Here is a 96,049-nt window from a genome sequence, read left to right on the forward strand (position 1 = left end):
TCAATTACTATTATACCTCTTTGAGATGTTTTTTTCTATTCTTACTGGCTAACTTAATTTTACAATATGGGATTTTGAATCAATATTGATTTCTTCACAAAAAAACTCTGCTAGTTTTTCTAACAGAGTTTGGTGCAGAAAAAGGGACTCGAACCCTCACAAGCAATGCTTACTACCCCCTCAAGATAGCGTGTCTACCAGTTCCACCATTTCTACGTACTATAGGACTTGATTTCTCAAGTCCAAATATTAACTTAATCTATTTGGAAATACTTTACATTCCATTTTTTTTGCAGACGGACATGCTGCACAACCACCTAACGCAGTTTCTCTCAAGGTTTCAGGTAATGAGTTTCCAACTTCGTACATTGCCTCAACAACTTCATCAAATGGTACTATACATTCAACTCCTGCCATTGCAATATCACTTGCAACTAATGCGTTAATTGTTCCTGAACCGTTTCTAAGTGCGCAAGGGAATTCTACAAGTCCTGCAACAGGGTCGCAAACCAAACCTAAAACCATAAGCATTGCAAATGATGCTGCTATTAGGGATTGTTCGGGAGTTCCTCCATGCAATTCAACAATAGCTGCTGCACTCATGGCAGTTGCTGCTCCACATTCAGCTTGGCAACCTCCCTCTGCTCCTGAAATTGTTGCATTTGTTGCTATGATTCGTCCGACAGTTCCTGAAACTAAAAGTGCCATTAGCATTTCGTCATCTGTAAAATTAAATTTGTCTTGTATCCAGGAAAGACTTCCCGGTAAAATTCCAGCTCCTCCGGCAGTTGGTGCAGCTACAATTTTTCCCATACCTGCATTTACTTCTGAAGTTGAAAAGCCTCTTGCAATCGCAGTTACCATTGACTCGCCTAGAATACTTTTTCCACTTTGTGCATATCTTAAAATTTTCTTTGCATTTCCACCAGTTATTTTATATGGATTAATCTTATCATTTGTTATAACATCTGATGCTGATGCTTTCATTACATCGTAAGTTTCTCTTAGCATCTTTAAAAGTTCTTCTTTTGTTATATCCATTTCTTCTAATTGGTGTTCTAATGCGACTTCACTAATTTTTTTATTCTTTTCTTTACATAATCGTAATAATTGTGCTCCTGAAGAAATCATATAACCTCCTATAATGGTTTTAAAATCATACATTCTAACATATCAGGTAATTTACTTATCCTATAAATAGCCATTTCATCAATTCCACCGTCAATTTCCATAATCGCAGAAGCAACGCCTTCTTCTCTATTCATAACCAAACTACCTATGTTAATTTTATTTTCGGCTAAAATCGTACTAACTTGTGCAATCATTCCGTATCTATCATTGTACTTAAGAATTATTGTGTTATAAACGCCACCAAACTTAACTTCAACGCCATTGATATTTGTAATTTCAATCGCACCACCACCGATAGATGAGCCTATTACATAAAAGCTTTCTCCATTAGGGTCAATAAATTCAGTTTTTACAGTATTTGGGTGTGCAAATACCAAATCCATAGGAACGAAAGAAAATTCTATTCCTCTTTTTGTAGCAATATCTAAAGCATCTCTTATTCTATCATCATCAGTATCATAACCTAAAATACCACCTACCAAAGCTCTGTCAGTTCCATGGCCTTGGTATGTACTTTTAAAACTTCCATGTAAATGAAAAATTACTTTTTTTATATCTCTTGCATAAATGATTTTTGAAATACGTCCAAGCCTACAAGCTCCTGCTGTATGTGAGCTTGATGGACCAATCATTATTGGACCTATAACGTCAAACAAACCATAGTTTTTCATTATTTTTTCTCTACTCCTTTAAAATTGTTAAACAAATCTCCCTGTTTAAAATTATTTTTCCCCATTTTTTCTAAAATTTCATCTCTAATCTTCCACCAACTCGTGCTCCAATTACAAAATAGACTATTTTCTTCCGGAACACGACCGAGCAATCTTTGTAAAACTATTTTTTCATCTAAATTTCTCAAAAAAGAAATAACTAAATCGACAAATTTTTCTTTGCTGATTAATTCTATTTCTCCATTCAGATACATTTCTCCTAAAACCGTACCTTTTACGATATACAGAGAATGTAGCTTTACTTCCTCAACTTTAAGAGCAGACAGAATCTTTGCAGACTCTACCATATCAATCTCATCGTCCCAAGGAATCCCAACGATTATATGAGTACAAACCCTAAAGCCAAAACTATGAATCAGATTAACTGCATTGATAAATTCAGCTAATGTATGTCCTCTATTAAGTTTTACTAAAGTTCTATAATTTACAGTTTGTAAGCCAAGTTCAAAATCAATTTCTAAATTTCTATTTTTTTGAAATTCTTTTAAAAATAATAATTGCTCCTCTAAAATACAATCGGGTCTTGTAGATAGTGAAATTCCAATTATATCCTCATCAACAACACTATCTTCAATCATCTTTTTAAAATCATCTATCCCAAGATATGTATTTGTAAAATTTTGAAAATATACAATAAATTTCTTTGCATTATACTTTTTAGAAATATAATTTTTATTCCTTAAAACCTGCTCACGAACAGACATAGAAATATGGCAATTCTCAAAAGAACCACCTTCTTCCCCACAAAAAATACAACCACCCGTTGCAATATTTCCATCTCTATTAGGACAGCTTAAATTAAGTTTAACAGGTAGTTTATAAACTTTTTCTCCATAAATATTTTTAAGGTATTTTGAATATGTTCTGTAAAAATCTTCCTCTAACATTATAATTCCTTTAGAGCCTCTAAAACCTTAACTGCGTGGTCTTTAGCCTTAACATTTCTAAATTCCTTCAAAATATTCCCTTCATCGTCCAAAATGAAAGTTGACCTAACAGTTCCCATATATTCTTTTCCACACATTTTTTTTAATTTCCAAACATCAAAATGCTCTTGAATAGAAATATCCTCATCAGAAACAAGCTCAACTTTTAAATTATGCTTTTCGATAAATTTCTTATGACTTAAAAGAGAGTCCTTGCTAACACCGATGACAACGGCGTTTAACTTTTCAAACTCATCTTTAAGTTCACTAAATTGAATTGCCTCCAAAGTACAACCTGAAGTATTATCCTTTGGGTAAAAATATAAGATTATCTTCTTTCCTTTATATTTATCTAAAGAAAATTCACCATTCATTCCATTAAATTTTAAATTACAAGCCATATTATTCTCCTAAAACATCTTTAAATAACTTTTTCAATTCAAAATATACCCCATCTTCGTTATTTGTAAATTCAGTAATATTTTTTGTCAAAGATTTTAATTCATCAATTCCGTTTTTCATTGCAAAACCAATGCCGGAATTTTTAATCATCGACTTATCATTAAATTCATCGCCAAAAGATACAACATCGGAAAGACTGATATTTTTACTCTTTAGATAATTAGTTATAGCAATCCACTTATCTGCATTTGCTGATTGAAATTCAAGCACCTTTCTTCCGTCAGGAACCAAATATCTATTCTTAACCAGATTATGCTCATCATTAAATAATCTATAAAACTCATCAATCTTTTCTTTCTCATCTAAAAAGGCAATACATAAAACAGTTTCTAAAGATTTCATATCAATTTGGCTAAAATATCTAATACTATCAGTAGCAATTTTTTTATCTACAATATTTTCTTCAAAATGACTTTTCTTAGGACGACCGTCTGGAATAGCAAGATGATAACCGTCAACAAAAGAATCTACATAAATATAAGGATCCATTCCACAATCCAAAGCCTTATTAAAAACCTCTAAAAACTTAGAATTTTTAACATATTCAACATTAACCAATTTATTTGACTCTTTAAATCTGCTCATAGCTCCATTATTTGCACAAACCATAATGTCCCTTTTTAAAGGTTTCAAAAAGTCTGAAACCATATAAAAATGCCTGCCGGTTGCAATGACAACCTCAACTCCATTTCCAATTAAATTGTCCAACAACTCAAAACTACGATCAGATATTTTCTTTTCATCATTTAATAAAGTACCATCTAAATCTAAGCAAACTGCTCTTAACATAAACACCTCTTTTCAAAAAAATAAAGTGCCGATAACGGCACTTTATAGACTAATATTATTCTTCGTCTTCTTCAACTAAAGCATCGAACGCATCAGAAACCTTATTGAATTCTTCATCACTTTCGATTTCTTCAACTTCGTATTCTCCGTCTTCTTTTTCTATATATTTGCAAAGTAAGATACTTCCGTCTTCTTGACTTTGAAGAGCGATATAATCTTTTTCTTCAACTTCAAAAACTCCGATAACTTCAAAAGTTTCTTCTTTTCCGTCTTCGTTTTCAAAAACTAGTAACTCAGCTTCCATTTCTTCTTCACAGCCACAACCGCAGCCACATCCACAGCCTTTATTTTCTTCCATTGTGTATGTCCTCCTTAAATTATTAAAAGTTTAAAATATTTAAACTAATAAAAATATATTTCACACCTTAAGTGATAAAATATATATCTACAATAATAATACCACATTTTACAAAAAAAATATACCTTTTTTAAAAATTTTTATAATAATTTCCTAATTTGATTTCAAATTTCTACTTTTTCTATCATTTTTTATAATATACAAAATAGCAATTGAAAACAAAATCAAAACAAAAGTACAAATCAATCCACCTTCTGTTCCAAAAATTCCACCGGTAAAATTTGAATGAGATAAAAATTTTATTTCAAAAATTTTAATCTTTGAAAAACTTATCCCCGAAACTTGAATTCCGAATATATTTCCTTGACTGAAATTCCAAAGGGAATGTATTGCACCACAAATCCATAAGTTTTGCCATTTGTAATAAACTAAAGACTCAAAAGCTCCAAATAAAAATATATTTAAATATGCAATTAAGGTAATATTAGGATTGCCACTATGCATTAAAGAAAAAATCAGAGAATTTAAGATAATTCCTGCAACAATCCCAAATTTGTAGCTTAATTCCGAAAATAACCAACCTCTTAATACTACTTCTTCACTCATTCCTTGAATTAAAAATCCAATTAAAAATAAAAATATCATAAAATAGGAAATTTTTTCTGGATTTAATACAATTCTTTGAAATCCTAAAATCACTCCGATTAATACGCAAGTCGAAAACATTATAAGTCCGATTAAAGCCCCTAAAGAGTAATATCTAACAAAATTTTCTTTAGAAAATCCTAGATTTTTAAATTTATGCTTAAATAAAACTTTGGAAAAGAACATCACATACAAGATTGGAAGTATTGTATATACCAACTGAAACAATAAAATTTTGTCCATATCCAAGATATATTTTTCCATAAATTTTTCTGTAAATTTAATAGTCATTGTTTCTGTAAATATTGGAAATAAAACAAAACCCACAATCATTCCAAAAGTTTTAAACCCTGAGTATTTATTTTTTAACTTATCTTCTTTGTAATCTTTAAAAATTCCGTTTAATTCAAACATATTTGCCCCTAATATTTTTCTAACTTAATATTTCCAACATTTGATTTCAAATCAATTATAACTGTGTCATTTCCATTTGTATTTCTATAAAAATCTTTATCCATAGAAGTATTTCCTGATTCTGAATTTAAACTAACATCATAATTTTTACTTGAATCATAAATCAAAGAACATTTTATATTTCCAACATTGTTTTCAATCTTTAACATATTTAAAATTTCCACATTAGTAAACTTAACATTTCCTGCATTTTGTTCCACTTCACATAACTTCGCCTTTGCATTTTCTAATTTTATATTTCCTGCTTTATTTTCCAATTTTATATGGTTTAAATTGTTAATATTTTTAATATCAATATTACCGGCAAAATCTACTAAATATATATCATCTGATTTTAAATTTTCCAATTTGCAATTTCCACTTTTAAGATTTACATCAATATTTTTAGAAGATATATCTGCAATTTCAAAATTACCACTAAAATTACTCACATTTATTTCTTCCAAACTTTCTTCTGAAAGATATAAAGCACAAGTCTTGTTTGTAATTTTCCCATTAATCAAAAAATCTTTTGCAAAATTTATATTAATCCCAACTTGTGAACCGAAAAAATCCTCTTTTTTATTTTCTTTGATAGATAATCTACCTTCTTCTGATTTTATGATATAGTCTTTTTCATCTTCGGCAAAATATTCTATATAATTCTTTCCGTTTCCAGACTTTCTAATTTCAAAATTAGAACTATAAAGTTCTGCTTGTACAGTAGAAATTTTTTCTAAATTTTTAGAAAATTTTTCAATTTGATTAAGACTATGTATCCTATCAATATTTGTTCTCTTAACAAATTCTAATCCACCCATTTGTATTCCAGAAAACAAAAATATGAAACCCAAAAACAACATTACTATTGAAACTTTAAATACTTTTTTATTCATCACATTTACCTCTTTTTCTTGAAACAAAAGATATTAACTTTTTAGATAAATTTATAAAAAATTTAATTGACCCATTTCCTAAAATATATAATAAACCTGTTATTGCTAATACAATCAAAGCACTACCTAAAAAAATCAATCCACCTGAAATAGAAGAACTAAATGTTGTAATCACTCCTATAACAAAAAGTTTTATTGTAACTAAAGCCCCTGCAAAAACAAGCATAAAAGTAGCGAATAGAATTGTTACACAAACCATAAAAAATGTAAAAATTAGGACAATACCTGCTAATGTCAATGGAACTCCAATAGGCGCTGCCAATAAGCAAAGCACACCAATCAAAAAAGTTCTGGACATTTTACTTTCTTTAAAAATTTTCTTTTTGCTTTCATTTTTTGAAATATTTTCATTTAACATTTTTGACAAAATTTCGCTGGCAGCAACACTTGGTGAACCTAATTCTCTAATCAAATCTTGCTCTTTCTCGACTGAGACCTCATCAAAATATTCCTCAAAATAATTCATAGTGTCTTCATAATCTTTTTTAGGAAGTTTTTTCAAATATTTTGAAAGCTCTTTAAGATATTCTTCTCTATTCATCAAATAACCCTCCAACAACTATTTTGTCAATTTCATCTCTATAAGTAATCCACTCAGACTTTAAAAATTTAAGCTGAGTCTTTCCTGTTAGAGTAATCCTATAATATTTTCTTTTTCTACCATTATATTCACTATCATAAGTAGTCAAAAACTCATTTTGCTCCAATTTTTTTAAAATTGGATAAAGAGTTGACTCTTTTATATATGAAATTTTTTTAACACTTTGACTAATCTCGTAACCATAAGAATCTTTAACATCGATAATCGATAAAATTACACATTCTATTAGCAGTGCCGAAATTGGATAATACATAATTCACTCCTATATATAATTTTTTAATATATAAAATTTTTATATATTATTTATATTAATAATATCATAAAAAAATCATTATGTAAATAGTTTTTTTAGAAATTTTTTCTTTCTCTTTACTGTCATGTTGAGCGAAGTGCGTAGCACGAAGTCAATCTACACTAACTTGTTTGCTTTAAAACATAGTAGGTCTGACGCAAAGATTGTCCAAATCTTTGATTTGGGAACAATCGACTGTAAACATCTTCAAGCATGTTACTCTCCTTAACTTTAGCTATAAAAGAATAGTAACTAACATTAAATAATAACCCATGTTTGAAGATCTCTCCGCACACTACGTTTGGTCGAGATGACGTATTGGTGGCTTTGAACGTCAAACATTATGACATAAAACCTTCCCCCTTATGCTCCTCGCTTGTAATGAATAACATAAAATCAAAAAAATTTTATTCACATTAATTTCTATTGATAATGTTAAAATAAACAAATTTTCCTTAATTTTCCCTAAAAATTTAAAAGTTATCCCATATTTTAAAAAAGTTATCCACAAAATAAAGCTTAAAATATACACTTATCCACAAGTTATTCAACTTATCCACAATTTTTAAAAAAGACTTTACTTTTTTTATTATCATTTAAGCCATTAGAATAAAATTATTAAGTGATAAATTTATTGAAAAATTTTTACACAAAAAAAGTTTATCAAGCATAACTCAACAAACTTTTTTAAATAATTTATTTCAATCTTATTTTTTTACCTTTTTATAACCGATTATTTGTAATCTATTTTCTATATCATCAAGAGTTTTATTAACATAATATCCTTCGTTAGTTGTTGAATATGTTACTGCCTCTCCACGTTTTTTAAAGCCTTTGAATTCATAGTATTTAAAGTCTTCAAAAGGTTTTAATTTTTCACTTAAAATTTCTTTATTTTCTCCGGTTATTTTATATACTATGCACAATTTATAGTAATCATCTAAACCTCTTTTTGACATAACAGCTGAATTTATAGTTTCTTCTGTTAATGGCATATCATAAATTGCAATTCTTTCTATCTTTAAGTTTTTAGCATCTGAATATTTACTTGATTTGGCAAAAACTTTCTTGGCATCTTCTTCCATTCTATTAAGATGCTTTTCAACATCTTTAAAATCTCTAACAAATTCTACAAGATTATTTGCTTTAGCAGTTACAGAAAGCTCTTTTTTATCAAATTTTAATTTTAATCCCTTAGTATCTTCAAATTTTAAAGTAGCTGTAATTTCATCTCCGTTTTTAATTTCCTTTTCTTTACTATACTCAACCTTATAGTTTTTTAAAATACTATTTATCTCCTTATACTTCTTTTTATCTTTAACTTCTTTTATTGTTGGAACCCCGGATACATGAGACTGTACAACCCCATATCCATCATATCCTGAAATATTTAAAGTCATATCCATATTTTCTAAACTTATAACAGCATCAGGTTTTAACATATAATTTATAGTTTTGTAACCAAATATACCACCAACTATAATTATAAAGCCTAAAATTCCTGAAATTATATATTTTTTATTTTTCTTAACATTATCAGTTACAACGCTATAATCTGCTGTTTTAACTTTTTCAGCAACAGCTTCCGCTCCTGCAACTCCACTATTAACAGCTGAATTTGTAGCTTTTTTGATATTTTCACTTGCACTATAAACATTTTGATTTTTAAATATAACTAAATACAACATATAGATAGTCAAACCGAAAGCTATAATTCCAATAATATAAAATAAAATAGTTAAATATAATTTAGACATTGAAAATGCACTGATGATACTATCAGGGTCTTTAAAATCTCCAAAACCTAACTTTCCATTAAAAGCATTTAGAGGATTTTCAGTTAATTTTTTTACTAAACTTGCCAAATTAAAAAACTTTCTTGAAATTAAATTTCCAATAAAAATTGCTAAAATACCACCTACAAAACTCAAATTTGTTGGCAGTTTAAAAAAGTCATTTCTTTTTTTTATGCAAACTAATTTATAATAAAGTAGTCCCATCAAAATTAGTGATAGAAAAATTAAAAATCCAATAAAATTTCTTACATTTATAACTGCAACAAAAGAACGCAAACCGGACATAACACTTTCTACTCCTGAAAGGGCGCTTTCAAAATCCATATCGTTAATATTAGCTTTAGTGCTTTTATTTACAAAATTATATAAACTTATCATCTTAAAGAACAAAAATACCAGACTAAGTATAAATAGAGCAGAAATTCCACCCATAATGTATTCTAATAAATTTTTCTTTGTAATAAATTTATCAAAACTTTCCTTAAAATCTCCTTGTTTATTAGGAACATTTTTCTCAATATTTTCAGTTTTTTCATCAATAGTATTCTCTTGCTTAACTTCTTCTTTTTTGGTATCTTCAACCTTTTCTTCAACTTCGACATTTGAAATTTCTTCCAAAATATCATCAATCTCAATATTATCTTTCTTTAATTTTTCCACAAAAATTCCTCCTTAAAAATATTAATTTCTATTTATATAATAAACTTTACAAAAATTTACTTTTCAATCAATCTATCTGAAAACAAAGGTATTAACAGTCCAACTACCAAAAATCCTATTCCAAGTGCAGCCATATAATCTAATTTATTAAATGAAAAAAGCGTAAAACATAAAATAGATGAATTAATAGCTCTTTTAGCTATTGTATGGTCTTTAAAATACTTAGTATATAAATTATGTTCCCAGATTTTTAAATTTTTTATAGAGGTAAAAAAAAGTATAATATAAAACAACACAGTAAACGCAATTAAAAATGTAATTTTATTTAATGCTCCTATACTAGGTATATATCTACTAATTAAAGCAGTTATAAAAAATAAAACAACAAACAAAAAACTTCTAAATTCTTCACTAGCTTTCATAATAACCTCCTAAAACGATTTTTCTACTTTAAATTAATTATATACTTTAAAATTAAATATGTCAATATAAAACAGTAGTAACTTTGTTAAAAGCAAATACACAAAAAAGCTGTTGCTTATCGCAACAGCTTTTTTTACGCTTGTTTAGCTATTATATCCTTAACTTTCATAAGTCTTGTAATAGTAGCTCTTTCGTTTTCATCTAATTTCATTCTAATGAATTTAATTGTTTCTTCAAGGTCCGGAATTGTTCTATACTCAAGAGCATTTACTCTTCTACGAGTTTTTTCAATTTCATCTGCCATTAACTGACACGCTTTTTCTACTTCTGCAAGTTCTAAAAGCATATCCATTACTGAATGTAATTCTAAAATAGCATCGTCAAGTTCAGAAGAAGTTTGAGCATATCCGTAAGGGAATATGGCTCCATTCGATTCTGTTCTGTTAAATTCCATTTTTGGAATATTTACACTCATAACATTTTTTGTTTCAATGGCAACAGATACTTGTTCTTTCGGAAAGGCCACAGCTTGTTCCAAAAATTCTGGACTCATAACAGCGCTTGCTAAAAGAAAAGATTTGAATGAGTTTGAAAGTTCTTTTTCAACTTCAACACGAAGTTTTTTGTTTTTTCTAATCATTTCTATAAATCTTCTCATAAGTTCATCTTGTTTATCTTTAAGAAGTTTATGACCCCTTTTAGCAGTTACAAGTCTTCCTTTGAGATTAGAAAGAGCCATACGCGTAGGATTTACATTTAGCTTTGCCATCTATATCTCCCCTTTATTCTGTCTTTCCTAAATATTTGTCAATATATTCCTCTCTAATTCTCTTAAGCTCTGTCCTTGGAACTATACTTAATAATTCCCAACCTAAGTTTAAAGTTTCTTCTATTGTTCTATTTGTTTCGTATCCTTGGTCAACATATCTTCTATCAAAAGCATCTGCGAATCTTGCAAATGCTTTATCAGCCTCTGACAACGCTGATTCCCCTAAGATTACTGCAAGTTCACGAGCCTCTCTACCTGATGCATATCCTGCGTAGATTTGGTTCATTGTGTCTGCGTGGTCTTCTCTTGTCTTTCCTTTACCGATACCTTTATCTTTAAGTCTTGATAATGAAGGAATTACAAAGATTGGTGGTTGGATACCTTGTTTATATAATTCTCTTGAAAGAATGATTTGTCCTTCTGTGATATATCCTGTAAGGTCAGGAATTGGGTGAGTAATATCATCTTCAGGCATTGTTAAAATAGGAATTTGTGTTATTGAACCAGGTCTGCCTTTTAATTTACCCGCTCTTTCATAAATTGTTGAAAGGTCAGTGTATAAATAACCTGGATAACCACGACGTCCTGGAACTTCTTTTCTGGCTGCAGAAACTTCACGAAGTGCCTCAGCATAGTTTGTAAGGTCAGTTAAGATTACCAAAACGTGCATTCCTTTTTCAAATGCTAAATATTCTGCACAAGTAAGTGCCATACGAGGAGTTGCAATTCTTTCGATTGCAGGGTCATTTGCAAGGTTCATAAATAAAACTGCTCTATCTATCGCACCTGTTTTTGTAAAGTCATCAATAAAGAATTGAGCCTCTTCAAAAGTGATACCCATCGCTCCGAATACTACGGCGAATTTTTCTCCATCTCCAAGAACTCTGGCTTGTCTTGCAATTTGTGCTGCTACATTGTTATGTGGAAGACCTGAACCGGAGAAAATTGGTAATTTTTGTCCTCTAACTAATGTATTAAGTCCATCTATTGTAGAGATACCTGTTTGAATAAATTCTGAAGGATAATCTCTTGATACAGGGTTAATTGGAGAGCCGTTAATGTCTATTTTCGTTTCAGGAATAATCTTTGGTCCTTTATCTATAGGATTTCCAAGACCGTCAAAAATTCTTCCAATCATATCTTCAGAAACTCCAAGTTCAAGTGGATGTCCTAAAAATCTACAAGTTGTATCTCTTAAGTTAATTCCTGCTGAGCCTTCGAACAACTGAACCATAGCTTTGTCGCCGTCAATTTCAAGAACTTTTCCTCTTCTCTTTTCTCCATTTTGAAGTCTAACTTCAACTAACTCTTCGTACTTAACTCCTTCAACACCTTCAACAACCATCAAAGGTCCTACTACTTCTCTTACTGTCTTATATTCCTTAAGCATTAGAGTTACCTCCTTCGCTTATTAATTTTTCTATATCATTTTTAACTGTTTCAAATAATGTATCGAATTTTTCTAATTCATTTTCTGAAATATTTTTACTTCTTGTTATACCTTCACGAGATTCAATCTTCAAGATTTCATCAAGATATACTCCAGCATCTAAAGCTTTTTTAGCCTCTTCATAGAAACCTAAAATAACTTTTAACATTTGGAATTGTTTTGGAAGTGAACAATAAGTATCTACTTCATGGAATGCATTTTGTTGTAAAAAGTCTTCTCTTAATGACTTAGAAACTTCAAGTTTTAATTGGTCTGCCTCTGAAAGTGAATCTCTACCAACAAGACGTACAACTTCTTGTAAATTTGATTCTTCTTGTAAAAGTGCCATTGATTTTATTCTGTATTCAGAGAATTTTCTATCAATATTTGCATCCATAAATTTATCCATTTTATCTTGATATAATGAATATGAATTTAACCAGTTAATAGCCGGAAAATGTCTTCTATAAGATAACGCATAATCAAGTCCCCAGAATACTTTTACAATTCTAAGTGTAGCTTGTGATACCGGTTCTGAAATATCTCCACCCGGAGGAGAAACGGCACCGATTACTGTTAAAGCACCTTCTCTATCTTCGCCTAAACATTTTACAAAACCAGCTCTTTCATAGAAGTCTGCAACTCTTGATGCAAGATATGCAGGATAACCTTCATCACCAGGCATTTCTTCAAGACGACCAGACATTTCACGAAGTGCCTCTGCCCAACGTGAAGTTGAGTCAGCCATAAGCGCTACTGAATATCCCATATCTCTAAAATATTCCCCAATAGTAATACCAGTATAGATTGATGCCTCACGAGCAGCTACTGGCATATTTGAAGTATTTGCGATAAGAACTGTTCTTTTCATAAGTGATTGTCCAGTCTTAGGGTCTATAATTTCAGGAAATTCCATAAGAACATCTGTCATTTCGTTTCCACGTTCTCCACAACCAACATAAACTACGATTTCTGCATCTGCCCATTTAGCAAGTTGGTGTTGAACAACTGTCTTACCTGAACCGAAAGGTCCTGGAATTGCAGCAGCTCCACCCTTTGCAACAGGGAAGAATGTATCGATAATTCTTTGTCCTGTTATAAGTGGTCTAACAGGGTCTAATTTTCTTGAATATGGACGACCACGACGTACCGGCCATTTTTGAATCATATTTAATTCTTTAATTCCATTTTCAGTTTCTATTTTACAAATAATTTCATCAACTGTATGTTCTCCTGATAAAATTTCAACAATTTTACCATTTACAGCTGGAGGAACCATAATCTTGTGTGAAACAACAGTTGTTTCTTGAACAGTTCCGATTACATTTCCTTCTGAAACTTCATCTCCAACATTTACAGTTGGAACAAAATCCCATTTCTTTTCTCTATTTAATGATGCTACACTAACACCTCTTAAAAGGAAATCTCCTGCTTTAGCTTGTAATGCCTCAAGAGGTCTTTGAATACCATCAAACATTTGTTCTATCATACCAGGTCCAAGTTCAATGGAAAGTGGACTACCAGTTGAAACAACTTCATCTCCAGGTCCAATACCAGTAGTTTCTTCATAAACTTGTATTGAGGCCTTGTCGCCTCTCATTTCTATAATTTCTCCAATGAGCTTATTATCAGAAACTTCAACAACATCATATACGTTTGCGTCTTCCATTCCTTCTGCAACTACAAGAGGTCCGGAAACTTTAATAACTTTACCGACTTTCAATATAAGCCCTCGCTTTCTATAATATATTTGACCCAACAGCTTTTTCAACATTCTTGTTGATATTTTCTAAGCCTATATTTAAACTACCTCTGTTACTAGGTATTAAAATTACTGCTGGAATAACTTCATTGTTGTATCTTTGAATAGTTTCTGGAATATCTTTTGCTAATTGTTCAGTAACAAAGATAATTCCATATTCTTCTTTTGCTAATTTGTCAATAATTCTTCTTGCATCATTTCCCTCGATTGCAGTGAAAACATGAACTCCAAGAGCTCTAAAGGCAAGAACAGAATCCTTATCGCCAATTACAGCTATCTTATACATAAACTTCACGCAACCTTTCTTTTATAAACTCAGCAGACAAATCATTAACTTTTCCTACTAAAACAAGTCTTAGATTTTTTATTTCTACTTCTTTTGCAATCAAATATGCAAAAATAACTTCAGCCCCATAATTTATAGAGTTAGTTTCTTTAATTAGATCCATTAAATAATCATCAACATATTTTTCAAAATTACTTAAAGACGATGTATTTTTATACTCTTCAATTATTAAAGATAAAACTTTAGAAATACTAGATGATTTAAATTTGATATTTAAAGTTTCTATTTCATTAAAGAATAGTGCTAAAATTTCATCTTTTTGAATTTCTCCACCTTCTATTAAAGATTTTTCTAAAACTTCTTTAGATTGTTTTTGCCTTTTACATCTTATAAAAGTTCTTATATTAGTAAAATCAATCATAGCTTTAAAATAATTTTCTATCATATTTAAATTAAATTTTTTAACAAGATCTAAAATGTTTTTAAAACATTCTCTATCTAAAAATATATCAATATCTTGTGGATCTTTAGACTTTTCAAAAATATCTAGAGCCATTTTATAATATTTAGAAATATCTATATTTGAATCCAAAATTTTTTGTTTAAAATCTAATATTTCATTTCTGTCAAATAGAGAATACATTGTGTCAAAATCTTCATTTAGTAATTTTTCTTTAACACAAACTTTTAAATTATGATATAAATATTTAAATTGCAAGCAATCGACTATAGACTTTTCACTTGATATTTCAAAAACTTCTTTATAAGTTTTATTTAATGTATTAGATAAAATAGTTTCATAATTTTCTATTCTGTCTAATTTTGAAATTTCACTTGAATAAGAAGTTTCATTTAAAAACCTAATAACTTCTTGTAAATCTTTACAATCGGCAAGTCTTTCAAACTGTTGTTTAGTAAGTAAGCTTTTTTCCAGATGACGAATTCTAACACTTGATTGGATAAAATTTTCTCTATCCATAATACACCTCCTACTAACTAAATAACTTATCTGCTACTTCTTGTTCTAAGTCTTCTTTTACTAAGTCTATTAAACTTGAAAATTCATTATTTAAAATTATTTTTCCATTTTTAAGTGAAAATCCACTTTCAACAGTTTCATCAGCTACTTTTATACCAAATAGCTTTTCTCCTGCAAGTTTCTTTTCATTTTCTGTAAGAATAATTTCACTATCTTCTCTAACTTCTAAAGCTTTTAATGAATTTTCAACGAATTTTAAATAATCATCATGATTTAATGTTTTTAATTTTTCTTTTGTCAATTCAAAAACTTTATTAATCATTTCTTGTTTTGCAACTAGAACCATATCTCTTGCTGTTAAACTTGAGTTTGAAATTATTCTTTCTTTAGATTGTGTAGCCTCTACTTTTGCTTTTTCAATTATTTTATCAACTTTCTTTTGAGCTTCACTTTCTGTTTTTCCAACAAGAACTGCAACTTCACTTTTAGCATCTTCTACTACTTTTTTAGATTCATTTTCAGCATCTTGAAGGATTTCATCTATAATATTGTCTAAGTTAGACATTCAATCACATCCTTTTTATTTTATTTATGCTGTCTATTTGAATACAACTTTTGAAAGTAATAAGAATGACATTGCAAATGCTAAGATTGCGTAAGTTTCAACCATTACTGCAAGGATAATACCTTTTGTTTGATGTTCTTCGTTTTTAGCCAAGATATTTATACCAGCAACAGCAACTTTTCCTTGATATAGTGCAGATCTTAAACCTACAAGTCCAACAGGAAGAGCTACCATCATTAAATATAAACCTTCTTGTAAACTCATAGAAACATTAAGTTTACCCATTATCATAAGTCCAATTACAAAACCATAAAGTCCTTGAGTACCTGGTAATAATTGTAATACCATTGCTTTACCAAATTTTTCCGGTTCAGTTATAACAAGGCCTGCTGCAGCTTCCCCTGCTAAACCAACTCCTCTTGCAGATCCTATACCTGCTAATAATACAGCTAACGCTGCTCCTAAAATTCCAAATACAACACCACCGTGTTCTGCTAATACGCTCATAAATTCTTTCATAATAAAATCTCCTTTAAAATAATTTTTTATTTAGTTTTTAATAGAATTATTTTACTTCTATATATTTTTTCTTACTTCTAAAAGTATTAAATTTTTTTCCTCCACCTTCATAGAACTTACTAAAAAATTCTACATACATAAGTCTTGAAGTGTGTACATAAGCTGATAAATAGCTTAAAAATATATTAAATGATTGTGCAAATATAAAGAGTATAACTCCAAATATTATTCCAATAATTCCCGCATTTGCAAGCATCTTTACGATTATATTTATGGCTATAGCTATAAATCCTCCTGCTAAGCCCAAAGCCATAAGTCTAAGATACGAAACAAAATCACCTATATATGAAGTTATTCCGTATAATGAATAAAGTCCACCTGCAATTCTTGCAGGAATACTTTTTGCATCTCTTGCTCCAAATAATACTATTCCAATCATTCCGATTAACATAGTGTAAAATGAAATTGTATTTTTATTTAAAATATAAACTATTACGGAAATCAATGTTAAAAACCACAAAAACACATCATAAAAAGCATCCAATGGTTTCCCATTTTTTATTAATATATATGCTTTAACTAAAAGTCCAACTGCTAAATGAACCGCTCCAAAAACTATTGAAAGCGTTAAAACAGTCATAAAATCTTTTGATGAATCTAAAACTTGAGTAGGAAGTTTAATCAAATCACCAAACGCTGAACCATAAAGCAATCCCCATATCATGGTAGATATACTAAGTGCAAAGAAAAATTTTAAAAACTTCTTTGTAGCATCATCAAATTTAAAAAATTTTAACGCAATTGCTGAACCTATAAACAAAATAAGTCCATATGCAAAATCGGCAACCATCATTCCAAAAAATACCCAATAAAAAATTGATAGTAAAAATGTTGGATCTATTTCATTGTATTTTGGAAGTGCATACATATTTGTAACTGACTCAAAAAGTGATGCTATCTTATTATTCTTCAAGATGATCGGAACATTCGGGTCATCTTTTTTTGCATCTTCAATTTCTAGATAAATTTTAGACGCTGAAACCTTTTCAAGTAAAGTCTTAAAATCCGTTTCTTTATCTGCCGGAATATAGCCTTGAATAATATCAAGTTTTTCAGTAGATTTAAAGTTAGAAACGACTGTATCTCTAAGAGATAAATTTTGATAATATTCATAAACACTTTGCATTTTTTGAACATTTCCTGTAAATTTTTTAATCTTTTCAGTCAATTCTAAATTATCTTTTTCTAAAACTTCCTTTTCATTTTTCAAAGCATCAAGCTCTTCACTAACTACCCCTTTGATTTCAAGATTAACTTCACTAAAGCTATTTAATCTTAAATTTTCAAGTACCATTTCTAGCTCCAACTCATTTGTAAAAATGATACAATAAGCATTTTTACCAACTATATCTCTTTCTTCAAAATATGTTAACTTCAAATCAACAATAGCATTTCTAAATTTTTCAATATTCTTTGTTGGTAAATAACCCATAATAAATTTTAATTTTTTGAATGAATTCAAATCTTTAATAGGCTCTTGAATAGAAATCCAAGGCAATAATTCCTTAATAGAATTATCTATCGCATTCAATCTTTGGTTATTTGAATCTATCCTTTTACTTATATCAGTTAAAGCCTCAAAATCAGGAACATAATCATAAGATTTTGCCTCTTTTTCAAGTTCATCAAAAGTATAAATAATAGGTCCCTTTTTCAAGGCTGATAAACCTTTTTCTTTTTCAACAAATCTTCCGACATAATCAATTAGCCATTTAATCTTCGCAGATTCTTCGACATAATTAGTTTCTTTTGTTGAAACTTCTATATCCTTTAGATAATCAAACTGTTCAAGAGAATCGGACTTTGAAAAGTTTACATAACCAAACTTTTGGAGTTCTTCAAGCAATCGCTTTCTATTTCCTTCAAGAGCAAATAAAGTGAATTCCTTCATTTTAACTATTGCCATTTAAACTCACAATCCTCTCTACTATTGAATTAACCACAGACTCTAATTTTTCATCATCAACAGATTTAATAAGCTCAACTTCTTTTTTAGCCTTTTCAATTACAGGCTTTGCTAACATTTCGCCTTCATTTTTAGATCTAATTCTTATTTCTTCAGCCTCTTTTTTAGCGTTATCAACAATTCTGTCAAAAATTTCATGTCGCTCTTTTTCAGAATTTTTTCTCAAAGTTCCCGCCTCAAGTTTAGCATCCTCAAGTAAAGTTTTAGCTTTTAATTCTGCCTCTTTAACTCTATTTATAGCATCAGTAGTCATTTCATCACCTCCTAATATTAAATAGTATTTTAAATTAAAATTTTTAAGATAACATTTTCATAATAAGTATACAAAAATTCCAAAATTTAAAAAACTATGTTTTTTATTCCATTAAAATAAAGGATTTTATATTTTCTTAAATTCAAAAATTTTCCCCCATTTTAATTATAGAACTATTATAAACCTATTTTTACATTTTTTCAAGTATCTTTTTACACAAAATTGATAATTTTTATAAAAAAATCTTTTTCATAAAAATTATTATTTTTTATCTTTTACCCAATAATTCATCAAGTTAAATATATTACAAAATTAAATTAAAGTCAATGAATAACTTAAAAGAAATATGTTAAATAAATATTCAAATTTCAGTGTTTATCAACTATTTCACGACAAAAATTCAGTACTGTTTTCTATATAAAAATTTTTTATTTAAAATTAATTTTTTTATTTATTTTTTAACCCGCTTATTATATGATAAATAACTAATAATGGATGATAAAGCAACATTCTTGGTCCTGAAAATTTCATAATTTTTTTTACTTTTTCTTTCATTTTTGGACTATAGCAGGGAGATTTACAATTTGAACAAAAAGTTTTTGTCTCCATAAATTTACAATGATCAATTCTTTTTATAGAATAATTTAAAACCTCATTGCATTCATCACATAATTCTCCGTTTTTATGATTTTTCTTGCAATAGAGTTTTACCATTTCAGTTATTACTTTTTTCTCTCTATCTCTTTTCTTTTCAACACTTTTTTTCATATCTTTATTCTTTAAATTCTATTATTTGCCTTTCAATATCTGCTTTTACGTTTATTCCAAAAGGAATAATACATCTTAAAGATACGATACCCATTTTTCTTACCTTCATATATTCCTCCATAGAAAAAAAATCAGCTAATAACCGACCAAAAGGTCGGTTATAAAGCCGATTATTTTAAATTTATTCTATTTACACTTTTTTCAATTAAGTTTACGATATAATATCCCTTTGTATCTCCATGTCTTGGAAGTGTTGTACTTCCTGGATTTAAAATTGTTATTCCGTCAACTCTTTCTCTTAAATGAACATGAGTATGTCCAAAAAGTGCATAGTCAACCCCTAATTCTTTAGCTTTTTCAACTATTTTTTCTATTCCGTTATCAACATCATAATTGTGTCCATGAGTTAAAAAGAATTTTTTTCTTCTAATTTCTAAAACTAAATCTTCGGGCGTGTCATTTTCGTTTATATCATTATTCCCACGAACTGCATAAACTTCCATTCCGGTAATTTGTTCAATTTTCCTTGAATCATCCACATCATCTCCAAGATGAAGAACAACATCTACCTTATTTCTTTGCAAACTGTATGCAACCGGAAGTACGATTCCATGGGTATCACTAACAACTGCTACTATCATATCTATCACCTAAAATATTTTTCAAATCTTCTAAGGCTCTTTTTCTGTGGCTAAATTTATTTTTTTCTTCTGCTCCAATTTCAGCTAAAGTTTTATCCATATTTTCAGGAATGAAAATTTTATCATATCCAAAACCATTTTCGCCACGTTCTTCTGTTGAAATAGTTCCTTTTAAAATTCCTTTTGCTACATATTCATCTCCATTTTCGTCAACAAAGACGATAACAGTTTTAAAATATGCACTTCTATCCAACTTTCCTTCAAGATTTTTTAAAAGTTTTTTTCTATTTGCATCACTATTTCCATGCTCTCCTGCATATCTTGCAGATAAAACTCCAGGCTCTCCATTTAAAGCATTTACAAAAAGTCCTGTATCATCAGCTAAAACAGCAAAATCACAATATTCTCTCAACTTTTCAGCCTTTAATTTTGAATTTCCTTCAAGTGTATCATAAATTTCTTCAAATTCTTCTGTTACACCAAGTTCTGATTTTGTTACAATTTCAAAGTCATATTTGCTTAAAATCGCAAATATCTCTTTAACTTTGTTTTTATTGTCCGTAGATAGTGCTACCTTTTTCATTAAACTAACCTTTCTAAAATCAATTCATTAAACTTTTGTGGATTTCCTTTACCTTTTGACGCCTTCATACATTGTCCCATTAAGAAACCTAAAGCTCTGTCTTTTCCGTTTTTATAGTCCTCTATTGAAGACGGATTGTTGCTTAAAACTTCTTCAACGATTTTAATCAATGCACTATCGTCAGAGATTTGGATAAGTCCTCTTTCTTCAACAACTTTAAGCGGGTCAAAATCTCCCTCTTCAAACAATTCTCTAAGCAGTTTTTTACCTACATTTGCATTAATTTTATTTTCTTTAACCAATTTCAAAAGACTGGCAAAAGATTCTATATTCAAAGGAATTTCCTCAAATTCAATTTCCAAATCTTTAACTCTTCTTAAAACATCAGATAAAAGCCAATTTGAAACAAGAGTTGCATCATCAACCTTTTTTACAACTTTTTCAAAATATTCAGACAAATATTTATTTTGAGTTAATACATTTGCATCATATTCTGAAAGTTTGTATTCAGCTAAAAATCTATTTTTCTTATTTCTTGGAAGTTCAGGCATCTTTTCCTTAATGCTTTCAACAAAACTTTCTTCAAGAGTTATATAAGGAATGTCAGGCTCAACGCTAAATCTATAATCATTTCCCTCTTCTTTATGACGCATAATTATAGTTTCAAGTTTTGCCTCGTCCCAACGTCTAGTTTCTTTTTCGCCAATAATATTATTTTTAACATTTTCTATATGTCTTTTTTGTTCATGCTCCATTGCACGAAGTGCAGCTTTGAATGAGTTTAGATTTTTAATTTCAGTAATTTTTGTCTTAAATCCACTTTCTTCATCAACAACATTCAAGTTTACATCACAACGAAGTGAGCCTTCTTCCATTTTAACATCTGAAATTCCAAGGTATTTTATAGTTTCCTTTAGATTTGTCAAAAAGGCAATAGCTTCTTCAGGACTATTCATATCAGGTTCAGATACAATTTCAATTAGTGGAACTCCGGCTCTGTTGTAGTCCATAAGAGTATGCCCACTTTCATTGTGGATTGATTTTCCCGTATCTTCTTCTATGTGTATTCTTTGTAATCTTACTTTTTTTACTCCGTTTTCAGTTTCAATTTCTATATAACCATTTTTACAAATCGGAGTTCTCTCTTGAGTAATTTGATAACCCTTAACTAAGTCAGGATAAAAATATTTTTTTCTATCCATTTTCATATCCATTGAAATTTCACAATTAAAAGCATTCCCTGCCATTATCGCATATTCAATCGCTCTTTTATTTATTCTCGGAAGAGTTCCCGGATGTCCTAAACAAGTTGGACAAACATTCGTATTTGGAGGACAACCATATTCATTTTTACAACCACAGAACATTTTTGTTTCAGTTTGTAACTCAACATGAATTTCAAGTCCTATTATAGTTTTTAAACTCATATTAAAGCCCCCTTTCAAAATTCATTGCAAGATTTAAAAGTTTTTCATCATCAAATCTCTTACCTATAAATTGAACACTTCCACCAATTTTTTTAAGATTTAAAGGCACAGAAATAGCAGGAAGTCCGGCAAAGTTTACAGGAACATTAAAAGTATCTCCTGCATAAGCACTTAAAGCATTGTCCTTTTCATCTCCAATTTTTCTTGGAAGGCAAGTTGTAGTCGGAGTTAAGATAAAATCGTAACTTGAAAGCACTTCATTTACTTCCTTACTTATCAAATCTCTAACTTCCAAGCCTTTTTTGTAAAGCGCTTGATTATTTGAACTTGCAAGGTAGAAAGTTCCCATTGCAATTCTTCTCTTAACTTCTTCCCCAAAGCCTTCGCTTCTGGTATTTGTGAAAAGCTCTCTAGTTGATTCATAATTTTCAGTTCTGTATCCATATCTAATACCGTCAAATCTTGACATATTACTTGAAACTTCAGAACTCATAACAACATTATATACATTTGTAGAATGTTTAATATATTTAAAATCTACTTCTTCGATTATCGCACCTTGATTTTTTAAATTTTCAATCGCCTTTTTATAATCATTTAAAACAACTTCATCAAGTTCGTATTGTTCCAAATTAGAAACTGTCGCAATCTTAATTCCATTTAATGAAAATTCACTATCTTCTTTGAAATTTACAGCATCTCTCATAGTAACAGCGTCCATTTCATCAAAACCGCCAATTACATTTATAATAGGTAAAATTGACTTAACATCATTTGATAAAATTCCAACTTGGTCTAAACTACTAGCCATAGAAACAACACCATATCTTGAAATCATACCATAAGTTGGTTTATATCCAACACAGGCGCAAAAAGATGCAGGGTTTCTAACCGAACCACCAGTATCTGAACCCAAACTAATCATAGCAAGATCGGCACTTACACTACTTGCAGAGCCGGAAGATGACCCTCCAGGAATTAAACTTTCATCAAGTGGATTTTTTGTTGCCCCAAAATATGAAGTTTCTCCTGAACCACCCATAGCAAATTCGTCCATATTTACTTTACCTAAAATAACAGCATCTTCTTCTAAAAGTCGGTCAATAATTGTAGCATTAAAAATCGGAGAAAAATTTTCTAAAATTTTTGAACCACAAGTATTTTTATAACCCTTAACTAAAATATTGTCCTTAACAGAAACGGAAATACCAAAAAGTGAACCTAATTTTTCACCATTTTTTAATTTTTCATTTAAAAAATTAACTCTTTCCATAACTTTTTCTTTAGAAAAATCAAGAAAAATATTCAAATCTTTTTTATCATCAATTTTTTTTATAACATCATCGTAAAATGAAACTAAATCCACCTTACCACTAACAAAATCTTCTCTTATACTTAAAATATCCATTATTTCACTACCCTTTGTAATCTAAAATATCCATACTCTTTATCACTAGCATTTAAAAGTGCATCTTCCCTAGAAATACTTTCCTCCACAACATCTTCTCTCAAAGGACTGTTGTGCTCAACAACTATTTCAAGACCACTACAACTTGAAGTATCAAGTTCCATAATTTCATTTGCAAAAACAAGAACATCATCAAACTTTTTAGCAATGCTAGAAAGTTCTTCTTCCTTTACATTCAAGTTCGCAAGATAATAAATTTTCTTTACTTCTTCCTTAGTAACCATAAAAATCTCCTATTAAAATTTTATTATTTATCCTTATAAATGAGATTAGAACATTATTTCCGTCTTTATTTTAATCAACGAAATTTCTGTTAAAATCTTATCCAATAAACTTATATATAAAATTATAGCATTTTTAGACCCAAATGTAAAAAAAACTTGAATTTTTTTATTTTCAAGTCTTTTTAACATTAATACATATAATTTAAAAAATTTTAATACAATTAATATTTATTCTTTTAATATGGATTTTCTATAATCTAATAACTTAATCTTTAAAATTAATAATACAGTTACCATAATAATACAAAAAACTATCATCTTTCTAACAGTATTCAATAGTAATGGTATCGTCAATAAAATAATTCCAAAAAACAAACACAATTTACCAAATTTTTTCATTAAATCATTTTTTAAATCTTCTGAAATATCATCAATCTTATAGTAAGGAATTATCTTTTTTTGACATTTATTATTCAAGTATAAAACCCCCATAATTATATTATATAAACCACAGATTAAAAGCATTATTCTATACAATAACAACATAATCAATTCACAATCCTTTATATTTAATTATTTAAGTTAAATGAGTTAAATTTATAATTTTTTTTGCAAATAAATCATATTACAACTAAAAAAGTTAAGAACATTAAATTTCTCAACTTTTTAATTTTTTTATTTAGGCTCGCCTTTTATATATTCTGTATTTGTTTCAGTATCGACTATTGTCTTTTCGTCTTTTATCCAAAATTTTCTTTCAGGGAAGAAATCAGCTGTTAAATACTTTTTTCCACCTTCTTCAAAAACTTTCGGTTCTAAAAAATTTCCGTCATCCGTAAAATCACCACGAAGTTTTTTAACGGACTCTTTTGAACAATTATCAAAGTCTATCGGCTTAGCTTTGTAATACAAACAAGGAACTCCATAATATTCCCCATTATCTATAACAATTTGCGAATCAGAAGCATAATAATATCCACAAACTTCTTGCACTTCCTTACTTGCTTTTTTAACAATATGCTTTTGTGCTTTTGTATTGTCTTCATTAACATTAGAACTCTTAGCACAACCTGAAAGAGCAACGAAAACAGGCAAAATCAAAATTAACTTTCTAAAAAATTTTTTCATAAATTACCTCCTTATAAATTTTATGTAAATTATATAAATCTTCATGTATTTTTGAAAAATATTATTAATTATCTAAATTATACTAAACAAATAAAAATATGTCAATAAGTTTTAAATAAATATTTATCAAATTATAGTTTAAAACATAAAATTTTTTAAGGAATTACTTCTCCTTTTTTCACAAGTGAATGTATCCATTCTTTTTTTATCTGCCATATATTTGCTTGAACTCTGTAAATATCCCATTCATCAATGTCAAATATTCTACTCCAACTGTCTATTACAATTCTTTTTTCTTCGGGATAAAAATTTCTATACTTGCCTTCAAAAAATTCAAAACCGTTATCTATTCCCTTATCTTTTAATCTCTTTTTATACTTTTTATCATCTTCTTCATCTAATGGAATATAATGATGATTGAGTACATAATCCCATTTAACTCCGTCAAAATAAATTATCTCATCTTTTGGAACATCCAATACATATAAAATGCTATTTTCAATCGGTGGCATACAGTTTTTATTGCTGACTCCGCACCAAACAGGCATTTCAACTTCTTTTGGTTTAGGAACTCTTTTTGATGCCTCTGTTACAAAGTAGTTATAACAACTTAAAATATAATCAGAAATCACGCCAAAATTTTCTCTAACATAAGAAATTTTGTTTGTAAAGTATCCTTTTTCTTCAATTTCTCTTAAAGAACGAATGTCTTGTCTTGTGTATAATCTTACAGTTTCCATACATTTCACACCCTTTCATTTTATTGTATCACATTAAATCACAAAAATCAATATGACTATAAAACATAAAAAAGCTATTGAAAAATTCAATAGCTTCTGCTTTTATGTTATTATTTTAGTGTAATCTTTTCCGTCATCGTCAAATACCATGAAGTTTTTAATTCTAAGTTTTATATTTGAATTTTCTTCAAACATTCCGTAAGTTTCAACATGGTCGATAACTCTAACTATATTTTCATTTCCCAAATCAACTTTACAGTCATTCACATCCCCAAGATAAAATTGACTTACAAGTTTTGCATCAATTGTTCCGTCTTTTTCGTCTATTCTTAAAGCCTCAGGTCTTATTGCAATTATAACATTGCCCTTTTTATCTCCGTCATAAGGTAATTTCTTTCCGGTATTTGAAATTTCAACAAATCCGTCTTTTACAACTCCCTTAATAAAATTAACACGACCGACAAAATTTGCAACAAAAGGATTTGCAGGATTTCTATAAATTTCTTCAGGAGTTCCAATTTGTTGAACAACCCCTTTATTTATCAAAATTATTCTGTCGCTCATTGTCATAGCCTCTATTTGGTCGTGAGTTACATAAACAACTGTAATTCCAAGTCTTTTTTGTATCTCTTTTATTTCAAAACGCATCTCTTCTCTAAGTTTTGCATCTAAGTTTGAAAGAGGTTCGTCAAGTAAAAGTAACTTTGGTTTCCCAACTAAAGCACGTCCAAGAGCAACCCTTTGTTGTTGTCCACCTGAAAGCTCTGACGGTATTCTATCTTTATATTGAGATAAATGAACTATCTCTAAAACTTTTTCAACTCTTTCTTTTATTTCTTGTTTTTTAACACCTGATATTTTTAAAGGATAGGCAACATTGTCAAAAACATTCATATGAGGCCAAACAGCATAAGATTGAAATACCATTCCTATATCTCTTTTTTCAGGAGGAACAAAAGTTTTTCCTCCGGAAACAATCTTATCTCCTATTAAAATTTCTCCGGTATTAGGTTTTTCAAAGCCTGCTATAAGTCTTAACATTGTTGTTTTTCCACAACCTGACGGACCAAGCAAAGTTATAAATTCACCATCTTCGAAAGTTTCTGTAAAAGGTTTTAAAACTTCTACATTTCCAAAAGCTTTACTTATTTTTTTTATTGTAATTGTTGACATTTTTCCTCCTAAATTGAAAACTTACCTTTTGTAAGTTTATTTAAAATCCAATTTACTAATAATACAAAAATCAAAATCGCAGTAGCAAGTACACTGGCTATCTGTTGACTATGATAAGTTTGATAATTATAAAGTTCAAAACCGATAGTCTTTGTATGTGATGAATACAACAATGTACTCATAGTAAGTTCATAAAAACAAGGCATAAAGATTAAAAATATACCTGCAACTATTGACGGCATTATTAAAGGAGCTGTAACATCTTTAATCATTCTAAGCCAACCGGCTCCTGAAATCTGAGATGCCTCTTCTAAAGAAGGATGTACTTGACTCATTCCTGAAACTACAGTCCTCATTCCCATTAACATATACTTAATCATATATGCAACTATCATAATATAAATTGTATTATAAATATTTATTCCAAATTTACCACTCATTGTCATTATAAGGGCAAGAGCTATTGCAATACTTGGAGTTCCTGAACCTACAGTAATCAAAAAGTCAGGTATTTTTCTTCCCTTTACTTTTGTTCTTTCAAGCAAATAAGCCATCATACAAGAAATTATTATTCCTAAAAATGCAGCAGCACAAGCAGCAACTAAACTGTTTATTGTCGAACTTAATATGCTATCTCTTGCAAGCATTTGTTTCCAAAACTTAAATGAAATATTTGATAAAGACAATGATTTACCCATATTAACAGTTACAGACGTAAGAGCTACGGTTATAAAAGGAACTATTACTACAACAAAAGCAAAAATAGAAACTAATACTGTAAGAGGAGTTCTCCATTTTCCTAAATCAACTATTACAGGTCTTGTAGATTTTCCGCTCATAGTTATAAATTGTTTTTTTCCAAGAACAAATGTTGAAAAATACAAAACTACATTTGCAATTATCATCAAAAATACTGCTAGAGTTGTAGCATCAATTATGCCTTCTTCGTTTCCTATATGAACAAACTCAATTATTCTGGTTGTAACAGTATGAATCTGTCCTGGAGCTCCTATTATTGAAGGAATACCGTAACAGGATGCAGCTGTTACAAAAACTAGAAGTCCTGCAGCGATTAAACTTGGTGTCATCATTGGAATTGTAACTGTAAATAAAGTCTTTAAAGGACTTGCACCTGAAATTCTAGCAGCTTCTTCAAGAGAAGGATCCATCTTTTCCATTGCACGAGAAATTGTTATAAAGGCATAAGGATAATAAAAACAAGTAAGAACCCAAATCATTCCCCATACACTATAAATATTAAAAATTGGTTGACTAAGCCCAAATACTTTTTGAATAAGCGTATTCAAAGTTCCAACCCTTGGATTTAAAAGTCTAAGCCAAGCCATTGCTCCTACATAAGGAGGAACCATATATGTAATAACAAACATAGTTCTAAATATTTTTTTTCCGTATAAATTAGTTCTTCCTACTAAAAATGCAAGAGGAAAAGCTATTAACATTCCAAAAAAAGTTGTTGCAACTGCCGTTATAATAGTATTTTTTACAGCTATAAAGTTTGCATCATAGCTATATACTCTTTTGAAAGCTTCAAGAGTAAAACTTCCATTTGGAAATACGGACTTAACAAAAAGATACAAAAGTGGAAAAACTTCAAAAACAATTAAAAGCGCAACTATCGACAACATTATTATCCACTTTATATCTAATCTAAATTTTCTTTCTGTCTTTTGCATAAAATAACCTTTCATTAACAAGAGGGAGTTTCCTCCCCCCGTTATATTTTTTTATTTTGAAACAATAATTTCAAATTATTCTGTGAATTTATTTTTTACCGATTGTATCAGTAAACATTTTTCTTAAGCCATCTCTATCTTTAACTAATTGTTCCCATTTAACTTTTATACTATTTCCAGTTATTTCAGAAGTTTTGATTGCATCATAAGGAATTTCAGAGAAATCTTTTAATACAGAGTGCATCCAGCCCTTAACTATATATTTTTGACCTTCTTCTGATAAGAACCATTTTGAAATGGCCTCAGCTGCTTTTGTATTTTTATTTTCAGTTAATTTTTCATCTACAACCATAATTGGTGAAGGAACTACAATTGTTCCGTCTTTAGGATAAATAACTTCAAGAGGTGATTTTTCTTCTTCTCTCTTCTTAAGAACTGACTCTTCAAGAATCATAAGTTCATCCATTTCTCCTGTTTCAAGTTTAGCTAAAGCTACACTTCCAGCCTCAACAGCAACTTTTTTATTAGCTAATTTTGTAAAATATTCTTCATTATATTTGTCCTTCAATCCACTAACTGCTGCAAGAGCTGTACCTGATTTTAATGGGTCTGACATTGATATTTTGCCTGCCAATGTTTCTTTTTCTGCAAATTCTTTAAAACTTTGAGCAATGTCTTCCTTCTTAGTTTTTTCAGGATTATAAGCTAATACCATATTAGAAATTCTAACAGGATACCAATAACCTTCTTTATCATATTCAAAGGCTAATTTATCCTTGTTTTCAATTTCAAATTTATGTAAAATCTTCTTTTCCTTTAACTCATAAGCATAAGATGGTTCTGCAACCATTATTATATCACAAGCAAGTTTTCCGGCCTCGATTTCCCCTGCAACTTTTGTTTGTAAAGTACCTGTTCCACCTTGGAAAAATTCAACTTCACAGTTAGGGAATTTCTTTTTAAGAGCAGGTTTCATATTATCTATTATATCTTCATACATTGAAGTATAGATTCTTACCTTACCTGTAACTTCTTCATTTGATTTCATATTGTTACTTACTTCATCTTTTTTTTCTGTCTTTGCTCCACAAGCAGTAGCACCAATCATTAATGCAGATAGCATAAGTGCTAAAAATTTTTTTCTCATAAAATCCTCCTAACGAAAAATATTATATTTTTAATTGTATAAACAATCTAAACTGATTATACTAAATTTTTATAAAAAAATCTACAATTTTTTAATATTTTAACAAAATAATTTCCTTTTAACAACATTGATATGTATAAAAGTAAAAATATAAACTATTGTTTAAATATTTAAAACATAACAAAAACGAAACAAACAAAAAAGAGAATATCCTGTATAATTAAAACAACAAATAAGTTAACTATATATTTCTTAAAACTATTCTATGATTATCAGTATCAGATATAAATATATTTTTATCATCTTTAAAACAAGCACATCTTGGCAATGAAAATCTTTTATAACCTAAACCTCTTTTTTCACCAATACAAGATAATACATTCATATCATTAATATTATCAATAATATAAATCTTAGAATTACCGCTATCTACAATTAGATACTTATTAAATTCTTTACAAAAATATCTAGGCTTTTTTAACTTAATATGATGCCCATTTAAATTTACATTTTTTATAACTTTAAAACTTTTATCTATATTTACTTCAACAACAGAATTATTACCAGTATCAGCAACTAAAAATTTAGTTAAAGAAGAAAAACTCACACTATGTATATCCTTAAATTTATAATTTACTAAAGAACTATCAAATATTAAATTATAATTTTCAATTGAATATACCACAAATTTGTTTGAAGATGATACTAATAAATAATTATCTTTTAAAATAGCTGATTGTAACCAGTCCTTTTTATCAAAATTATTATTAAACAATTCAGAACTAAACTCAATATATTCTTTTAATTGGTAATCATAATATATTAATCTACGATTTTTACTATCTGTAATCAATAATTTTTCTTCATTCCAACTAACATATCTTGGAAATTGAAGACCTTTGCCATTAAATTTAGTTAATACTGTTAATACTTTATTATTTTTCATTATTTTTATCTCATTATTTCCACTATCGGCTATAGCTAATAGTTTATATTTTTTTGACCATGCTATCACTCTAGGAAAATTAAAAATAGAAGATTCTATTATGGAATTACCATAAACTGATTTAGTTTTCCCAGTTTTTGTATTTAATAAAATAATATTAAGATTCGAACCTTTACATTGAGCAATTAAAATTTTATCTCCATAATATCCCATTATAGACGGAGCCCAAAAGCCATATTTTAAATTACCGACTTTAGATGTATTACCATATATTTTTAAAATCTCTTTATTTTTAGAAACACTTATAATCCTATGACCTCTTTGTTCTGAAATTATATATTCGTTTTTATATTTCATGGCAGAAACAGGTATAAACAATCTATTATTTTCATATCCTGGATCATCATATTTACCATATGTCCACAAAATTTCACCACTAAAACTAATTTCATGTACACAATTCGCAGATGCATCAACTATCAATATTCTTTCATCTAAAATTTCAAACCAAAAAGGTTCTATAAAAAAATTTTTATCAAGATATATTATTTTATCAACATTAAAAGTTTCTAAACTCAAAAAAACTAATCTTAATTTTGTAGTAGAAAATATAATATTATTATTTACTACTTTTAAATGTATTAACTTTTCATCACTTTCTAAGCTATAAAAACTTTTTCTTAAGCATCTTTTCTTTAATTGTTCTTCATATTTATATATTGAATTATCTCTTTTAGAATAATAATATGCACCATTTTTTGACTCAACATAATAATCAACTTGATTATCAATTTTTATTTTTTTTATTTCTACAATATCTAAATTATAATCATAATCTATTTTATATACATATTTATTTTCTTCTATAAAAATGTATTGTCCTTTTTCTGAAACACCTAAATATTTAATATAATTGTTTTTATTTTCAATAAAATTTCTACAATACTTAATACCTATATCTTCCTCTTTCACTTTATTTCCTACACTTTCTTGCTATAATAATTTTTATTTCATTAAATAAAAATTTTCCTTCTTTTTTAAATTCATATTTATAATATTGCTTCTTTATACGTTCTAATGCGTTCACTGTCATGCCATTTTCTCGAATCAAAACATTATATGAATTTAATATTTTAGGATCAAATTTATTTTTTTTTAATATTTCAAATAAAGATTCTTTATCATTAGTTAACTAATCTAATCTTAAAATTTTATATCATTATTATACCATATTTCCTGTTTAGATATTTTTTCAAAGGTGAATATGGTGAAATAAATATTATTTCGCACAGGAATAGCGAAATTATATTTATTATACTATAAATGCAAAATCATTTAAATTATTTATAATTGTACATTTGTAAATGATGTGATACCAAGAGTACAAAAAAAGAGAGATTTTTTATGAAAAATTGTCTCTCTTTTAATTTTTTATTAAATTTTTGAAATAATCACTTCACAAATTTAAATAAAGATAAATGATAATCAAAAGTTTATTCTATCTCTATTTTACTTCATCCATTCATCAAATTTATTCAAGGTTTTTTCTCTGCCCATATCTGTAACTTTTATAATATCATTTTCTATATAGGCAAGTTTTTTATTTATAATACTCTTTAAAACTTTTTCAAATTTATTTTTTGCATAACACAAATGCTCATTTATTTTTACAACATTACACTCGATGTCAGCTCTTTCAGTATTTTCATGATTTATAATATGAAGCATCATTGTAACCTCTGCAAATTCAGTTCTTTTTCTACTTTCATTTACAATCTTTCTTATAATTCCGTTTCTCGGCTCAAATATGAATACCAAGAAAAAGATTATTCCATTTACAACGGCTATTGTTCCGGCGATTGAAAGGTCGTAAATATATGCACAGTAAAATCCCAACACACTACTTAAAACTCCGACAAATACACTTATAACTATCATCTTCTTTAAATCGTGAGTCAAAAGATATGCACAAGCAGACGGCACAACCATATATGAAATTACAAGAATTGAACCAACGGCGTTAAAAGCACCAACTGTTGTAATTGAAACTAAACTCATCAAAGCGTAATAGATAACGACAGGTGCAAAGCCTGAAATCAAACTCAAATTTTTATCGAATGTAGAAATTTTTAATTCTTTAAAGAAAACTCCAATAAAAATTAAATCTATTAAAAATATTACTGCCATAACAAAAATAACTTTTGAGCCCTCATATCCAAAAAATTCTATTCTTGGAATTACAGAGAAAGCAACTTCTCCGACCAAAACGGAGTCAATACACAAATGTACTCCTCTTAAAAATTTTGAAATTATTATTATCGCAATACTAAATAAAAAAGGAAATACAAGTCCGATTGATGCATCTTCGTGTAAAGTTGTCTTTTGGTTTATGAGTTCCGTTAAAAATACCGTAAGTATTCCAACAAGTCCTGCTCCAACAATCAATAAAGGACTTGTTAAATCTTTTGTAATGAAAAATGCAATTACAATTCCAAGCAAAATTGTATGTGTTATGGAATCTATCATCATTGACATTTTTCTAAGAATCAAAAATGGTCCAAGCAATGAGCAAGCAGCTGAAACTAAACTAACAGCTATTAAAATTTCTAATTGTCGCATTTAGTCCCTCCTTGCATTGTTCTCTTTTTAACAAACAAAATCCCTTTTTTCGGCGAAAATAATATACTGAAAAATACAATTATACTTGCAACTATCGTTATGACAGGTCCGGTTGACAAGCCTTTGTAGTACATACTTATAAATGAACCGACTATTCCTGAAAACGCGCCGAAAATTCCTGATAAAATCATCATAATATTAAATTTGTCAGTCCATTGTCTTGCTGCAACCGGTGGTGCAATAAGCATTGTACTCATAAGAATTACTCCAACTGATTGAATTCCCATTACAATGGAAATAACGAGTAAAACTATTAAAATTCCAGTCATTATATTTATCGAAAAGCCTTTTGTTTGTGCAAATTCAGGGTCGAATGAATATAACTTCAACTCTTTCCAGAATAATAAAATTACAAATAAAACTAAAATAATTATTCCAATTAAAAAATAAATATCCTTTTTTAAAAATGCAGCAGCTTGACCGAATATGAATTTATCGAGACCTGCTTGATTTGTATTTGCTTTTCTTTGAATAAGTGCAAGCAGTACAACACCAAGTCCAAAAAATGTTGACAAAACTATTGCCAATGCGCTATCAAACTTTACTTTTGACTTCAAATCTATTCCAAAAATGAGAAGTGCCGATACAACTCCGGCAATAAATGCTCCTAAAAGTAAAAATTCTAAATTTTTAATTCCAAGCACCATAAAGGCAATACAAACTCCCGGAAGTGTTGAATGGCTAATTGCATCACAAATAAGCCCTTGTTTCTTTACCGTAACATAAACTCCCATAACTCCACTTAAAAGCCCCAAAAGTCCGGAGCCTATTGTAATCATCAAAAAAGTATAGTCCGTAAGTAAATCTAAAATTCCATTCATATCTACACCCTGTAAGCCTTATTTATATTTTCTTCTATAAAAACGTCCTTGACTGAGCCTGATGCAACAACTAATTTATTTAAAAGTACAACATCATCAAAATATTCTTCAACTGTTCGTAAATCGTGATGAACAACTACGATAGTCTTTCCTGAATCTCTAAGCTCTTTTAAAATTTTCATAATTTCTTTTTCAGTCTTGGCATCAACACCCTTTAAAGGCTCGTCAAGAAAATAAATTTCGCTGTCTTGAACCAATGCTCTTGACAAGAAAACTCTTTGTTGTTGTCCTCCTGAAAGGTCGCTTATTTGTCTGTCAACATATTCTTCCATACCAAGTTTTTTTAAAGCCTCTAAAGATAATTCTTTCTCTTTCTTTCCGGCTCTTTTTATCCAACCGAGTTTTCCGTAAGTTCCCATCATAACAACGTCCAGTACATCGGTTGGAAAGTCCCAATCCACAGACTCACTCTGTGGTACGTAGGAAATATTTTTTCTAAATTCCTTATAAGTTTTATCGAAAAATAAAATTTTTCCTGATGAAATAGGAATCAAATTTAACATCGCCTTTAACAAAGTCGATTTACCGGCACCATTCGGACCTAAAATCGCAGTAAGTTTGCCTTTTTTAATATCCAAATCAACGTCCCAAACAACAGGTTTTGAATAATAGGCAATAGTTAAATCTTCAACCTTTACAGCTATATCGTTCATTTTTTTCCTCCAAAATACAAAAATCTCCCACTACAATAAGTATATATAATTAGGAGATTTTTTTCAAGTATTATTTTAAAGCATTAACTATAGTATCAATATTATATTTAAACATTGAGATATAAGTATTTTCTTTTGTATTATCATCTCCCAATGAGTCGGAATATAATTCTCCACCTATTTTTACATTATGACCTTTAGCTTTACAAGATTCAACTAAAGATTCAATTGTTTTCTTAGGAACTGAAGATTCAACAAAAACTGCTTTTATTTTTGTTTTAACTAAAAAATCTGAAAGTTTCTTTATATCAGCTGCACTTGCTTCTGATTCTGTACTAATTCCTTGAATTGCTTCTACTCTAAAACCGAATTCCTTTGCAAAATAGTTAAAAGCGTCATGAGCAGTAACTAAAACTCTTTGATTTTCCGGTAACTCTTTAACTTTTTTATTTATATAAGCAGAAAGTTCATCAAGTTCTTTTTCATATTTTGCAAGATTTTTATCAATCTCAGCAGATTTTGAGCTATCAGTTTTCTTTAAACCTTCAGCAACATTCTTTGCGGCAACTTTCCAGTTTTTAATACTGAACCACATATGAGGGTCGTTTGGACCTGCACCTTCTTCTTCCCAAGGAAGTAAATCTTCTTTTGGAATATTGTTAGCGGCAGTTACAACATTTTTATTTTGTTTTTCCAGACCTTGTAAAACTTCTCCCATTTGACCTTCCAAATGTAATCCGTTTACAACAACAACATCAGCCTTTTCAAGTTTTTCAACATCTCCAGCAGTCGGTTTGTATAAATGAGGGTCAACCCCCGCTTTCATCATTCCTTCAACTTCAAAATTATCTCCACCTATTTGCTTTACCAAGTCTGTAAGCATTGTACTTGTAGCAATAACTTTTTTCTTTTCAGCCTTTTGCTCAGTTTTCTTTTCTTCCTTTTTCATTTTATCGTCAGCTTTCTTTGTACAAGCTCCCAAAACTCCTACTGAAAGCACTAACGCAAGTAATAAAATAAATTTATTTTTCATACTTTTCCTCCTAAATTTTTCTTGAAGAATATTTATTTTTCTCTCCTTATATATATTACCATATTTTTTAAATAATATCAATTATTATTACTTATTTTTATAAAAATATTTTTCACTTGATAAAATATTAATTTTTCAACATTTTATAATTACAGATTATAATTTTTTGTACAATAAACACCCTTACACGATGCTTTGCATCGAGTGGATAACTTAGAACCTTGTTATTTCATAACAAAAAAAGCACTCTTTCGAGTGCCTTTTACTAATCCCAACTTGGTGGATTTGTTTTTGTTTCTGTATTTTTGAAATATTCGTATTCAGTAAAGCCCATCATTCTTGAAATTAAAACCAATGGGAATACTAACATTGTCCTGTTAAATTTAGTAACAGTATCATTGTAAACCATTCTTGAATTTTTAACATCTTGTTCATAAGAGTCAATTTTATCCATTGTATTTAAATACAATGTATTGGCTTTTAATTCCGGATAATTTTCAACAACTACTGCAAGTCTTGAAAGAGCTTGTGTAAACATATTGTTATCAGCCTCAATATCTTTTACTGTACTGTTACTGTTTACGCCACCTCTTTGTGCAATTACATTTTTCAATGTTTCTGATTCATGTTCAGAATACTTTTTAGTTGCATCAATCAAAGATTTTAAAGCGTCCCATCTTGATTCAACATTTGCTGCAATTTGTCCCATTGCATTCTTAACCATTTCTCTTAGTCTTATAAGTTTATTATATCCTGCTATAATCCAAAGTACTAAAAGAACTACAATCCCTAAAATTATATACAATATCATTGTACATTCCTCCTTTTATATTATCTAGTGCCACCACCGGAGCCTCCACCAAAAGAGCCTCTACCTCCACCTCTGCTGGAGAAACCTCCTCCACCACTTGATGAACTTGCAACAGCAGTTGAATAAGCATCTACAAATGTATTTGAGAATACTGATGAATATATCATCGCAGTATGTAACGAATTTACATCGACATCATATTCTTCCAAAACTTCCGGTGCTAATTTCTTTAATTGTTTTTGAACTTCCTCTGCAACATCAAAAAGTGTCGCATAAATTAATAAATCTTTCCAAACTTTTATTTCTGAAACTTCTCTTTCACTTAAAAGAGTAAAATCTTTCAAATAATTATAGTAACCAACTAAATTTTTAGTAAACTCTTTACCATTTTCGTTATATTCCAACAAAATTTTTCCGTTATCTTTTTTACTTAAAAAACCATTTTGTATTAAAAAGGCTTTAGAATTTTTGTCAAAAACTCCAGTTACTCTTTTAAATTCACTTCTATTTTTCTCTTTAGATAAATACTTTTTAAATTCATTTTGTTGTAAAATTCTGTCCTCACTTGACGCAACTTCAACCATATCAAATAAACTTTTTTCATTTTCATCTTCAAAATTATATTTTATATGGTCATTTATCTTCAAAGACATAGTTTCTTTTTTAAATATAAATCCCGTTTCTTCAGTTATAGGAATCAAAAGTTTATCTTGTATCCATTTTAAGAAATAGGCCCTTATCATAGACTTATCAGAATCAAACTTTGCACTATCCAAAACCATTGATAAGTTTTTCCATTCATTAGTTGGCAAACTTCTATAATATTCACCCTTTAAATCGCCTTTTTTATATCCACCTTTAATTCTTTTACTTTTAAAAGAACCTCTTAAAAGTGGTATAATTGCTAAAATATATAACAATTTATATAACTTCTTAAAACTGAAGGCACTTTGTTTTGTAGTTTTTTTATATTGTGAGCCTTTAAAAGCCATATCTTTATAATATGAAAAGTCTTTATTTATTTTTTCTCCAGAAATTATTTCCCCTTTATTTAACTGAGTTAAAATAGTTACATAGTTTGAACTTCTAAGACCTTCTAAAGTTTTAAAAACTATTTTACCATCAATAAATTCAATTTTACCTTTATTACCAAAAGCCCAAATTTTAGAATTTGTATTGTCAAATTTTCCGTCTTCCTTTGAAATACTAACGCTAACTTTTTGTGGAGGAGCAGATAAGCTGTCATTTACAAATTTCCAGAAAATCATATCTGAATCATTTAACAATTTTACAAAATTTGTAACTTTATATCTTAAAACAAAAGTATTTCTTTTATATTCTCCAAAGCCGAAACAAAGTTCATAACCATTTGAAGTTTTAACAACTCCAGACTTTTTCGCCTTTTGTGCTCTACTTGCTTTTGTATTCCAACCAAACCCTAGTGATTCATACTGAATTTCTTTTCCATTTAAAATTTCTGAAACTTTAAAATCTTTAATTTCACTTTTTCCTAAATTTTCAATCGGAATATAGTATTCAGTTCCCTTAGTTGGCTTGAAATCCATAATACTTTCAATATCTGCACTACCGTCTTTATTAATTTTTACATTTATTTTATTTTCATAAAAATCATCTGCAAAAGCATTTGAAAGTGGTATCGCTAAGATACTAATCAGTATAAAAGAAAATACAAAAAACTTTTTTACGAAATTTCTAAAATTTTTCATAAAAACCTACCCTAATCTTCTTAAAACCTCTTCTTTACCTAAAATTTCCAAAATATTTGAAAGTTCAGGACCATGAACTTGACCTGTAAGCAATGCTCTAACAGGCATATATAAATCTTTCCCTTTAAATCCTGATGCTTTTTGAATTTTTTTCATAAAGCCTTTAGCAACTTCATCATCAATTTCTTCAATTTGAGATAATTCTTCTCTGATTTTTTCTTTCAAAATTTCTATATGAGCAACATTTCTCATTTCCACAGCATCTTGTTCAACTTCAACATCTTCAAATAAAAATCTTGATTGTTCAACTATTTGTGGAAGTCTTGAAATAGATTCTTGGAAAGTCTTTGTGATAAGAAGAAGTCTTTGTTCACAAACATCTTCCTTAACAAAACCTGCATCAACTAAATATGGTTTAACAAGTTTAGCAAGTTCTGAAATTTCCATTTTTCTAATGTATTGAGCGTTAACCCAATCAAGTTTGTCAACATCGAAAACTCCACCGGATTTTGAAACTCTTTCAAAAGAGAATTGTTCAACCATTTCTTCTAAAGATAAAATTTCTTCATTACTTTCAGGACTCCAACCAACAAGCGCAAGATAATTTATAAGTGCCTCAGGTAAATAACCCTTTAATCTGAAATCTTCAACAGATGCATCGTCATTTCTCTTAGATAATTTTTTACCACTCTTATTTAAAACTGTTGGTAAATGAACGAAAGTCGGTTTTTCAAAACCTAATGCCTCATATAGATAAATATGTTTAGGAGTTGATGAAATCCATTCATCTCCTCTAACAATATGAGTAATTCCCATTAAATGGTCATCAATAACAACTGCAAAATGATAAGTTGGAAAACCGTCAGCTTTGATTAAAACTTGGTCGTCCATATCATTTGTATTTATTGTGATTTTTCCTTTGATAACATCTTCAAAAACTATATCTCTATTTTCAGGTAACTTTAATCTAATTACATAACTTTCTCCATTTGCAATTCTCTTTTTAGCATCTTCAATGCTAATTCCCTTGCAAAGTCCGTCATATCTTGGAATCTTTCCGTCAGCTTTTTGTTGATTCTTTATATCGTCAAGTCTTTCCTTACTACAGAAACAATAATAAGCATATCCTTTTTCTATAAGTTCTTCTGCATATTTATTATAAATTCCTTTTTCAACTCTGTCAGATTGAATGTAAGGACCACATTCTCCAACTTCAGTAATCTTATCGTTTTCGTCTAAGCAAACTCCTTCGTCAGCCTCAACGCCTGACCACTTAAGCTCATGAATTAAATTTTCAATAGCTCCTTCAACATATCTTGTTCTGTCTGTATCTTCAATTCTAAGTAAAAATTTTCCACCTTTTTGTTTAGCATATAAATAATTATAAAGTGCAGTTCTAAGTCCTCCTATATGTAAATATCCTGTTGGACTTGGTGCAAAACGTAATCTAACCATTTTCTTTTCCTCCTAAAATAATGAATATAATCTCAAGATAATTATATATCAATTATATTAATTTGTAAAGGTTTTTAACAAAAAATCAAGCTCAAATGCATACATAAAAACCATAAATCTGTAACGATTACATTTTATACTTGCAATTCGTTAAAATATTAATTCTATTTATATATAATACATTATTAATATAATAAAAATAACTCTTTACTCTACTCTTTCTAAAACAAATAGGCACAATTTTACATATTGCAAATAAAATATTACATCTATTCTTATTAAATTTCAATTTATTTAACATTTGAAACATCCCCCATCAAATTAGCTATATGATGAGGAATCATAGAAACTTGCATTGACATTTCAACATGATAATTTTTATCTATACATTCATCCCAATACTCAAGATGCTTTTTATCTATCCACGAATCAGACTCTTCCACTCTTATTCCATTTTCTCCCTGAATTGAATACCAATAAAGATACTCTTCATTATCACATTTTTCTCGAAAAATAGTTTCTACATACATTTTCTCTCCGTCCAAAGTAAGTAATACTTCCTCCATATTTTCATTTAAAAAATTCATCCACTTATCTACTACTTCCGACTTCCCTTTTCTGACACGAAATCGTGATAATTCTATATTCATACTTTCCTCCAAAAATAGTACTTTTTTTATATTTTACTTTCTAAAAATTTACAATATTCTAAATTCCAACAAAAACTTCGACAACTTTTCTTATCTTTTCTAAGACTATTTCTTTTTTCTTTTCTCTTACTCCACCTCTTCTGGATAGTGGGGGGATTATTCCGTCTAATTCATCTCCTGCATATTCCACATATCCTTTTGATACGGATTTTTCTATAAATCTGTTGGCTTTTTCGTTTAGATTTTCTTCAACAATTAGTTGATTAATTTTAACTACTTTTTCTTTTTTTGCAAAATCATAAAAAGTTTCAATAATATCGTCAGTATTTTTCAACTCTGATAATCTTGTCTTGCTTATAAATTCCATAATTAAATCTTCTTTTGCTCTTGTTCCAAGGCTTGATCTGATTACTCTACGAACTTCAGCTTTTAAACTTTCGATATCGTCATTTTCTCTTGCCTTTTCAAGAATCAAAGCTAAAATATAATCTAGATTAATTTCGTCAGTTTTTAACAAATCAATTTGAAATTCAACATCTGAAAAGTCTATTTGTTCCCCTTCAGCTTCTTTACTTCTTCTTTCATTTAAAATGCTTTCTCTGATATCTACATATACACTTTTCATGTCTTGCATTTGTCTATCAGAAATAATTTTTTCAAAACTTTCAAACTCATCAAAATTTCTAAGAATATTCTCAGCCTTTAATAGTTCTCCAAAAAGCTGTACAAATTCTTTTTTATCAGCATCAAGAACAATTTCAGTTGGATCAGGAAATTTTGCAATTATTTCTTCACATATATCCTTATACCCTTTAAATTTCTTTCCTGTTTCTTCATCTGTAAAACCGTTGATATATTCGTCATAACTCTTTTCTAAAATTACATTGACACTATTTTCATCTCCAAAAGTTTTAATCGCATCTTCTGTAGCTTTTTCCAAATTTCTAAAACATACAATATTTCCAAAAGTTTTTACTTTATTTAAGATACGATTAGTTCTTGAAAATGCTTGAATAAGTCCGTGATATCTTAAATTTTTATCTACAAATAGAGTATTTAATGTAGGTGCATCAAAACCTGTTAAAAACATTCCAACTACAATAAGCAAATCAACTTCTTTGTTCTTTACTCTATTAGATAAATCAGAATAATAATTTTGAAATTCCTTTCCTTCAGTTGAAAAATTTGTTTTAAAAAGTTTATTATAGTCATTTATTGCCCTATTCAAGAACTCTTTTGCTGTCGAATCCATAGCCGACGGTTCAAAATTTTCATCCTCTATTTCTCCAATTGCAGATGGGTCTTCATTGGCGGAAAAACTATAGATTGTAGCAACTTTTAATCTCTTTTCTTCCGGTAAATCCTCTTGTTGTTTTTGAAATTCTTCATAATACAATTTTGCAGCCTCTACACTCTGAACAGCAAACATCGCATTGAATCCATTTAATCTTCTGTGTTTTAAATCATAAAACTCATTTCTATGTGTCTTAGTATCAAAAACTTTTAAAACATATTTTGTAATTTCAGAAATTCGGTCAGGATGCATTAACATTTTTTTCTCTAATTTCTTTAGCTTTTCCTCATCCATTTCCATTTCATACTCTTTAAATTTAGGAGTAATATTATTATAGTCAACCTTGAATTTTAAAACTTTTCCGTCTCTAATCGCATCGGTAATTACATAACAATGCAGTTGTGCACCGAATGTTCCTGAAGTCGTATCTCCTTTAAGAGAATTTTCAGGAAAAATAGGTGTTCCAGTAAATCCAAATTGATAATATTTTTTAAATGATTTTCTAATATTTTTTTGTGCATCTCCAAACTGTGAACGATGACATTCATCAAATATAAGAACACAATGTTTATCATAAATTGGATGATTAGGATTTTTCTTTACAAATTCATTTAACTTTTGGATTGTAGTAACAACAATTCTATTGTCATCCTTTTCAATGGATTTTTTAAGTTCTTTAGTGTCCTTACTTCCATTTACACTATCTTCTTGAAATCTTTTATATTCTTTCATAGTTTGATAGTCCAAATCTTTTCTATCAACTACAAAAAACACTTTATCAATAAAATCAAGACTAGTTGCAAGTCTTGCAGTCTTAAAAGAAGTTAGAGTTTTGCCGGAACCCGTTGTATGCCAAATAAAGCCACCAGCTTCAGCAGTTCCTGCTTTTTTACCCTCATAACTTGACTTTATTTTCCATAAAATCCTTTCGGTAGCTGCTATCTGATAAGGTCTCATAATAAGCAAAGTGTTACTTGCATCAAAAACACAATATTTTGTAAGCACTTCAAGAATAACTCTTTTTTCAAAAAATGTTTTAGTAAAATCTTCTAAATCACGAATAACCTTATTTTTAGCATCTGCCCATTCACAAGTAAATTCATAATTATTTTTATTTTTTGCAGTTGTATTTGCAAAATATCTCGTATAAGTTCCGTTGGAGATTACAAAAATTTGCACAAATTTATAAAGAGAATGATCTAAATTAAAACTCTCTTTACTATATCTGTGAATTTGATTAAATGCTTCTTGTAAAGGTACTCCTCTTTTCTTTAACTCTATATGAACTAAAGGCAAGCCATTTACTAAAATAGTTACATCATAACGATTTTGATTTCTATCTCCTCCAATGACTTGATTTACAACTTGTAAAAAGTTATTGTGAATATTATTTTTGTCAATAATTTTTATATTTAGTAGATGTCCGTCATCAAAAGTAAAATCGTAGATATAGTCCTCTTGTATTTTTCTGGTCTTTTCAACCATTCCTTCATTAGGAGCATCTAAATACTCAATTAAAAATCTTTCCCACTCTGAATTTGAAAAAGAAACATTATTCAATCTTTCGATTTGAACTTTTAAATTCGCATACAATTCATCACTAGTCTTGAAATTTTCTCTTTCATAACCTTGAGCAACTAAATTAGCTATCAACTCTCTTTCAAGCTCAGCTTCACTTTGATATGAGCCTTCGCCAACTCTATTATTTTTGTCATAATGTGCTAAGATAATTCCTCCTGTCATCTCAGCAATGGTTGACACACTGTATTTACTCGTATCCTCTGACATCTAAACACTCCCTCCATAAGTTTTAGAAACATATTCTAAAAATTCTTCCAATTTCTTCACTACTTCTTTATCTGATTTTTCAATCCATCTTTTAGGAATGCTTTCATATCCAAATTTTGCACCGGCAATACTTCCTGCTATCCCTGCAATTGTATCTGCATCTCCGCCGTGATTTACAGCACCAATGATACAATCTTCAAAAGATTTCTTTTCACTCCAATAAATAGCATTGTTGAAAGTATTGATAATATATCCACTGGGCTCTAAAAGAACTCTCTTTTTTAGACTTATACTCTTTCCTAAAATGTGAGCTTTTATAATTTCAGTATATTCCTTTAAAATATTTCTACAAATATCATTATTATGCGTAATATCTCCCTGAATAAAATTAATTTCTACAGATTTTTCTGAATTTAATAATGCACAAGGCAGAGCTCTCATAAGACTTCCATTCCCCAAAGCAGTATTATCCTCTGCAATATAATTTCCGGACTCCTTATAAAAAGCTAATGCTCTCCTACATTGATTTCCGATGTCTTTAGGATTAGTATCATACCAATAAACAAAACGATTAGCCACATCTTTCTTAAAATTCTTAAAATCATTTTTCATAAGAACTTCCATAACACAAATTGACATCTGTGTGTCATCTGTAACTTCTCCAGCCTTTAAGTCGAGCCAACCTCCACCTACTATATCAGTAAGTTTTGCGTATTCACTTTTTATTTCAGCCTCACTCATAAATTCAGTAGTTGCTCCCATTGCATCTCCAATCGCAAAACCATAGAGCGAACCCTTTAACCTGTCTTTAATATTATTCATACATCCTCACTTTAAATTATCTATCAAAACTTAATAGCTTTTCTCTGTAATACTCATATTGCTTTTGTCTTAATTCAATTTCCTTTGGCAATAAACCTTTTGTATCAGCTAGCAAAGATTGAAATTTATCAAGAATTTCAACCACTTTGTTTTGAATTTCAATAGGTGGTAAATCTATTCTTAATTTATTCAAAATAGTCTGTGTAAGACTTGGTCTTGTAGAATCTGTACTTAACTTATCCATATCATAATTTTCGATAAAATAATATAAATACTTAGGTATAATTTTTTTGTCATCTATTTCTGTATAAAAAATAGTATCAACATTCCAAAATGGCTCCTCTATATAAAACACATTATCTATTGAACCCTTTCTTGGAATTAGTACAGTAGGTTTATTATATGAATATTTATCGACAAAAACATTCATTTTCCCACCACTACCATATACAGGTATGTTCCCATTTCCTAAAGCTTTCCAATCTTTTCCATTCTTTATTTTTGTGATTTCTCCAAGAGTAGTTACCTTTAAACTATACCCCCCCCCCCCGAGAATTTCTGGGTTATTTGACAATTTATTCAAATATTCTTCGCTTAAAAGCATATCTCTATAATATTCATACTGTTTAGTTCTAGCCTGTAATTCAGCCTGTAATTCAGTAACATAATTTGTAAATTTGTCAAGTATTTTTACAATTTTTTCTTGAGTTTCTATTGACGGAATAGGTATTTGCAATTGTTCTATTTCACTTTTAGCAATTGTCTTTCTAGTATTTCCAAATACTCTTTTATATAATTTTTCTCTAAAATTTTCACTTTGAAATAAATAATTTAAATAACAAGACGTAATAAAAGATTTATTTTTTAAGCGAACTCTCATTATATGGTATGAATATACAGTATTAAAAATATCCTCAGTTGCTACCCCTGACCTAAAAATATCGTCTGTGGTCTCAGAACTGGGAGTAACAAATATATCTCCAAACTCAATATTACAATTTTGTATTTTATTCTCTGGTGCCGTAACATTCATCGTAGGAATATTAGAATTAATATATTGATTTTTATATACATCCATATAATTTAAAAGTTTTATAGGTGACTCTCCCAAAACTTTTTTCTTATCTACTCCTGCTCCTGTTATTTCTGCTATTTCCCCAAGTTTTTTCCATTCAACTTTTTCATTTTTTAGTAATTCATATATTTTACTCATCTTCGAGCTCCTTTACAATTTCGTTTATTGAGCTTCTTAATTCGTCTATTTTCTTTACTGTTTCTTCAATTTCTTTGTTTAGAACTTTTATGTCGATTTTTTCTCTGGTATCTTCTTTTTCAACATAAGTAGAAACGGATAAGTTGTAGTCATTTTCTTCTATTTCCGTTCTATCCACATATCTTGAAAAATATTCTTTATCAGTTCTGTTTCTAAATTCTTCTACTATTGCACTTATATTTTTTTCTTCCAAGATATTGTTATTTGTTTCTTTTTTAAATTCTTTACTTGCATCAATAAAAAGCACCTTGTTTTCAGTTTTGTTTTTAGCCATAACTAATACACAAGTTGCTATTGATGTGCCGAAAAATAAATTTTCAGGTAATTGTATTACACAGTCTATAAAATTGTTGTCTATTAAATATTTTCTTATAGTTCTTTCTGCGCCTTTTCTGTAGAAAATTCCCGGAAAGCATACTATTGCAGCTCTACCATTGCTTGAAAGATAGCTTAGTGAGTGCATAATAAAAGCATAGTCTGCATAAGATTTCGGTGCTAATTTTCCTGCAGGAGCAAAACGTACATCATTAATTAAAGTCGGATCTGCATCACCTATCCATTTAATTGAATATGGAGGATTTGAAACAATCGCATCAAAAGGCTTTTCGTCATTATGTAGCGGATTAAGCAATGTATCTCCCCTTTTGATAGAAAAGTTATTATAATTTACATTGTGAAGAAACATATTCATACGAGCCAAGTTAAAATTAGTCATATTAATTTCTTGACCAAAAAAACCCTCTTCTATGATATGGTCGTCAAATTGTTTTTTCATTTGCAAAAGTAAACTTCCACTTCCCTCTCGTGTCAAGCGAATGACACAAAATATATTGTCTATTTTTAGACAACAAAAGAGAGTGATTTCTCACTCCCTCTTGCGTCTATTTCCATATGATTTTCTGAACAATGCTTCCCTCACATAGGACAGAGTCAATATACTTTTCCATTAGCTCCCTTGTAAGCTCATTATCCTTAACTACCTCATCTTGTTTAGAAAGTTCCGCTATTCTTTCCGATAGGCTTTCAAGTGCTTTGTCGATACTCTTTTTACTTTCTATGAATTTGAGCTTTGTCATCTTGCCGAGTTTGTATTTTTCAAAGTCTGAAGTCTTTTTAGCTTCAAGTCTTTCGACTTGTTTTTCCAAATCTTTAACGCTTATCTTATCCTTTTGCTCAGCTTTAACCTCACCATATTTTTCTTTAATAAGAGCTAAAACCTGCTCTTCAAGTTTCTCCGCTCTTGAATTCTTATGTTCCACATTGTTGCATTTGCAAATTCTACAATGAAAATACTTGTGTACCCTCACGCTTCCATCAAGCCTCGGTCTTTTCGACTGAACAAATCCCAATATATGATTACAAGTAGGGCATTTAGCAAATCCTTGAAGTGGTGAATGCTGTCTCCAAGGATAATCAGTATTCTTACCTTTAATAAAGCGTCTGCTTTCTTTTATGGCTTGAACCTTATCAAATTCTTCCTGAGAGATAATAGCTTCATGATGGTTATGCACCCTGCCCCATTCCTCTTTTGGATGGAATTTGAAGCTTCTGGGTGTCAACACTGATTTTTCTTGCATATTGAAGACATAAGTACCTGTGTAATTTTCGTTTGAGAGCATATCCGTTACAGTTCCGTTTGTCCAAGTAGGATTCTTTCTGTTTTCAGAAGATACGATGTTATACTCGTAGTCCATATTGGTAAGTTCTTTTTTACGCTCATTCGGTGTAGGTATATTCTCAGCATTCATTACGGCTGCAATCTTTCTTGTAGCCATTCCGCTTAAAGCTAAGTCAAATACTTTTCTGACTATCCAAGAAGTTTTTTCATCAATGATGATATTGTACTTATCAACCGGATCTTTCATATAGCCAAGTGGCGGACTCCAAGCAAGGAATTTCCCTTGCTTTTTTAGTTCCGTTGAAACCGACTTAATCTTCTGCGAAATATCCTTTGTATAGAAATCATAGAGCAACCCCTTAAACTGAATATCAAGGTCTGTTCCATTTCCTTTTTCTTTCGCACTGTCATATCCGTCATTTATGGCTATAAATCTTATGCCAAGAAATGGAAAGATATTTTCAAGGTAATCACCAAGAGCAATATAGTCTCTCATAAACCTTGAAAGGTCTTTTACGATGATTGCGTTAATCTTTCCGGACTTTACTTCCTCAAGCATTCTTTGAAAAGAAGGACGCTTTTCATTTGTTCCGGTATAGCCGTCATCAATATATTCTTCTCTTTGAAAAGACTTAAACTCTTCATTTCTATTGAGATAGTCATTCAGATATTGCCTTTGATTGATGATACTCTCGCTTTCGTCTTTCTTCATCTGATCTTCTACGGAAAGTCTGATATAAAGGGCTATCTTACTCACTTTCTACACCTCCCATCAGCATATCCATATTAAATTTGAAAATCACCTCGAAATCGTGATTGGCATAAACGATTATCTTTTCTACAAGGCTGTGAATTAAATCGCCTGAAAGCTTTTCAATTCCCTTTGCTGAAAATACATCCCTTATCCATTTAAGTGATTTTCTCTTTTCCTTTTCAAGCTCTTTTGCCTTGTTTTCAAGAGCTATTACTTCATTGTTAATTGTGGCTATATGACTTAGAGCAATTTCTCTTTTCAGTGAATAAAGCTCCCTGTCAATCTTTCCAAGGCTATATTCCTCATACGCCTTTTGAATGAACAGCTCTTCTTTCAATACCTTATCATTCAGCTTCTGGGTATCTTTTGTGGCAAGGGAAAGCCCCTCATCAAATCTCAAAGACACTCTTTCAATAAACTTTTTCTTACTTGTAGCTTTTGTAATAAACTCGGATACCTTATCACTGATAGCCTTATCTAAATCTCTTTCCATGACGAAGACACTTTTTTCTTTTTCAAGTGTTCCCGTATAGGTGTCATTTTGAAAAGAATAGTAAAGTCTATCCTGATTTTTACCATATATTCTTGTTCTTCTGAAAAGCTCTTTGCCGGTGTTATTGTTGAAAACCAAGCCCTTATATCTATTTTCATAATCTCTTTCAAAGTCGTGCATTTTAGCAGCGAAACGATGATTTTCAAGTCTTTGTTTTCTACCCTCAAGCACCTTTTCAAAATCTTCTTTTGAGATAATAGGCTCGTGAGCATTTTCAAATACTATCTGCTCATTTTCCTCTACAAAATGCTGTTTTACACCCTTTGCAAGATTTTGCTGTCTTACTCCCTGCACCAATGTGCCTGTATAGGCTCTGTTTGTTAGGATTTTAGAAATAGTAGACTTATGCCACTGCGGTTCTCCGTCAAGCCTGTAAACTCTTCCGGTCTTATAGTAAACCATACCTGTGGCATATCCTTTTCTATTAAGGTATCTTGCAACTTCATACTGACTATTACCCTCAAGTGTTAAGCGGAACATCTCTTCTACGATGAAGCGAACTTTTTCATCTATCTCTAATTTCTGTCCCTCTTTCAGCTTTACAACCTTATATCCGTAAGGAGGAACAGTACCGATAAAATATCCGTTTTTTGCTCTGTTATGCTTACTTGTTTTTATCTTGACGGAAATATCTTTGGCATACATATCGTTGACGATATTTTTCAGCGTTACCTCAAATGACTTTTTAGAGTCCAAGTCCTTTACAGTATCCACCTTGTCATTAACCGAGATAAATCTAACACCTAAAAACGGAAATACTTTATCAATCAGTCTTCCCATTTCAAGATATTCTCTGCCAAGTCTTGATAAGTCCCTTATGATAATACAGTTTATCTTTCTATCCTTAATATCCTGCATCATCTCCTGAAACTGAGGTCTTTCAAAATTTGTTCCACTATATTCATAGTCTGTATATGTGTTTAAGACCTTAATGTTTTCTTTTAAGGCATATTCTTTACAACAAAGCAGCTGTGTTTCAATGGAAGAAGATTTCTCTCTCCATTCTTCTTTTCTTTCAGATGACAGTCTTGTGTAAATACCTGCTTTATAAAATACCTTTTCTGTACTATCCTCAGCCTTTTGAATGTATCTTTTGGAAGTCCTTGCCATTAGCAAACACCTCCCACCGCAAGTTTTGGCATATTCATTTCTAAGGCTTCGCCATAAGCTCTGCCTATGGTAAATACTTTCACCTTATTTTCATCTGAAGCCTTAAACTCGCATTTTTCACTGTCTAAAATTGCCTGCATTAGATTTACTGTATCCATATTATTAAAGACAAAGTTTATGGCGTTATCTTCGCCAATCTCTATGCGGTCAATGAAAGACACCAAGGATAATCTATTCAGCGTACCCTCTTCTACATTAGGAATAATATCGGAAACAAAACTACCCTTATCTTTAATTTTTTCTTTTAATTCTTCTATCGTTTTTTGCTTTGTAATAATCTGTTTCTCAATCTCCCTAATCTTAAGAAGATAATTTTTTCTAAATCTCTCAAACTCTTCTGTGGTAATAAGCTCTTCTTCCAGGTCCATATAAAGAGAGCCTCTAAGCCTTTCATACTTTTTCTTTTCCGCATTTAAGGAGTCGAAATCAGCCTTGATTGTGAGCTTAGAAATATCAATCTTACTTACCTTTTTAAGAAGCTCATTATATTTTGAAAGATAATCATTAAGAGCATGAATGGTAGCACCTATTACATAATCTTCTTTAACGCTATGCCTTGTGCATTCGCCCTTGATGTTATATTCGGAGCATATATAAAAGATGTTGTAGCCGTCTTTTGACTTGACCTTTCGTCTAATCATCGGGCTGCCGCAATCTTTACAGTAAAGCATTCCAGACAGAATACTCGGATTTTCTTTTGAAGCTTTTACATCTCGAAGCAGCATTTTATTTGCCAGTGCAAATACGGATTTGGAAACAATGCTTTCGTGAGCATTTTCTATTATGATCCAGTCATCCTTTGCTACATCGACTTCTCTTTTGGATTTGTAATTGAGCTTTGCCGTCTTGCCTTGTTCTAAAACGCCAATATATACCTTATTGGTGATGACCCTGTTGACCATCTTAGCATCCCACTTGGCATCTTTTACGATAAAGCCCGTGTTAAAGTTATCGCCTTTATTCTCCTTGTGCCTGGACGGTGTAACCGTACCTATGCTGTTTAGAAAATCAGCGATTGCTTTTGAGGAATATCCCTCAATTTTCATATCAAAAATACGGCTGACAATATGAGAAACCTCCGTGTCAACCACAAGCTTATGCTTATTCTTACTGTCTTTCTTATAACCGAATGGAGCGAAAGAGCCGATAAATTCTCCGTTTTTCCTTTTGACCTCCTTAGATGATTTTACTTTCATAGAAATATCACGGCAGTAACTGTCGTTGATAAAATTTCTAATAGGAAGTATCAGGTGGGTATCGCTCACATCAGCGTTGTCGCTGTCGTAATTATCATTTACGGAAATAAAGCGTACACCTTTTTCGGGAAATATCTTTTGTAAGTATTTGCCGGACTCGATATAATCTCTACCGAAACGGGATAAGTCTTTTACGATAATTATCTTAAACTTACCTGCGTTTAAGTCTTCAATCATATTCTTGAAGTTCGGTCTGTCAAAATTAGAACCGCTAAAGCCGTCATCTACATATTCATTAGATATGGTAATGCCGTTTTCCTTAGCGTAAGACTTGATGATTTGTCTTTGATTTGAAATAGAATTACTTTCTGAAATATCCCCGTCTTCTCTTGAAAGACGAAGATACATACAAGCGATATTATTGTTCATAAGAACCCTCCTAAAATTTTATTTTGGCAAATAGTCATTTAGGAAGATTGCTTCTACCGCTTATATTGTACCGCACCTGGATTTTTATGTCAGCCCTATAGTTTTATGACCGACCTTAAAAGGTGCATTTCAATAATATCCAGCAAATCAAGCTTTTCGCTCTTGCTGCTTGAGTAGGTTATCTTCTTCTCATAATTTTTCTCTATTTGCTTTTTATCTTCATTTTTCTTGTTTTCATTTTTCATGATCATAACCTCGCATTTAATCGAATATAAGTTTTTTGACATTGGTAGGTGCTTGGCAGCAACATAGGAATCTCACCTCCGCCTCTTATTCCAGACGAGCCGGCTTAAACTATTGAAGTATCATTATCACTACTTGTTTCAACGAACAGATTGCCACATCTGTTTTTATGTATTCTTATTTATCGCTCGCTTTCTTGTTTCCTTGATTTATCAGTATTCATAAAACCAAAATTTCTTTCAGCAGAAAGGTCATGGCGTAAGTCATAATTCTCCACAAGTAGATAAAGTCCTACCTTGGTCTATTCAGTTGTCAAAGAGCAATATTTGAAAGGGATTGTTTTCTTTACATTTTCCTATTTGCCATAAGCAGGCACATCTCTTACTCAAGAAAGTAAAGGAGGTCAAACTCCCCTTCACTTTACATAAGGAAAATTTGACCCCTTTGGTTACCAAAGTTTTAAAGTTCTTCGATAAATTTTTTCAACTTTTCAAGAATTTTGTTTCTTCTTTTGATTAAAGCCGGATGTGTAATACTTTTGAGCTTTGCCACTGAACGAACCGTTTCATCATTGAAATACAGTCTTTCGATAATATCTCTTTCTTCTGCATTAAGTCTTGATATAGCACTTCTGACTGCTTCAATCATCATCTGTGTTTCAACAATCTTTTCTACATCAACACTTTCATCAACAATATTATCTACAAAATGTCCATCATGATCCATTGAAGAAAAAAAGAGCAAGTGGTTTTTCTTGTCCACCTGCTCTAAATACTTTTCGTGTTCTTTTTCTCGCCAGTAGACTTTATATATCTGCTCGCTGACTTTAACCTTTTGCCCGTTTACATAAAGGTAATATTCTTTTGGCATTTTATTTCCTCCATTTCTTTTTGTCTGCGTTTTTAGACAAAAAAAGGAGGACTTCTGCACATAGGCATAATAAGTCCTCTGAAATGAAAGAAACTTTCTCTTTCTCTATATTTTAAATTTGATTGTTTATGATAATTACCAGTATCAAAAAGGGCTATTGTTTTTTTCTATATGAATAACCGACCCTACATAACACATAGTAATTACCTCCACTATTTAATCCATTTTTCTTTTACCTCACCTTTAAAAATACGCATTAAATCACTCCTACTTTTTCAGAATTCTTTTTTCTACTTATCGTTCTATGCACACTTATGGCAAATGGTATTGTTATAAGCGTTGTTATGAAATCCGAAACGGCTTGAGCGTATATAACACCGTTTAATCCGATAAACTGGGGCAAAACCAGAATTATAGGAATAAATACGATTCCTTGTCTACAAATATTCAAAAAGCCTCCCTCAAGGGCTTTGCCCATTGAAAGATACAATGTAGAGTAAGTAAATTGAAATCCAAATGTAACAAACATTATTACACCTGCCCTTAATGCAGGAACCGCAATTTTTAGAACATCATCACCAGTTCCGAATATTGATAATATACTTGGTGCAAAAATATAAATAATAGCAGTCCAAGCTACACAAAAAATGTTAGTCCATTTTATACAGCATTTAATTGCCTCATCTAATCTTGTATAATTTTTCGCTCCGTAATTAAAACCTGCTAACGGTTGTAATCCTTTCATATATCCAAATACTACATTTGTTCCTAATGTAACAATTCTGAGAACTATTCCCATAGCCGCAATTGCTTCTTCTCCATATAATGATGCAGACGAAGATATTTTACTGATAGATATACTTGAAAACACCTGTAGTAGAAACATAGAAATTCCTACTTTTAGAATTTCTTTATAGATACCGGATGTAGGCTTAAAATTAATTAGTCTTATTTCAAGAAAACTTTTCCCTCCTTTGAAATAAAACAGATACATTAAACCTGTTACCAATTGGGAAATTAAAGTTGCAATAGCAGCTCCTTTTACACCTAAATCAAACTTATAAATAAAAACTGGATCTAAAATCATATTAAGTACGGAGCCTACAATCATTGCTTTCAAAGAAACTTTAGCCGCTCCTTGTGATACTGCTATATTTCCTGAAGTTACATTTATTGTGCTAAATATTGCACTTGCGATAAATATACCAGCATATATCTTTGCCATATCCATAATCGAAGGAATAGCACCCATGAATTTTAGAACTTCAGTTAAGAACAGAAATAAAAGCACTCCTACTGTCAAACCGATAACAGCACTTGAAAACATTGACACTGTTGCGACAGTATCTGCTTCTTTCTTATTTTTTCCTCCTAACAAACGAGAAATATATGAACCTGCTCCCGCACCAAAAGTTAAACCTATTCCGGAAAATATTAATGAAATAGGAAATGCAACGGATACAGCAGCAACTGCTTGTTTTCCCAAACCAGATACAAAATATGTATCCACGACATTATATAATGCCATCACCAACATACTTATAACCATTGGCATTCCAAGTTTAAAGAGTGCCTTTGTTATATTTTCTTCGCTCATAATTTTTACTTTATCGTTCACTTTATACTCCCTTCATCAGTCTTTTTTCGATTCTATTTGTTTTGTTATCATCTTGTAATAATGACCCTTTTTCTCAAATAATTCTGCATGATTTCCAATCTCTTCTATTTTTCCTTTATTCAGCAAAATGATTTGATCTGCATTTTTTATCGTATGAAGTCTGTGTGCAATAACAAACACTGTTTTTCCTTTTATTAAATGCTCAAAGGCTTTGTTAATCTTCATTTCATTATCCGCATCTAATGATGCTGTGAATTCATCTAATAGTAATATTGGAGCATTTTTCAAAATAGCTCTGGCAATACTAATTCTTTGCTTTTCACCTCCAGAAAGAGATGTTCCTCCTTCAGCGACTTTCGTATTATAGCTCTCCGGCAATGAAGTGATAAAATCATGACAACAAGCTATTTTTGAAGCCTCTATTACATCGTCATAACTTGCATTCGGATTTCCTATCAGAATATTGTTAAATATAGTATCTGATAGCAAAATATTTTCTTGGAACACAGCTCCAACTGAAGCTAATAAACTATCAGGATTGATATTTTTAATATTCTTATTGCCAATTAAAATTTCTCCATTTGTTACATCCCAAAATCTTGCAACTAAATTCATTATTGTACTTTTCCCTGCCCCAGATTCTCCAATTAGAGCTGTTACACTTCCCTCATTTGCCGTAAAACTTATATTATGCAATACCTCTTTATTATCATCGTATGAGAAATAAACATCTTTAAATTCCACAGAATAACTACATATTTCATCTTCCTTATTATCGAAATCAAATGTTTTATACTTCATAACTTCATCCAAATTATTGGAAGCAATTTTCAGGTTTTTTAGCATAATATAGTATCTTTCAAATGAGCTTAAAATCCCTGACAAAGCAATTCCCATAACCATGAAAGCGATAAGTGATTCTCCTTTAAAATCTCCTTCTAAAAACAAATAGCCCCCACCCAACAGAGTCATTGGGATTATGAAATTCACTAATGAAGCATATAGTGCTGTTGGTAGTGCCAACTTCATTTCAGTGCTAATGCCATTTTTTCTCACTAAATCCATATTGTTTTTTAATCTCTCGAAATTTGATGCCTGCATATTATATGCTCTGAAAACCTTAATACCGCCTATATATTCCAATACAGTGGAAATCATAGTTTCATTTATCCTTCGTTTATCTATCTCCAGTATTTTGGCTGTTTTTTCTCCAAAGATTAAGATAGGAATGGAAAGAAAAATCACAAAGCATTCTGCAAGAGCCAGTTTATAATTGATAAAAAATGTACCAATTATCAGAAATATACACATCGTTGCCATTTTTATTAAGAATGGCAATGTGTGTGAAAGCAATCCTTCAAAACTTGTCAAATCATTTGTTAAAGTATTGATTAAATATCCTTTGCTATTTTTATTAAAGTATCCTAAACTTAATTTTCTAAAATGATTAGCTAATTTAATTCTCAATTCCCCTGTAATCTCAAAAGAATTTTCAAAAGACATTAAGTAACTTTTTCTATATGCTAAAATTCTCAGTATCACAGCCGCCAGACATACAACAGTATATTTGACTACGCCGTTCATATTTAATGTCCCGTTGAAAATATCAATAATCGTCAAATACAAAATAAAATATGTCACCATACTTCCTAAGCTGTCTAAGCACATAAGAAATATAGGGAAATACAGTTTTCCAAAATTTTTTCCTATCAATTTTTTTATATCTTTAACCATACTATCCCCCCTACTCAACATAATTTTGTATATAAATATTCCACATATCTGCATAATGCCCGCCTAAATCAATAAGCTCATTATGTGCCCCTTGTTCAACAATTTTCCCTTTTTCAAAAACCACAATTTTATCAGCATTCTTTATTGTGTGCAGTCTGTGAGCAATCATAATCACTGTTTTATTCTTTAATAAGTTCTCTAATGCAATTTGAATCTTATGTTCATTTTCAATATCGGAATAAGATGTCGCTTCATCAAAAATAATAATCGGGGCATCCTTTAAGATCGCTCTTGCAATGCTGATTCTCTGCTTTTGACCTCCAGATAATTTAAAGCCTTTATCACCAATTTTAGTTTTATATCCATCAGGCAAGCCAGAAATAAAATCATGTATTTGAGCATTTTTGGCAGCATAATATACTTCTTCTTCATTGACATTTAAGCCCATTCTGATATTTTCAAATAATGTATCCTCCATAATAAAGACATCTTGAAAAACAAAAGAAATTGATGCCATAAGCGAGTCCGTACTTAACTCATTAATTGGAATACCGGATATTCTAATTTCGCCACTGTCAACATTCCAATACCTTCCTATCAGTGTTGCAGCAGTCGTTTTACCTGCTCCCGATTCACCAACAAATGCAGTAAATGATTTAGGCTCTATCTTCATTGAAATATTTTTCAATACAAGGTTGTTTTCATCATATCCAAAATTCACATTTTCAAATTCTATTTCTAACGATTCTGATTTAACCCTTTTTTCGCCGTTTTTTTCAACAGGAGCAGAAAATAATTTCTTTATATTTACAAGCCCGCTATTTAGCTCTATTCTTCCCATAGCGATATTGAACAAATTAAAAAATGTTCTATAAAAACACATCGTCAATAACATAAATACAAGTAATTCTTGTGATGAAATCAATTTATTTAAATATAAATAGCCTCCAATAGGTAAAGTAAATAGCACTCCTGAATCTAAGATTACAATCGTGAATGCGAGTGGATAACAAGAGCATTTAGCCATATCTTTAAGACATTTAGTATATTTTTTTGATGATTTGCTTAAGCTGACAAACTTATCTGCTGTCAGTCCAAACATTTTTATTATGGACATACAGTTCACATATTCATTCGTTACTCCCATCACCTCCGAAAATGTATTGGTATACTTCATTGTTAAATCTGGATATTTTCTCATCATGAATGTAGGTAAAAAAACACCCACAATAACGGGTATTATCATAACCAATGTCATCCAAATGTTTATACGAAACATTAATACAATCGCTATAACAGGAATTACTATTGCCTGAATTATCTCAACTAAATTATGTGCTATAAAGACCTCAAGTTTTTCTATATCGTCAAATAACGCTGCTTTTAATTCTCCTGTTGATTTATTGTTGAAAAACCCCAAATTTACTTTTGATAGATATTCCAAAGCTTCCATTTTTAAACGGTGCATAATGTTGTAGGCTGCGACATGAGTACATATCATTGTTGCCGACATCAAAATATTTTGTAAGATGGTCGATATAACCATAACCAATGACCACATCAATACTGTATGAATGTTTAGAGTCTTACCTATTAAAGATAAAATCATCTGATACAAAATAACATAGGGGGTAAATGATAAAACTCCACTGAATATCCCTAACAATACACCTATAAAAATTTTGACTTTTTCATATTTCAACAATGAAAATATACTTATGTTTTTTTCATCAAGTCTTTCCATGTTCTCTCACCTCTTTATCGTTTATTATCACTAATAGGGTATGATAAAGGAAAAAATAAATCAACATATTGCATTTCATAAATAATCCAGTCTAAATATTGATGTAACCCCTTTATTTAAGCCATTTTTATCGTTTTTTTCGTTTAATAATTAAAAATATCGTGATATAAATTTGGTTGATTATGATATTAAATTATGGTAGAATGATATAATGATAAGGAGGTATGTTTCATGAAAAAAACAGTCATTAAATATTACGAAGAGCTTCCACAAAATTTGCATTTTTATAAAATAGAAGAAGAGTCAACATTAGGTAATAATTTCTACCGAATGAATGCCGAATATGGTTGTGGTAGTGTGCAAGTAATGAATTTCCACAATCAATTTCTAATTATTATTGCCGACTTTATCCCAAGTAACAATTTTGAAAAGGTATCTGAAATAGAAGAAGAATATTTTGAAATCAGTCAATTTGAAACAGATTCCAGTTACTTCAAGGTAGGCGGAAAAAAAGTGAAACAAGTAGATAAGGGAATTTGTTGTTATGCAAATACAAGAAAAAGTGCCTATGCTTTTTGTGAGTCAAACAAATCAACCTGTTTTACAAAAGTAATCATAACAAAGAAATACTTTGATTCATTTTTAGAAGAAAGATTTGGTAATGCCTATGAAACCTCAAAAGATGCTTTAGACTTTCTTGTAGAAAACCCCAACTCTCCGGAATTAAATTTTGTTTTTCAGCAAATAAAAGATTGTCCTGCTGTTGGAAATACCAGAAATTTATATATGGAAGGAAAGGTAATTGAAATACTTTCGCTTATAACAAACACGATAGAAATGAAAAAAAATCGTCCTCATATTTCTGTAAAATTAGATCGTAAAGACAAGCGTTCATTGAATAAAGTTATTACATTCATGAAACATAATCTTTCATCCTATCCTTCTATTGAAGAATTGTCTAAAATAGCTAATATGAGCTGTTCTCGTTTCCAAATGGCTTTTAGACAAGTATACGGGACAACTGTTTACGAGTATCTAAAAGTAATGCGAATGAATTATGCTCTTCTTTTATTACAGGATACGGATGATAAGATTTATCATATTGCTCTAAAAGTCGGATACAAAAATGCAGGGCATTTCGCAAAAATTTTTAAATCAACATTTAAGATGAGTCCTATGGAATATCGTAATATTCACCATCTATAGCATATATGGTATCATGATATTTTTTATATGTATCACAATATTTTAACTTATTGTTCTTATACCTCTTCTTAAATCCTTATTTTCAGCGATTAAACATGGACTTTTAGCGTTTTTTTAATGAAACTAATCGCCCTTGTTTATAAGTCTAATATAATGTAAAATGTGAGTTAGTTAAGCTAGGCTAACTCACATTTTTTAGTTAAGGAGGGATTATTTTGAGAATCATAAATAAATTTTTCAGATTGGTTTTAGTGCTATTTATGATCAGTATAATATCCTTTTTTCTGGCAAATATATCCTCCATTGACTCTGCTGAAACAATCGGACATCATCTGTATGGTAATCCAAGCCAAGAACAAATTGAAAATATTCGTATAGAGAAAGGATTGGATAAACCTGCACCTATTCAATATATAAAATGGTTGCAACACGCATTGGTTGGTGATTTAGGAATATCCTATCAAACATCAAATCCTGTATTAAGCGATATTAAAGATAAACTTTTTGCCACTGTTAAACTGGTAATTGTATCTCTTTTTTTTATTGCGGTGATTACTATTCCTCTTAGTTTAGTTTCAGCGTACAAAAAAGATACTTTAATAGATAAATCTATTCAAGTTATAACCATATTAGGTATTTCTGTGCCTTCATTTTGGCTCGGATATGTACTTTTATCTATATTTGCAATTAAACTTCCCATTTTTAAAGTTGTCGAATACGGAAACTTTAGAAGTTTGATTCTTCCAGCAGCAACTCTGGCAGCACCTGTTATTTCTTCATCTGTAAAGATATTAAGAACCACACTATTAGAAAATTCCGAGCAGGAATATGTTACATACGCCAGAGCAAGAGGATTATCCTACAAAAGAATATTATACGCACACATTCTAAAAAACTCTCTTCCCCCAATGATTACTTTATTTTTTCAAAATATAGGAATGATGATTGCAGGAAGTGTAATTGTGGAGAATGTATTCTCATGGCCGGGACTCGGAGCATATTTTATGTCAGCCATTGTAAATCGAGATACTCCAGCAATTACCGGTTGTATGTTAATACTTGGTATGATCTTCGTTATATCAAACTATGTATCCGAAAGTATCAATCATTTTTTAAATCCTCATATTTTTACTATAGAGGAGGATAATTAAATGTTTCGCAAAATACTTGCCAACAAACAACTATTATTCGGTTTATCACTGATAATAATTTTTATTACTATCGCTATATTCGCACCATTGATTGCACCAAATAACCCTTATGAAGTAGACATTAGCCAGAAGTTTCTGACTCCATCTCACAACTTTCCTTTAGGTACAGATCAATTAGGGCGTTGTGTTTTATCAAGGCTTATTTATGGAGCCCGATACTCACTTAGCATTGCATTTCCAAGTATTTTCATTTTAGCCTTGATTAGTACCATTGTCGGAACTATAAGTGCTTGGTTTGAAGGTTTTTTAGATAAACTAATTTTGTTGCTTTGTGATGTTTTTATGGCATTTCCACCTATTGTCATTGTTCTATCTCTTTTAGGAATACTTGGTCAAGGCAGCATAAATTTAATCATTTCCATAATTTTATCTATGTGGATTTGGTTTGTAAAAGTAATTAGAAGTTATGTTCTAATTGAGAAAAGGAAGAACTATATCATTGCAGCTAAAATTTCAGGATGCAACTCCATAGAAATTATAGTTAAACATATATTTCCTAATATTGCTCCTCTCATAGTTGTGTATTTTAGTACAGGAATTGCAGCTATTATTCTAATGATTTCAGGTTATTCCTTTTTAGGCGTAGGACTATCTGAAAACATTCCGGAATGGGGAATTATGTTGTCAAACTCAAAACAATACCTATACTCAAATCCAACACTTATTATTTATCCCGGATTATGTATTCTTCTAACTTCTGCCGGATTTAATATTTTTGGAGAATCTTTAAGAGATGTACTTTCCCCGAAGGAGGATTAGATATGAATACACTACTTCAAGTTAGAAATTTAAGTGTGATACACAGAAAAACAAAACAGAAATTGGTCAATAATGTAAATTTCAGTCTTAATAAGAGCGAGATTTTAGGTATTATCGGTGAAAGTGGAAGTGGCAAAACATTAACTTGTCGTTGTATCCTTGATCTGTTGAGTAAAAAAACATTTGATATAAGCGGTGAAATTATATTTGAGAATAAAAACATCATTTCTTTACCTGAAGAAAAATTGAATTTAATTCGTGGAAATAAAATAGCACTAATAATGCAAAATCCTATTGTTGCCTTTGATCCTATGACAAGAATAGGCAAGCAAATGATTGAATCAATACAAATACACAAAAACTTACACAAAAATGAGATTCTATCTATGTTAGAGAAAATGCTAATCGAATTTGGAATGAAAGATGTCCACAGAATTTTTCGCAGTTTTCCTTCTCAGCTAAGCGGAGGAATGTTGCAAAGATTGATGATTATATTAGCTTTGTCATTATCTCCCGACATAATAATTGCAGATGAAGCTACGACTGCACTTGATATAAAAACTCAATCTACTGTTTTAGATGAGTTTAAAAAGATAAAGGAAATGGGAATTTCACTTATAATCGTTACTCATGATTTTGGCGTAATCGCAAAACTTGCTGATAATGTAGTTGTTATGAAAGATGGGAATTTTATTGAAAGTGGAACTGTATACGACATATTTGATTCTCCAAAAAACAGCTATACCAAAGAACTTCTACTTTCCAATCTTTTGAAAGGAGGTAAAAAAAATGATTGTTGCAAATAGTTTGAGTAGAAAATATCAGTGTGATTCATCGGGTAATAAGGAGTTTATATCTGTAGATAATGTTTCATTTACTTTACTTCCTAACTCATCTTATTCACTGGTTGGTGAAAGCGGATCTGGAAAAAGTACACTTTCTCTAATGCTATCTGCCATTCTTCCCCCCAGTGAAGGCACAATTTATTTTAATGATAAAGACATATGGAAAATGAATAAAAAAGAACTTCTCGCTATGAGAAAAGATATGCAACTGGTATTGCAAGACAGTTCTGGAGCTTTGAATCCCAGAAAAAAGATTTGCGAAAGTCTGTATGAACCTATCAGCAAATTATGCCACTTAGATAAAGCAGAAATCAACTCATTGATTTTATCAACATTACAAAAAGTGGAACTTCCTGAAACGGTTTTATCTAAATATCCCCATGAGTTATCTGGCGGACAACAAAGTCGAGTTTGTATAGCAAGGGCAATATGTGTAAACCCTAAATATATTATTTTCGATGAGTCTGTCAGTGGATTAGATTCAACTGTACGCAAGAAAATTTTAGACCTTCTCATAGATATAAGAATACAAAACAATATTACCTACTTATTTATTACTCATGATATTGATGTTGCTCTATATATGGCAAATCACATATTTGTTATGAAAGGAGGAAAAATAGTGGAAGAAATACCTAATGCTGTTTCGTATGATTCATTTCATGGAGAATATTCAAGGGAGCTCATCAATGCCCTACCTCCTAAATCTCCATATGACAGATGATTTACGAAACTACTTAAAGTTAATGATGGGCAAAAACAAAAAAATATAGTTTAAAGAAAGGATGTGTTTTTATGAAAAATACAAAAAAATTTTTAGGAGTATTACTTGTATTCGTTATGATACTATCTATTACAACGGGTTGCAGTTCAAAAAACGGAAATGAAAACTCACAAAAAACAAAAGAGTTAACATTCTGTGAAAGTTGGAATTTTGATGGAGGTTTCTCCGTCTTTCAAGAACCTTTAATGGCAAATGGAACTTTCGGATTGTTATACTACATTCCCAACTTCTATGAAACGCTTATAAAATATGAAAATGGAAAAATTACTCCGGGACTTGCTGACAAGTGGGAAGTCAGCAAAGACAACATGACTTATACTTTCAACCTAAAAAAGAATATTAAATTCTCTGATGGGGAAGAATTAACTGCCGAAGTGGTAAAGAAAAATTTTGAAAATGTTGGTAAAAATTTAGGAACATACAATGGTTTCTTTGGTTTAACAAGCACACTGATAGAAAAAGTTACTGTTATTGACAAGCATACTGTATCCGTAAAGTTATCAAACCCATATTATGGAGCTCTTACAGATTTTACACTTCCTTTGCCAATGGGAATTATGTCACCAAAAGCATTTAATGAAGATGGTTCTCTATCCGACTCAATTAAAAATGCTACAATGGGAACCGGTCCGTATATGTATGATGGTAAGAAAGAAAATGATACTTATACATTTGTGAAAAATCCGAATTATGACCGTAAAAAAGTTGATGTAGAAACTTTTAAGATCAAAGTTATTCCAGATAACGATGCAAAATTACTTGCTCTGAGAAACAATGAAATAGATATGATTCTCGGCACTAACAACCTAAGCTATGATTCTTATAACACTTTGCAGAAAGATAAGAATTTTACAGGAAAAACATCAGAAACAGTTATACAGACCAGATATGTTGGAATCAATTCGGACATCGCTCCATTTAATGATATTTCAGTTAGAAAAGCTATAAATCATGCCATAAATACCGAGTCCATAAGAAAAAATATTTTAGGCGATGTAGAAAAAGAAGCAACTTCTATATTAGATAAAAATTTGCCATATTGTAATGTTGACACCGAATCATACTCTTATTCTGAACAAAAGGCAAAAGAATTACTTGAAAAAGCAGGTTGGAAAGATCAAGATGGCGATGGCATTCGTGAAAAAGACGGTGTTAAACTTTCTGTTAATATTTCTTGTGCCAGTGAACAAGCTATGCTAAAAGATATTTCTGAAGCCATTGCAACAGATCTAAAGAAAGTAGGATTTGAAACGAAAACTTCCAGTTCTGAAACAATGAATCATTTTAAAAATGTTTCTGAAGGAAAATATCAAATGGCGATTGGAATAACATATAATATTCCTATGGATCCTTACAGACTGGTTGCAGCATTTTCCAAAAATCCTGTCATGGATAATATGACTTCAAAAGCATTAACCAGCATGAAAAATTCAGATGAAGCAATTAGAAGTTTAAACGCAATGACTGATGAAAAAGAAATACAAAAAGTATACAATAGTATTATAACTGCACTACATGACGATGCTGTATTGATTCCTATTTCAAGAACAGTAGGAATGACTACTTTTAACTCCAGCAAAATAGCTGATTATACATTCAGTTTTGAACCGGATTATTTAGATGTATCAAACATAAAAACAAAATAAATTAAACTTGCTTAACGCTTGCTACAAATCATTCTTTTGTAGCAAGCACAGTAAGTGTGTACCCACTTACGAAAAATCGATGAAGCAGCCCCTCGTGGAGTTGCTTCTTTTTTTATCAATTTTTAACTTGTTAGGGCGTACCCTAAGACCCCAAATACTTTAAGAAAGGAAGTTATATGAATGGCAAATAGAATTAGAAATGTTCAGCTGAAAATAAACTTAACAAAAGAAGAAAAAGCACTCTTTGAAAAGAAAATGAAGATGGCAAAGTGCAAGACCATGAACCATTTTCTAAGAAAAGTGGTATCTGAATCAGATATTTATGTTGTCGATTTGCAACCCTTTAGGGAAATACAAGGATTACTTTTTCGATACGCAAGTAGTGTAAACCAAATTGCTAAACGAGTTAATTCGACTGGTGTTATCTATAGCGATGACATCAAAGATATGCAATCCCAAATTGAATATCTATCAAAAGAAATATGGCAAATACATTCCCTACTACTTAATAAAACTACTAACAAAGGAGATGATATATAAGTGGCAATCACAAAAATACATCCTATAAAATCTACACTTAATCTTGCTATTGATTATATTACCAACGAAGAAAAAACCGATGAAAAGATTTTGGTAAGCACTCACAACTGCTTTGCTTCTACTGCTCATACATCTTTTTTAAAGACAAGAGAAGATAACAAAGTGAGTGGTTCTGTACTTGCAAGACACCTTATTCAATCTTTTCTACCCGGTGAAGCAACGCCAGAAATGGCACATCAAATCGGTCTTGAACTGTGTAAAAAGATATTAAAGGACGAATACGAATTTGTCTTATCTACTCACATAGATAAAGGGCATATCCACAATCACATCATATTCAATAATGTCAATATGGTTAGTGGCAAGTGCTATCAGTCCAACAAGAAAAGCTACCATCAAATCAGGTATCAAAGCGATAAGCTATGCAAAGAAAACAACCTATCTGTGATTGATGGGTTCTACGAAAGCTATAAGAGAAAGTACAAAACGAATGGCAAGTCTTGGTATGAAAATGACCAATTTAAGAAAGGTACTTCTTGGAAAAGTAAGCTACAATTTGACATTGATAGAATGATAAAACAGTCTAAGTCTTGGGAAGAATTTCTAAAGAAGATGGTTGAACTTGGTTATGAAATAAAGCATGGCAAACACATCGCCTTTAAGCATAAAGACAAAGAAAGATTTACAAGAGCTAAGACGATTGGTGAAGATTATATAGAAGATAGACTAAAAGAACGCATTGTAGAAAATGCTACTCAAAGAATCTATGCTGTTAAAAAACGTATCGGAAATATTATAGATATTGCAAATAATGAAAAGATAAAATCAAGCAAAGGCTACGAGTATTGGGCTACAAAACATAATTTAAAAACTGCAGCCAATACTGTGGTTTTGATGCGTGAAAAAGGATTTAAGTCTATCTCCCAGCTTGATGAATACATTAAAAAGAGTGCATTAAAAAGACAAGATTTACAGGATCAAATCAAAGTTATTGATAACAAAATTTCAACTCTATCAAATACTATGGAGCAAGTTCATACTGTTACGAAGTATCGTCAAATTTATCTAGCTTATAAGAAAGATACGACTGATAAAGCATTTTATGATGAATATAAATCACAGATTATCTTGTATCAGAACGCCCTTGCAGAACTCAAAAAATCCTACACAAAGCTCCCTAATTCTAAGGATATTCTAAAAGAACTTGATTCATTGCATGAAAAAAAGAATACCCTAATGCAAGAGTATTCTTCTGCAAAATCCGATATGAAAGAACTGTATCAGATCAGAAAAAATTATGAGAAATATATGGGTAAGGAGATGGAGAGGTAGCTTTATTAAATTCTATATTCTTCATTTCTAGCTGCCTCTTTAATGTTTTGTGCAAAATTGTTTATTAGTTCAACAATAGTTTCATGGAGATCTATATAATCATTTGCATTTGAAATTCCATCCAGCATCTCTAACCTCTCTCCGTGTGCTATTTTATTTCTATTTCCCAATAATCTCTGATCAACCAGCATTTTTTTGAGCATATATGGATCATAATCTATACCTATTGTGGCAGTAATTTCCTTAAATATATCCATTTTAAGATTACTATCTGTTTTAATTATATTTTTGCATGGAATACGAGAACATTCTTCTTTTTTTGCATAAATTTCATCTATCAATTTATTATGAATAGATGCTTTTTTTGTGTCTTCAAATTCAACTAATGAATGCTTCATTGTAATAGCTAAAAAATTGTTCTTTAGTTCTCCATATTTTAAATTCAACCCTGCGACATATACCAAATAATATTCCGCTATTGACTTTACAGCACCTTCCCAATGTGCATATAACATAGCTATACCTGTTCTTATAGCCCTAGATTGTTCACTTTTTTCTTTCGTTTTAGATGACTCAACATCAACTTTTATTGATGTTAGTTCTTTTTTTCTCCATGCCAATTCATCATCTATTTTCTCTTCTAAACTAGTTAAATCTTTAATCTTCATTTCCGAAAAACTCTTTTCCTAAAAGTGTTAAATCTTTAAATCGTGGTACAGCTCTTGCTCCTTTTTTTGTGCTTTCAATATACATATCAGTATCATAAAACTCTCTGATTAGATCTACCAAAGTCTCTGATTCATTTTTTTCTATATAATCAATATTCATGTAAATGCCTGATGCAATTCCTTGAAATGCCGATACTAAAAATGCTCCCTTATGTTTATCCTCAGTATATTTTTTAAATGAATCTTCTCCTAATAATTCGTTTAATAGCTTAAAAGTTCTGTTAAATCTATCTTCTATAATTTCATAGTCTTCTTCCTTAATCGTTTCAAGAATTTTAATAGTTTCTCTATCCAATAATTCTCCAAGATCATTGTAATTTGATGTATCATCCAAATTCATTTTAACTGCAATTAGAAGGCGTAAAATCAATTCTAACTTAAATTGTTCATCTTCCTTTCTATCCGTTATAGTTACACACTCATTAAAGTCATTATTTTTTGACAATTTATCCAAAAATACATAGAAATCTCTATTTGTCATTATCATCAAACAATTTCTAACTTCTTGATCCGATAACTTTGACCCGCCTGTGTTCAATCTTTGGAAAAGCTCGTACTTCGTATTTGGATCACTTTCCTTCTTTACAATTATCACATCAATTCTTGCTCTTTTAAAAGCTAGTTGTTGCTCCTTTGTAAATGATTTTTCTGGATTACTAGGATTGTTCCACATCATGCCATCGAATGAAGGTAAATAATCTGTCTTCTGTAGTACTAATGGTTCTATTTCTTTATTATTTTCATCTTTAAATATCCCTACAAATTGAAAAATTGTAGATAATCGCTGAACACCATCAATTACATCCCATACCCCTTCATCATTTTGACTTACAAAAATAGATGGTATAGGGATATTTAACATTATTGATTCTATCAATCTTGTTTTCTGAGATTCACTCCATCTAAATACCCTTTGAAATTCTGGATGTATGTCCATTTCTCCATCTCTATATATATTTATTAGTTCTCCGATAGACATTTGATAGGCATCTCTAAATATTTTACTTGAACGTTCAATTATTTCATCTTGTAAACTCATCTTATCCTCCATTTGCTAATATCAAAATTTTTTATATCATTTGCTGTTATTCTTAAAGAAGACCCACTTACGTAAATCCCTATTCTTTTTACATACTCATAAAACTCGTTACTTTCAAGTATTTCCTTAGCTAAAGATAAATCCAAATTAGTTTTAGGTACAATATATATTCCAGAGTACGGTATAGTATTTTCGTCTAGTTCATAAACATTAACTCTATTTGTGACAATGAATGACATCAATAACTTTCGCTGATTTAAATTATCTATAGCCTGCGAACGACCATATTCAAACCACTTACTTGATTTATCTGAATCTCTAGACTCCAATTTATCTCTAAACTTTTCAAGGTGTTTTATGATTCCAGGATACTGTCTATCCATAGTATCTGTTTCGATTTTTATTAATCCTGCATTTCCAAATTTATAGGGGAAAATTATTAATTCGTCTACATTCCTACTTAGTGACCTAGGACTTGCAGCTATCTTAACGAGTTCTTTCTCAATAAGAATATTGTCAACCAAGAAATATTCATCTTCTTCCTCGTAATTCTTAATTACAAATGCTTCATTTAATAAAGTAGCGACACTTGTAGCCGCCAGAAAGCAATCCGAAAACAAAACTCCCCCATCATTACAATCATTATTAAAAATCCACTTATCGTTTAAATTTCTTTTATCTATAAACAATGTTTTTTTGTTGCTTATGTCGTAATACTTGATATTAGAATATTTATTTGCAGATTCACAAACAATTATAGATGATGAAGTAAGTACATTCTTAAATATTTTTTCTGTCGTATAGTCAAATATTTTTGTTATTTTATCTAATAAAATATTTCTCAAATCTTTAGCAAATACATTTTTAAAAATATTAGTAGGTATTAAATATGCCATTTTACCGTTTTTACCTAAATATTTTAAGCTCATTTCTATAAAAGGATAACAATAATCAAATTTCCCCTTTTTACATGAAGCAAAATTTTGTCTAATAAATCTTCGATTTTCTTCATCAATATTTGTATAAGATATGTAAGGAGGATTACCAACTATGAAATCAAATGATGATTTTATTTCTAAAGATAAAAAATCATCGTTTACAATATTCCACTCAACATCATTTAATCCGTATGATTTAGCAACTATGTCAAGGTTTTTTTTACAATTTTCAAAATTTATCTTGTCATACTCTACAGCAAAAAAATCACGTTTAAGCCCATCTATAATATCATCATCAGCAATGCAACATTTCTTACAATCTTCAATATATCTCTTTATTGCCTCACATAAAATTTGTCCATCCCCGCAAGAATTTTCTAAGAATTTCTTTCCATATAAATCAACTGTATAACCGACTTCATCAAGCATTTTTTTTACAATATAAGTCGGTGTAAACACATGGCATTTTTCGTTAACCATAAACTTACCTTCTTTTTCCCTTATTTTTCATTTCTCTTCAATGCACTCCATAATATCTGATATATCACATTGTAGAAACTCACATATTTTTATTAACACATCTGTAGTTACATTTTCATCTTTCTTTAACTTATAAAATGTACTTCTACTAATCCCTGTTTTATCAATTAAGTCTTTGTGTTTTATATCTCTATCAATCAATAATTTCCATAATTTTTTATAGCTAAATTTCATTATAAACTCCTCGATATCATTCAATTTCATAGCTTATAGTTTATTATATCATACTTTAGTTCAAATTTATATACTATTCTGTTGACACAAGCTGTATAATGGTATAAAATAAAAATGCGCAGTGCGCTATCAAAAGGAGGTTCTTATGATTGATGTAAAAAACAAAAATCTTACAGGTTTAAAATTTATAGATTTATTTGCTGGACTAGGAGGATTTAGACTTGCACTAGAGTCTTTTGGTGCAAAGTGTGTTTACTCCAATGAATGGGATAAATATGCACAGGAAGTATATCAAATGAATTTTGGAGATAAACCCGAAGGTGATATTACACTCGTTGACGAAAATAGTGTGCCAGATCATGATATTCTGTGTGCAGGTTTCCCTTGCCAAGCTTTTTCAATTAGTGGAAAACAGAAAGGTTTTGAAGATAGCCGAGGAACTTTATTTTTTGATGTGGCTAGAATTGTAAAAGCTAAAAATCCAAAAGTTGTTTTCATGGAAAATGTTAAAAATTTTGCATCTCATGACAATGGGAATACATTAAAAGTTGTTAGAAATACGATGGTAGATTTAGGCTATGACTTCTACTCTGATGTTTTAAATTCTCTTGACTTCGGAATACCTCAAAAGAGAGAACGTATATACATGGTTTGCTTTAGAAAGGATTTGAACATTAAGAACTTCACTTTCCCAAAACCTTTTAAGCTTTCTACATTTGTAGAAGATTTATTATTACCTGATGAAGATGTATCCAATCTTATAATAAATAGATCTGATATGGTATTAAAAGATACAGAAATCAAAGAAAATTTAAATAAGACAATAAGAATTGGAACAGTTGGAAAAGGTGGGCAAGGTGAAAGAATTTACAGTCCTAAAGGAATTGCAATTACTCTATCTGCATATGGTGGTGGTGTATTCTCTAAAACAGGTGGTTATTTAATAAACGGTAAAACAAGGAAGTTGCATCCTCGTGAATGTGCTCGTATTATGGGGTATCCTGATTCATATTTAATTCATCCATCATCAAGTCAAGCATATAAGCAATTTGGCAATTCAGTTGTGGTTAATGTTTTACAATATATTACTAAAAATATGGGAGAAGCATTGAGTCATGAATACAGCTATATTTAAAACTTGGTTGATTCAAAATGGTAGTTCACCTAAAGTCGCTACAGACACTATTTCCAGGCTTAAAAAATTGGACAGAGCTTTAATTGAATCTCCCATATCTTCATCAATAGACTCAGAATTTAATAAAGATATTTGTGAGCAGCTTTTAAAATGTTTTTCTAAGAGTGGAAAAAATCAAATTATGGACTCGTTTCAATTATATTCACTTCCTATTGGCAAGAGATATATACACACGTACAAACTATCATTGACTAAATATATAACATTTAAAAAGGAGTACCCTGACGGGTAACTCCTTATTTGCTAATTGCATTTTCAAATTGAATAAGATCCTTTTTTTGTTGTTCAATATCATAGTCCATTAATTCTATTGAAAATATTACATTTGCATTTCTAGTGTTAGATAATTTTCTAACTTTATAATTACTTCCGTTTTCTCTAAGAAGATAGTCATACTTATTCCCATTAACCTTTATTCCATCTAAATGGCTATCAGAAATAATATCTAATCCACTAAAACTAAAATCTATCCCTGCAATGCTCATTGCATATTCAAAATCAGATTTATTGGAATTATTTAAGCTAGATGAACCACTCTTCTTTTCCCTATACTTCGCTGTTACATCAAAATAATTTGGAAATTGATCTATTGGAAATACCAAAAACTCCCCTCTATCTTTTGTTATAAAAAATTCTGCACCTTTTTCTTTGTAATAGTTAATTATCCAATTATAGAATACTGATTTTGGCATATTAATATCCGAACCCGCTGTCCCAGAATTACAAAATTCATCAAAATTGCTATCCATAAAATTAACTATCATTCTAGTGTATTCATTTTCACTTGTCTTATTTTTAGTAGAATACTTGAATACACCATTTTTTAAATCTGGCAATAGTACAAATTGACCGCATTGAGCATTTGGCATTTTTGCTTCTATATAGAAAGCTTTATCTTTCCCATGATAAAGTATATCGCTCACAGTTGAATCAGATTCTCCTTGTTGTTCAAATTTAATTCCATATTTTTCATTTAAATATGCTGTACACTCTTCTTCAAAATTTCTCCAACTCATTTTTATACCTCCTCCAATCTATCTAAAATAGCTTTTCCAATGCTTTGAACCACATTGGCTGTCATTGCATTTCCTGCTTGTTGAAGCAAATGACGATTACTTACCTTGCCAGACACTTTTTTAATAAAGCAATCATCAAACCCTTGAAATCTCAATGCTTCCTCACCTTTTAGATAGTATATTTTTTTATCTCTAACATAATAAATACCGTCTCTATGTGCTCTTAAGGTTGGCATTCTATTATGATATAAACGCAAATCAGACATTCTAGTGTCTACTACAACATTATTCATCTCAAGTATTTCTTGTATTTTAAATTTGCCAATATTTTTTTCGTTATTCAGATACCTTAATGAAAACCAATCATAATCCTCTTCCGACATATAATTGTCAGTTGGATTAAAGTATGAATCAATTTGAACTCGCTCTTTTTCATCCGGCCAAGTAAAGTTCGTTATTCCCAAAGAATTTTCAAATCCTATTATATAAATTCTTTGTCTCATATGTGGAACTCCATAATCAATACTATTCAACACTTTATGGTAAATTGAGTATCCTGATTTAGATAAAGTAGAAATAATATCATTAAATGTTTTACCTTTATCGTGTGTCACCAATCCTTTTACATTCTCAAAAATAAACACCTTTGGTTTCTTCTTTTTCAAAATATCAATAAGGTGATATATTATCTGACCTCTTGGATCCTTTGTACCTTCTTGCCTACCGATAACAGAGAATGTTTGACATGGAAATCCAGCAATCATAACATCAAAATCTGGAATGGCGTTACAATCTATTCTTTTTAAATTACCATAATTAACATCAGTTTTATCATCAAATAATAAATTATATGTTCTATTCGCAAGTCTACTTGTATCAGAAGATCCCACACAAGTTAATCCACATCTTTCTAACCCTAATCTTCCTCCACCAATTCCAGAGCAAAAATCAAAAAAAGTATTTAACTCCATGTTAACCACCTACTTCAAAAACTATTACCTTTTATTATACCAGCCATGAAAAATCTATTCCAGAGCTAATTTTCATAAAAAAATAATCGGTGCAGTCCGAAGACCACACCGACATCTCTTATCTCTCAGTTTCCTTTGAAGCTTCTTTCTTCTCCATTGGTTTTGCTTTTTCCTCAGCTTTATATTTTTTTATTGCCCCAAGTACAGATTCTTTCTTTTCTCCTTGGTTCTTCATCTGTTCCTTTGCTTTAAGAAGCTTGGACGATAGGATTCTAACATTAGTATGCTCTTTTCCATTATCGTCAATGGATGTTCTTACTTGACCAAAAATCTTTACAAAGTCACCTTGCTTAAAATACTTTGGAATATCTCCCTTATCTCCATAAGCCGAACAATTTGTATAAGTCTTATTTCCCTCATCATCTTTTGACACAACCGAGAAATTAACTACTTCAAAGGCTTCTCCATTTTTGTTTTCTCTTTCAATTGTTTCAATCTCACCTACGACATTCCCAACAATATTCACCAGATTATTATCTTCTTTTTCGATTGCTGCACTTTCTTTAATCTGTCCATTTTCTCTAAGTTCATCAATCAAATAATCAAACTCATCATTAAGTAAGCTCATGCTGTCATTATCCATATACTCCTGGTATAACTTGTCCAAGGCATCTTTATCATTGATTCCTTTCTCAAAACTAATTAGTGCCTTTGCAAAATCTTCGTGATTTTCGTTTGCCATTTGTTCTAGTGTATTTCTCATTTCTTTGTAGTTCATAATATACCTCCATAGTTTCTACAAAAGTAAAAAGGAGCTTGTAATAAGCCCCTTAACGTTCATCATGCTCTTTTGATTTATTTTCTCGTGTTTCTGCTTGTTTTTCTTGTGACTGATATGACTTAATTTGCCCTAAGATAGACGGCTTTTCAGATACATTTTCTTTACTTTCTGCCCTTGTGTGAATATTATCCTCTACATCATAAGTAGTTTCAAAATAGTCACTATCTCTAAAGTCATTATCGTATCTATCTGGCACACCATCATTGTCCAAATCTTTTGCAAGCGGATCATAGATATTACCATTGTCATCTCTTTCAAGACCTAATGCTTTTTTAAGGTCATTATCATCAATAGATACAAACTCTCCAAAGTCTCCATATTCCATTTCTTGTTTTAGAAATTCCAATGCCTTTTCTTCACTTCCAAGGTCTTTGAGATAATCAATCTTTGTAACTGGTTCTCCATTGATATATTGAGTAGCTGTAAAGTCTTCTAAGCTAATTTCATATTGAATTTCATGCTTTTCATCTGGTGTAGTAGTATATGCAATTCCAATATGAGCAAGGTCAGGAAAGAGATTATTAAAATTTTCATAGGTATAACTATCATCTTCATATTCCCTTTTGCAAAAATCTACAATAGCCCTTTTTACATCTTCAAGTAATGGATTAGGATTTTCTTTTTCTTCTACTTCTCCCATATCAAGTAGCTTGTTTAATTCTGCAAGTCTTAATACTTTTGTCTTTAGCTCATCTGCTTTTTCAAAAGGCTTTGTTAATTCTTCTTTTGCATTTTCCAGTTGTTCCTTTGTGCTAATGAGTTTTTCTTCAAGACGATTTAACCTTTCTGGCATTTTATCAATAGCATTATCAAGTCTTGTGATATTACCATCTGCACTTGTACCTAGTTCTCCTGAATGGTTTGTAGCCCCTTTTAAAGTGAAATTATGCTCATTTGTAAAGAAGTTATAACTTACCTCTAAGTCCATATTTCGGTACTGTCCTATAACCTTACTTTCATTAATTTTTACACCTTTAATCGCTTCTAAGAGCTTTTCTCCAGCTATCTTTTTATCTTGAATTATCTCGCCATTAATCGTGATAGAGGTGAATTTATTTTCACCACTTCCTTGTGGCTGGGCATTTTCTATATCCTTTTTCACTGCTTCAATTAGATTTTCAGTCCTTGCTATTTCTTCAGGATATGTCTTTGCAACCTTATCCTCTAATCTATATCGATTGGACTTATAGTTTGCTTCAAGCATTTTAAGTTTCGTGACTTCATTATCCAAATCCATCTTTTCTTTTATCTTTGGATCACCAGTAGCAAGTGCCTTAATCTCAGCATAGTTAAGGGAGCTTTCGTCCACATCTTCCGCCACACGAACAGGTGTCTTTGAAGTCATAATCTGTGAAATAAATTTTTGCTTATTCTCTATTGTCTGCCAAAGGTACGAATCAAGTGTATTCTCCGTAACATAACGATAGATACTAACTTCCTTGTTTTCATTACCTTGACGAACAATTCTACCACTTCTCTGTTCAAGGTCAGCAGGTCTCCATGGTACGTCTAAATCATGCATTGCAATTAGTTTATTTTGCACATTTGTACCAGCACCCATCTTCTGCGTTGAACCCATTAAGATACGAACTTCGCCTTTTCTTACCTTTGCAAAGAGTTCATCTTTTTGCTTATCGGTATTGGCTTCATGGATAAAAGCAATTTCTTCCTTTGGTATTCCTAAATCTACAAGTTTACCTCTAACGTCATCATAGATATTAAAACTACCATCACCTTTTGGTGTAGACATATCTGAAAATAGAAGTTGTGTTGATTTTTCTTCTTTTGTCTTATCCCAAATAGAAAATACATTTTTAACACATACATTCACCTTTGAGTTTTCATCATCTGGAAGTAATGGATTGATTAAACGCTGATCTAATGCAAGTTTCTTACCATCATTAGTAATCTTAAGCATATTATCTTCTTCAGGCTCTACAGACTTATTACGCACCTTATCAGCCCTTTCAGACAAGCTCTTTAGTATTTCTTTTTGCTCTTCACTTGGTTCAGTTTTAATGACTTTAAAATGAGCTTCTGGAACAGGAAGATTGAGCATATCTGCAGTTTGAATATCCGCTACTTCCTTAAACATACTCATAAGCTCAGGTAGGTTATAGAATTTTGAAAATCTTGTTTTTACTCTGTAGCCTGTCCCCTCAGGAGATAATTCAAAAGCAGATTGTGTTTCTCCAAAAGTTGAAGCCCAGGAATCAAAATGCTCTAGTCCATTCTTTTTCAAAGTGTCGTACTGTAAATATCTTTGCATAGTATAAAGCTCTGTCATTGAGTTTGATACTGGAGTGCCTGTCGCAAAGACAATTCCTTTTCCACCAGTCATTTCATCCATGTATCGGCATTTCATAAACATATCTGAGGACTTAAAAGCTTCAGATTGTCCGATACCTGCAACATTTCTCATTTTTGTATAAAGATATAGGTTCTTATAGTTATGTGCCTCATCAACGATCAGCTTATCTACTCCTAGCTCTTCAAAAGTAATAACATCATCTTTCTTAAAATCATCGTTTAATTTTTCAAGTCTTGCTTCTAATTTTTTTCTCGTCTTTTGAAGTTCCTTTACTGTAAAGTTTTGATTTCTGTCATGCTTATACTCTTCTACATAATTGATAATCTCATCGATTTGGTCTTGAATGTGCTTTTGTTGATATTCCTTAGACATTGGAATTTTTTCAAACTGACTATGACCAATAATGACAGCATCGTATTCGCCTGTGGCAATCTTTCCAATAAATCTCTTTCTGTTTTTCGGTTCAAAGTCTTTTTTATCAGCAACCATAATATTTGCTGACGGATATAGCTGCATAAACTCTCTACCAATTTGTCCTGTTAAGTGATTAGGAACTACAAATAAGGACTTAGTACACATTCCAAGTTTTTTTGCTTCCATAGAGCTTGCTACCATTTCAAAGGTTTTGCCGGCTCCTACTACATGGGCAAGTAAGCTGTTGCCACCATATAAAATTCTTGCAATAGCATTTTTTTGATGATTACGAAGTGTAATATCTGTACTCATTCCATCAAAGCTTAAGTTAGAACCGTCATACTCACGATTACGAATAGAATTAAATCTCTCGTTATATACTTTAACAAGTCTTGTTCTTCTATCTACATCGTTAAATATCCAGTTCTTAAACTCTTCCTTGATAAGCTCTTGTTTCTGTCCTGCAAGCATGGTTTCTTTTTTATTTAGTACCGAAGTCTTTGAACCATCTGGATTTACTAATTGGTCAAAGACTTTTGTTTCTTTTAGGTTTAGAGCATCTTCAACCAGCTTGTAGGCACTCACTCTACTTGTTCCATAGGTCATTTCAGCAAGGTCATTTCCTCTATCTTTGCTCTTTCCCTCAACATTCCATTCACTGGTTAAATGTGAAAATTTAACTTTAATATCCCATCTTGCATATCCTGGGGTCTTTAATGTTTCAAATATGAATCTTTCAATATCCTTAGGTGGAATCCATGTTGCACCAAGCCTTACATTGATTTCACTTGCTTCAAGTTCCTTTGGCATTACTCTTTGAAGTTCTGCTTTTTGATATTCCAGTCTGCTTAGTTCATTTACAAGTGTTTCCCTTTCGTTTTCACTTTCTTCTGGAAGCATTCGTTCTGCTTGTCGCAACCTATTGATATAACTATCTACAATTTCAATCTTTTCTCTAATGTTGCCACTTAAGTATTCATCTTTCGTTACATAGGTATACTTAAAGGAGTTAGTCTCTTCGCTACAAGCAAATGGTAAATCACCATCTTCCAAGTCAAAAGAAAGCTTCTGATTAAAACTAACATTCTCTTCCCTAATGTTTAAAAAGATTTCTCCTCTAAGTTCTTCTATAAGAGTGTTTCTATCCTTATCCGTAAGATTTGTCATGTAATCAAAATCTACATAACCTTTTTGTGAAATAGATAGTACCAATGCTTCAAGTGAATTATCTACATGGTCAATAACTTTCGCTTTTGTGATAGTTCGTTTAGAAAAAATATCGCCTTTTGCCTTGAAGTTTTCTTCTTCATCAAGTATCTCGATAGAAGATACCAGTGGGAAGTTACTATCCTCTCTTAAAGCTCTGGTGTTACTTAAATTATTAACAAAACCATGTTTCTTAGAAAAGTTATCATAAACAGCGTTTAATTTATCCTGAGATTCTTTGATTTCAGCTTCACTAAAGTCTTCTTTTTGCTTGTATATCACATCCTTTAGTGCGTCATTTAATTCGAGATAATTCTTAATCTTTTCCTTGTTTTTGTCTGATACTTCTCTCTTAATGAAAAGTGAATTTTCTCTGTAATATACCTCATCATCAATCAAGGTATAAGAGAAGTTTTTTACATCATCGGTTGCGGGTATTGAGGTTACTTCATCATCTAGTAGCTCTATCTCTTCATACTTCGCATCTTTTGATATTCTCTCACCTGCTATTTCAATACGGTCTTTAAGAGACTCCATATTATTCTCTTGTCCTAAAAAGGCTATCGGCTCACAAGTTAAAGTCTTTCCAAATCTACCACTAACTTCACGCATAGAACCTAATACTTGTTCAGGATGGTCTACAAAGTATTTATTGTAAGTTAAGCCATTTTCATCTTCTGCTAAATGAACCCAGTCATCGTCACGCTCAAGTACACTATCTCTTTTCTTCAGGAAAATAATATCGCTTGTCACCTCAGTTCCGGCAACACCCTTAAAAGTATCGTTTGGAAGTCTTATTGCACCTAAAAACTCTGCTCTTGCATTTATATATTTACGGATACTTTCGTCTTTCTTGTCCATTGTTCCAGATGATGTGATGAAGGCTATAACACCACCATTTCTCACCTTATCAATGGATTTAGCAAAGAAATAATCGTGAATAAGAAAGTTATTACGATTGTAGTCTCTGTCATTTACCTTAAATTCTCCGAAAGGTACATTTCCGATTGCTACATCAAAGAAATTATTTGAAAAACTGGTCTCTTCAAAGCCTTTCACTTGCACATCACTTTCAGGATAAAGAAGTTTTGCAATTCTACCACTAACAGAATCAAGCTCAACTCCATAAAACTTTGACTTGCTCATTTCATCTGGAAGATTACCGATAAAATTACCTACGCCCATCGATGGTTCTAAGATATTTCCATTCTTAAATCCCATTTCTGAAAGCGTACTATATACTCCGTCTATTACAACTTTCGGTGTATAAAAGGCTGTTAAGGTAGATTCTCTTGCAGTTTCATATTCAAAAGGTGTTAGATTTTCTTTTAAGAAAGCTCTTGCTTCTTTCCACTGTCCTTCTTTACTTTCATCAAAGACATCAGCAAGTCCACCCCAACCTACATATTTTGCTAAAACTTCCTGAGCTGTAATATCAAGCTCTCGTTCTCCGCTCTCCACTCTGTTAAGCATAGAGATTGCTTCAAGATTATTGTTTAACCTTTCACTTGGAGCAAGTTTATCAGGGAGAATATCTTCTTTAATTCTAAAGTTTGATACTTTCTCTTGTTTCTTTTCCTCAAGTCCAAAAAGTCTTTCTAAATCACTTTCTAATCTATACGGAATAACTTCTGAACCCGTAATCATTCCTCCAAGATACTCAACATTATCTTTTATTGTAACAGTCTTAAGACCAGCACCCATCTCGTCAAAGCGAGTTATAGTGTAGTCTTTATCTTTATAGTGAACTTCGTCTCCAACAAGTAGCTTAGGTCTATCAAAGCTAATCTTTTCTAATAACTCTTTATCATCTGCAAAACTTACTATAGGCATCATATGATTACCATTTCTTAGAGGAGCAAGTCTTAAATCATTCTTTTTTAGAATCTCATTAAAGCTCACTTCATCATCAATCTTATATGCCTCATGATCCATGTAGACCGTTTTCCCAACAGACAAGTCTAATGATTTTTCTTTATCTTCTTCTGAGTTAAGGTAATCAAAAAGTGTCTCTTGTTTTGCTTCAACTTGACTGACTTCTACAACATAATCAGCAATCTTATATGATTCATATTTTCCACTATCAATCAAAGTATCAACCTTTGTGCTTTCCTTAAAATCTACTCCTCGATTAAGTGAATATTCCAATCCATCAACTTCTACTTTTCTTCCAGTCTCTTCAAGGCTGATGGCAAAGCTGTCTTTTTTACTTGCAATGATAAATTCGTTACCCACCTTAATTGCCACTTTTTCATTTTGATTGTTATATGAATATTCTTTAAGGCTATCAACAAACTCGCTCATCGTAACAAAGTCGATATTGTCCTTAAATTCTTCAATTTGACTTATGCTTACTTCATCATTTATTAGATAACCTTTTAGTACATTGAATTTTGCAAGTTCAATATCTAGGTCTTTTAGATACTTTATCTTTTCTGATGTAACACCGTTTGTATCTTTGTTCCAGTCATCAATCAGCCATTTTAACTGTTCCATCTTCCAAACAGGAAGCTTTGGATTTGCAATTTCTGTAATCTCATTTCCATAAAAGTCATATTCTTTAATGGCACTCATAATCTCTTCTAACTGTTCAGAATTAAAATCGCTTAGCTTAATATTTGTGCCTTGAAGTGCTTCTTCTAATTTGCTTGTGGTAAGTCTACTGATTGCAATATCTCTTGATACCTCGTACTCTTCCATTATAGCTCCGACTTCTTCGGCAAAATTATGACTTAATTTTTCTTCAAATCCCTCTATAACTTCGTTGTTAATTTCTTTATGAATTACATCATCTTCAAAGCTAAGTTCACCATTAAAAACCATCTGAAGCTCTTGTTCATCCATCTGTTTTTTAAGTTCTGTGTATTTAAGTTCTCTAAAAGTTTTTGGAAAATCCTCTAAAATTAGTCTTTGAGCATTTAGTTCTTTAAGCTCATTGATATTAAAATATCCCCATTCAGGCTCTATTCCTAAAACAAGCCCAAAGGCATCGCCACTTTCTCTATCATACTCTGTCATATACCAAGTCCAGTTACTTCTAAATGGAATAATATATGCTGCATGAACTTCTTTTTCGGCAAGGTTTGTTTTTTTCTGTTCATAAAGTTCAGGAACACGCTCAAGCATTTCATCAGTCATTAGGTTATATGGATCTTCTTTAGAATAGAAAAAGGAAGCATTTTCTGCTCCCTCGTTCGTTTTTTCAATGCTATTTTCTAAGCTTCCACTATTTCCTTTATCACCATCTCTTTTAGGGCTGAAATCATCGCCTTGTACTCTGGATGATTCTCGTCCGTTATTTTCCAAGCTTCCATCATCTTCGGCTTCTCTTTTCTCATAAAGTCTATGGCTCTCTTTTGAACTTCCATTAGATGCATTAGTAATTTCTTCTCCTTGTAAAGGTCGATTAGTATCTGATAGTGTTTCTCCTCGCTCGTTTCTGTAAGAAAGTCCAGTCTCATCACTGCGTAAGTCGGATTTGGAAATTCCTCCATGAAGCTCTTCTCGTTTTCCAGATTGTTCAAGGTCTTCTCCTTGATTTTTGAAATTATCCCGTCCGTATTCTCCATTTCCAAGAATTCGGTTTCTTGTGTCATCATCTCTTTGGTCATTTGATCGAATAACATTTTTTATCCCTCCTAAACTATTTTTTTCGTTATCTATATTATAATCGGCACCTATACTCTTTGTCAGGTCTTGATTGACAGATAAACTTTTTGTTCTTACCATTGTAGCTTCAATAATATTACTACAAGCATTGGAAATACAGTTACCAACACTCATTAAAGAAATTCTATCTAAGTACTTGAAATTTTCTTGTAAGTTATCCATTGGAATAGGATAATCCAGGTTAAATCTATTTGAAATTGCAAAGCTAATAGAATTTCTCATAAAATTTACAAATGAGTTTCTATCTTCATCAGCAATCCTCAGATTATTCGCAAGCTCATATATGCTTTCATCCGCGTATATTCTGCTAAGGGAATATAGATTCTCCAATAGGCTTTCACTTGAGTCATATCCTTGTAGTTCAATCATATCCTTTAGTGCTTCTTCATGTTTTTCTCTATCAAACGCCCATAGTTTTACCTCATTTACGCCTCTATCCATAGATACTGTCTGACTAATATCAAAGATATATCCAACCTTTTGAAATGGATAGGTTTCACTTAGGATTGGAATACCCTTTTGTCCTCGCATAACGGTGCGATTAAATCTTTCCCTCCACATATCAAAGCTTGCACAAGCAGTTGCATTGGGATTTTTATCATAGATACTAAGTTGACTTAAAAAGTCGTATCTTTGGTTATTTCCAATGACTTTTAAGAGTTTCAGATACTCATTTTCACTATCTAAAACATCTCTTTTTACAAGCTCGATAATATTGTAAAAATCATTTGTTCTCATCTTTACCTCCTAGTTCTTCAAAATTTCTTTTAATATTGCTTCTAACACATTTACGACAATGCTATTTCCAGCTTGTTTATAAAGTATTGACGATAATTTACCTTTTCTTCCTGGATATATAGCTTTGAGTTTATTAAAGTCTTCATCATCAAAACCCATAAGTCTAAAGCATTCTCGCTCAGTTAAATATCTATATTTGCCATTACTTAAATCAATAATTCCTGAATTAGGAATACGCACTTGCTTGGTGGAAATTGTGTAGGCAAACTTATCTATCACTTTAAGTCTTCCTCTAAAATTATTATTCTTAGGCTCTCCTCTTATATATCGAAGCATTGACTCTTGCCTTACTTCATAAAGATTTGAAGCGTCTTTCTCAAGAAATTCAGATATATCCCTTGTTTGTGTTTTTTCGAGCTTGGCAAAATCAAAAGAATTATTCCCCAAGATGCTTACAACAAAGATACGCTCTCTTTTCTGTGGTATTCCAAACTCTATAGCATTTAGAATTTCATATTTGTTCTCATATCCAAGTCTCTCCATTTCTTTTAGGTAATGAAAAAAGGAAGCTCTCATATTCTTATCGAGAACTCCCTTTACATTTTCCCAAAGCACTATCTTTGGTCGTATTTTCATTTCTTCTATAATTCGTATAGTTTCAAAAAGAAGACTACTTCTTGTACCGCTACCTTTTGTGCCACCCTTCTTTAAGCCACTTCGACTAAAATCTTGACAAGGACTTCCATGCATTAGTAAATCTATTTTTTCATCTGGTGGATGAAAATACAAAATACTTTTCGGCTTAAAATTAGTATTGTATAAAGCATTGTAGCTTTTAACACAGTTTTTATCTATCTCTACATAATCAATTACTTGGTGAGGTATCTTTTGTCTGATGAAAGCCTTTCTAATTGCTCCGATACCACCAAATAGTTCTATAATTTTTATCGTTTCAATCTCAACCACCTCCAACAAAAAAAAGGAACAAGATTTCTCTCATTCCCTTTGGTTTATATTCAATTTCTATTTTTTGTGTGTGTTTATCGTATTTTTAATTTCTTCTTCAATGCTGTTTAAAAACTTTTCCTTATCTTCTTTACCACTTGCAATATCAGAAAGCTGCATTTCCCAATCAGCTGTTGTTTTAGCTGATTTAAAGGTGTCAGCTACAATCGTTACAAGACTAATTCCTTTATGCGTAGCGATTAAATTTTTCTTATCTCTTTCGATAAAACCTTTGAAAATCAAGTTTTCAATAATACCTGCACGAGTTGCTGGTGTACCAAGTCCTTTTCTTTCTACCTCAATGCCTTTTTCTAAGGCGTCATTACCCGCTACTTCCATAGCCTTTAAAAGTGTATCTTCCGTAAAATGTTTAGGTGGTGTTGTATATTTCTCTTTTATTTCTTTATTTTTTATTTCAAATACATCTCCAACCTTTATATCCGGGAGTAGTATATCTTCCGTTTTCTTCGTTTTATATTCTTTTAGATACTTAGTGAATCCCTCATCAATTATCACTTTGCCACTACTTGTAAATTCAAATCCATCAAACTCAGCAACAATTTTTGTAGTATTTTCTACTAATGGGTATCCAACACTTGCGTGAAGTTTATTTGTTATAAGTCTATATACTTTTGCTTCACTTGCTGGAAGAGTTGAAATATCTTCTTTTAATGAGCTGATTGTTGGTATAATCGCATGGTGATCCGTAACTTTTTTGGAGTTAAACACTATCTTAATTCTTTCAGTATCAAAGTCATTCTTGCCTAAGATATTATTAATGACGCTTGTAATCATATCTTCAGTCAGGCATCTGCTATCCGTTCTTGGATAAGTGATAAACTTCTTTTCATATAGGCTCTGTGCATAATCAAGTGTTTGCTTAGCACTATATCCAAAATATTTGTTGCACTCTCTTTGGAGCGTTGTAAGGTCAAATGGCAAATCAGGCTTTGTTATCTTTTCTTTTTGAATAACATCGGTAATTTCTATCTTATCGCCTACTAAGTTTAAGAGCTGCTCTGCTGTTATTTCATCATCAATTCTATCTGTTGAAAGTGTAAAGTCATTAAGACTTAACTCTACTGTAAAATATTTTTCTTTTTTGAAATTGGTTATTTCCTCATCTCTATTTACAATCATTGAGAGGGTAGGTGTCTGCACTCTTCCTACACTGTAATTTTGCTTATATAGGCACGAATAAAATCTACTGATATTCATTCCAACAAGCCAATCTGCAATCGCTCTTGCCTGTGCAGACTCAAAGAGATTATCGTAGAACTTTCCCTCTTTTAGATTATCAAAACCATCTTTTATGGCACTATCCTCCATCGATGAAATCCAAAGGCGTTCCATCTTCTTTTTACAATTTGCTTGATTGTAAACAAGTCTAAAAATACTTTCCCCCTCACGACCTGCATCACAAGCATTTACTACATTCTCTACTTCTTTATCATTCAATAGTTTCTTCAAGATACTAAATTGTTTCTTAGTGGATTTTGAAACCTCATACTTATATTCACTCGGAATAATCGGTAAATCTTCCATATTCCACTTAGCATACTTTTCATCGTAGCTATCGGGATTTGCCATCTGAATTAGGTGTCCAATGCACCAACTTACCTTATAGCCATTTCCCTCATAGTATCCATCTTTTTTATTTGTTGCTCCTATTACTTTTGATATGGATAGGGCAACACTTGGTTTTTCTGCAATTACAAGTTTCATATATTTTTATCCTCCCTGTAAAAAATAGGGCGAAAGATTTTACTCTCTCGCCCTATATCTTGCACCCAAAATTGTATAGTTTTAGGTGCAAATTTACTCTAACTCATCATCTTCTTTATCTTCTGTTTCAACTTCATCTACTTCATTTTCACTTTCCTCGGCTTCTGAAAAGAAACTATCGTCATCTTCTTCTAATGCTTCAAGTTCTTCATTCTCTTTCTTTTTAACAACCTTAAAGTAATAACCTGCACCTAATGCTCCACCTACTGCAAGAAGTAAGATAATGTAAGTTCCCATACTACTTTTTTCTTCTTTCTTAACCGGCTTTACTTCTTCTTTCTTTGGCTCTTCTTTTGTAATTTCCTGTTTTGGAGCTTCTTTCTTTTCAACCATATTAAGTAGATCATCTTCTGAAACTTCTGTTAAAAGCATTACATTCTCGCTATCTTCATCATGGTTAATGATTAGATGAAAAGTCTTTCCATTTTTAGTTGTAAAAGTTACAAACTGTCTTGCGTCTGCTGAATACATATCCGTAGACTTATTATCTTTACCATCGTTGTGGTGAATTGGATAATCTTTGTTTGCATTATCCTTATTCTCTGTAACAGATCCTCTTGCCTTTGACGGTGCTGACGCTACTCCTTTATTTGTATTTACAGGCTTGCTTGTTCCATCCATAGAAGACGTATCTCCATTACTTGAAGTCTGTTTAGGTGTTAGCTTATTCGGATAGCGAATTTCTTGCTTTTCTTCTTTTTTACCAGTGTTTTCAGATGTAGTGTTTCCCTTTTTTGTCGCAGAATTTGAAGCAATTTGTTTTTCGCTACCTGTTTGTGTTCCTTTTCCGCTTGTAAAAGGAATTGGACTAGATGTAACTGTCTTTGATGGAGCTTTTCCTGTACTTGATGATGTATTTTTTAGAGTATAAATTTTACTTTCTAAGCCTTTAATTCTATCTTCAAGCTTTGAAATATCCTTATCCGATATACCTTTTATCTTTTCATTTTTTCTATTTTCAAACTTTTCTTCTAAGGATTTGATTTTATCATTAAGCTTATTGATTTCTTCTTTCTTATCATTAGAAATGTCCGCTTTATCTTTTAGCTCCTTGTTTAGTTTATCCATTTCTTTTTCATAGACTTTTAGGTCTTTTTCTAACTTTTCAATGTCTTTTCCTGTTAAAACAGTTTGCACAGAAACATCTTTTTTCTTCTTTTCCTCAGTTTGAGTAGCACTATCCTTTATATCTTTCTCGGTTTGAGTATTTTCATCTTTCTTTAGATAAGATACCTTTCTTATAATTTCATCATCTTTTCCCTTTACCTTATATGTGGCAAAATCATCAAGAAATTTCATATTATCAGGTAACATATCAAGTTCTGAAGCATCAAGAACATAGCCTACATCAAAAGTTTTAGTAAATTCTTTATATACCTTTCCATCTTCGAAAAAGTATTTTACCTTAACTTCTGCTTTAGTTTGTGTTGCTGAATCTTTTTTACTTTTATCATCTGTTTGTACTGAACTATCCTTTTTTTCAGTTTTATCAGTTTGCGTATCAACACTTGCCACTCTTGTAATTAAGTCATCTACATTAAAAGTTATATATGGAAGACCTGTATGGTATCTATTCCAAGTTTCAATGATGAGCTTATCCTTCTCAATCTTTATTTCTTTAAGATTGTTGATATTAGGATTGGCTTCCTTAACTTTATTTATAATTTCTTTTTTGGACTCTTCTTTTATTTCTCCATCATAATCAATCTTAGTTTTTACAATATCTCGATTCAGCTTATATACAGGTGTATCTAAGATATGGTAAATCTTATTATCGCTATATGTTCTAATATGCTCCTCAATAGAACCAACATAGTAGTCTTGATTGTTTTCTGTAAAATCTAAGAATATGCCGCTGCCAATATTTACACCTGTAGCTTTATAATAATTAAATTCTTTTTTGCTTGTAAATCTTGTATGTCCCATTCTTTCGGTATCAAAATCAGCTTCTGTAAACATTTCATCATATCTATCAAATGATGTTAAATTACCCTCAAGTTTAAATTCCTTTAAAATATTTATCTTAAATTTCAGCTTATCCTCATAATATGACTTACTTATATTCTGATCACTTGTATTGTCAATCATATTCACAATAAATTTTGTTTTATACTGCCCATGATTATTATCGGCTCCCATAGCATATACAATATTTGATTTGTTTAGGTACACTGTTGCCACTAAGCCTACTAACACCAGTAAAGCAAGTATACTTGCTAAAATCTTTTTGTTACTCAACAATTTTTTCATCATTAAACTCCTTTTCTTGTTTTTGTTTTTTCTCTTCTTTTACTTTTCTCATTAAGTCCTCAAGCGTGATGTTGTTTTCTCTACAAATCACGATGATTTCTTCGTTTTCAAGTTCTTCTTCTCGAATAAATAAAGGCTCTAATTCTTTATCAATCAGAGCCTTTTTATCAAGAAGTTTTTTTATTTTATTTTTCGTTAGTTTTAATTCTTTTCTCACATTCTGCCCTCCTTATCTGTTTACATTTGGTGGAAAGCCAAAGCCTACTGGATGATGTTTACAGAATGTTGCTATCCAATCATCTAAGGTTGTTACCCTAACTACTCCGATATTATCCATTACCTTACCATCACCAATATAAATTCCGACATGACCATAAGTAAGTCCGGCTTGACCACCACTGCTACTACTTTCAACTGCTACAAGCATTCCTACTTTTAACTTTGATCTATCAGAAGTAAATGTATGGTTTCGATACATATCATTAGCATTTCCTCCGATATATCCAAGACCTGCATTTTGATAAACTTGTGAAACCCACATGGCACACCAACCTGCTCCAGGTGATGGAGTAATATATGCTGCATTTACAATTTTCTTTTGAACATCAGACGATGCTTCATATTCTTTTCCTCCACCAACACCACCATTTGCTGTAATCAAATCGGTATTTCCAAATATCTCACCCATATTACCTTGAGCAAGAAATAGAGCTTCATAGTGTTTTAAATTATCTGGATAATCTCTAAAAACTTCTCTAATGACGCTATCCATTTCCCTTTTATTTAGGGTAACAATGAGCTTTCTATACTCGTAAGGCTCTTCGTGACTTTCTGTATATTCGTTTCCATCCTCATCAGTATAGGTTTCTGTTACAGTCCTGTATCTTGTTTCAACTTTTTCTTCATAATCAACCTGATACATGGAATCAAAGAGTTCATCTAAAATACCGCTAACTTCTGAAAGTTTTTTTACATCACCACATCTTGATGTGATATAGGCTAAAAGTTCGTGGACATTATGACCAATATCTCCATTTTTATTTATGATGTACTCATCATATCCGGGATAGTTTTCTTCTACATTCTCAAGCTCTTTATACAGTTCATCTTCTTTTTTTGAAAAACTTTGGTTAATTTCTTTTAGTATATTTGGAGCAGATAGGTATGAAGTTGTAAGAATACCACTTGTAAAATTAGAAAGCCCGCCCATTGAAATACTTGCAAAATCAAGGATAAATGTTCCAAAAACAATAATAGCAACTATTAAAATAGCTGCTACTTTCGTTTTTCTTATGATAAAGTCCTTAGATACCTTTAAGGTATTTACAAAGGCTTCTTTTACTCTATCCCTTATCCTCGTCTTATTTTGCTTATAGATAACCGACTTCATCTGTTTCTTCTTTTGAAACTTCTTATAAGCATTTGCTTTTTTATATTGGTCGGTCTTCTTAATCTCGTCCATGCTCTTTCTAAACTCAAGCTTGGATTTTCTACTTTGGATTTTCCTATCGCTCTTTTCTAAATCATATAGCTTCTTACTTTTTCTCTTGTCCGAATAATTCTTTACACCATGAATAAGTTTAGAGGAACTTCCTAAGCCTTTTTCAGCAGCTTCAACCGATGCATTTTCATCACTACCAGATGATAGATAAGCACTTGTAACCTCACCAAGTTTTGCAGCTCCAATCACACTTCCACCGACTATGGTTTCTTTGTTATACCTTTTATAAAGCTGATTTTTCTTTTCCCTATCTTTGATGGCTTCTTTACCAGTTTTAGAAGCTTTAGTATTATCTTCTTTTTTCTTATCTGTCCCTTTTCTTGTAAAGAGCTTATCAGAATAGTTCTTTCTTTTAAGTGACGTTTTCTGCTTTTCATAAAGTTTGGATTTTTTATTACCTAAAGGCTCATAGGATACATCGCTATCTCTAAAATCATTATCGTATCTATCAATGACACCATCACCATCTTGGTCTTTTGCCAAAGGATCATAGATACGATTTTCTTTAACCTCTGTTTGATAATCTGACTTAGCTACTTCCGTTTCAGCAAAATCACTCACAAGTTTTTTAGAATGTTTTCGCTGATTAACATTTACGCTCTGACTATTCAAACCATTATTAGTATTACCTACTTCTCTATTCCTATGAGTTTCTTTAGAAGCAGTATTTTCAAAAACTCTATAAGCATCTGAATTAACTTCTATCCTTTGGTTTTTCTCTGCAGACTCTACAATAGGCTTCATTCCACTATCAGTTTCAAAACTGTTACTTTGAAAATTTCTTTTTATAGCATTTTTGCTCTTGTTACTTGTGTCTATTTCACTAGTAATATCTGTTCTTTTACTTATCTTCTCGTGAAGCTTATCTTGAAACCTATTTTCTTCTTTAACAACCTTATCCCTGTAATCATCTCCAGTTTTTCTTTTGTAATCTAGGACATCATCTGTTTCAGCCTTTGTGATGATTTTTTCTTCTCTTGCCCTTAACTTTTCATTCAAATCTCGCTTTCTTTTTTTACTCATAAGACGCTACCTCACTTCTTCAGGTTTTGTAGTCATCTTTTGATATAGGATTGTGTCTTTAGGGAAATTATCTACAAATGGAACAATGGTATTCCCAAAGAAAATCAGACCTTCACCAGCTCTCGAATTAGTAACGAATTTTTCCTGATCCTTTGAGATTTTAAGCTTTACAACAAGCCAATCTCTATCACCTGTTGCTTGATTAAGCATTAGAATAAAATCCGTATTGTCGAAAATATTTTCAATTTCTTTACTTGCAAGTAGATCTTTGACATTTTGTGTAATTCCTGTTGGAATACCTCCCCATTTTCTAAATCTCTTCCAGATTTCCACCGAATACTGTGAAGTCTGTTCATCCTTTAAAAGCAAGTGAAACTCGTCAATGTAATACCTTGTACTTTTGCCGGTATTTCTATTTTGAGAAACCTTATTCCAAACCTGGTCTTGAATAACAAGCATACCTATCTTCTTAAGCTGCGTTCCAAGTTCTTTAATATCAAAGCAAATAAGCTGTTTATTTAAATCTACATTTGACTGATGATTGAAGACATTAAGACTTCCTGAAACATAGATTTCCATTTCTGTTGCAAGTTTCTTTCCCACCTTTTCTTCTTGCCCTCTTAACATATTGTAAAGGTCTTGAAGTATAGGCATATTCTCTGGAATTGGATTTTCAAAATACTTTTCATAAATTCTAGGTAAACACCTATCTATAACAGACTTTTCTTCTGCTGTAAGTCCACTACCACCAACCACAAGTTCAAGCATAGACATAATAAAGTTTGCTTTATCCTTAAGTGGTGCATCACCATCTCCATAGTTCATATTTATATCTAGTGGATTGAGATAGTCTTTACTCTTTGCACTAACTTTAATAACTTCTCCCTTGAACTGTTTAACAAGATTGCCATATTCACCCTCTGGATCACAGATAATGACATCATCATCGGTTGTAAGAATAGCATTTGCCATTTCTCTTTTAGCTGAAAAAGACTTACCTGAACCCGGTGTACCAAGGATTAGTCCATTTGGATTTTTTAGCATTTTTCTATCTGCCATAATGAGATTATGACTTAGGGCATTTAGTCCGTAGTACAAGCTGTTTGATGAGTTTATGAAAAGCTCTTCTGTTGTAAATGGTAAAAAGACTGCTGTTGATGATGAGGTTAACCCTCTATCTATTTCAATCTTATTTACTCCAAGAGGTAATACACTGATAAAACCTTGTTCTTGACTATGATCTAAGCGTTTAATCTTACAATTATGCTTACTTGCAATAGATGAAATTTGAGAAATAGTCGTATCAAGCTTTTGTACTGTCCTTGCAAAATTCATAAAGACAATCGTTACGATAAACATACGCTCATCTCTTGTCTGGAGATCTTTTAAAAGCATCTTGATATTATCTCCATAGGTAATTAAATCACTTGGTAAGATATCCATATCATAGCCACTTCTAACTGCCTTTTTATTTTCCTCAATTTTCATCTTATCAATATCTGTATTTTTTCTTTTCGCCATCTTGATAGCTTCTGTCTGCTCAACTGCCTTGATATGAAAAGAAATATTGATGTTATCATCTATATCTAAAAATTCTGCAAGCATTCTATCCGATAGCTCACTTGCAAGTATTTGAAGATGACTTACTGCTCCAATATATTTTCCAAACTTAAAATACTTACTCGGTACAAAATTAAAAGAATCTGGTGTAATCACCGTCTTTGTACTTTCTCTTGGTTTTAAGTCTTTATATGAAAAAGAAAAGAGCTTATCTGGATTTAAAATATCATGTAAGACTTTTAGTCTTTCTGTTCCAGTTAAGCCCTCAGCACGAACTCCCATGCTCTTTAGATTTGATAATATATCAATCTCAAGTCGCTCAAGCTTTGCAGTCGCTTGCTCCAAACTATCCGCTTCTACTCCAAAGGTGATATACTTTGATTTCTTTAAGCCATTATTTCCCTTTGCAAGCTGACTTTTTAGCATCTCACGAAACTCTAATCGAATATCGTCATAACCATCATTTTTATCCGGTATCTGAATAGCTGCTTTTAATTCGTTATTTCTTCCAAGCTGATTGATATATGAAAATTCAATATCTACACTTGGATCAAAAGAGTTTAAGACATTCGCAAATTGATTGAAAATCAAATCCTTATCTTCTTCTAAGGCAAGCTGATAGTTTATATCCTGAAATGCAATACACTTATTAAAGTGCTTTTCATCAAGCTGGCATATCCCGCTTTTTAGCATTCTCATATAAGGTATTGTGTCTTCAACAGTGTATCTCTTAGGCTCTTTCTTAAATATTAAGTCGATTAGAGAGGCTTTTTTCTTTTGCTTAGTCAGCTTTTCTTTTTTCTGGCTTCTTTTGTTTTCCTTTAATACCTTTTGATTTTTTTCTAATTGAATTTGCTGTATTTTTCTTTTCTTGTTCAAGGTAAACCTCCTTTCTCACTCGCTTCTGTGGTTGATAAAACTTGTGTAGATATATGTGCTTAAAATATTTCTCAAAGGTAAGTCCATCTTTTTCAAATAGTGTTACAAAGAAGATTGGAAGAGTTGATACAATTAAAAACAGTATCGCTATATCATTTGGCATAAACTTTCTCATAAATAAATAGACTGGTATACCAACCAGTCCAGCAAGTGTAAATCCAATTAATTGTCTTCTTGTAAGATTAAAGGCTACCTTTGTTTTTACCTTTTTTAAATCCTTGGGAATTGGTACATAGCCCATAGCTTACCTCCCATCTTCTTTTTCCTTTGAAAATACTTCAAAATGCTCATAGCATGAAGCAACTTCATTTCTCATATCTTCTAATTCCGATTCAATTAGTGCATTTTTCTGCTCTTGATAACAAAGAATAGATTTCACATCATCTCTTGTACTTTTTACTTCATCTTCTAAATTCTTTAATTTGTTCCTGTTAAAAATCGAGATAGCAAATGCTCCAATTCCTACTGCAATAATTGAAACAGGAAACAACTTTTTCTTTACTTCTATCATTAAAAATCCTCCTTAATGTGCGTTTAATACACTCTTTGCAAGCGTTCCACTCTTTAACATCATTAGACCAAGAAGTAACGCATAGCCTAATATCATAAAGGTACTTGCATGAATGTCCGTTATCTTTATCGTCTTTACTAAAACTGCGTAAATACCCAAGCATATAATCAAGAATAAGCCTTGAAGTCCAATAGCAAATAGACCTTTGATATAGTTTGTTCCAATTTGTCCCCACTCCTTATTTCCCATAGTGGCAAATGGAATTGCTGAAACCGAACAGTAAACATATATCTCAAACATTCTGCCATAGACAACTAGCATAATGACTACCGACATAACCTGTATTGCAACTTTAACAAGCGAGGTTTCAAAGAGTATCATGACCAGTTCTCCAAGTCCTTTGTCTTTTAATCCCTCAACCATCTGAACAATTTGATCACCTGAAACGGTGGCAGAAGTATTGATTACTCCTGCCGCCTGATTTACAAGATGTTGTGCAACATCAAAGACTGCCATTGAAAATGTAAAGGCATGAGATACTAACCACACCGCTATCCACATCTTTATCATGTATTTAAAAAACTCAAAGGTATCTGTATCGTGCATATTGTTCTTTTGCATAACCATATTTATCAGCTCAATACATAAAACTGCTGTAATGATTAAACCCGCAATTGGAATAATGACACTATCATTGATACTCTTAATAAAGTTAAATACCTCTGAGTTCCATCCCATTGGTGTCTTTCCTATATCGGTTGCAACTGATCCGACTTTATCATTAATGTCGATAAACATTGACTCAAGATTTGCTTGGATACCTCCGAGAAGAAGCTCTTTAAAAAATTCCTCTATCTTATCGAAAATACCAAACATAGGCTACTCTCCTTACTTCAATACATTTGAAAGTAATGGAATTAGTTTTAAGCCGATTAGAACGATGCCTCCTCCAGCCATTAACTGCTTAATACCCTGAGATTTTGCACCCGGATTATCATTTCCATAACCTTCCATAAGGTTGATAACACCCCATGCTCCAAGACCAGCACCTACTGCCATTACCAAAATCTTTAATACATTAACTGCTTGTACGAAAAAATCCATTATTTATTCCTCCTCGTTTTCTTCTTTCTTTTCAATTTTGTTCATAGACATAACTACAAAATTCTTATATGTCTTTCCATTTTTAGCTCGTTTATTGAAGTAGCCATATACATGAATAAAATCACCTTCTGAAAATTCCTTAGCCACGTCAGATTTATTGCCATAGGCTGCACAGTTGATATACTCTCTACCTTTTCCATATCCTTTCGAAAGAGCGAAATTTACAACTTGAACCTCTTCATCACCTCTTGTAAAAGTTCCAAAAGTAGGTTCTTTTAGCAGGTTGGCATTGATATTAATCATTTCTTTATCCATTTTTTCCTCCAATTAAAAAAGCTACTGGAAAATTAATTTCAATCGCCAAGTATTTGTATATTTAATTGTCTATTAGGTAGGGCTTCTTATCCTTATCATCTTTTCTCCTTTACTTTCTGTAACATATTTAGTGGAACTAGCATTTTGTCGTGTATATATTAGTGAGAGGCATTTGAAATACTAGTTAACAACTCTTGCGAGTTTTCCCTATTTATTGATCGCAATATAAATTGAAAATAGGGATTAAAAAAGACGATAGATTTTTTCTTTCTATCGTCGCTTTATTGCAATTATTTTAATATCTATTGGAGATCATTTTATTGTATTTGCTTTCCATTTTTTTATATGCTTTTGAAAATTCATTTACTAGCTCTTCGTCATTTTGCATAGCTTCTACTACCCAGGGATTTAACATAAATGGAAAAACTGCATTATTTAAATCAGAAACCATGTACTGATTTGTTGTTTCTGTTATCACCATATTTTGTTTAAGCCATCTTACAGCCCCATCGTGTATAGGTAATTCTTCAGTATGATTATCTTCTTTATATAAAACATAAACTATGGTCTTTTGATAATCATCTAATTTCAACAATCTTTCTTTTGCAGTATCCTTAAATTTTTTCCAAAAATGTTTATTACTAAAATACTTATATAGTGATACTACAATTGTTATTGTAACAATAGAAATAGAAATCAAAAAAATCAAACCTATTGTAAATCCATATTTATTTCTAAAATCAATCATATACATTTTTTGAATGAAACTATCTGGCAAAAATAAAACAAGTCCAGTAGCTATGCTAATAGCACACATAATTTTAGTAGGCAATTTAAAAAAATCCACAATCTTAAAATCAAAATTCACACATACATCTCCTCTATCTCTAATATGACTTTTATTATACCAAATATACCCATGCCACATAAAGCTATAACAGAAAAATATTACAATCTTGTAATTACTGTATTTCTATTAAGCTTAACTTTTCCTTTTCTCTTGATATAGTCTTCAATATCAAACACATTCTTTTTATCATAGTCCTCAAGGAGCTTGTAATTCTTGTGCTTTGTAATATCAAATTTATCTGACAAAAATGGTCTGACACCTCGAAGCTGAAAAATACACTTGCTACCATCCATAACTGTTATCTCGTCTTGGCTCATCAATTCTTTTCCTGTCTTTTGGTAATTCAGTCCATAGCTATTAGCATTAGATCTTGTTTCCGATGTGTTATACAGATCTATGGTTTCTTTACCCAGTGTTTCAGACAGTTCTTTAAGTGTTGTCTTTTCCTTTCCACCAAGAAATAAAGTGCTATCGCAGTTGCCTACAATCGTATCTGCATTATCCTTGTAGATTGCCTTTAGCTGAGATTGTGCTTGCAAGATAATACTCGCTGAAATCTCTCTACTTCGGATTGTTGCAATCAATTTCTCAAATTTTGGAATTAAGCCGATATTTGCAAACTCATCAAGCAAACACCTTACATGGACAGGTAATCTTCCTCCATATTCGTCATCTGCCTTATCACAAAGTAAGTTAAATAGCTGTGAGTACATAATAGACACCACAAAGTTAAAAGTATCATCTGTATCAGAGATAATAACAAAAAGTGCTGTCTTTCTATCTCCAAGAGTATCAAGCTCAAGCTCATCTTCTTTCATCAAGTCCCTAAGCTCTTGAATATCAAAAGGAGCAAGCCTTGCCCCACATGAAATAAGAATAGACTTTGCTGTTTTTCCTGCAGCAAGTTTGTATTTTTTATATTGCTTTACTGCAAAGTGCGTAGGCTCTTTCTTTTCCAATGCTTCAAATAGTCTATCAATAGGATTCATATATGTTTCATCATCTTCTCTAACTTCTGAAGCATCTATCATATCAAGTAATGTTGCAAAGTTCTTTTCCTCTCTTGGAGCTTCATAGAAAATATATCCGATAAGAGCCGTATAGTAGAGTTTTTCGGCTTTAATCCAAAAATCCTCACCTGATTTTTCGCCCTCTCCCTTAGTGTTTGCTATAATTGTTTGCACTAATTTGAGGATGTCTTTTTCACTTCTGAGATAGGCAAAGGGATTGTACTTCATGCTCTTTTTGAAGTTGATGGTATTTAAGATTTTTATCTCATAGCCATTATCTTCAAGCATCTTACCGCACTAAATCACTATCGTTCCTTTAGGATCGGTTACAAAATAGGACGAGTGCAT

82 protein-coding genes, 1 tRNA gene and 2 pseudogenes are annotated in these 96,049 nt (G+C 30.9%); 9 read left to right on the top strand and 76 right to left on the bottom strand.

What is annotated here, in order from left to right:
* Positions 1 to 130: 130 nt before the first annotated feature.
* The 55 genes and pseudogenes from IBJ83_RS01715 to IBJ83_RS01985 form a co-directional block, all read right to left on the bottom strand.
* Positions 131 to 216 (bottom strand) — tRNA-Leu (locus tag IBJ83_RS01715).
* Between the two features lie 33 nt (positions 217 to 249).
* Positions 250 to 1,131, bottom strand: coding sequence for an L-serine ammonia-lyase, iron-sulfur-dependent, subunit alpha (gene sdaAA, locus IBJ83_RS01720; RefSeq protein WP_201275101.1), 882 nt, complete (start codon positions 1,129 to 1,131; stop codon positions 250 to 252).
* A gap of 8 nt (positions 1,132 to 1,139) precedes the next feature.
* Entirely contained in the window at positions 1,140 to 1,802 is a 663-nt protein-coding gene (gene sdaAB, locus IBJ83_RS01725; RefSeq protein WP_201275102.1) for an L-serine ammonia-lyase, iron-sulfur-dependent subunit beta, read from the bottom strand.
* Positions 1,802 to 2,749 (bottom strand): TIGR01212 family radical SAM protein, encoded by a 948-nt coding sequence (locus IBJ83_RS01730; RefSeq protein WP_201275103.1) that lies wholly within the window; start codon positions 2,747 to 2,749, stop codon positions 1,802 to 1,804. Before IBJ83_RS01730 ends, sdaAB begins: the two co-directional genes overlap by 1 nt.
* Positions 2,749 to 3,189, bottom strand: a complete 441-nt coding sequence (locus IBJ83_RS01735; protein ID WP_068474345.1) for a peroxiredoxin — start codon at positions 3,187 to 3,189, stop codon at positions 2,749 to 2,751. Before IBJ83_RS01735 ends, IBJ83_RS01730 begins: the two co-directional genes overlap by 1 nt.
* A 1-nt stretch (position 3,190) precedes the next feature.
* On the bottom strand, positions 3,191 to 4,039 hold the full coding sequence (locus IBJ83_RS01740) for a Cof-type HAD-IIB family hydrolase (RefSeq protein WP_201275104.1): 849 nt from the start codon (positions 4,037 to 4,039) through the stop codon (positions 3,191 to 3,193).
* A gap of 55 nt (positions 4,040 to 4,094) precedes the next feature.
* A complete protein-coding gene (locus tag IBJ83_RS01745; protein ID WP_068474341.1) occupies positions 4,095 to 4,397 on the bottom strand; it encodes a DUF1292 domain-containing protein in 303 nt (100 codons plus the stop codon).
* A gap of 153 nt (positions 4,398 to 4,550) precedes the next feature.
* The gene (locus tag IBJ83_RS01750) at positions 4,551 to 5,456 is read right to left on the bottom strand and encodes a CPBP family intramembrane glutamic endopeptidase (RefSeq protein WP_201275105.1); all 906 of its coding nucleotides are present in this window, start codon (positions 5,454 to 5,456) and stop codon (positions 4,551 to 4,553) included.
* A gap of 8 nt (positions 5,457 to 5,464) precedes the next feature.
* On the bottom strand, positions 5,465 to 6,391 hold the full coding sequence (locus IBJ83_RS01755; RefSeq protein WP_201275106.1) for a DUF4097 family beta strand repeat-containing protein: 927 nt from the start codon (positions 6,389 to 6,391) through the stop codon (positions 5,465 to 5,467).
* Complete coding sequence (locus IBJ83_RS01760) at positions 6,384 to 6,992, bottom strand: DUF1700 domain-containing protein (protein ID WP_201275107.1); 609 nt, start codon at positions 6,990 to 6,992, stop codon at positions 6,384 to 6,386. The genes IBJ83_RS01755 and IBJ83_RS01760 overlap by 8 nt, the downstream gene beginning before the upstream one ends.
* A complete protein-coding gene (locus IBJ83_RS01765) occupies positions 6,985 to 7,305 on the bottom strand; it encodes a PadR family transcriptional regulator (protein ID WP_201275108.1) in 321 nt (106 codons plus the stop codon). The genes IBJ83_RS01760 and IBJ83_RS01765 overlap by 8 nt, the downstream gene beginning before the upstream one ends.
* 746 nt (positions 7,306 to 8,051) lie before the next feature.
* The gene (locus tag IBJ83_RS01770) at positions 8,052 to 9,800 is read right to left on the bottom strand and encodes a hypothetical protein (protein ID WP_201275109.1); all 1,749 of its coding nucleotides are present in this window, start codon (positions 9,798 to 9,800) and stop codon (positions 8,052 to 8,054) included.
* Positions 9,801 to 9,856: 56 nt separating this feature from the next.
* The gene (locus IBJ83_RS01775; RefSeq protein WP_201275110.1) at positions 9,857 to 10,222 is read right to left on the bottom strand and encodes a hypothetical protein; all 366 of its coding nucleotides are present in this window, start codon (positions 10,220 to 10,222) and stop codon (positions 9,857 to 9,859) included.
* A 134-nt stretch (positions 10,223 to 10,356) separates the two neighbouring features.
* Positions 10,357 to 10,992, bottom strand: coding sequence for a V-type ATP synthase subunit D (locus tag IBJ83_RS01780; RefSeq protein WP_068474334.1), 636 nt, complete (start codon positions 10,990 to 10,992; stop codon positions 10,357 to 10,359).
* 13 nt (positions 10,993 to 11,005) lie between these two features.
* Positions 11,006 to 12,382 (bottom strand): V-type ATP synthase subunit B, encoded by a 1,377-nt coding sequence (locus IBJ83_RS01785; RefSeq protein WP_201275111.1) that lies wholly within the window; start codon positions 12,380 to 12,382, stop codon positions 11,006 to 11,008.
* A complete protein-coding gene (locus tag IBJ83_RS01790; protein WP_068474329.1) occupies positions 12,375 to 14,144 on the bottom strand; it encodes a V-type ATP synthase subunit A in 1,770 nt (589 codons plus the stop codon). Before IBJ83_RS01790 ends, IBJ83_RS01785 begins: the two co-directional genes overlap by 8 nt.
* 16 nt (positions 14,145 to 14,160) lie before the next feature.
* Positions 14,161 to 14,469 carry a V-type ATP synthase subunit F gene (locus IBJ83_RS01795; protein ID WP_068474327.1) on the bottom strand — a complete coding sequence of 103 codons (309 nt, stop codon included), beginning with the start codon at positions 14,467 to 14,469 and terminating at the stop codon, positions 14,161 to 14,163.
* Positions 14,462 to 15,448 (bottom strand): V-type ATP synthase subunit C, encoded by a 987-nt coding sequence (locus tag IBJ83_RS01800; RefSeq protein ID WP_201275112.1) that lies wholly within the window; start codon positions 15,446 to 15,448, stop codon positions 14,462 to 14,464. The genes IBJ83_RS01795 and IBJ83_RS01800 overlap by 8 nt, the downstream gene beginning before the upstream one ends.
* Before the next feature lie 13 nt (positions 15,449 to 15,461).
* Entirely contained in the window at positions 15,462 to 16,013 is a 552-nt protein-coding gene (locus IBJ83_RS01805) for a V-type ATP synthase subunit E (protein ID WP_201275113.1), read from the bottom strand.
* Between the two features lie 33 nt (positions 16,014 to 16,046).
* Positions 16,047 to 16,532 carry a V-type ATP synthase subunit K gene (locus tag IBJ83_RS01810; RefSeq protein ID WP_201275114.1) on the bottom strand — a complete coding sequence of 162 codons (486 nt, stop codon included), beginning with the start codon at positions 16,530 to 16,532 and terminating at the stop codon, positions 16,047 to 16,049.
* A 46-nt stretch (positions 16,533 to 16,578) separates the two neighbouring features.
* Positions 16,579 to 18,498 carry a V-type ATP synthase subunit I gene (locus IBJ83_RS01815; protein WP_201275115.1) on the bottom strand — a complete coding sequence of 640 codons (1,920 nt, stop codon included), beginning with the start codon at positions 18,496 to 18,498 and terminating at the stop codon, positions 16,579 to 16,581.
* Positions 18,485 to 18,811 (bottom strand): ATP synthase subunit B family protein, encoded by a 327-nt coding sequence (locus IBJ83_RS01820; protein WP_201275116.1) that lies wholly within the window; start codon positions 18,809 to 18,811, stop codon positions 18,485 to 18,487. Before IBJ83_RS01820 ends, IBJ83_RS01815 begins: the two co-directional genes overlap by 14 nt.
* Positions 18,812 to 19,258: 447 nt before the next feature.
* A complete protein-coding gene (locus tag IBJ83_RS01825) occupies positions 19,259 to 19,579 on the bottom strand; it encodes a nitrous oxide-stimulated promoter family protein (RefSeq protein ID WP_201275117.1) in 321 nt (106 codons plus the stop codon).
* A 170-nt stretch (positions 19,580 to 19,749) separates the two neighbouring features.
* Positions 19,750 to 20,220 carry a YfcE family phosphodiesterase gene (locus IBJ83_RS01830; protein WP_201275118.1) on the bottom strand — a complete coding sequence of 157 codons (471 nt, stop codon included), beginning with the start codon at positions 20,218 to 20,220 and terminating at the stop codon, positions 19,750 to 19,752.
* Positions 20,201 to 20,803, bottom strand: a complete 603-nt coding sequence (rdgB, locus tag IBJ83_RS01835) for an RdgB/HAM1 family non-canonical purine NTP pyrophosphatase (protein WP_201275119.1) — start codon at positions 20,801 to 20,803, stop codon at positions 20,201 to 20,203. Before rdgB ends, IBJ83_RS01830 begins: the two co-directional genes overlap by 20 nt.
* Positions 20,803 to 22,230 (bottom strand): Asp-tRNA(Asn)/Glu-tRNA(Gln) amidotransferase subunit GatB, encoded by a 1,428-nt coding sequence (gatB, locus tag IBJ83_RS01840; RefSeq protein WP_201275120.1) that lies wholly within the window; start codon positions 22,228 to 22,230, stop codon positions 20,803 to 20,805. The genes rdgB and gatB overlap by 1 nt, the downstream gene beginning before the upstream one ends.
* A 1-nt stretch (position 22,231) precedes the next feature.
* The gene (gatA, locus tag IBJ83_RS01845) at positions 22,232 to 23,638 is read right to left on the bottom strand and encodes an Asp-tRNA(Asn)/Glu-tRNA(Gln) amidotransferase subunit GatA (protein WP_201275121.1); all 1,407 of its coding nucleotides are present in this window, start codon (positions 23,636 to 23,638) and stop codon (positions 22,232 to 22,234) included.
* The gene (gene gatC, locus IBJ83_RS01850) at positions 23,638 to 23,922 is read right to left on the bottom strand and encodes an Asp-tRNA(Asn)/Glu-tRNA(Gln) amidotransferase subunit GatC (RefSeq protein WP_068474297.1); all 285 of its coding nucleotides are present in this window, start codon (positions 23,920 to 23,922) and stop codon (positions 23,638 to 23,640) included. Before gatC ends, gatA begins: the two co-directional genes overlap by 1 nt.
* Before the next feature lie 228 nt (positions 23,923 to 24,150).
* Positions 24,151 to 24,399, bottom strand: a complete 249-nt coding sequence (locus IBJ83_RS01855) for a hypothetical protein (RefSeq protein ID WP_068474294.1) — start codon at positions 24,397 to 24,399, stop codon at positions 24,151 to 24,153.
* A gap of 198 nt (positions 24,400 to 24,597) precedes the next feature.
* A complete protein-coding gene (locus tag IBJ83_RS01860) occupies positions 24,598 to 25,050 on the bottom strand; it encodes a hypothetical protein (protein WP_201275122.1) in 453 nt (150 codons plus the stop codon).
* Positions 25,051 to 25,205: 155 nt separating this feature from the next.
* Positions 25,206 to 25,790 (bottom strand): DUF3841 domain-containing protein, encoded by a 585-nt coding sequence (locus IBJ83_RS01865; protein ID WP_201275123.1) that lies wholly within the window; start codon positions 25,788 to 25,790, stop codon positions 25,206 to 25,208.
* 102 nt (positions 25,791 to 25,892) lie between these two features.
* Complete coding sequence (locus IBJ83_RS01870; RefSeq protein WP_201275124.1) at positions 25,893 to 26,963, bottom strand: ABC transporter ATP-binding protein; 1,071 nt, start codon at positions 26,961 to 26,963, stop codon at positions 25,893 to 25,895.
* Between the two features lie 8 nt (positions 26,964 to 26,971).
* Positions 26,972 to 28,672 (bottom strand): ABC transporter permease, encoded by a 1,701-nt coding sequence (locus IBJ83_RS01875; RefSeq protein WP_231698839.1) that lies wholly within the window; start codon positions 28,670 to 28,672, stop codon positions 26,972 to 26,974.
* A 73-nt stretch (positions 28,673 to 28,745) separates the two neighbouring features.
* On the bottom strand, positions 28,746 to 29,804 hold the full coding sequence (locus IBJ83_RS01880) for an ABC transporter substrate-binding protein (protein WP_201275125.1): 1,059 nt from the start codon (positions 29,802 to 29,804) through the stop codon (positions 28,746 to 28,748).
* A 241-nt stretch (positions 29,805 to 30,045) separates the two neighbouring features.
* A complete protein-coding gene (locus IBJ83_RS01885) occupies positions 30,046 to 31,722 on the bottom strand; it encodes an NHL repeat-containing protein (protein ID WP_201275126.1) in 1,677 nt (558 codons plus the stop codon).
* Between the two features lie 537 nt (positions 31,723 to 32,259).
* Positions 32,260 to 33,369, bottom strand: a complete 1,110-nt coding sequence (locus tag IBJ83_RS01890) for a metal ABC transporter permease (protein ID WP_201275127.1) — start codon at positions 33,367 to 33,369, stop codon at positions 32,260 to 32,262.
* A complete protein-coding gene (locus IBJ83_RS01895; protein WP_201275128.1) occupies positions 33,357 to 34,250 on the bottom strand; it encodes a metal ABC transporter permease in 894 nt (297 codons plus the stop codon). The genes IBJ83_RS01890 and IBJ83_RS01895 overlap by 13 nt, the downstream gene beginning before the upstream one ends.
* Positions 34,251 to 34,252: 2 nt before the next feature.
* On the bottom strand, positions 34,253 to 34,963 hold the full coding sequence (locus IBJ83_RS01900) for a metal ABC transporter ATP-binding protein (RefSeq protein ID WP_201275129.1): 711 nt from the start codon (positions 34,961 to 34,963) through the stop codon (positions 34,253 to 34,255).
* A gap of 70 nt (positions 34,964 to 35,033) precedes the next feature.
* Positions 35,034 to 35,996, bottom strand: a complete 963-nt coding sequence (locus IBJ83_RS01905) for a metal ABC transporter solute-binding protein, Zn/Mn family (protein WP_201275130.1) — start codon at positions 35,994 to 35,996, stop codon at positions 35,034 to 35,036.
* Positions 35,997 to 36,261: 265 nt separating this feature from the next.
* Positions 36,262 to 36,807 carry a LemA family protein gene (locus IBJ83_RS01910; RefSeq protein ID WP_201275131.1) on the bottom strand — a complete coding sequence of 182 codons (546 nt, stop codon included), beginning with the start codon at positions 36,805 to 36,807 and terminating at the stop codon, positions 36,262 to 36,264.
* A 20-nt stretch (positions 36,808 to 36,827) separates the two neighbouring features.
* A complete protein-coding gene (locus IBJ83_RS01915; protein ID WP_201275132.1) occupies positions 36,828 to 38,534 on the bottom strand; it encodes a DUF2207 family protein in 1,707 nt (568 codons plus the stop codon).
* A gap of 6 nt (positions 38,535 to 38,540) precedes the next feature.
* A complete protein-coding gene (gene gltX, locus IBJ83_RS01920) occupies positions 38,541 to 39,989 on the bottom strand; it encodes a glutamate--tRNA ligase (RefSeq protein ID WP_201275133.1) in 1,449 nt (482 codons plus the stop codon).
* 290 nt (positions 39,990 to 40,279) lie between these two features.
* Positions 40,280 to 40,639 carry a DUF6176 family protein gene (locus IBJ83_RS01925; RefSeq protein ID WP_201275134.1) on the bottom strand — a complete coding sequence of 120 codons (360 nt, stop codon included), beginning with the start codon at positions 40,637 to 40,639 and terminating at the stop codon, positions 40,280 to 40,282.
* Positions 40,640 to 40,697: 58 nt separating this feature from the next.
* Entirely contained in the window at positions 40,698 to 43,721 is a 3,024-nt protein-coding gene (locus tag IBJ83_RS01930) for a type I restriction endonuclease subunit R (RefSeq protein WP_201275135.1), read from the bottom strand.
* A complete protein-coding gene (locus IBJ83_RS01935; protein ID WP_201275136.1) occupies positions 43,722 to 44,543 on the bottom strand; it encodes an ADP-ribosylglycohydrolase family protein in 822 nt (273 codons plus the stop codon). It lies immediately after the preceding gene.
* A 16-nt stretch (positions 44,544 to 44,559) separates the two neighbouring features.
* Positions 44,560 to 45,756 carry a restriction endonuclease subunit S gene (locus IBJ83_RS01940; protein ID WP_201275137.1) on the bottom strand — a complete coding sequence of 399 codons (1,197 nt, stop codon included), beginning with the start codon at positions 45,754 to 45,756 and terminating at the stop codon, positions 44,560 to 44,562.
* Positions 45,749 to 46,615, bottom strand: a pseudogene (locus IBJ83_RS01945) (type I restriction-modification system subunit M); the annotation flags it as partial. The gene IBJ83_RS01940 and the pseudogene IBJ83_RS01945, both read right to left, overlap by 8 nt.
* A gap of 82 nt (positions 46,616 to 46,697) precedes the next feature.
* Positions 46,698 to 48,191, bottom strand: a complete 1,494-nt coding sequence (locus IBJ83_RS01950) for a recombinase family protein (RefSeq protein WP_003038722.1) — start codon at positions 48,189 to 48,191, stop codon at positions 46,698 to 46,700.
* Positions 48,184 to 49,851, bottom strand: coding sequence for a recombinase family protein (locus IBJ83_RS01955; protein WP_025271975.1), 1,668 nt, complete (start codon positions 49,849 to 49,851; stop codon positions 48,184 to 48,186). Before IBJ83_RS01955 ends, IBJ83_RS01950 begins: the two co-directional genes overlap by 8 nt.
* Positions 49,851 to 51,536: a recombinase family protein gene (locus tag IBJ83_RS01960; protein WP_002843660.1), complete on the bottom strand. Its 1,686-nt coding sequence runs from the start codon at positions 51,534 to 51,536 to the stop codon at positions 49,851 to 49,853. The genes IBJ83_RS01955 and IBJ83_RS01960 overlap by 1 nt, the downstream gene beginning before the upstream one ends.
* Positions 51,537 to 51,631: 95 nt before the next feature.
* Positions 51,632 to 51,781 (bottom strand): hypothetical protein, encoded by a 150-nt coding sequence (locus tag IBJ83_RS01965; RefSeq protein WP_002843633.1) that lies wholly within the window; start codon positions 51,779 to 51,781, stop codon positions 51,632 to 51,634.
* Between the two features lie 457 nt (positions 51,782 to 52,238).
* Positions 52,239 to 52,649, bottom strand: a complete 411-nt coding sequence (locus IBJ83_RS01970) for a sigma-70 RNA polymerase sigma factor region 4 domain-containing protein (RefSeq protein WP_002843645.1) — start codon at positions 52,647 to 52,649, stop codon at positions 52,239 to 52,241.
* Positions 52,650 to 52,905: 256 nt separating this feature from the next.
* A complete protein-coding gene (locus tag IBJ83_RS01975; protein WP_002843655.1) occupies positions 52,906 to 54,267 on the bottom strand; it encodes an MATE family efflux transporter in 1,362 nt (453 codons plus the stop codon).
* Positions 54,268 to 54,282: 15 nt separating this feature from the next.
* Entirely contained in the window at positions 54,283 to 56,001 is a 1,719-nt protein-coding gene (locus IBJ83_RS01980) for an ABC transporter ATP-binding protein (protein WP_068472566.1), read from the bottom strand.
* A 10-nt stretch (positions 56,002 to 56,011) separates the two neighbouring features.
* Positions 56,012 to 57,745: an ABC transporter ATP-binding protein gene (locus tag IBJ83_RS01985; protein WP_002843630.1), complete on the bottom strand. Its 1,734-nt coding sequence runs from the start codon at positions 57,743 to 57,745 to the stop codon at positions 56,012 to 56,014.
* A 231-nt stretch (positions 57,746 to 57,976) separates the two neighbouring features.
* Between IBJ83_RS01985 and IBJ83_RS01990 the strand changes: the two genes are divergently transcribed.
* The 8 genes from IBJ83_RS01990 (at position 57,977) to IBJ83_RS02025 (ending at position 66,068) form a co-directional block, all read left to right on the top strand.
* Positions 57,977 to 58,951 (top strand): helix-turn-helix transcriptional regulator, encoded by a 975-nt coding sequence (locus IBJ83_RS01990; RefSeq protein ID WP_002843648.1) that lies wholly within the window; start codon positions 57,977 to 57,979, stop codon positions 58,949 to 58,951.
* Positions 58,952 to 59,166: 215 nt separating this feature from the next.
* Positions 59,167 to 60,102, top strand: coding sequence for an ABC transporter permease (locus tag IBJ83_RS01995; protein ID WP_002843642.1), 936 nt, complete (start codon positions 59,167 to 59,169; stop codon positions 60,100 to 60,102).
* Entirely contained in the window at positions 60,103 to 60,921 is an 819-nt protein-coding gene (locus IBJ83_RS02000; RefSeq protein ID WP_002843647.1) for an ABC transporter permease, read from the top strand.
* A gap of 2 nt (positions 60,922 to 60,923) precedes the next feature.
* Positions 60,924 to 61,727 carry an ABC transporter ATP-binding protein gene (locus IBJ83_RS02005; protein ID WP_002843643.1) on the top strand — a complete coding sequence of 268 codons (804 nt, stop codon included), beginning with the start codon at positions 60,924 to 60,926 and terminating at the stop codon, positions 61,725 to 61,727.
* The gene (locus tag IBJ83_RS02010) at positions 61,711 to 62,490 is read left to right on the top strand and encodes an ABC transporter ATP-binding protein (RefSeq protein WP_002843631.1); all 780 of its coding nucleotides are present in this window, start codon (positions 61,711 to 61,713) and stop codon (positions 62,488 to 62,490) included. The genes IBJ83_RS02005 and IBJ83_RS02010 overlap by 17 nt, the downstream gene beginning before the upstream one ends.
* A gap of 71 nt (positions 62,491 to 62,561) precedes the next feature.
* Complete coding sequence (locus IBJ83_RS02015; RefSeq protein WP_002843664.1) at positions 62,562 to 64,196, top strand: ABC transporter substrate-binding protein; 1,635 nt, start codon at positions 62,562 to 62,564, stop codon at positions 64,194 to 64,196.
* Between the two features lie 180 nt (positions 64,197 to 64,376).
* On the top strand, positions 64,377 to 64,736 hold the full coding sequence (locus tag IBJ83_RS02020; RefSeq protein ID WP_201275138.1) for a plasmid mobilization protein: 360 nt from the start codon (positions 64,377 to 64,379) through the stop codon (positions 64,734 to 64,736).
* Positions 64,737 to 66,068, top strand: coding sequence for a relaxase/mobilization nuclease domain-containing protein (locus tag IBJ83_RS02025; protein WP_201275139.1), 1,332 nt, complete (start codon positions 64,737 to 64,739; stop codon positions 66,066 to 66,068).
* A gap of 5 nt (positions 66,069 to 66,073) precedes the next feature.
* On the opposite strand, the gene IBJ83_RS02030 is transcribed toward IBJ83_RS02025, so the two are convergent.
* Genes IBJ83_RS02030 through IBJ83_RS02045 form a run of 4 tightly spaced genes read right to left on the bottom strand, consistent with a single transcriptional unit; the run spans position 66,074 to position 69,487 of the window.
* Positions 66,074 to 66,736, bottom strand: coding sequence for an MAE_28990/MAE_18760 family HEPN-like nuclease (locus IBJ83_RS02030; RefSeq protein ID WP_201275140.1), 663 nt, complete (start codon positions 66,734 to 66,736; stop codon positions 66,074 to 66,076).
* Positions 66,726 to 67,835 carry a DUF262 domain-containing protein gene (locus tag IBJ83_RS02035; RefSeq protein WP_201275141.1) on the bottom strand — a complete coding sequence of 370 codons (1,110 nt, stop codon included), beginning with the start codon at positions 67,833 to 67,835 and terminating at the stop codon, positions 66,726 to 66,728. The genes IBJ83_RS02030 and IBJ83_RS02035 overlap by 11 nt, the downstream gene beginning before the upstream one ends.
* On the bottom strand, positions 67,832 to 69,253 hold the full coding sequence (locus IBJ83_RS02040) for an Eco57I restriction-modification methylase domain-containing protein (protein WP_070496689.1): 1,422 nt from the start codon (positions 69,251 to 69,253) through the stop codon (positions 67,832 to 67,834). Before IBJ83_RS02040 ends, IBJ83_RS02035 begins: the two co-directional genes overlap by 4 nt.
* Positions 69,254 to 69,280: 27 nt before the next feature.
* On the bottom strand, positions 69,281 to 69,487 hold the full coding sequence (locus IBJ83_RS02045; protein WP_070496688.1) for a helix-turn-helix domain-containing protein: 207 nt from the start codon (positions 69,485 to 69,487) through the stop codon (positions 69,281 to 69,283).
* Between the two features lie 145 nt (positions 69,488 to 69,632).
* On the opposite strand from IBJ83_RS02045, the gene IBJ83_RS02050 reads away from it, so the two are divergent.
* Positions 69,633 to 70,622 (top strand): DNA cytosine methyltransferase, encoded by a 990-nt coding sequence (locus IBJ83_RS02050; protein WP_201275142.1) that lies wholly within the window; start codon positions 69,633 to 69,635, stop codon positions 70,620 to 70,622.
* 296 nt (positions 70,623 to 70,918) lie between these two features.
* Here IBJ83_RS02050 and IBJ83_RS02055 read toward each other — a convergent pair whose 3' ends face one another.
* From IBJ83_RS02055 to IBJ83_RS02135, 17 genes and pseudogenes are all read right to left on the bottom strand, one after another.
* A complete protein-coding gene (locus IBJ83_RS02055) occupies positions 70,919 to 71,698 on the bottom strand; it encodes a PDDEXK family nuclease (protein ID WP_070496684.1) in 780 nt (259 codons plus the stop codon).
* A gap of 2 nt (positions 71,699 to 71,700) precedes the next feature.
* Positions 71,701 to 72,669, bottom strand: a complete 969-nt coding sequence (gene dcm, locus IBJ83_RS02060; RefSeq protein ID WP_201275143.1) for a DNA (cytosine-5-)-methyltransferase — start codon at positions 72,667 to 72,669, stop codon at positions 71,701 to 71,703.
* A gap of 118 nt (positions 72,670 to 72,787) precedes the next feature.
* Positions 72,788 to 73,447, bottom strand: coding sequence for a single-stranded DNA-binding protein (locus IBJ83_RS02065; protein WP_070496680.1), 660 nt, complete (start codon positions 73,445 to 73,447; stop codon positions 72,788 to 72,790).
* 52 nt (positions 73,448 to 73,499) lie between these two features.
* Positions 73,500 to 81,848, bottom strand: a complete 8,349-nt coding sequence (locus IBJ83_RS02070) for a helicase-related protein (protein WP_231698838.1) — start codon at positions 81,846 to 81,848, stop codon at positions 73,500 to 73,502.
* A 9-nt stretch (positions 81,849 to 81,857) separates the two neighbouring features.
* Positions 81,858 to 82,805, bottom strand: a complete 948-nt coding sequence (locus IBJ83_RS02075) for a DNA cytosine methyltransferase (RefSeq protein ID WP_198429532.1) — start codon at positions 82,803 to 82,805, stop codon at positions 81,858 to 81,860.
* 66 nt (positions 82,806 to 82,871) lie between these two features.
* Positions 82,872 to 84,578 (bottom strand): DNA topoisomerase 3, encoded by a 1,707-nt coding sequence (locus tag IBJ83_RS02080; RefSeq protein WP_003033547.1) that lies wholly within the window; start codon positions 84,576 to 84,578, stop codon positions 82,872 to 82,874.
* Positions 84,579 to 84,671: 93 nt separating this feature from the next.
* A complete protein-coding gene (locus tag IBJ83_RS02085) occupies positions 84,672 to 86,888 on the bottom strand; it encodes a CD1107 family mobile element protein (protein WP_201275144.1) in 2,217 nt (738 codons plus the stop codon).
* Entirely contained in the window at positions 86,869 to 87,105 is a 237-nt protein-coding gene (locus tag IBJ83_RS02090; RefSeq protein WP_001224413.1) for a hypothetical protein, read from the bottom strand. The genes IBJ83_RS02085 and IBJ83_RS02090 overlap by 20 nt, the downstream gene beginning before the upstream one ends.
* A 12-nt stretch (positions 87,106 to 87,117) precedes the next feature.
* Positions 87,118 to 89,412, bottom strand: a complete 2,295-nt coding sequence (locus IBJ83_RS02095) for a CHAP domain-containing protein (protein ID WP_150417410.1) — start codon at positions 89,410 to 89,412, stop codon at positions 87,118 to 87,120.
* 6 nt (positions 89,413 to 89,418) lie between these two features.
* Entirely contained in the window at positions 89,419 to 91,851 is a 2,433-nt protein-coding gene (locus IBJ83_RS02100) for a VirB4-like conjugal transfer ATPase, CD1110 family (protein ID WP_201275145.1), read from the bottom strand.
* Positions 91,754 to 92,152 (bottom strand): PrgI family protein, encoded by a 399-nt coding sequence (locus tag IBJ83_RS02105; RefSeq protein WP_000542589.1) that lies wholly within the window; start codon positions 92,150 to 92,152, stop codon positions 91,754 to 91,756. Before IBJ83_RS02105 ends, IBJ83_RS02100 begins: the two co-directional genes overlap by 98 nt.
* Positions 92,153 to 92,155: 3 nt before the next feature.
* A complete protein-coding gene (locus IBJ83_RS02110; protein WP_002843674.1) occupies positions 92,156 to 92,422 on the bottom strand; it encodes a hypothetical protein in 267 nt (88 codons plus the stop codon).
* A 12-nt stretch (positions 92,423 to 92,434) separates the two neighbouring features.
* Positions 92,435 to 93,298, bottom strand: a complete 864-nt coding sequence (locus tag IBJ83_RS02115; RefSeq protein WP_025271993.1) for a VirB6/TrbL-like conjugal transfer protein, CD1112 family — start codon at positions 93,296 to 93,298, stop codon at positions 92,435 to 92,437.
* A gap of 12 nt (positions 93,299 to 93,310) precedes the next feature.
* Positions 93,311 to 93,526, bottom strand: a complete 216-nt coding sequence (locus IBJ83_RS02120) for a Maff2 family mobile element protein (protein ID WP_000345446.1) — start codon at positions 93,524 to 93,526, stop codon at positions 93,311 to 93,313.
* A 3-nt stretch (positions 93,527 to 93,529) separates the two neighbouring features.
* Positions 93,530 to 93,841 carry a single-stranded DNA-binding protein gene (locus IBJ83_RS02125; RefSeq protein ID WP_201275146.1) on the bottom strand — a complete coding sequence of 104 codons (312 nt, stop codon included), beginning with the start codon at positions 93,839 to 93,841 and terminating at the stop codon, positions 93,530 to 93,532.
* 295 nt (positions 93,842 to 94,136) lie between these two features.
* A complete protein-coding gene (locus IBJ83_RS02130) occupies positions 94,137 to 94,709 on the bottom strand; it encodes a superinfection exclusion B family protein (protein ID WP_001008309.1) in 573 nt (190 codons plus the stop codon).
* Between the two features lie 80 nt (positions 94,710 to 94,789).
* Positions 94,790 to 96,049, bottom strand: a pseudogene (locus IBJ83_RS02135) (VirD4-like conjugal transfer protein, CD1115 family); the annotation flags it as partial.

This window comes from Parvimonas parva (genome assembly GCF_016552165.1).
GTDB classification, from domain to species: Bacteria; Bacillota; Clostridia; order Tissierellales; family Peptoniphilaceae; genus Parvimonas; species Parvimonas parva.

What these genes read in the sequence shown, in the direction of transcription:
- sdaAA (WP_201275101.1), bottom strand. Translation starts at nt 1,131, where the DNA reads ATGATTTCTTCAGGAGCACAATTATTACGATTATGTAAAGAAAAGAAT.
- sdaAB (WP_201275102.1), bottom strand. Translation starts at nt 1,802, where the DNA reads ATGAAAAACTATGGTTTGTTTGACGTTATAGGTCCAATAATGATTGGT.
- IBJ83_RS01730 (WP_201275103.1), bottom strand. Translation starts at nt 2,749, where the DNA reads ATGTTAGAGGAAGATTTTTACAGAACATATTCAAAATACCTTAAAAAT.
- IBJ83_RS01735 (WP_068474345.1), bottom strand. Translation starts at nt 3,189, where the DNA reads ATGGCTTGTAATTTAAAATTTAATGGAATGAATGGTGAATTTTCTTTA.
- IBJ83_RS01740 (WP_201275104.1), bottom strand. Translation starts at nt 4,039, where the DNA reads ATGTTAAGAGCAGTTTGCTTAGATTTAGATGGTACTTTATTAAATGAT.
- IBJ83_RS01745 (WP_068474341.1), bottom strand. Translation starts at nt 4,397, where the DNA reads ATGGAAGAAAATAAAGGCTGTGGATGTGGCTGCGGTTGTGGCTGTGAA.
- IBJ83_RS01750 (WP_201275105.1), bottom strand. Translation starts at nt 5,456, where the DNA reads ATGTTTGAATTAAACGGAATTTTTAAAGATTACAAAGAAGATAAGTTA.
- IBJ83_RS01755 (WP_201275106.1), bottom strand. Translation starts at nt 6,391, where the DNA reads ATGAATAAAAAAGTATTTAAAGTTTCAATAGTAATGTTGTTTTTGGGT.
- IBJ83_RS01760 (WP_201275107.1), bottom strand. Translation starts at nt 6,992, where the DNA reads ATGAATAGAGAAGAATATCTTAAAGAGCTTTCAAAATATTTGAAAAAA.
- IBJ83_RS01765 (WP_201275108.1), bottom strand. Translation starts at nt 7,305, where the DNA reads ATGTATTATCCAATTTCGGCACTGCTAATAGAATGTGTAATTTTATCG.
- IBJ83_RS01775 (WP_201275110.1), bottom strand. Translation starts at nt 10,222, where the DNA reads ATGAAAGCTAGTGAAGAATTTAGAAGTTTTTTGTTTGTTGTTTTATTT.
- IBJ83_RS01780 (WP_068474334.1), bottom strand. Translation starts at nt 10,992, where the DNA reads ATGGCAAAGCTAAATGTAAATCCTACGCGTATGGCTCTTTCTAATCTC.
- IBJ83_RS01785 (WP_201275111.1), bottom strand. Translation starts at nt 12,382, where the DNA reads ATGCTTAAGGAATATAAGACAGTAAGAGAAGTAGTAGGACCTTTGATG.
- IBJ83_RS01795 (WP_068474327.1), bottom strand. Translation starts at nt 14,469, where the DNA reads ATGTATAAGATAGCTGTAATTGGCGATAAGGATTCTGTTCTTGCCTTT.
- IBJ83_RS01800 (WP_201275112.1), bottom strand. Translation starts at nt 15,448, where the DNA reads ATGGATAGAGAAAATTTTATCCAATCAAGTGTTAGAATTCGTCATCTG.
- IBJ83_RS01805 (WP_201275113.1), bottom strand. Translation starts at nt 16,013, where the DNA reads ATGTCTAACTTAGACAATATTATAGATGAAATCCTTCAAGATGCTGAA.
- IBJ83_RS01810 (WP_201275114.1), bottom strand. Translation starts at nt 16,532, where the DNA reads ATGAAAGAATTTATGAGCGTATTAGCAGAACACGGTGGTGTTGTATTT.
- IBJ83_RS01815 (WP_201275115.1), bottom strand. Translation starts at nt 18,498, where the DNA reads ATGGCAATAGTTAAAATGAAGGAATTCACTTTATTTGCTCTTGAAGGA.
- IBJ83_RS01820 (WP_201275116.1), bottom strand. Translation starts at nt 18,811, where the DNA reads ATGACTACTGATGCTATAAATAGAGTTAAAGAGGCAGAATTAAAAGCT.
- IBJ83_RS01825 (WP_201275117.1), bottom strand. Translation starts at nt 19,579, where the DNA reads ATGAAAAAAAGTGTTGAAAAGAAAAGAGATAGAGAGAAAAAAGTAATA.
- IBJ83_RS01830 (WP_201275118.1), bottom strand. Translation starts at nt 20,220, where the DNA reads ATGATAGTAGCAGTTGTTAGTGATACCCATGGAATCGTACTTCCGGTT.
- rdgB (WP_201275119.1), bottom strand. Translation starts at nt 20,803, where the DNA reads ATGAAAAAGGTAGCACTATCTACGGACAATAAAAACAAAGTTAAAGAG.
- gatB (WP_201275120.1), bottom strand. Translation starts at nt 22,230, where the DNA reads ATGAGTTTAAAAACTATAATAGGACTTGAAATTCATGTTGAGTTACAA.
- gatA (WP_201275121.1), bottom strand. Translation starts at nt 23,638, where the DNA reads ATGGATATTTTAAGTATAAGAGAAGATTTTGTTAGTGGTAAGGTGGAT.
- gatC (WP_068474297.1), bottom strand. Translation starts at nt 23,922, where the DNA reads ATGGTTACTAAGGAAGAAGTAAAGAAAATTTATTATCTTGCGAACTTG.
- IBJ83_RS01860 (WP_201275122.1), bottom strand. Translation starts at nt 25,050, where the DNA reads ATGAAAAAATTTTTTAGAAAGTTAATTTTGATTTTGCCTGTTTTCGTT.
- IBJ83_RS01865 (WP_201275123.1), bottom strand. Translation starts at nt 25,790, where the DNA reads ATGGAAACTGTAAGATTATACACAAGACAAGACATTCGTTCTTTAAGA.
- IBJ83_RS01870 (WP_201275124.1), bottom strand. Translation starts at nt 26,963, where the DNA reads ATGTCAACAATTACAATAAAAAAAATAAGTAAAGCTTTTGGAAATGTA.
- IBJ83_RS01875 (WP_231698839.1), bottom strand. Translation starts at nt 28,672, where the DNA reads ATGAAAGGTTATTTTATGCAAAAGACAGAAAGAAAATTTAGATTAGAT.
- IBJ83_RS01880 (WP_201275125.1), bottom strand. Translation starts at nt 29,804, where the DNA reads ATGAGAAAAAAATTTTTAGCACTTATGCTATCTGCATTAATGATTGGT.
- IBJ83_RS01890 (WP_201275127.1), bottom strand. Translation starts at nt 33,369, where the DNA reads ATGCGACAATTAGAAATTTTAATAGCTGTTAGTTTAGTTTCAGCTGCT.
- IBJ83_RS01895 (WP_201275128.1), bottom strand. Translation starts at nt 34,250, where the DNA reads ATGAATGGAATTTTAGATTTACTTACGGACTATACTTTTTTGATGATT.
- IBJ83_RS01900 (WP_201275129.1), bottom strand. Translation starts at nt 34,963, where the DNA reads ATGAACGATATAGCTGTAAAGGTTGAAGATTTAACTATTGCCTATTAT.
- IBJ83_RS01905 (WP_201275130.1), bottom strand. Translation starts at nt 35,996, where the DNA reads ATGAAAAATAAATTTATTTTATTACTTGCGTTAGTGCTTTCAGTAGGA.
- IBJ83_RS01910 (WP_201275131.1), bottom strand. Translation starts at nt 36,807, where the DNA reads ATGATATTGTATATAATTTTAGGGATTGTAGTTCTTTTAGTACTTTGG.
- IBJ83_RS01915 (WP_201275132.1), bottom strand. Translation starts at nt 38,534, where the DNA reads ATGAAAAATTTTAGAAATTTCGTAAAAAAGTTTTTTGTATTTTCTTTT.
- gltX (WP_201275133.1), bottom strand. Translation starts at nt 39,989, where the DNA reads ATGGTTAGATTACGTTTTGCACCAAGTCCAACAGGATATTTACATATA.
- IBJ83_RS01925 (WP_201275134.1), bottom strand. Translation starts at nt 40,639, where the DNA reads ATGAATATAGAATTATCACGATTTCGTGTCAGAAAAGGGAAGTCGGAA.
- IBJ83_RS01930 (WP_201275135.1), bottom strand. Translation starts at nt 43,721, where the DNA reads ATGTCAGAGGATACGAGTAAATACAGTGTGTCAACCATTGCTGAGATG.
- IBJ83_RS01935 (WP_201275136.1), bottom strand. Translation starts at nt 44,543, where the DNA reads ATGAATAATATTAAAGACAGGTTAAAGGGTTCGCTCTATGGTTTTGCG.
- IBJ83_RS01940 (WP_201275137.1), bottom strand. Translation starts at nt 45,756, where the DNA reads ATGAGTAAAATATATGAATTACTAAAAAATGAAAAAGTTGAATGGAAA.
- IBJ83_RS01955 (WP_025271975.1), bottom strand. Translation starts at nt 49,851, where the DNA reads ATGGCAAGGACTTCCAAAAGATACATTCAAAAGGCTGAGGATAGTACA.
- IBJ83_RS01960 (WP_002843660.1), bottom strand. Translation starts at nt 51,536, where the DNA reads ATGAACAATAATATCGCTTGTATGTATCTTCGTCTTTCAAGAGAAGAC.
- IBJ83_RS01965 (WP_002843633.1), bottom strand. Translation starts at nt 51,781, where the DNA reads ATGAAAAATGAAAACAAGAAAAATGAAGATAAAAAGCAAATAGAGAAA.
- IBJ83_RS01970 (WP_002843645.1), bottom strand. Translation starts at nt 52,649, where the DNA reads ATGCCAAAAGAATATTACCTTTATGTAAACGGGCAAAAGGTTAAAGTC.
- IBJ83_RS01980 (WP_068472566.1), bottom strand. Translation starts at nt 56,001, where the DNA reads ATGGTTAAAGATATAAAAAAATTGATAGGAAAAAATTTTGGAAAACTG.
- IBJ83_RS01985 (WP_002843630.1), bottom strand. Translation starts at nt 57,745, where the DNA reads ATGGAAAGACTTGATGAAAAAAACATAAGTATATTTTCATTGTTGAAA.
- IBJ83_RS01990 (WP_002843648.1), top strand. Translation starts at nt 57,977, where the DNA reads ATGAAAAAAACAGTCATTAAATATTACGAAGAGCTTCCACAAAATTTG.
- IBJ83_RS02000 (WP_002843647.1), top strand. Translation starts at nt 60,103, where the DNA reads ATGTTTCGCAAAATACTTGCCAACAAACAACTATTATTCGGTTTATCA.
- IBJ83_RS02005 (WP_002843643.1), top strand. Translation starts at nt 60,924, where the DNA reads ATGAATACACTACTTCAAGTTAGAAATTTAAGTGTGATACACAGAAAA.
- IBJ83_RS02010 (WP_002843631.1), top strand. Translation starts at nt 61,711, where the DNA reads ATGATTGTTGCAAATAGTTTGAGTAGAAAATATCAGTGTGATTCATCG.
- IBJ83_RS02015 (WP_002843664.1), top strand. Translation starts at nt 62,562, where the DNA reads ATGAAAAATACAAAAAAATTTTTAGGAGTATTACTTGTATTCGTTATG.
- IBJ83_RS02020 (WP_201275138.1), top strand. Translation starts at nt 64,377, where the DNA reads ATGGCAAATAGAATTAGAAATGTTCAGCTGAAAATAAACTTAACAAAA.
- IBJ83_RS02030 (WP_201275140.1), bottom strand. Translation starts at nt 66,736, where the DNA reads ATGAAGATTAAAGATTTAACTAGTTTAGAAGAGAAAATAGATGATGAA.
- IBJ83_RS02035 (WP_201275141.1), bottom strand. Translation starts at nt 67,835, where the DNA reads ATGAGTTTACAAGATGAAATAATTGAACGTTCAAGTAAAATATTTAGA.
- IBJ83_RS02040 (WP_070496689.1), bottom strand. Translation starts at nt 69,253, where the DNA reads ATGGTTAACGAAAAATGCCATGTGTTTACACCGACTTATATTGTAAAA.
- IBJ83_RS02045 (WP_070496688.1), bottom strand. Translation starts at nt 69,487, where the DNA reads ATGAAATTTAGCTATAAAAAATTATGGAAATTATTGATTGATAGAGAT.
- IBJ83_RS02050 (WP_201275142.1), top strand. Translation starts at nt 69,633, where the DNA reads ATGATTGATGTAAAAAACAAAAATCTTACAGGTTTAAAATTTATAGAT.
- IBJ83_RS02055 (WP_070496684.1), bottom strand. Translation starts at nt 71,698, where the DNA reads ATGAGTTGGAGAAATTTTGAAGAAGAGTGTACAGCATATTTAAATGAA.
- dcm (WP_201275143.1), bottom strand. Translation starts at nt 72,669, where the DNA reads ATGGAGTTAAATACTTTTTTTGATTTTTGCTCTGGAATTGGTGGAGGA.
- IBJ83_RS02065 (WP_070496680.1), bottom strand. Translation starts at nt 73,447, where the DNA reads ATGAACTACAAAGAAATGAGAAATACACTAGAACAAATGGCAAACGAA.
- IBJ83_RS02070 (WP_231698838.1), bottom strand. Translation starts at nt 81,848, where the DNA reads ATGAGAACAAATGATTTTTACAATATTATCGAGCTTGTAAAAAGAGAT.
- IBJ83_RS02080 (WP_003033547.1), bottom strand. Translation starts at nt 84,578, where the DNA reads ATGAAACTTGTAATTGCAGAAAAACCAAGTGTTGCCCTATCCATATCA.
- IBJ83_RS02085 (WP_201275144.1), bottom strand. Translation starts at nt 86,888, where the DNA reads ATGAAAAAATTGTTGAGTAACAAAAAGATTTTAGCAAGTATACTTGCT.
- IBJ83_RS02095 (WP_150417410.1), bottom strand. Translation starts at nt 89,412, where the DNA reads ATGAGTAAAAAAAGAAAGCGAGATTTGAATGAAAAGTTAAGGGCAAGA.
- IBJ83_RS02105 (WP_000542589.1), bottom strand. Translation starts at nt 92,152, where the DNA reads ATGGGCTATGTACCAATTCCCAAGGATTTAAAAAAGGTAAAAACAAAG.
- IBJ83_RS02110 (WP_002843674.1), bottom strand. Translation starts at nt 92,422, where the DNA reads ATGATAGAAGTAAAGAAAAAGTTGTTTCCTGTTTCAATTATTGCAGTA.
- IBJ83_RS02115 (WP_025271993.1), bottom strand. Translation starts at nt 93,298, where the DNA reads ATGTTTGGTATTTTCGATAAGATAGAGGAATTTTTTAAAGAGCTTCTT.
- IBJ83_RS02120 (WP_000345446.1), bottom strand. Translation starts at nt 93,526, where the DNA reads ATGGATTTTTTCGTACAAGCAGTTAATGTATTAAAGATTTTGGTAATG.
- IBJ83_RS02125 (WP_201275146.1), bottom strand. Translation starts at nt 93,841, where the DNA reads ATGGATAAAGAAATGATTAATATCAATGCCAACCTGCTAAAAGAACCT.